The organism is Moorena sp. SIO1G6, assembly GCF_010672795.1.
GTDB lineage: Bacteria > Cyanobacteriota > Cyanobacteriia > Cyanobacteriales > Coleofasciculaceae > Moorena > Moorena producens.
In genome coordinates this window covers 217,708-333,050 of sequence record NZ_JAAHFZ010000001.1, presented here as the reverse complement: position 1 = coordinate 333,050, position 115,343 = coordinate 217,708, and the positions used below count along the sequence as shown (strand labels likewise).

The 115,343-nt window shown below is 43.4% G+C and carries 102 protein-coding genes, 1 tRNA gene, 1 other RNA gene and 4 pseudogenes (1 of these 108 running past the window's edge); 42 read left to right on the top strand and 66 right to left on the bottom strand.

Annotated features, from left to right (window positions below; translation table 11 throughout):
- Positions 1–205: 205 nt before the first annotated feature.
- The 3 genes from F6K63_RS01525 to F6K63_RS01515 form a co-directional block, all read right to left on the bottom strand.
- On the bottom strand, positions 206–1,888 hold the full coding sequence (locus F6K63_RS01525) for a trypsin-like peptidase domain-containing protein (RefSeq protein WP_008177620.1): 1,683 nt from the start codon (positions 1,886–1,888) through the stop codon (positions 206–208).
- Positions 1,889–1,949: 61 nt separating this feature from the next.
- Positions 1,950–2,861 carry a sialate O-acetylesterase gene (locus F6K63_RS01520; RefSeq protein WP_008177623.1) on the bottom strand — a complete coding sequence of 304 codons (912 nt, stop codon included), beginning with the start codon at positions 2,859–2,861 and terminating at the stop codon, positions 1,950–1,952.
- Positions 2,862–2,909: 48 nt separating this feature from the next.
- Positions 2,910–3,821, bottom strand: a complete 912-nt coding sequence (locus F6K63_RS01515) for a sialate O-acetylesterase (RefSeq protein WP_008177625.1) — start codon at positions 3,819–3,821, stop codon at positions 2,910–2,912.
- 196 nt (positions 3,822–4,017) lie between these two features.
- Here F6K63_RS01515 and F6K63_RS01510 point away from each other — a divergent pair, with 196 nt between their 5' ends.
- Positions 4,018–4,293 carry an HNH endonuclease gene (locus F6K63_RS01510; protein WP_008177627.1) on the top strand — a complete coding sequence of 92 codons (276 nt, stop codon included), beginning with the start codon at positions 4,018–4,020 and terminating at the stop codon, positions 4,291–4,293.
- A 478-nt stretch (positions 4,294–4,771) separates the two neighbouring features.
- Here the strand turns inward: F6K63_RS01510 and F6K63_RS01505 are convergent, their stop codons facing one another.
- Positions 4,772–5,188: a helix-turn-helix domain-containing protein gene (locus tag F6K63_RS01505; protein WP_008177630.1), complete on the bottom strand. Its 417-nt coding sequence runs from the start codon at positions 5,186–5,188 to the stop codon at positions 4,772–4,774.
- Between the two features lie 1,032 nt (positions 5,189–6,220).
- Here F6K63_RS01505 and F6K63_RS01500 point away from each other — a divergent pair.
- Entirely contained in the window at positions 6,221–7,564 is a 1,344-nt protein-coding gene (locus F6K63_RS01500; protein WP_008184302.1) for a lamin tail domain-containing protein, read from the top strand.
- A 154-nt stretch (positions 7,565–7,718) separates the two neighbouring features.
- Here the strand turns inward: F6K63_RS01500 and F6K63_RS01495 are convergent, their stop codons facing one another.
- A complete protein-coding gene (locus F6K63_RS01495) occupies positions 7,719–8,987 on the bottom strand; it encodes a serine/threonine-protein kinase (RefSeq protein WP_008184304.1) in 1,269 nt (422 codons plus the stop codon).
- A gap of 417 nt (positions 8,988–9,404) precedes the next feature.
- Between F6K63_RS01495 and F6K63_RS01490 the strand changes: the two genes are divergently transcribed.
- From F6K63_RS01490 to F6K63_RS01480, 3 genes are all read left to right on the top strand, one after another.
- Entirely contained in the window at positions 9,405–11,576 is a 2,172-nt protein-coding gene (locus F6K63_RS01490) for a serine/threonine-protein kinase (RefSeq protein ID WP_287310480.1), read from the top strand.
- A 203-nt stretch (positions 11,577–11,779) separates the two neighbouring features.
- Positions 11,780–11,851 (top strand) — tRNA-Asn (locus tag F6K63_RS01485).
- A 409-nt stretch (positions 11,852–12,260) separates the two neighbouring features.
- Positions 12,261–12,692, top strand: a complete 432-nt coding sequence (locus tag F6K63_RS01480) for an NUDIX domain-containing protein (protein ID WP_044493200.1) — start codon at positions 12,261–12,263, stop codon at positions 12,690–12,692.
- A 12-nt stretch (positions 12,693–12,704) separates the two neighbouring features.
- Here F6K63_RS01480 and F6K63_RS01475 read toward each other — a convergent pair whose 3' ends face one another.
- From F6K63_RS01475 to folK, 5 genes are all read right to left on the bottom strand, one after another.
- On the bottom strand, positions 12,705–12,884 hold the full coding sequence (locus F6K63_RS01475) for a hypothetical protein (RefSeq protein ID WP_287247995.1): 180 nt from the start codon (positions 12,882–12,884) through the stop codon (positions 12,705–12,707).
- 102 nt (positions 12,885–12,986) lie between these two features.
- Positions 12,987–13,661: a dihydropteroate synthase gene (locus F6K63_RS01470; RefSeq protein WP_287310478.1), complete on the bottom strand. Its 675-nt coding sequence runs from the start codon at positions 13,659–13,661 to the stop codon at positions 12,987–12,989.
- On the bottom strand, positions 13,649–14,029 hold the full coding sequence (locus F6K63_RS01465; protein WP_287310476.1) for a dihydropteroate synthase: 381 nt from the start codon (positions 14,027–14,029) through the stop codon (positions 13,649–13,651). The genes F6K63_RS01470 and F6K63_RS01465 overlap by 13 nt, the downstream gene beginning before the upstream one ends.
- An 89-nt stretch (positions 14,030–14,118) precedes the next feature.
- Entirely contained in the window at positions 14,119–14,850 is a 732-nt protein-coding gene (gene tmpR, locus F6K63_RS01460) for a bifunctional dihydropteridine reductase/dihydrofolate reductase TmpR (protein WP_008184320.1), read from the bottom strand.
- A 192-nt stretch (positions 14,851–15,042) separates the two neighbouring features.
- A complete protein-coding gene (folK, locus tag F6K63_RS01455) occupies positions 15,043–15,555 on the bottom strand; it encodes a 2-amino-4-hydroxy-6-hydroxymethyldihydropteridine diphosphokinase (RefSeq protein WP_008184322.1) in 513 nt (170 codons plus the stop codon).
- A gap of 98 nt (positions 15,556–15,653) precedes the next feature.
- Here folK and F6K63_RS01450 point away from each other — a divergent pair, with 98 nt between their 5' ends.
- On the top strand, positions 15,654–16,298 hold the full coding sequence (locus F6K63_RS01450) for an L-threonylcarbamoyladenylate synthase (protein WP_008184324.1): 645 nt from the start codon (positions 15,654–15,656) through the stop codon (positions 16,296–16,298).
- Here F6K63_RS01450 and F6K63_RS01445 read toward each other — a convergent pair.
- The 6 genes and pseudogenes from F6K63_RS01445 to F6K63_RS01420 all read right to left on the bottom strand — a co-directional run.
- Positions 16,282–17,466 carry a TauD/TfdA family dioxygenase gene (locus F6K63_RS01445; protein WP_287310474.1) on the bottom strand — a complete coding sequence of 395 codons (1,185 nt, stop codon included), beginning with the start codon at positions 17,464–17,466 and terminating at the stop codon, positions 16,282–16,284. The genes F6K63_RS01450 and F6K63_RS01445 overlap by 17 nt on opposite strands.
- A gap of 16 nt (positions 17,467–17,482) precedes the next feature.
- The gene (locus F6K63_RS01440) at positions 17,483–18,334 is read right to left on the bottom strand and encodes an NAD(P)-dependent oxidoreductase (RefSeq protein WP_287310472.1); all 852 of its coding nucleotides are present in this window, start codon (positions 18,332–18,334) and stop codon (positions 17,483–17,485) included.
- Between the two features lie 47 nt (positions 18,335–18,381).
- Positions 18,382–19,716 carry an aminotransferase class III-fold pyridoxal phosphate-dependent enzyme gene (locus F6K63_RS01435; RefSeq protein WP_287310470.1) on the bottom strand — a complete coding sequence of 445 codons (1,335 nt, stop codon included), beginning with the start codon at positions 19,714–19,716 and terminating at the stop codon, positions 18,382–18,384.
- A gap of 224 nt (positions 19,717–19,940) precedes the next feature.
- Positions 19,941–20,801, bottom strand: coding sequence for an SAM-dependent methyltransferase (locus F6K63_RS01430; protein ID WP_287310468.1), 861 nt, complete (start codon positions 20,799–20,801; stop codon positions 19,941–19,943).
- A gap of 70 nt (positions 20,802–20,871) precedes the next feature.
- Complete coding sequence (gene glyA, locus F6K63_RS01425; RefSeq protein WP_287310466.1) at positions 20,872–22,218, bottom strand: serine hydroxymethyltransferase; 1,347 nt, start codon at positions 22,216–22,218, stop codon at positions 20,872–20,874.
- Between the two features lie 1,008 nt (positions 22,219–23,226).
- Positions 23,227–23,625 (bottom strand): annotated as a pseudogene (locus F6K63_RS01420) (AIR synthase-related protein); the annotation flags it as partial.
- A 124-nt stretch (positions 23,626–23,749) separates the two neighbouring features.
- Here F6K63_RS01420 and F6K63_RS01415 point away from each other — a divergent pair.
- Both F6K63_RS01415 and F6K63_RS01410 read left to right on the top strand, forming a co-directional pair.
- Positions 23,750–24,466, top strand: a pseudogene (locus F6K63_RS01415) (PhnE/PtxC family ABC transporter permease); the annotation flags it as partial.
- Positions 24,467–24,844: 378 nt separating this feature from the next.
- Positions 24,845–24,994, top strand: a complete 150-nt coding sequence (locus F6K63_RS01410) for a QAALIT motif small membrane protein (RefSeq protein WP_287256278.1) — start codon at positions 24,845–24,847, stop codon at positions 24,992–24,994.
- 55 nt (positions 24,995–25,049) lie between these two features.
- Here the strand turns inward: F6K63_RS01410 and F6K63_RS01405 are convergent, their stop codons facing one another.
- From F6K63_RS01405 to F6K63_RS01385, 5 genes are all read right to left on the bottom strand, one after another.
- Positions 25,050–25,970, bottom strand: coding sequence for an Npun_R2821/Npun_R2822 family protein (locus tag F6K63_RS01405; protein WP_287310460.1), 921 nt, complete (start codon positions 25,968–25,970; stop codon positions 25,050–25,052).
- Positions 25,971–25,980: 10 nt separating this feature from the next.
- Positions 25,981–26,988 (bottom strand): Npun_R2821/Npun_R2822 family protein, encoded by a 1,008-nt coding sequence (locus F6K63_RS01400; protein ID WP_287310458.1) that lies wholly within the window; start codon positions 26,986–26,988, stop codon positions 25,981–25,983.
- Positions 26,989–26,994: 6 nt separating this feature from the next.
- Positions 26,995–27,984: a glycosyltransferase family 10 domain-containing protein gene (locus F6K63_RS01395; protein WP_502708269.1), complete on the bottom strand. Its 990-nt coding sequence runs from the start codon at positions 27,982–27,984 to the stop codon at positions 26,995–26,997.
- A 313-nt stretch (positions 27,985–28,297) separates the two neighbouring features.
- Positions 28,298–29,203: a sulfotransferase family protein gene (locus tag F6K63_RS01390; RefSeq protein ID WP_287310456.1), complete on the bottom strand. Its 906-nt coding sequence runs from the start codon at positions 29,201–29,203 to the stop codon at positions 28,298–28,300.
- 711 nt (positions 29,204–29,914) lie between these two features.
- Complete coding sequence (locus F6K63_RS01385) at positions 29,915–31,114, bottom strand: glycosyltransferase (RefSeq protein ID WP_008184352.1); 1,200 nt, start codon at positions 31,112–31,114, stop codon at positions 29,915–29,917.
- Between the two features lie 860 nt (positions 31,115–31,974).
- Between F6K63_RS01385 and F6K63_RS01380 the strand changes: the two genes are divergently transcribed.
- Positions 31,975–32,157 (top strand): replication restart DNA helicase PriA, encoded by a 183-nt coding sequence (locus F6K63_RS01380; RefSeq protein WP_071986879.1) that lies wholly within the window; start codon positions 31,975–31,977, stop codon positions 32,155–32,157.
- Between the two features lie 197 nt (positions 32,158–32,354).
- Here the strand turns inward: F6K63_RS01380 and rlmN are convergent, their stop codons facing one another.
- From rlmN to F6K63_RS01365, 3 genes are all read right to left on the bottom strand, one after another.
- The gene (rlmN, locus tag F6K63_RS01375; protein ID WP_287310704.1) at positions 32,355–33,410 is read right to left on the bottom strand and encodes a dual-specificity RNA methyltransferase RlmN; all 1,056 of its coding nucleotides are present in this window, start codon (positions 33,408–33,410) and stop codon (positions 32,355–32,357) included.
- Between the two features lie 338 nt (positions 33,411–33,748).
- Positions 33,749–34,333, bottom strand: coding sequence for an Rpn family recombination-promoting nuclease/putative transposase (locus F6K63_RS01370; protein WP_287253739.1), 585 nt, complete (start codon positions 34,331–34,333; stop codon positions 33,749–33,751).
- Positions 34,334–34,449: 116 nt separating this feature from the next.
- Positions 34,450–34,671, bottom strand: coding sequence for a DUF2887 domain-containing protein (locus F6K63_RS01365; RefSeq protein ID WP_502708268.1), 222 nt, complete (start codon positions 34,669–34,671; stop codon positions 34,450–34,452).
- A gap of 663 nt (positions 34,672–35,334) precedes the next feature.
- Between F6K63_RS01365 and F6K63_RS01360 the strand changes: the two genes are divergently transcribed.
- Positions 35,335–35,535 (top strand): hypothetical protein, encoded by a 201-nt coding sequence (locus tag F6K63_RS01360; protein WP_071104640.1) that lies wholly within the window; start codon positions 35,335–35,337, stop codon positions 35,533–35,535.
- Positions 35,536–35,639: 104 nt separating this feature from the next.
- Here the strand turns inward: F6K63_RS01360 and F6K63_RS01355 are convergent, their stop codons facing one another.
- Positions 35,640–35,765 (bottom strand): hypothetical protein, encoded by a 126-nt coding sequence (locus tag F6K63_RS01355; protein ID WP_287263212.1) that lies wholly within the window; start codon positions 35,763–35,765, stop codon positions 35,640–35,642.
- A gap of 365 nt (positions 35,766–36,130) precedes the next feature.
- Between F6K63_RS01355 and nblR the strand changes: the two genes are divergently transcribed.
- The 6 genes from nblR (at position 36,131) to F6K63_RS01325 (ending at position 41,234) form a co-directional block, all read left to right on the top strand.
- Complete coding sequence (gene nblR, locus F6K63_RS01350; protein ID WP_083305212.1) at positions 36,131–36,826, top strand: response regulator transcription factor NblR; 696 nt, start codon at positions 36,131–36,133, stop codon at positions 36,824–36,826.
- A gap of 58 nt (positions 36,827–36,884) precedes the next feature.
- The gene (locus F6K63_RS01345; protein WP_287310454.1) at positions 36,885–37,403 is read left to right on the top strand and encodes a DUF192 domain-containing protein; all 519 of its coding nucleotides are present in this window, start codon (positions 36,885–36,887) and stop codon (positions 37,401–37,403) included.
- Positions 37,404–38,246: 843 nt separating this feature from the next.
- Positions 38,247–38,438 carry a DUF2949 domain-containing protein gene (locus F6K63_RS01340; protein ID WP_044493838.1) on the top strand — a complete coding sequence of 64 codons (192 nt, stop codon included), beginning with the start codon at positions 38,247–38,249 and terminating at the stop codon, positions 38,436–38,438.
- Positions 38,439–38,767: 329 nt separating this feature from the next.
- The gene (locus F6K63_RS01335; RefSeq protein ID WP_165691805.1) at positions 38,768–38,968 is read left to right on the top strand and encodes a hypothetical protein; all 201 of its coding nucleotides are present in this window, start codon (positions 38,768–38,770) and stop codon (positions 38,966–38,968) included.
- A gap of 281 nt (positions 38,969–39,249) precedes the next feature.
- A complete protein-coding gene (locus F6K63_RS01330; protein WP_008186422.1) occupies positions 39,250–40,782 on the top strand; it encodes a zinc ribbon domain-containing protein in 1,533 nt (510 codons plus the stop codon).
- A 98-nt stretch (positions 40,783–40,880) separates the two neighbouring features.
- Positions 40,881–41,234, top strand: a complete 354-nt coding sequence (locus tag F6K63_RS01325) for a hypothetical protein (RefSeq protein WP_287310453.1) — start codon at positions 40,881–40,883, stop codon at positions 41,232–41,234.
- 460 nt (positions 41,235–41,694) lie between these two features.
- Here F6K63_RS01325 and nfi read toward each other — a convergent pair whose 3' ends face one another.
- Both nfi and ispD read right to left on the bottom strand, forming a co-directional pair.
- Positions 41,695–42,354 (bottom strand): deoxyribonuclease V, encoded by a 660-nt coding sequence (nfi, locus tag F6K63_RS01320; protein WP_287310451.1) that lies wholly within the window; start codon positions 42,352–42,354, stop codon positions 41,695–41,697.
- Between the two features lie 77 nt (positions 42,355–42,431).
- Complete coding sequence (ispD, locus tag F6K63_RS01315; RefSeq protein WP_287310450.1) at positions 42,432–43,136, bottom strand: 2-C-methyl-D-erythritol 4-phosphate cytidylyltransferase; 705 nt, start codon at positions 43,134–43,136, stop codon at positions 42,432–42,434.
- Positions 43,137–43,263: 127 nt separating this feature from the next.
- Between ispD and F6K63_RS01310 the strand changes: the two genes are divergently transcribed.
- Positions 43,264–44,226, top strand: coding sequence for a glycosyltransferase family 9 protein (locus F6K63_RS01310; protein ID WP_008186430.1), 963 nt, complete (start codon positions 43,264–43,266; stop codon positions 44,224–44,226).
- A gap of 251 nt (positions 44,227–44,477) precedes the next feature.
- Here F6K63_RS01310 and F6K63_RS01305 read toward each other — a convergent pair whose 3' ends face one another.
- Complete coding sequence (locus F6K63_RS01305; RefSeq protein WP_008186432.1) at positions 44,478–44,981, bottom strand: CRR6 family NdhI maturation factor; 504 nt, start codon at positions 44,979–44,981, stop codon at positions 44,478–44,480.
- Positions 44,982–45,108: 127 nt separating this feature from the next.
- Here F6K63_RS01305 and ssrS point away from each other — a divergent pair.
- A non-coding RNA gene (gene ssrS, locus F6K63_RS01300) (6S RNA) lies at positions 45,109–45,291 on the top strand.
- 299 nt (positions 45,292–45,590) lie between these two features.
- On the opposite strand, the gene F6K63_RS01295 is transcribed toward ssrS, so the two are convergent.
- On the bottom strand, positions 45,591–45,956 hold the full coding sequence (locus F6K63_RS01295; RefSeq protein ID WP_075900051.1) for a single-stranded DNA-binding protein: 366 nt from the start codon (positions 45,954–45,956) through the stop codon (positions 45,591–45,593).
- Positions 45,957–46,334: 378 nt separating this feature from the next.
- On the opposite strand from F6K63_RS01295, the gene F6K63_RS01290 reads away from it, so the two are divergent.
- From F6K63_RS01290 to mreD, 3 genes are all read left to right on the top strand, one after another.
- Positions 46,335–47,342 (top strand): rod shape-determining protein, encoded by a 1,008-nt coding sequence (locus F6K63_RS01290; RefSeq protein WP_008186438.1) that lies wholly within the window; start codon positions 46,335–46,337, stop codon positions 47,340–47,342.
- Between the two features lie 124 nt (positions 47,343–47,466).
- Entirely contained in the window at positions 47,467–48,207 is a 741-nt protein-coding gene (gene mreC / locus F6K63_RS01285) for a rod shape-determining protein MreC (RefSeq protein WP_044493822.1), read from the top strand.
- A 38-nt stretch (positions 48,208–48,245) separates the two neighbouring features.
- A complete protein-coding gene (gene mreD / locus F6K63_RS01280) occupies positions 48,246–48,791 on the top strand; it encodes a rod shape-determining protein MreD (RefSeq protein WP_008186442.1) in 546 nt (181 codons plus the stop codon).
- A 4-nt stretch (positions 48,792–48,795) separates the two neighbouring features.
- Here the strand turns inward: mreD and F6K63_RS01275 are convergent, their stop codons facing one another.
- Both F6K63_RS01275 and F6K63_RS01270 read right to left on the bottom strand, forming a co-directional pair.
- Positions 48,796–48,951, bottom strand: coding sequence for a hypothetical protein (locus tag F6K63_RS01275; protein WP_287310448.1), 156 nt, complete (start codon positions 48,949–48,951; stop codon positions 48,796–48,798).
- A 169-nt stretch (positions 48,952–49,120) separates the two neighbouring features.
- Positions 49,121–49,960, bottom strand: coding sequence for an HAD family hydrolase (locus F6K63_RS01270; protein WP_008186444.1), 840 nt, complete (start codon positions 49,958–49,960; stop codon positions 49,121–49,123).
- Positions 49,961–50,455: 495 nt separating this feature from the next.
- Here F6K63_RS01270 and tnpA point away from each other — a divergent pair.
- The 3 genes and pseudogenes from tnpA to ribD all read left to right on the top strand — a co-directional run.
- A pseudogene (gene tnpA / locus F6K63_RS01260) lies at positions 50,456–50,704 on the top strand (IS200/IS605 family transposase); the annotation flags it as partial.
- A gap of 205 nt (positions 50,705–50,909) precedes the next feature.
- A complete protein-coding gene (locus F6K63_RS01255; protein WP_287310446.1) occupies positions 50,910–52,961 on the top strand; it encodes a protein kinase domain-containing protein in 2,052 nt (683 codons plus the stop codon).
- Between the two features lie 144 nt (positions 52,962–53,105).
- Positions 53,106–54,224, top strand: a complete 1,119-nt coding sequence (gene ribD, locus F6K63_RS01250; RefSeq protein WP_008186450.1) for a bifunctional diaminohydroxyphosphoribosylaminopyrimidine deaminase/5-amino-6-(5-phosphoribosylamino)uracil reductase RibD — start codon at positions 53,106–53,108, stop codon at positions 54,222–54,224.
- 115 nt (positions 54,225–54,339) lie between these two features.
- Here ribD and F6K63_RS01245 read toward each other — a convergent pair whose 3' ends face one another.
- The 3 genes from F6K63_RS01245 to F6K63_RS01235 form a co-directional block, all read right to left on the bottom strand.
- Positions 54,340–55,131: an amino acid ABC transporter ATP-binding protein gene (locus tag F6K63_RS01245; RefSeq protein WP_287267878.1), complete on the bottom strand. Its 792-nt coding sequence runs from the start codon at positions 55,129–55,131 to the stop codon at positions 54,340–54,342.
- 510 nt (positions 55,132–55,641) lie between these two features.
- On the bottom strand, positions 55,642–56,859 hold the full coding sequence (locus tag F6K63_RS01240; protein ID WP_008186454.1) for an amino acid ABC transporter permease: 1,218 nt from the start codon (positions 56,857–56,859) through the stop codon (positions 55,642–55,644).
- 29 nt (positions 56,860–56,888) lie between these two features.
- The gene (locus F6K63_RS01235; protein ID WP_071104663.1) at positions 56,889–58,061 is read right to left on the bottom strand and encodes an amino acid ABC transporter permease; all 1,173 of its coding nucleotides are present in this window, start codon (positions 58,059–58,061) and stop codon (positions 56,889–56,891) included.
- 436 nt (positions 58,062–58,497) lie between these two features.
- Between F6K63_RS01235 and F6K63_RS01230 the strand changes: the two genes are divergently transcribed.
- On the top strand, positions 58,498–58,692 hold the full coding sequence (locus tag F6K63_RS01230; protein ID WP_287310444.1) for a hypothetical protein: 195 nt from the start codon (positions 58,498–58,500) through the stop codon (positions 58,690–58,692).
- A gap of 16 nt (positions 58,693–58,708) precedes the next feature.
- Here the strand turns inward: F6K63_RS01230 and F6K63_RS01225 are convergent, their stop codons facing one another.
- Positions 58,709–59,749: an amino acid ABC transporter substrate-binding protein gene (locus F6K63_RS01225; RefSeq protein WP_287267882.1), complete on the bottom strand. Its 1,041-nt coding sequence runs from the start codon at positions 59,747–59,749 to the stop codon at positions 58,709–58,711.
- 618 nt (positions 59,750–60,367) lie between these two features.
- On the opposite strand from F6K63_RS01225, the gene F6K63_RS01220 reads away from it, so the two are divergent.
- Together F6K63_RS01220 and F6K63_RS01215 are read left to right on the top strand one after the other, a co-directional pair.
- On the top strand, positions 60,368–62,053 hold the full coding sequence (locus F6K63_RS01220; RefSeq protein WP_287310442.1) for an EF-hand domain-containing protein: 1,686 nt from the start codon (positions 60,368–60,370) through the stop codon (positions 62,051–62,053).
- 36 nt (positions 62,054–62,089) lie between these two features.
- Positions 62,090–62,245: a hypothetical protein gene (locus tag F6K63_RS01215; RefSeq protein ID WP_158026483.1), complete on the top strand. Its 156-nt coding sequence runs from the start codon at positions 62,090–62,092 to the stop codon at positions 62,243–62,245.
- Positions 62,246–62,566: 321 nt separating this feature from the next.
- Here the strand turns inward: F6K63_RS01215 and F6K63_RS01210 are convergent, their stop codons facing one another.
- The 4 genes from F6K63_RS01210 to F6K63_RS01195 form a co-directional block, all read right to left on the bottom strand.
- Positions 62,567–63,376: a GMC oxidoreductase gene (locus F6K63_RS01210; protein ID WP_287310440.1), complete on the bottom strand. Its 810-nt coding sequence runs from the start codon at positions 63,374–63,376 to the stop codon at positions 62,567–62,569.
- Positions 63,377–63,752: 376 nt separating this feature from the next.
- Complete coding sequence (locus F6K63_RS01205; RefSeq protein ID WP_287310438.1) at positions 63,753–64,679, bottom strand: hypothetical protein; 927 nt, start codon at positions 64,677–64,679, stop codon at positions 63,753–63,755.
- 30 nt (positions 64,680–64,709) lie between these two features.
- On the bottom strand, positions 64,710–65,225 hold the full coding sequence (locus F6K63_RS01200) for a cupin domain-containing protein (protein WP_071106500.1): 516 nt from the start codon (positions 65,223–65,225) through the stop codon (positions 64,710–64,712).
- A 15-nt stretch (positions 65,226–65,240) separates the two neighbouring features.
- Positions 65,241–65,678 carry an SRPBCC family protein gene (locus F6K63_RS01195; protein ID WP_287310436.1) on the bottom strand — a complete coding sequence of 146 codons (438 nt, stop codon included), beginning with the start codon at positions 65,676–65,678 and terminating at the stop codon, positions 65,241–65,243.
- A 213-nt stretch (positions 65,679–65,891) separates the two neighbouring features.
- On the opposite strand from F6K63_RS01195, the gene F6K63_RS01190 reads away from it, so the two are divergent.
- On the top strand, positions 65,892–66,128 hold the full coding sequence (locus F6K63_RS01190; protein WP_071106502.1) for a hypothetical protein: 237 nt from the start codon (positions 65,892–65,894) through the stop codon (positions 66,126–66,128).
- Between the two features lie 130 nt (positions 66,129–66,258).
- On the opposite strand, the gene F6K63_RS01185 is transcribed toward F6K63_RS01190, so the two are convergent.
- The gene (locus F6K63_RS01185; protein ID WP_502708029.1) at positions 66,259–68,439 is read right to left on the bottom strand and encodes a glycosyltransferase; all 2,181 of its coding nucleotides are present in this window, start codon (positions 68,437–68,439) and stop codon (positions 66,259–66,261) included.
- 708 nt (positions 68,440–69,147) lie between these two features.
- Between F6K63_RS01185 and F6K63_RS01180 the strand changes: the two genes are divergently transcribed.
- Complete coding sequence (locus tag F6K63_RS01180; protein ID WP_267875718.1) at positions 69,148–69,276, top strand: hypothetical protein; 129 nt, start codon at positions 69,148–69,150, stop codon at positions 69,274–69,276.
- Positions 69,277–69,423: 147 nt separating this feature from the next.
- The gene (locus F6K63_RS01175; protein WP_008186477.1) at positions 69,424–69,822 is read left to right on the top strand and encodes a DM13 domain-containing protein; all 399 of its coding nucleotides are present in this window, start codon (positions 69,424–69,426) and stop codon (positions 69,820–69,822) included.
- 39 nt (positions 69,823–69,861) lie between these two features.
- Here the strand turns inward: F6K63_RS01175 and F6K63_RS01170 are convergent, their stop codons facing one another.
- From F6K63_RS01170 to F6K63_RS01125, 10 genes are all read right to left on the bottom strand, one after another.
- Positions 69,862–71,076, bottom strand: a complete 1,215-nt coding sequence (locus F6K63_RS01170; protein ID WP_044493842.1) for a bifunctional sterol desaturase/short chain dehydrogenase — start codon at positions 71,074–71,076, stop codon at positions 69,862–69,864.
- Positions 71,077–71,341: 265 nt separating this feature from the next.
- Positions 71,342–72,091, bottom strand: coding sequence for an ABC transporter ATP-binding protein (locus F6K63_RS01165; protein ID WP_008186482.1), 750 nt, complete (start codon positions 72,089–72,091; stop codon positions 71,342–71,344).
- A 343-nt stretch (positions 72,092–72,434) separates the two neighbouring features.
- The gene (locus tag F6K63_RS01160) at positions 72,435–72,653 is read right to left on the bottom strand and encodes a hypothetical protein (RefSeq protein WP_008186483.1); all 219 of its coding nucleotides are present in this window, start codon (positions 72,651–72,653) and stop codon (positions 72,435–72,437) included.
- 201 nt (positions 72,654–72,854) lie between these two features.
- Positions 72,855–73,364 (bottom strand): chemotaxis protein CheW, encoded by a 510-nt coding sequence (locus tag F6K63_RS01155; RefSeq protein WP_008186485.1) that lies wholly within the window; start codon positions 73,362–73,364, stop codon positions 72,855–72,857.
- A gap of 286 nt (positions 73,365–73,650) precedes the next feature.
- Entirely contained in the window at positions 73,651–77,427 is a 3,777-nt protein-coding gene (locus tag F6K63_RS01150) for a hybrid sensor histidine kinase/response regulator (protein ID WP_287310433.1), read from the bottom strand.
- Positions 77,428–77,523: 96 nt separating this feature from the next.
- On the bottom strand, positions 77,524–80,562 hold the full coding sequence (locus F6K63_RS01145) for a methyl-accepting chemotaxis protein (protein ID WP_287310432.1): 3,039 nt from the start codon (positions 80,560–80,562) through the stop codon (positions 77,524–77,526).
- Between the two features lie 265 nt (positions 80,563–80,827).
- Positions 80,828–83,884, bottom strand: coding sequence for a methyl-accepting chemotaxis protein (locus F6K63_RS01140; protein WP_287310431.1), 3,057 nt, complete (start codon positions 83,882–83,884; stop codon positions 80,828–80,830).
- A 130-nt stretch (positions 83,885–84,014) separates the two neighbouring features.
- Positions 84,015–84,560 (bottom strand): chemotaxis protein CheW, encoded by a 546-nt coding sequence (locus tag F6K63_RS01135; RefSeq protein WP_071106507.1) that lies wholly within the window; start codon positions 84,558–84,560, stop codon positions 84,015–84,017.
- Positions 84,561–84,589: 29 nt separating this feature from the next.
- The gene (locus tag F6K63_RS01130) at positions 84,590–84,955 is read right to left on the bottom strand and encodes a response regulator transcription factor (RefSeq protein ID WP_008186495.1); all 366 of its coding nucleotides are present in this window, start codon (positions 84,953–84,955) and stop codon (positions 84,590–84,592) included.
- Between the two features lie 98 nt (positions 84,956–85,053).
- On the bottom strand, positions 85,054–86,262 hold the full coding sequence (locus F6K63_RS01125; RefSeq protein ID WP_287310429.1) for a response regulator: 1,209 nt from the start codon (positions 86,260–86,262) through the stop codon (positions 85,054–85,056).
- Here F6K63_RS01125 and F6K63_RS01120 point away from each other — a divergent pair.
- Both F6K63_RS01120 and F6K63_RS01115 read left to right on the top strand, forming a co-directional pair.
- On the top strand, positions 86,262–86,429 hold the full coding sequence (locus F6K63_RS01120; RefSeq protein ID WP_008186499.1) for a hypothetical protein: 168 nt from the start codon (positions 86,262–86,264) through the stop codon (positions 86,427–86,429). The two genes, F6K63_RS01125 and F6K63_RS01120, sit on opposite strands and share 1 nt — an antisense overlap.
- Before the next feature lie 504 nt (positions 86,430–86,933).
- Positions 86,934–88,187: an FtsX-like permease family protein gene (locus tag F6K63_RS01115; RefSeq protein WP_008186500.1), complete on the top strand. Its 1,254-nt coding sequence runs from the start codon at positions 86,934–86,936 to the stop codon at positions 88,185–88,187.
- Positions 88,188–88,465: 278 nt separating this feature from the next.
- Here the strand turns inward: F6K63_RS01115 and F6K63_RS01110 are convergent, their stop codons facing one another.
- The 7 genes from F6K63_RS01110 to F6K63_RS01080 all read right to left on the bottom strand — a co-directional run bounded on the left by F6K63_RS01110 (position 88,466) and on the right by F6K63_RS01080 (position 95,023).
- A complete protein-coding gene (locus F6K63_RS01110) occupies positions 88,466–88,597 on the bottom strand; it encodes a hypothetical protein (RefSeq protein WP_287251651.1) in 132 nt (43 codons plus the stop codon).
- 333 nt (positions 88,598–88,930) lie between these two features.
- Positions 88,931–90,280: a helix-turn-helix transcriptional regulator gene (locus F6K63_RS01105; RefSeq protein ID WP_287310427.1), complete on the bottom strand. Its 1,350-nt coding sequence runs from the start codon at positions 90,278–90,280 to the stop codon at positions 88,931–88,933.
- Between the two features lie 639 nt (positions 90,281–90,919).
- Complete coding sequence (locus F6K63_RS01100; protein WP_008186502.1) at positions 90,920–91,066, bottom strand: hypothetical protein; 147 nt, start codon at positions 91,064–91,066, stop codon at positions 90,920–90,922.
- 528 nt (positions 91,067–91,594) lie between these two features.
- Positions 91,595–92,173 (bottom strand): hypothetical protein, encoded by a 579-nt coding sequence (locus F6K63_RS01095; protein WP_044493852.1) that lies wholly within the window; start codon positions 92,171–92,173, stop codon positions 91,595–91,597.
- A 335-nt stretch (positions 92,174–92,508) separates the two neighbouring features.
- A complete protein-coding gene (gene ftsZ / locus F6K63_RS01090; RefSeq protein WP_008186504.1) occupies positions 92,509–93,780 on the bottom strand; it encodes a cell division protein FtsZ in 1,272 nt (423 codons plus the stop codon).
- A gap of 219 nt (positions 93,781–93,999) precedes the next feature.
- Complete coding sequence (locus tag F6K63_RS01085; RefSeq protein ID WP_008186505.1) at positions 94,000–94,842, bottom strand: cell division protein FtsQ/DivIB; 843 nt, start codon at positions 94,840–94,842, stop codon at positions 94,000–94,002.
- Between the two features lie 28 nt (positions 94,843–94,870).
- The gene (locus F6K63_RS01080) at positions 94,871–95,023 is read right to left on the bottom strand and encodes a hypothetical protein (RefSeq protein ID WP_154659848.1); all 153 of its coding nucleotides are present in this window, start codon (positions 95,021–95,023) and stop codon (positions 94,871–94,873) included.
- Positions 95,024–95,275: 252 nt separating this feature from the next.
- On the opposite strand from F6K63_RS01080, the gene F6K63_RS01075 reads away from it, so the two are divergent.
- From F6K63_RS01075 to F6K63_RS01055, 5 genes are all read left to right on the top strand, one after another.
- The gene (locus F6K63_RS01075) at positions 95,276–96,595 is read left to right on the top strand and encodes a P-loop NTPase fold protein (RefSeq protein ID WP_008186506.1); all 1,320 of its coding nucleotides are present in this window, start codon (positions 95,276–95,278) and stop codon (positions 96,593–96,595) included.
- A 564-nt stretch (positions 96,596–97,159) separates the two neighbouring features.
- Positions 97,160–97,489, top strand: coding sequence for a hypothetical protein (locus F6K63_RS01070; protein WP_287310425.1), 330 nt, complete (start codon positions 97,160–97,162; stop codon positions 97,487–97,489).
- A gap of 303 nt (positions 97,490–97,792) precedes the next feature.
- Positions 97,793–102,955 (top strand): WD40 domain-containing protein, encoded by a 5,163-nt coding sequence (locus F6K63_RS01065; RefSeq protein ID WP_287310423.1) that lies wholly within the window; start codon positions 97,793–97,795, stop codon positions 102,953–102,955.
- Positions 102,956–103,422: 467 nt separating this feature from the next.
- Positions 103,423–104,718: a carboxyl-terminal processing protease CtpC gene (ctpC, locus tag F6K63_RS01060; RefSeq protein WP_008186509.1), complete on the top strand. Its 1,296-nt coding sequence runs from the start codon at positions 103,423–103,425 to the stop codon at positions 104,716–104,718.
- Positions 104,719–105,405: 687 nt separating this feature from the next.
- Positions 105,406–106,113 (top strand): hypothetical protein, encoded by a 708-nt coding sequence (locus tag F6K63_RS01055; protein WP_008186510.1) that lies wholly within the window; start codon positions 105,406–105,408, stop codon positions 106,111–106,113.
- Positions 106,114–106,272: 159 nt separating this feature from the next.
- On the opposite strand, the pseudogene F6K63_RS01050 reads toward F6K63_RS01055, so the two are convergent.
- Positions 106,273–106,500, bottom strand: a pseudogene (locus F6K63_RS01050) (class I fructose-bisphosphate aldolase); the annotation flags it as partial.
- Positions 106,501–106,801: 301 nt separating this feature from the next.
- Here F6K63_RS01050 and isiD point away from each other — a divergent pair.
- The 3 genes from isiD (at position 106,802) to F6K63_RS01035 (ending at position 109,033) form a co-directional block, all read left to right on the top strand.
- A complete protein-coding gene (gene isiD / locus F6K63_RS01045; protein ID WP_070393300.1) occupies positions 106,802–107,014 on the top strand; it encodes a protein IsiD in 213 nt (70 codons plus the stop codon).
- Positions 107,011–108,255, top strand: a complete 1,245-nt coding sequence (gene coaBC, locus F6K63_RS01040; RefSeq protein WP_287310411.1) for a bifunctional phosphopantothenoylcysteine decarboxylase/phosphopantothenate--cysteine ligase CoaBC — start codon at positions 107,011–107,013, stop codon at positions 108,253–108,255. The genes isiD and coaBC overlap by 4 nt, the downstream gene beginning before the upstream one ends.
- Before the next feature lie 379 nt (positions 108,256–108,634).
- The gene (locus F6K63_RS01035) at positions 108,635–109,033 is read left to right on the top strand and encodes a hypothetical protein (RefSeq protein WP_008186515.1); all 399 of its coding nucleotides are present in this window, start codon (positions 108,635–108,637) and stop codon (positions 109,031–109,033) included.
- A 421-nt stretch (positions 109,034–109,454) separates the two neighbouring features.
- Here F6K63_RS01035 and arsC read toward each other — a convergent pair whose 3' ends face one another.
- The 7 genes from arsC to purS all read right to left on the bottom strand — a co-directional run bounded on the left by arsC (position 109,455) and on the right by purS (position 113,165).
- Complete coding sequence (arsC, locus tag F6K63_RS01030) at positions 109,455–109,850, bottom strand: arsenate reductase, glutathione/glutaredoxin type (protein ID WP_008186517.1); 396 nt, start codon at positions 109,848–109,850, stop codon at positions 109,455–109,457.
- Positions 109,851–109,910: 60 nt separating this feature from the next.
- Positions 109,911–110,627 (bottom strand): MIP/aquaporin family protein, encoded by a 717-nt coding sequence (locus F6K63_RS01025; RefSeq protein WP_287294239.1) that lies wholly within the window; start codon positions 110,625–110,627, stop codon positions 109,911–109,913.
- 16 nt (positions 110,628–110,643) lie between these two features.
- A complete protein-coding gene (locus F6K63_RS01020; RefSeq protein WP_287294241.1) occupies positions 110,644–111,099 on the bottom strand; it encodes an ArsI/CadI family heavy metal resistance metalloenzyme in 456 nt (151 codons plus the stop codon).
- A 150-nt stretch (positions 111,100–111,249) separates the two neighbouring features.
- The gene (locus F6K63_RS01015) at positions 111,250–111,576 is read right to left on the bottom strand and encodes an ArsR/SmtB family transcription factor (protein ID WP_008186524.1); all 327 of its coding nucleotides are present in this window, start codon (positions 111,574–111,576) and stop codon (positions 111,250–111,252) included.
- Between the two features lie 14 nt (positions 111,577–111,590).
- The gene (locus F6K63_RS01010) at positions 111,591–111,893 is read right to left on the bottom strand and encodes an MSMEG_0570 family nitrogen starvation response protein (protein ID WP_008186527.1); all 303 of its coding nucleotides are present in this window, start codon (positions 111,891–111,893) and stop codon (positions 111,591–111,593) included.
- A 298-nt stretch (positions 111,894–112,191) separates the two neighbouring features.
- Positions 112,192–112,887, bottom strand: a complete 696-nt coding sequence (gene purQ / locus F6K63_RS01005) for a phosphoribosylformylglycinamidine synthase subunit PurQ (RefSeq protein ID WP_008186529.1) — start codon at positions 112,885–112,887, stop codon at positions 112,192–112,194.
- On the bottom strand, positions 112,884–113,165 hold the full coding sequence (gene purS / locus F6K63_RS01000) for a phosphoribosylformylglycinamidine synthase subunit PurS (protein ID WP_008186532.1): 282 nt from the start codon (positions 113,163–113,165) through the stop codon (positions 112,884–112,886). Before purS ends, purQ begins: the two co-directional genes overlap by 4 nt.
- A 310-nt stretch (positions 113,166–113,475) precedes the next feature.
- Here purS and F6K63_RS00995 point away from each other — a divergent pair, with 310 nt between their 5' ends.
- Together F6K63_RS00995 and F6K63_RS00990 are read left to right on the top strand one after the other, a co-directional pair.
- Positions 113,476–113,886: a Fur family transcriptional regulator gene (locus F6K63_RS00995; RefSeq protein ID WP_008186534.1), complete on the top strand. Its 411-nt coding sequence runs from the start codon at positions 113,476–113,478 to the stop codon at positions 113,884–113,886.
- A 262-nt stretch (positions 113,887–114,148) separates the two neighbouring features.
- On the top strand, positions 114,149–114,361 hold the full coding sequence (locus F6K63_RS00990) for a hypothetical protein (RefSeq protein ID WP_008186537.1): 213 nt from the start codon (positions 114,149–114,151) through the stop codon (positions 114,359–114,361).
- Positions 114,362–115,070: 709 nt separating this feature from the next.
- Here F6K63_RS00990 and F6K63_RS00985 read toward each other — a convergent pair.
- Positions 115,071–115,343: the final stretch of an SPFH domain-containing protein gene (locus tag F6K63_RS00985; RefSeq protein ID WP_008189472.1), read on the bottom strand. The gene runs 720 nt beyond the window's last position; the window shows 273 of its 993 coding nt (coding positions 721–993); its start codon lies off the right edge, out of view — the gene reads right to left on this strand; it ends in the stop codon at positions 115,071–115,073.

Sequence of the window (115,343 nt, the reverse complement as noted above, 5' to 3'; positions counted from 1 at the left end):
AATTTTAACCAGATATCTAGCAATCCGTGTAGGAATTGTGATAATTTTTGTTCCCTACTCCCTACTCCCTACTCCCTGCTCCCTGTTCCCAGATCCGCTGTTCCCTTTGCTATCAATTACTGCTTTAGGAGTGCGTTCGCGTTCGCCTTTGGCGTGGCCTACGGCCAAGCGTCGGCTTTGCCGAATCGCTTATCTTGAACTCAGGTTAATTAGATATTTGCTTGCTCCAAATTCTAATCTGCTGATCCCAACCACCACTAACTAGGGTTTGACCATCCTGGCTCAAAGCAACAGCAACAACATAGCCCGAATGACCATTTAAGGTGCTTTTCAACTGAGCGCTCCTCATATCCCACAACTTAATGGTCTTATCCCAACTACCGCTAATCAGGGTGCTTCCATCTCTAGTCATCGTTACTGACCACACCCCATCTGTGTGACCCGTCAAGGTCCTAGTCAATTTACCAGTGTTAAGATTCCACAAGCGAATCGTGCCGTCTCCTCCACCACTGGCTAAAGTCTTCCCATCCAGACTAATCGCTACAGACGACACCGATCGAGAATGTCCCTTGAAGATACGCACTAACTTACCTGTAGCTAGATTCCACAGCCGAATAGTTGTATCTTGAGAACCACTGACTAAGGTTTTGCCATCAGGAGAGATTTCAACAGAATTCACCGAACCTAAATGTCCGGTAAGGGTATGCAACAGTTTACCCTTAGGCAGCTGCCAAATCTTAATAGTGTTGTCCCAGCTACCACTAACTAAGGTTTTGCTATCGCCACTGAAGGCTAAAGTCGCCACTGTATCTTGATGTCCAGTCAGGGTACTTAAAGGTTTACCCGTGTTAAGATTCCAGGTCTTGATCATACGGTCATCACCGCCACTGACTAAAGTTTGACCATCCGGACTAATCGCCACAGCATTCACTGCACCACCGTGACCTCGCCAGGTACGAATTAATTGACCAGTGGACAGATTCCACAGGGAGATAGTGCCATCACTATGACCACTAGCGGCCATCAATTTTTGTACTGATTTTTGTATTGATCTCCCTTGAGCAACGGTGCCAATCGCCACAGAACTCACTGAGCCAGTCCCTACTTTGAGAGTATTCGTCAACTTGTAGAAAACTGTTCCGGTCTTGGCAGACGCAGCTGTAGGAGAAACACCGACTTGAGGAGTCTTTACAGGAGTTGGCAGTTTCAGCTGAGAGCGCCAGGTTAAATAGGTGTCAATGCTAATCCCAGATGCCACAATTGTGTCAGAATCGCCCACTAATCTGACCATACCATTAATGCCAATTACCCGCCCCTGATCGTCTAATACTGGTCCACCACTCATCCCAATTCTCACCAAATTGGTATAACTCAGAGCATATCCCCTAGGAAGTTTAGAACTAGCATCCGTGAGCAGTCCTTCGCTATTAATAAACCGCCGTTGTTGAGAAGCACCTCCAGAACGGGGCCATCCAGCCACATAAACCCTTTGACCTGCACTGATTTGCTGGGAATTCCCTAACCTAGCCACTGGGTAGTTAGAGGTGCTAGTGAAAGGTAAGATCGCTAAATCTACCCCTGGCATCCGTCTGATGTAGCGGGAGTCTACAGGATAACGATTGCCATCAGGGGTTTGAATCCTGTAGATGCCAGCTTTTTGTAGCACATGAGCACTGGTCAGGATATAATATATATTTGCTTGGCGTTCAACAATTATCCCACTCCCTCCCTGTTTTGGGCCATCAATCCGGACAGTAATCTGTTGCGCAATATTTTTAGCAGCTGGTGTTGATATCACCACTGTGGGAATTGCGGCAATGATGGCGATGCTCCCAATTAAAAACCCTGGAACTAAAAACCCTGGAACTGTTTTAGATAAGATGTTCATCAAGCTTGACCGGAATCAATGGCTACGTCTCCTCTAGTTTTCCCTGTCTTGATATACCCTTTTATCTTTGAACAAGTTTCCAAAATGCTTTAGCAAATCGTTTTCCAACAATCAAATAACTTTCCGTTGTTAAGTGGACATAGTCTTGCAAAGCCAAGTCATCTGTAGTAATCATCCTCGTAGCTGGTAACTGGACTGTTTCCTGTTGCGCTTTCACGGTTTCCCAGTTCGGGAGCTTTTCTGGATCAGTAGTGGTGCCAATTTGAGCAAAAACTACTGGTAACTCAGGTTTCCCTAAGTCTTGACGGAAATCTTTTACCAAGGTAACAAATTTATCAGCCCACTGATTGGGGAAAAACGTTATCTCATCGTCTTGAGAAGGCTTTTGAGCATCTTTTTCCCCTTGAAAGAAAAGTATACCGGTGATTTCTCCCATCACAGAAGCAGCACCTACTCGCTTTAAGCAAGAGCCATAAAGGGTATCCTCACTCAGGCTTCTTTGCCACTGTTGAATGGCAGTGCCAGACTTGGCACAAGGAATCAAACCGATGATTAGCTCAGGATTGTATTTCAATAATTCAGTAGCAAACGCCATCCCCGGACCTACCCCAGCTGACTTATCTTCCGAGACTTTATCAACTTGTCCACTTGGTGAATCAATCGGTTCTTTGCCTAGATGCCAGCGGTAATCGTTTCCAAAGACAAAAACGTTGGGGTGAGTAACGGAACTAGCAGGTGTTAGCTTACCTGTTCCGGACATATTCGACTGTCCTGCCAAAATAAACAGGGACATCTTGCCTTGAAAATCTGGTGGAATCACATTGATTTCCCGAGACTCAGATTTCCGCTTAACTAAGAAGCGACTAATAATACCGTAGCGTCTGATCAACTTACCGACTGGATAATACTTCTGGAGAATAATACCAAGAAAAAGACCGATAGCTAGAACGAAAATAACTGTCCAGGTTTCCATTAATTAATTGATGCCATAATCCTCGAATAGTAAATTCAAAACATGATGTCACTGATCAGTAAGTTTCCAAAACGCTTTAGCAAATCTTTTTCCAAGAATCAAATAACTTTCCGTTGTCAAGTGGACATGGTCTTGCAAAGCCAAGTCATCTGTGGTAATCATCCCAGTAGCTGGTAACTGGACTGTTTCCTGTTGCGCTTTCACGGTTTCCCAGTTCGGGAGCTTTTCTGGATCAGTAGTGGTGCCAATTTGAGCAAAAACTACTGGTAACTCAGGTTTCCCTAGGTCTTGACGGAAATCTTTTACTAACCTAACAAATTTATCAGCCCACTGATTAGGGAAGAATCTTCGACTTGGGTAGGCTTGAGGATTAAGGGCATCACTTTCTCCCTGAAAGAATAGTAAACCTTGAATTTCTCCCATTGGTGAAGCAGCATAGGCTCGCTTTAAGCAAGAGCCATACAAAGTATCTTCACTTAGATTTTTTTGCCACTGTTGAATAGTAGTGTCCCATTTAGCACAGGGAATTAAACCAACAATCAGCTCAGGATCGTATTTGAGCAATTCAGTAGCAAATGCTATACCTGGACTGACTCCAGCTGACTTATCTTCCGAGACGTGATCAACTTGTCCACTTGGTGAATCAATCGGTTCTTTGCCTAGATGCCAGCGGTAATCGTTTCCAAAGACAAAAACTCTGGGGTGAGTAATGGAACTAGCAGGTGTCAGCTTACCACTTCCTGACATATTCGACTGTCCTGCCAAAATAAATAAGGAGATATTGCCTTGAAAATTGGCAGGAACTGGTTTGCTTTGATTATCCTTAATGGTAGAAGTGCTGAGGATACCGTAGCGTCTGAACAACTGGTCTACTTGAGCAGACTTTTGTAGTATAATACCTAAAAAAGCACCGATAAGTATACCGATAACTAGATAGGAAATTATTGACCAAGCTTTCATGATATAGCATTTTTATTTGAGATGTTAAACACTTAGGATTTTACAGTTCTCGTAGTAATGAGGTCTACAGGATTTTTTCCTTATTCCGAAGTTCCCTAGTCTGACTTTACTACTCCCTACTCCCTACTCCCTACTCCCTACTCCCTACTCCCTAAGACTTTGGAGCTCACCAAACTAATAATTGCTATCATTATCAATGACTTGTGAACTTTGTGGAAGAGATGTAGAGCGATTGACAGTTCATCACTTGATTCCTAGACAAAACACTAAGCGAAAAAAGATGAAACCTGGTCCAACGATTACTATTTGCCCTGCTTGTCATCGACAAATACATGCTTTATTCCCAAATACTCGTTTAGCTCTGGAATTGAATACCTGTGAAGCTTTGAAAAATGACCCTCAGATGCAGAAGTTTTTAGCCTGGGTCAGAAAGCAAAAGCCTGATAAGCGGGTGAGGGTTCATCGTTCTTAAGCGTTCGCGTAGCTTGACCAAAGGTCAATCGCATAAGCGCGTTTGTATCTGGGTTGTAAACACACGTATTCCATAAAAAGGCAAAAGGCAAGAGGAATCCCCCCTAACCCCCCTTAGTAAGATACTGCTGGCGAATTTAACATTTAGAAATATCAGCCTGAAGACAGCAGTCTTTATAGCCCCCCAACCCCCAATTCTGGGGGAGCATGAACTTAAAGTTACCCATCTGCTACCCTTGTGTAAACAAATATTAATTTCGCCAACGGTATCTAGTAAGGGGGGCAGGCAAGAGGGGAAAGATATACGGAGTTTTATTGGATAAAAAAATACCTCTTAGGTTTACATCTCAAATAAAAATGCTATACCTGCCATTTTTATGAAAATGATCAAAAAAATCGCTTTTTACTCTTGGTCGATGTGATTCAAACCTCGCTGGTTCATGCTTTCAAGCTGCTTGTCACCCCGTGAAAGTCTTGGCTCAGATAACTTGAAAATCCGAGATAGTCTCAATCCACACCCTTGCGCCACAATGTAACGGATTATCAGGGCGATACATCACCCGACAAGGGCCATTGACTTCTACCGTATGACCGTAAATGTTTTTAGAGCCTCGTTTTACCGTAATCACTGGATTGCGTTCCCCGGTGTTGTGATTTTGGCGAATGACTTTCTGATTAACGTGGATCACAGCCTTCGTGTAATTTGTACGCTTTGACCAATTCCGCTTTGGTCCACGAGTGCCAGGGGTGACCACTGGCATGCCATCAAACAGAGGAATCACCCAAGTTCTACCCACCTTATACGCTCCTTTGACTCTGCCCTTGCCCAGAAGGAAACGAACCCGAGTGGCAGAAACACCCAGTAATTCAGCGGCTTGTGCGGTAGAAATCATCATGAGGCAATAACCATTGCTTTAACGATACTATTATTATAACCACATTTTGGAGAAGATTCAAGGGATTAGAAAAACTATTGCATTGTCGCAAGGAGCTGGAGTGGGTGGAGTAGGTTAAGTGAGCTAAATATGTGGTGTGGGCGCTTTGAAACTATTGCATTGTCGCCATCTTAAGGAGTATCGGGGGAAGGATGGGTGGAGTGCTAGCAATAGGAGTAGTAGACTAAATAGGAGTAATGGGTTTAGTGGGTGCTGTAAAACTATTGCATTGTGGTAACAAAAAGTAGCCGGAGTGGGTGTAGTGGGTTAAGCGAGTTTAATCGGTGGTGTAGGTGTTGTAAAACTATTGCATTGTCGCCATCTCAATCAGGATCGGGCGCGGGGAGATGGGGGAAATGGGGAGACGAAATTGATCTCTAGCTGTAATTTACAGAATTGGTATAACTACAAATCAGATTTGAAACTACCCCCTGCTTCAGTCATTAATCGTAGTGGGCAGTAGGGTGGGCAGTGCCTACCAAAGCGCTTTGCAAGCTTGATTATCTGTCTGGTGCACTGCCCACCCGACATGAACCAAGCAGTAGGGTGGGCAGTGCCTACCAAAGCGCTTTGCAAGCTTGATTATCTGTCTGGTGCACTGCCCACCCGACATGAACCAAGCAGTAGGGTGGGCAGTGCCTACCAAAGCGCTTTGCAAGCTTGATTATCTGTCTGGTGCACTGCCCACCCGACATGAACCAAGGGTGGGCAGTGCCTACCAAAGCGCTTTGCAAGCTTGATTATCTGTCTGGTGCACTGCCCACCCGACATGAACCAAGCTTATTGATAATGGTGCAAGATTTGAGTATAATTACAAATCAGATTTGAAACTACCCCGCAGGAGCAAGAAAAAAGTACCCTCAAGGGTACTGTCTCCTGAAAATAGTGAGCCTAGGATAGATTTATTGACCGTTGACCGTTGACCGTCAATCATTCAACTTGGCATAGATATCCTCAACAACCTTTAGATCATTTGACTTAAAAAATAGAGACATGAGCGAAACCAATATTTATCAACAAATTTGGGAAAGTGACGAAAACCAATTCTCGGTTAGCACTCGCACTAGCTCCGGAGAATGGGAAGACGAAACTGCTGACATTCTATTAGATGAGCAGGTCAAAGCTAGCGGTCAACGTGAAATCGACTTAGCTACCCGACCCTTATTCTATAAAGTTAATGAAGACAAATTGTTCGATGAAACCCGCACCTATAGCAGTTTCATTAAACTCTTAGATAACTACGCCATCCGCTCTCTTGACCCAGAATTTACTCCTGAGGAAGAAGAACATGAGCAATTAGATTTTATTTCTCTGATTCTCTCTACCAAACCGATCCAACTTGCCCGAAACTATATTAACGAAGAGTTAGGTGAAAATCTTTCGGAGCAGCAATTTAGAATCAAGCTACAGCGAATCTGGTTTGAACACTACACCAATTACTACAAGGGCAAATCAACTCACTTCGCTTCTGGCTTTGAGCATGTATTTGTTGGGGAAGGAAAATACAATATCCGCTCTGGAGATAAACGAGAAACTCTTGGCACCATTTCTGGTTACCATTCATGGGTAAAATTCTACCTAGATGAAAAAAATCAGCGAGTAAATTTTCTCGGCTACAAGTATGACTTACGAGGGAATGAAGGACCGAATAATCCCAACGTTGTCACGTTACAAATGAACCAAAACGTGACTGATATGGGAGGCAATGTTATTGCTAAATTGTTCAAGAAGAAAGGGGGATTTTTTGTTGGACCAAGCCCTGAATGTGAAATCGCGATCGCAACCGTTGCCTATTATGAAAGTATCTATGGCAAAATTCGTGACAAGCGTCGAATTACTATCAATGATGCCACTTACGATTTAGTCCTCTACCGCAGTACCAATCCCAATGGTAGCCGTGGCGAGTTTATTCGTTCCTTCTTTCCCATCTTCCTGAGCAAGGATGGCACAAAAGAACCGGATATGGATCGTCCAGTAGTTGTGCCAGTAGATGATATCATCAAGAATGATGGTGCTGTGATAATCGTAGCCGCATTACCTAATCCAGAAGGCTCCGATGAAGGCGGAAGCGAATGGGTTGAGTTGAAGAATGTGACCAGTGAAGCCATTGACCTCACTGGCTGGGAGATGGCAGATAAACTAGGTCGTCCCCAACTCCTGAGTGGGATTCTTCAGCCCTTAGAAGTTAAGCGCTTCCCAATCACCCGTTTAACTCAATCCTCAATGCAGTTGAGCAATAAATCAGGATTGATCACAGTACGCGATCGCTCCTCCAACCAGATAGCAACAGTTAAATACTCTCGTGCTCGTTCTGGTCACATCTTTCAATTTAATTAGTCATCTCGAGTCAGGTTAATCACTTACTATTTAGGTTCATCGATAATTGTTAATTGTTAATTGTTAATTGTTAATTTTCAATTTCAATTTCAATTATCGATTTTCAATTGACGAAAAACCCAGAATGATAAGTATTCAACCAGACAGGATCGGACTACTTATGTACAGAGCCATCAGGCATAGTTGCGCCCTTGAGGTTAATGCCCTGGCGCTTAGCCCTCCTGATGTCAAAGTTAGCGTCCTTGAGGTTAGCCCCGCCCAGGTTAGCACCATGCAAGCGAGCACCGTTTAGGTTAGCCCCCTCTAGGTTAGCTCCCCACAGGTTAGCCCCCCTAAGGTTAGCTCTCCACAGGTTAGCCCCCTCTAGGTCGGCACCACTAAGATTCGCCCCCTCCAGCTTAGCTTGCTTGAGGTTCTTATCCTGTAGGTTGATATTTGGGAGATTGCAGCCTGGGCATTCTCCACTGCTTAGCAACTGTCTGGCTGGACTGGTGAGCCAGGCATAGGTTATAGCCGATGAAGAAGCAGCCACAAGGCTGAGGGTGGCAAGTTTTACTACTGCCTTTGTTGGTTGTATAGCCCGCAACAGTGTTTTTAGAGGAGTGACATCATTCACTACATCAATCGGCTTCAGGGCTTTTAGGGCAGTTGCTGCATCGGGATAGCGATGTTTGAGGTTAGGTGCCACCATTTTGTCGAGCCAATGAATAAACTGAGGATTTAACTTGGGCAACAGTGGTTTGAAATTAATCCGATAATTATCATCAACTAAGGTGTTGATTTCGCTAGATTTTGTCCCTGTCAGCAAGCAAATCAGGGTTGTCCCTAAGCTATACAGATCAGATGCTTTGGTCAATTGCCGATTAAACATCTGCTCTGGTGGCATAAACCCTACACTACCTTTAACAACGCTACTAAGCGTCACATCCCCACCTGCTATCCGGGCAAAACCGAAATCTACTAGATACACCTTCAAGTTGCCCTGTCTATCAACCAAAATATTTTCTGGTTTAATATCTCGATGAATCACAGGAGGTTGCCGCCGTTGCAAGTAAACCAAGACTTCCAAAACAGCGATCGCAATTTGCTTAACTTCTTCTGGTGTCCAGTGGTAATCTTCCGCGAGGGAAGGTGCTGGTTTATATTCTTGGACTAAGCAAAATCCAGTGGGAGTGTCAAAAGAATCGATATAGCGAGGAATGCTAGGATGATTGAGCTGCTGCAGGAGTTTAATTTCTCGTTCATAAGTGTCATATTCTGCCCAGCTAGTGCCTAATTGGGAAAACTGCAACTGCTTAATCACAACATTTTGCTGAGTCTCCAGTTGTGTCGCCAGGTAGGTGACTCTACCCCCAGCGTGATTTTGTCCTAACTCTTGTTTAATTTCATAGCCCTGGGGGCTAAAGTCTAGATCCTTGCTCATAGTGCTAATTTCAACTTTCCATGTTTGAGAAGCGGATATGATGACCACCGAAGAACACACATCTAATATCTATCCTGGCATATAGTTTTTATACCCAGTTGCTTTCTGTTGTAGCAAATGAGGACAAAATCGGGAGGGGGGAGAGGGGTGAAGAGTGGAAGCTTTGGGGTTGTCAACAATTGTCAGATCATCCCGCAACGGGAGTAAGGCCGATCATTACAATGGCTGATCACTGATAGCTGATTTAATATATATGATTTAATATAGCTGATTTAATATAGCTGATTGCTTACATCCGATTTCCTACCGGGTGACACTACAGCAAATCCAATTACTTCTGTAAACCACTAATTCCGGAAACACTGTTGGTTTCTTGAAAAAAACTAAATAGAAGTGATTCTGGTAGGAAAAAATTCTTTGAAAATTAATCCAAATCATTCCCTATGGGGAAAGCTCCTAAATGGGCGTTATAAAATCATTGAATCTCTAAGTGCTGGGGCATTTGGCAAAACCTATATCGCAGAGGATACCAGACAACAGGGCCATCCCCGCTATGTGATTAAGTATCTTCAGCCCAAAAGCGATGATCCTCAAAAATGGCAATTTCTTAAGCGTCTCTGGCTCAATGAAGCTCAAACCTTGATCAAACTGGGTAGCCATAACCAAATTCCTCGTCTAGTTGATTATTTTGAAGATCACCACGGATTTTACTTAGTTCAAAAGTTAATTATCGGAGAAACTCTTAGTACTGAACTGCCGATCAGCCAAAACAGTAATAAACGCTTTAGGGAAAACCAGTGCATTGAACTATTACAAGATGTTTTAGGCATCCTAGAATTTATTCACCGCCAAGGGATAATTCATAGGGACCTCAAACCCAATAACCTAATCAGACGAGGGTCAGACCGTAGGCTAGTTTTGATTGACTTTGGTGCTGCTGAGCTGATTAATTCAAAGTCAATCAAACTCCATCTGACCAAGATCCCATCGTCTGATCCATCCAGCACAATTCGTCCCTTCGCCTACATACCCCCAGAGCAACTTGCTGGTCAATCCTTTCCTAACAGTGACATTTATTCCCTAGGAATGATTGCGATTCACGCCCTCACAGGCATGACCCCAATGCAATTGGCTGACCCTGAGACTGGTGAGATTGATTGGCGAAAACATGTATCGGTTAGCGATAAAATGGCGTTTGTACTCAACCATATGGTGTCTTACAACAGCGAAGCACGCTATCAGTCAGCAACTGATGCCTTAATCGTACTTAAGACACTGATGTGTACTCAAAGTCCTGAGTTAAAAGTATCTATTGCTAAGTCTGACTCAGAACTGATAACGGAGCACTCACCACTCAGTATCAAGTTTAGTGACAATGACACTCTTGAATTAAACGTGCTAGATACTCAGTCTGACTCAATGGTTACCATTGAACACTCAGCACTGACTAGGGAGTCTAGCTCACAACAATTAAAACAGGCAACGCCATTGTCTGACTCAGGAGTCAAAAATGAGCAGAAAACACTCCTGGAAAAACACTCAAAAAGTAGTAATAACGAATCAAAATTTATTATTCAAGAATCAAAAAGTAGTAATAACGAATCAATAAATAACACTAAAGAATCAAAAAATCTTAATAATAACTTAGCACTTAGCACTGATGAGCCGCCATTAGATTGGAAAGTGTATGTCCGTGAATTCGCCCTGTATAGCTGGCCAAAATTGCCACCTTTACTGAAAGGAATCGGAGTGGGAGCAGCAAGCTCCAATGCTATAGCCATTTTAATCGGACTTTATGCTTTACTGAATGCTTCTGCGTCTCGTTCTGAATTTGATATTCTACAAAAGGCAATCAAACACTATCAAGCCGGTGATTTGGAGGAAGCGATCGCACTAGCAGAATCGATTCCTAGCGATAGCCTGATCTATGAACAATCCCTAAATACGGTTCAACAGTGGCAGCAACAATGGCAAAGTGCTGAAGCTCTGTTTAAGGCTACAGAGCAAGCCTTTGATCAAGGAAGATGGTCAGATGTGCTTGAGGGATACGATAAAATGCCCTCAATTGGCTTTTGGCAAAAGAAGATGGAGCCATTAGTCAAGAAGGCAAAACCTCGCCTTGAGGCAGAAGCCCAAGGGTTATTAAAGCAAGCCTACAAACAAGCATTAGCCCAAGAGTTTACCAATGCGATCGCACTACTCGAACAAATCCATCCAGAAACCCGCACCGGTGCTAAAGTCCAACCAAAGCTGAAGGAATATCAGCAAAAGCAACAGATTCGAGCAGAGTACTTGTTACAAGAAGCCTATGAACAAGGAGGACAGGGTAACTTTATTAAAGCGCTAGTGTATTTGTCTCAAATCCCTAAAGAAACCCCCACCTACCAGAAAGCGAGAATCAAGATAGCTGAGTATTCCCGTAAGCAGCATTTAAAGGAAGAAGTGGAACGACAAGCTGCATTAGCTAGAGCAGTGTTAGAAAAACAAAGGCAATCAGGGGTTAACCAAAAACCGTTGCTCAACGTCAACGTTGAATCAAGCCGTTCCCCACTCAAGCATGGGTTACAGTGGCAAGAAGTCAACCATTAGGATATTATTGCTGACTACTGACTGTTGACTACCGACTGGCTTATATTTACTGGACTGATTATTGTTAACTATTTATTGTTGACTGTAACCTGTACTCAAAACTCCCGACACAACAGTGATTTCAAAAAAATTTGCGAAAGTACTTGCCAGACTTTGTACTTTATGATTATAATCAGTAGATGTGAAGAGCAATTGTTTGGCAATCCTCAGTAGCTCAGCGGTAGAGCGGTCGGCTGTTAACCGATTGGTCGCAAGTTCGAATCTTGCCTGGGGAGTTTAAATTTTCAATATAACACCTCCTGATAGCCTGGAAGTTATTCAAGGTCTAGAGAGTTAGCGTATCAGACTTCCCCTGAAATGCCTTGCCAGTGGATACAAGATTTTTCACTAAGGGGTGGTTCATTGTTGCTCAACCGGACGATAAGCGCGTTTGGGCATGGTAGATTATTGGGACAATCAAGTTTTATACAGGAAATAGCTTCGACCTGATCCCTGAAATTGACATAATCGTGATTTACTGGCCACTAGCCCAGAAATCACGATTAGTGATTGGTGATATCAGATGGTGATCCTTAAAGATTGAAAACTGCGCTCACCTATGCCAAGTAGGTCTGTGAACAAAAAATTCGACAAAACAAGCTAAGCAATGGGATTCCAAAGAAAATCATAAATGGAGGGCTATCTGTGCAGGGGCAGTTTCCTTTGACTACGGTAGGGGCACTTGCCTTAACTACAAGTGGACGAATTTTGATTGTGAAAACCACTAAATGGCGGGGTCAATGGGGTGTACCAGGAGGTAAAGTAGAATGGGGTGAAACCCTCGAAGAGGCACTGCTCAGAGAGTTTCGGGAAGAAGTTGGTCTAGATTTAACTCAGGTACGCTTTGGGTTGCTACAGGAAGCAGTGTTGGACTCACAGTTTGTGCGAGAAGCCCATTTCATCATGGTTAATTACTATGCCTTTTCTGCCAGGGAAACCATCACTCCCAACGAAGAAATTGAGCAATGGGTATGGGTGACTCCCCAAAAAGCTCTGGAGTATCCTCTCAATAGCTACACTCGCCTGTTAATTGAGGAGTATCTGGAAAATAAAATTTATAATCACTATGATATATAACTTTTCTCATAGCTATGAGGTACAGAGATTTTTTTTCTTATTACCTATGCCCTGCTCCGTTCGCGTTTGGCCTACGGCCAAACGCGAACGCGCAGCGTCGGCAAAGCCTAAAGCGTGGCTCACGGCCTTAGCTACCCGATCCGCTGTTCCGGTGATCCGCTGTTTCCTAAAACCCGGAAATTTGTAGCTCACTCGTGAAGAGAATTTCTATATATTATATATTATATAATATAGTAATATTTTAACAATTAAAAATCAAATAAATTAAAAAAAATGTTACATAAAAACCAATATTTAAAATAAACTAAGAGTATCTAAAACCGCTTTAATCTTAGGAACTTCATGAGTTCTAAACAAATCGGTTTTTCCTAATGCTGCTAGCACTGCAAAAAAAGGTTCAGCACTTCTGAATTCTTCTCCAAAACATTCAAAAGCATGGGGGAGGGCATGACACACGGGAAACCCTAATTTCCGAAGACGAAAAGTATTTAAAAAGGTTTTCATTTTAAAACGGATGCGTAGGGCGCTATCTTCGAGATTTTTGTAGTAAAAACCTAACCCGGCATCAACAAAAATTTTCCTAACACCAAGTTGAGTAGCTATTTCAATTTTCTTGGCAAAATAATCATACATTAAGTCGGTTGGGTCGTTGCCAAAATTAAAGTCATCAACTTCTCTGACGTTTTTTCCTTGAACGTAACAAATGATAACCCCAGCATCGAACTCGGATACCTGTTTATAAATTTCCTGATTGTCTTGGGAACCAGTTAAATTGATGATATTTGCTCCAACTTTTAAACATTCCCTAGCCACTTGAGGATAATAGGTTTCAATAGAAGTTAATACACCTTCTTGATGGAGGGCTTCCAGCACAGGCAAAATTTTACTTTGTTGCCTCACATCTTCTACTCTCTCAGAGGTTGTCTGAGAAGTCTCATTTGCTACATCAAAGCCCCCTAAATCCCCCAATTTTGGGGGACTTTTACCAGCAAATAAATTCTTTTTCCCCCCAGAATTGGGGGGATAGGGGGGCAAAATTCAGTATCAAACAACTTTTCAGATATCCTCTCAGCATGGGGCAAAGTAGATTCAGCACCAATATCTACAAAATCCGCTCCTTGGGCTGTTAACATTATGCCACGACGAATCGCTTGTTCTGAACTTAAACAGACACTTTCCCTGTACCAAGAATCACTAGAAAGATTAACTACTCCTAAGATAGCTTTTTGATAATTAAAATTCAAATGTTTGTTGCCAATGGTAAATTCTTCAACTTTTACGTTTAAGGAATCCTTATACTGTTCATTAATTTCGTATAGATGTTCTATAGTAAGCATGTTTATCCTATTAAAAATGTTTTTATCTTCTCTTGATGCAGTCGCTCATGGGGGAAACCCCCAAGACCGCGCTGCATCGCTTGGTAATACTATAAACTCCAGCCGCCAGAAACTTCTACTACTTGTCCTGTGATGTAATCAGCCTCAGGACTGATAAAAAACCAAGCAGCATGGGCTATTTCTGACAATGTAGCAGGGCGTTTTGCTGGTAATTTAGGCATAGCATCCTGCCAATCATCATCGTATTCAAAGGAATTCTCTGCTATTCCTGGAGATACCACGTTGGCAGTAATCTTATCTGTAATTAGCTCTTTAGCAAGGGACTTAGTATAAATAATGATGCCAGTTTTAGCGATCATATAAGCTGTATTAGTACCACGGGCAGTGACATTATGGGCACTGGCAGCACCAATATTAACAATGCGACCCCAACCTGCGGACTTCAGGTAGGGAATTGCGGCTCCAGTGACATAAAAAGTAGTATTGAGGTTGGAATCAATTACAGAATGCCACTCTTCTACTGAGATTTGGCTAGTAGGTTTACTCAAATAGTTGCCCACATTATTAACAACTACCGATAAACCCCCTAGTTGTGCTGCTGCATTTTCTACCAACGACTTGGCTTGATCAGGTTTGGTGATATCTGCTTGTAGGGCGATCCCTTTTACTCCGTGAGTCGCTGCTTCCTGAGAAGCTTGCTTGGCTGCTTGTTCACTGCGGTTATAGTGAAATGCAACATCAAATCCCTTACTAGCTAAATCAATAGCGATCGCTTTTCCAATTCCCACTGCTGATCCGGTCACTAAAGCTTTTTTCAGCATTGTCTTTGTTCACCATTGTTTTTCAGTTTATACTGCTTGATTTACTCCATCAGCATTGTTTTTGTATTGGTTTTAAACCAAATCTATATACAAATCTATAGACTATCATTCATCGGCATTAGGTTAGGTTGCCTTGCCTTATTTTTTTCGGTTGTTATTATAGTCTATCAACCGGATTTGATATCCTAAAAATTAATACCGAGTAACTCCGTAAATATCTAACCTTTCGAGAAGTTGGGATACTTTCATTCCCCAGACTGGTTCTACCCAATCAGGAGCAATTTCGGCCAACGGCACTAACACAAAGGCTCTCTCTCTCATGCGTGGGTGAGGTATTGTTATATCAGGAGTATCTAGAATCAGGTTACCAAACAAGATTAAATCCAAATCTAAGGTTCTTGCTCCCCAATGTTCCACACGAACTCTACCAAACTTTTGCTCTGTTTCTAGCATAGTCTCTAGCAACTTTTGGGGACTTAGTTGTGTGTCCACTAGGGCGCAACCATTGATATAATCTGGTTGCACAGGTCCAATAGGTTTAGTTTTGTACCAACTGGAGCGGGTTTTGACAGTAATGCCTGGAGTTTGATCGAGTTCGATCAGAGCAGCTTCTAATGTGGCTTGAGAATCACCGAGGTTACTACCTAGTGCGATCGCGCTAAGGGTACTTTTCGTAGTTGATAATATTTCGGGATTAGATACCATACAGCTCCTCAAAGAAGAATTTGTGGCAAGCTAATCTTGTACAATATTTTATAATACCATAGAAACATTCAATAGCTCGACAAAAATTTGAAGATCCTATGACAGAGATTTTACCTGCTGATGATCAAGCGGCACGAAATAAAGCAGTTGATTTGCTCAAAAAGGGCGATGTAGTGGTTTTCTCAACCGATACTATTTATGGCATTGGAGCCAGCATTGCTAAGGAATCAGGTATTAAAAAGATCTTCGAGGTGAAATCGCGATCGCCAGATAAACCCCTGATCATTTATGTCGCCAGTTTTGAACAACTGCAACAAGTGACTCAAGAAATTCCTGAAAGTACCATCGAGTCACTCCGTAAAATTTGGCCGGGGGCAATGTCTGGCATCTTCCCCAAGACTGACATTGTGCCACCATTTGTGACATCAGGTAAAGACACAGTAGCAGTCCGAATCCCTAACCATCCCCTTTGTTTGGAATTGGTGCGTCAGGTTGGGGCTCCCCTAGCGGTAACCAGTGCTAACGTTTCAGGGATGGAGACTCAGAAAACAGCCCCTGAAGTAGCTGCACAATTGGGAGAGCGAGTTCCACTGGTTCTGGATGGAGGGCCAAACCCCGAACAACAACCTTCTACCCTGGTTGATTTTACAGGGTCACCGGCTCAGCTATTGCGCGAGGGTGCCTGGTCTTTCTCGAAACTCCGCCAAGCCATTCCTGATTTGCAACCTATCCCTGAAAGCTGAGATTTTTCTCAAGAAGCCGTCGCCAGCTTTGGAAATAATCCCGGTCTACTGAACAGTAGCGCAAATGGCGGCGCTGGTTTTGTATTCCGATTGCATTGCGTCCGTGTAGGATACGGTGGTTGTCAAACATCACCAGATCTCCTGGTTGTAGACCTTGTTTGAGGCAGTATTTCGGATGGGTATAGAGCTGCATTAGCTTTCTGTATGCGGCATAAAATGGCTCGATAATCTCCTCTGGTAAGTCCAAGGGAGCAGGAAATAAATTGCTAATCCGAACTTCCTTCAAATTACCACCACTATCGAGGCAAAAAACTGGACTGCTGAACCGCATATCAATGCGATCGCTATAATATTTTCGGAAGGTAACTTCGTAACGGCACAATAGCTCGAACGCCTCTGAATCCTCCTGACGTAGCACCTCTGCTATTTGGAAACCATCCACAAAGGTAGACTGACCGCTACCATCGTTGTTCGCCATTAAACAGTGGAAAAAAATAATTCCCGGTGGTGCATATTGATAGGCATCATCTGTGTGGGGTATGAGGTTAATTTGGGAGTTAGCAACACTTTTCTGGCTTTCCTCTGGGTCTACAACAATCTCGAACACACGTCCGTAATTGGTTTCCAATAAAGGCCCAAATGACTGGGCGAAGGATTCGAGTTCGATCCTTTGAGGAGGCACGTTTCGCACAAAGCAAATTCCGTAATCCCTCAGGTGTTTTAGTAGTTGTAAGCGACCTGAATCTGCAGTTTGGACTTCTTCATAGGCAATCTGGGGCAGGTTAGTAACAATATTGCTATCCCAAAGAATAGGTCGATGCTGACGATGCTCTCTCTCGGTAGCAGAATAGCAGTGCTGTCGCAACCACTGAGCATTATAGATGCTTTTGTGACCGTCCGGTTTCCATACTATTTCCAGTGCGTTGCTACTATCCCAACGAACTGACAGGGGTTTTATATCTAAGGGAACATCAACGAGCCGAAAACGCTTTTCGCCATGTTTGGGATCCCCACAACCAGAGCAATAACAGTTATCCCGAAGCCAAATATAGTGAAAAGTACTTTGATGACCGTCGCCCCAATCAACGAACATTTTTCTGTGGTCTTGTTGGACTTTGGAGATTTGATATTGTTGGGAAAGGTCAATCGCCAAGTTACTATAACTCATCGCTTTCTTCTTGCTACTACAAGTCCATCATCCGAGTAAAACTTTTATCCCCACCATAAGTTGTACAAGCCTGTTGTAAGACCTCACATAGACGTTCTGAAAATTCTAGAGAGGTTTTAAAGGTTTGATTGAGTTCATTAACTAAACAGGCATCCTTGTGAGCTAAGTTCAACGTAAATGCTGGACCAGGATTACCTTCTAATATAGAGGGAAGCAATTTTTCGGCGACCCAGCTACTACCCGAACCTGCTTGAATCATGTTCGTGAGTTGTTTGGGATCAATTCCTGCTTCTTGTCCTAAAGACAGGACTTCTCCTAGGGCTTTAGTATTGATGAAGCAAAGATAATTAATCAGCAATTTGGAAAGGATGGCATGGGGAAGTGGCCCCACATAATAAATTTGGGAACCAATCGCTTCCAATATCCCTTTGATTTTGTCAAACGTTGCTTCATTTCCCCCCACATACATTGACATTGTTCCTTTCTGAGCTGCTGGTGCGCCTCCAGAAACAGGGGCTGCAATGGAATCAATTTCTCGTTCGGATGCAAGGGCAGAAATCTTGTTCATAATTTCTACGGAATTGGTTCCAGTATCCAGCCAAATCGCTCCAGGGCGGGCATGGGCAATAACTCCAGCATCCCCTAACATCACCGCTTCCAACTGTGTTGGTCCCGGAAGACTGGTCATGACGACATCTGCATCACCTGCTACCTCTGGGATGGAATTGCGCCAACTTGCTCCCGCTGCGATTAAGGCTTCTGCTTTGTCCGGTTGGATGTCGTACACCGAAACATCAAATCCTTTCTTGAGCAGATTGGCAACCATACCACTGCCCATATTACCCAGACCAATAAATCCAATTTGCATGGGAACTTTCTCCTATTTAAACTATCGATGGTATGATTAACCGCTGATTAGCCCTCGTAGGCTTCATCAGCAATTTTCAAGGCATCATCAATGATGGCAAACCCTTCTTCAAGCTGCTCTTCATTAATACAAAGTGGGGGAGACATAAACACCCAATTCCAACGCATCAGACCGTGCAAACCCAACTCCCGAAGCCGAGCAGCCATTTTACCCATCACTACCATTTCGTGGGGTTTAGCATTCCAAGGAGCTAAAGGTTCCCTTGTTTCTCGGTTCTTGACGCACTCAATCAATCCATACAGTCCCAAACTACGGACATCCCCCACTGATGGATGTTTTGCCTTCATTTCCTGTAATTTTTCTGCCATGCGATCGCCCATAATCCGGCTGTTTTCCACCAGATTTTCTTCTTCATAAACCTTCATGGTCGCCAGGGCTGTAGCGCAACCAATGGGATTACCGCTGAATGTTAGCCCACAGACGAAGGGGTTGGTTTCAAAGTGATCAGCGATATGCTGCCGTACTATCACTGCACCCATGGGAACATACCCACAGGTCAGTCCCTTAGCCATTGCCATAATATCGGGAACCACCCCATAATGCTCGATCGCAAACATTTTCCCAGTGCGACCAAAGCCTGCAATAACTTCGTCGCAAATCAGCAAGATGCCGTGCTGATCAGCATATTCCCGTAGGGCTTGCCAGTAGCCATCGGGGGGAATAATAACACCATTGAAACCAGTAATAGTTTCCATCAGGATTGCTGCCACGTTTTCTGGCCCCTCAAACTCAATGGTTTGAATCACGTGATCGATGTAAACTTGGGGATTTCCTTCTGGTGCGTAGCCAAAAGGGCAACGGTAAGCATAGGGGTCGTGAACCCGAACAATCCCGCTAATAGTCGGTTCGTGAGCCAAGCGTCTGGGGTCCCCTCCTGCGATCGCTGCACCGAGGGTAGCGCCATGATAACTGCGATATCGGGTGACAATTTTATGCCTACCCGTGTACAGTCGTGCTATTTTGATGGCATTTTCAATGGCTTCAGCCCCACTCAGGGTAAAGAAAGTCTTGGTCAGATCCCCTGGTGTGATTTCTGCTAACTTAGCCGCTGTTGCGGCACGAATTTCCGTAGCAGTACCGGGATGGGCGAATACAAGCTTATCGGCTTGGTCTTTTATGGCTGCAATCACCTTGGGGTGGCTGTGGCCAATATTCATGTTGACGTACTGACTGGAAAAATCCAGGTAGCGTTTGCCATCTTTATCCCAGAAGTACACACCTTCAGCACGATCCATAACGATGGGATTTTGGATGTTTTTCTGAGGTACCCAGGAAAAAAAGACGTGGTCGCGATGGGTTTTAACAATTTCTTGTGGGTTCATTACTTGAATCTTTCTATTTTGCAACACTTATCATTACCTATTGAAAAACGCCTAATAATTTATTGGGCGTAACTCCAACAAGTTGGCTCTAGGTTTTGAGTACAGGGTAAGGTAGACAAGGAATAAGTAATAAGTAATTAAGTGTGGATAAAATTAGCAATTACCCATTACCCATTACCTATTACCTATTACTTATTACCTATTACCTGACAACAGTGCTATAACTAGGCATTAGGACGGCGATAATGAAATAAGCCCCAAGTAAACAGACCTTGCTGGGCAGATTCAACCCATTGACATAAGCCATTCTTAGAAGATTCTAAAAATTCTGGGGTACATTTTTGGCTGAGTTCGTCGTAATGGGCAATTACCGAATCCCTCAATTTAGTGTAATGAACCAGCAACTGATAGGATTTGTCGATCACGTTGATAGTATCAAAACCCAGGCTTTCGGCTTTACTGGTATAGGAATGGAAAGAACCCAAACGCTCGTGAAGAATATTAAGCCGTTCAAGTGAATCCTTTAAGGCTCCATCTACACAATCATCTGCTTGCAGAATATCCATGAACATTAACTGTCCACCTGGTTTGAGTACCCGATAGGCTTCTTCTAGGACGCGATCTTGCCCGTCAGAGTGGAACAGGGCATCCTGAGACCAAACTAGGTCAAAACTGCCATCCTCAAAAGGAATGTCTTTAAAATTGCCATACACAATGTCAATCAGATTGTCAAGACCCTGTTCACGATTGCGTCGCTCATTTTCCTGATTTTGCTCCTCGCTAATGTTGAGACAGGTGACATGACAGCCATATTTGCCAGCTAAATGCCGTGCGGCTGGCCCATATCCAGAACCCAGGTCAAGCACCCGGAAATCGGGATTGATGTTCTGGACTTGTTCTCCCATCCACTCAGTGGTTTTGGCCATACCTTCTGCAATGGGACGGTCTGGATCGTCCTCGTACATCCCTAAATTTAAGGTGTCGCTGCCAATGGCAATTTCATACAAATTACGAGCATTTTCACTGTTGTAATGTACTCTGGCGCGTTCTGTGGCTTGTTCAGAGTTTGCTGTTGTTGTGGTCATGATATGGATCTATAGCTGATGTTTTCAGAGTTTGATGTGCAGGAAATTCAGAGAAACCCTGGATTGAGAATTAATTTTGAAGTTGGTATTGGGATTCGAGGGCAAACCTGTCCCCATCTTGCTCATAAATCGAATCGATGTGGGGATGAAGGCGACATAACCGACTGACTTCATCTTTAACCTTTGCAATGGTATTAACTGTCGGTTCGCTGCTCAGCATTTTATCTATTAGTTCGGCAATGCAATGGATTTCCTCAGAACTAAATCCCCGGGTTGTGATTGCGGATGTTCCTACCCGGATACCGCTACAGACGTTAGGCTTCTGGGAATCGTAGGGAAGCAAGTTTTTGTTGACAGTAATCCTGACGCTAGCTAAGCGATCTTCGGCTTCTTTACCGGTGATACCTTTCTCAGTGAGATCGAGAAGCATCAGATGGTTATCCGTACCGCCAGAAACCAGGCGGAATCCCCTTGACTTCAAATCTTCTGCTAATATCCTGGAATTTTCGAGGTTTTGACGTTGATAGGCAGCAAAGCTGTCAGACATGGCTTCTTTGAGCATTACAGCTTTTGCAGCGATCGCATGGACATGTACAGCGCCTTGTACCCCAGGAAAGACTGCACTATCAATCTTGCGAGCAAATTCTGGTGCGGAATGTTGCCCCAGCAAGATCATGCCACTACGGGGTCCACGCATGGTTTTCTGGGTGCTGGTGGTGACGAAATGAGCATGGGGAACGGGAGAAGGATGTAATCCGGCTGCAACTAATCCTGAGATGTGGGCAATATCAGCCAATAAATAGGCTCCGACTTGATCAGCAATCTCCCGAAAGCGTTGGAAATCAATGATGCGGGGATAGGAACTCGCACCCGCAATAATCAGTTTGGGACGAATATCTTGAGCTTGGGCGAGAATCCGATCGTAGTCCAAACGCTCAGTATCTCGATCAACTTGGTAAAAATGACAATCGTAGATCTTACCTGTCATGGTAAATTTCGCACCATGGCTCAGATGTCCTCCATGACCGAGATCCATCCCTAAGATGCGATCGCCCGGTTTCAGGACAGTCAGATAAACTGCATGATTGGCTTGAGACCCTGTGTAGGGTTCAAGATTGGCGTGAGCGGCTCCAAATAATTCCTTAGCACGGTCAATTGCTAAGTTTTCCAACTCGTCAATATTCTCACAGCCGCTAAAGTAGCGACGACCTGGATATCCTTCAGCCACCTTATTGGTCAAAATCGAGCCAGTGGCTTCTAGCACAGCGCGACTAACGAAGTTAGCTGACGCAATTAATTCAATATTGTCTTTTTGCCTTTGGTTTTCCCGCTCAATAATCGCAAAGACCTCTGGATCTACGGAATTTAAACCTAAACCATGGTTGTTCAGTTGCGTTTTGTCTTGGGAAACAGTCAATTTTTTTCTCCTTAAACTATTCTTAATCTCGGATTTCCTCTGTTGACAAAAAAATTATCAATCCAATAACCTAGCAATGAATACTTTTGCTTCAACTGACTATTGAAGCTTGCCGTTAATTTAGCGATCGCTGGTAATGGCTATGTTTTTTTTCGGTCGGATAGTTAAAAATTAGGGAAACCGCTTTATGGGACTTGGTTTGAACGAATTTTGTTAATTCATTGTGTTGTGAATTTAGATTGCCAGTGATTAGCTTAACACAAAAAAATCCGGTAATAGATGTTGTAGTAGTAGCTTGTAATTATCCTGTTGATGATCATAGAACATCAGAAATCACTACGGTCAGCTGCATCTATTCGATTTTCTCATAACATGAGCATGTTCGAACAATAGCATTACATTTCTTAGCAATATTAGCCACCTCGAAGAGCTCCGCTGGATGTTGCTTCTCCCGGATTTGCTGATGAAATGAGCATCATCTAAAAATAGTGTTAAATTTCTTAGATATCCCCCAGGAACCCCTATGGGGTGCGCGGAAGTTTGGCCAAAAGTGTGCAAGAGCCAATTTTTGGGTCAGATGGTAACCATTGTTTTGCCAACACCCCCTTTCTGGTTTGCGAGCACTACTATCATGCTTCAGCAAGATAAATGGTTGATTTATTAGCAAGCAAATACTATATATTACCAGCAATATGACCGGTAAACTTGAAATAAACTGATAAATTTATATTTATTTGAGTTCAATTTGTTAATTTATTAACAAATTGAAATAATCCCCATCGGTTAATACTAAGTTGTGGTCAAATCTACAACTTTTTGTTCCGCTAATCTGCCAATCTGCCAATTTTCCTATCAAACCAATCTACTCTCTTTGAATGCAACTCGGTATTAGAGGACGTTTAAGAAATAGTAAAGCTTTGATGGCGTAGTCTGTCAGTACAGAAATACCATGACTAAGTGAGGATAGCTGGTGGATACCCTATGTTTAGCTCTAATGGGTGAGAACTCCTATATAATAATAATCGCTCTCGACATAGCTTCTGGAGCTGAGATGACCCGACCAATTAAGCAGCTTTGTTTATGACCGAAAGTTTTTAACTTATTAATACATTGATCAGCTTTTTCGGCTGGAATATATGCTAGGAGTCCGCCAGAGGTTTGAGGGTCAAATAACAACTGGTAGTTAGCTAAATGACTAACCTCTAATGAATTCTTGATGTAGATAGACGAACGGAAATTTTTAGGGAGAATAGAACTAGTTATTCCTGCTTGCACAGTTTCTATTGCTCCTGGTAAAATCGGAATCGCTGCTAACTCTAATTCCACGCTGACGTTTGAGGCGTTAACCATTTCCAGGAGATGCCCTAACAGTCCAAATCCAGTAATATCAGTACAAGCTGTTGCGCCACATTCACGAAAGACTTGGGCACTGGTTTGATTGGATAGTAACATCGATTCCACTGCCTGCTCAATCCAGGGACCTTTGGCTTGATAGCGCATATTAGCAGCAAAGAGAGTTCCTGTCCCAATGGCTTTAGTCTCCCTTTGCTTTTTGGGCTTTTGGTATGTCAGTCCCCGACTCAGCAAGGTTTGGTCTCCCCGTACTCAGGAACTTTTGGGAGATATTGCCCAAAGGTCATTACCACCATAAATTAATGGACTGCAATTCCCACAGTTATTGACTCTCTCCATCCAAACCCTTGCCATGTCGATACTAGCGATTGCTGGTGCTGGTATTGCTGGGATGGTGCTGTCTTTTCCAGCAGCCCATAATTTTATCCTTCCCGGTGGATTGCTCAATCCCAATCCCAAGGGATTAACTATTGCGTCGGTACAAGGTTGGACAATACTGGTGCTAACTCGGATAGTCCTACTCTTTTGCCGAGCCATTCCCGCACCGATTTGGGCAATAGTAGCGCTGTTTGTCCTGTTTCCTGGAATTTTACCCGGTGCGATCGCACTCGGATTAAACAACCTCGGTATTCTAGGCAGATTAATGACAGAAACCAATGAAAACCTGGACAAGTCTCCTTTAGAAGCCTTAAAAGCCCAGGGAACTCCAGGAACCCTGCTATTTCTCTATGGAATACTGCCGATTAACTTGCCCCGTTTCCTAGCTTATATCCTCTATCGCTGGGAAGTCTGCATCCGGGAGACTGTCATGGTCGGATTAGTAGGAGCTGGAGGGTTAGGTCTATTGCTGACCGAGCAATTGAGTAGCTTTGACTATAGCAGTGTAGTGGTAACCAGTAACCCCAGATTTCTCACAAACTTGAGAAACCATGACTAGGACAAAGTATTTCGACACAACTATACCGATATCAAAATCCTTGATCTCCCAAATTCTTCCCCATACTTGAATTAACTTGAATTAACTTCACCGCATCACCCCATCACCCTATCACCCCATCACCCCATCTCTGAGTGAACCAACTCTCTAGCTATTTTTATTCGCACAAAAGAAACTATTTGTCGATGATTTACGTCACCTGACCTTATGACAATTGTCACAACCCCTATTACCACAGGATCACCTACGATCGAAGAAAAATTCAGGATACTGAAGATAGGGGTAACTACTTAATGACGTTACTACTAGATGACGTTGCTACTAGAGGAGTGTAAAATGTTAGAAAAACTTATCTTAGCTATAACCTTCACCTTAGTACTTTATTTATCTTCAGATTTCGGTTTAATCAGCACCGACTCAACATCTTCTGCTCCTCCGGCATCAGACCTGACAGAGGAAGTTGTGAGTCACTTACCATCAAACTGACATCTGACACTATTCCATTAATCCTTTTTGTCACCCTTTTAGGACTAAATCCGCTTTATTTTTTCAGTGATTTGTGTAATTTGTTGGTAATTTGTTCCCATAAGCTCTTCTGAGTTTTAGTCTGCAAAGACTCATCCTCTGGCATAGGTTCATTCAAATAGCGGTAATGTTTCCAGATATCCCAGTAAGGACAACCAGGCTGAATACGAATACCAGCCCAGTGTAGATATTGTAGGGGTTGATTCAAATTTGGATCAATAAGTCGTACTCCTTGGGTTTGAAATTGTTTACTACCTGCCCAATTTCCTGGAGCTCCCCCTGGTCTACGCACAATATTAAATCGGTGGTGCATCTGCTTCAATATCATATAGTTGATAATCGGCTGATCGGAGGTTTTCTGGGAAAAGTCAAAGTACTCGGGATGAGCCGCACACTCAGCAAAGGTTTCATATAAGGTTTCTTCACTAATCTTATTTTTCTTGGCTCCCCAAAACCCCCCATTAAAGATATCCTTCAGTTCCGCTTCACTAAAAATCTTATCTTCAATAACTTTAGGGGTGAAAACATTGGCAATTCCCCCGACATGCTGGTAATCACAGCAAATAAAATCATAGTCAGCCAGGTAGTCAAGAGTATCCGCTATCTTCTCAAAAACAACGATATCGGTATCGATATAAATAAATTCATCAAAGCTTCCAAACCAGCAAGCCTGTTTCCGGAACTGATTCGGTCTAGCAAAAAATCCCTCCCCGAAAATTTCGTGTAGCTTAGTAGACAGGCGTTCGATAAACGCCAAATCTGGATAAATCTCTACCCCATAAGACTCTTGGAGAATTTGAGCCACCTTTTGATAATTGTCATCATAGGGAATCAAAACAATTGGGGTATCGATATCATAACAGCGGATACTATTTAGTAAGGCAATAGATTGCTCAATCACCCGGTCATTAGCAGTGATGTAAATTCCACGATTCATAAAATCTGCCTCAACGAGTGAATCCTAACTTCTTGAATACTTGAGCGGTTAAACTAGGAGGCTGGTTGTAAGGTTTAGCTTTAGTGGTAAACTGAGGACGTTTCTCTGGTTGATGATAATATCGGTAATGTAAGAAAATATCTCGGTAGGGAAAGTCAATATTATCCCCAGCACACAGTTTATTGAAAACTTTTGACTTGATTCCAATGTAATGAAGATAAGTCAGCCGATTTCCATGATCATAAAGTAGATTATCCCGAACCTCAAAGTGAGGAGATGTTACCGAATTGCCTGTTCTTTGATCTTTAGGCAAACTCAGAGCAAAATTATGGATCGATAACCCAGACCTCATCCTCATGTAGTTGAGTACAGATTGGTTAGGCGCTCGCTTATACAGAACCTCTGCTTCCCCATTAGCTAACTGAGAAACTAACCATTCTCGCTGCTCTTCAGGAAATAATCCCCGCTTAGCCCCATAAAATCCCGAACAGAAAATTTCTGAATTAATCTGGGATTCATCGAATACTTCCAGTAACTTCGGTGAGGCTACGTTAAAAATATGTGCTGGGTCTTTATACTGAAAGTCATAAACCACAAAATCACTTTCATCTAACTGCTTAAAGACGAAATCTAAGGAATTCATCAGCAGAGTGTCAGCATCGAGATAGATAAATTTTTCAAATGGACTCTCTGGATCAAACGCACAGTAACGATGATTTTCACCAACCCGATAGAATTTCGTCTTCATGCCTTGTTCCTGCCATTCTTGTAAAGCGTCAGGGTGAGTTTTCCAAACACGGTAGGAAAACTCTTCCCAACGGGCAAATAGTTCTGGATTATCCAGCAAGGTGACATTATCTCGGGTGGCAATTTCTTGACGGACGTTGTCTAATTGATCATTGTAGGCAATTACACAAACTGGAGTCTCTTTCCCAGCATTAACCTCTATGCTGTTGAGCAGTGCTACCAGTTGGTTGTAAACCAGATCATTAGCCAATGTATAAATTCCTGTGCTCATCTAGACTTACCCCAGTTTTTCCACTACTTTAGACAAGAAGTTGAGTAAATTCAACTCATGTAAAATGATTTGACGTGCTTCTGCGATCGCATCTAGAGCGTCATGCCATGCATCCGGTGTAGCCGTCACCTCCTGAATGTACGCTAAGCCCTTTTCATCCTCACTTGGCAGTCTCAAGAAGCTTCCTGGAGGCAATAATTTATCAGCAGCAGGACCACCATAGTAGATGGGTAAACACCAGGCTAATAAAGCATCCCACAACTTTTCACTCACATACCAATCATTACCAGCATAGTTTTCAATCGCCAGGTTGTAGTAATAAGGAGCCATCGCATTCCACTTATTCCCTACTTTTCCATATCCGTTTACCCAGTCTGGCAAATCCCGTCCATACACGTCAAATTCTAGATCACTGTCCCTCAACAGCTTCAAAAACGCCAAACGCTGACGATGATTAGCCGTGCGAGCAATACCGGAGGTAATCCAACAACAGGAACGAGCTTTTTCAGGCGGTCCCATTTCATTCAATTCACGAAACGAATTGTTGTGGTATGAAATAGCAGGCATATAGTCAGGAATTGGCGCAAAATCATCAGGACCACATACATAGCCACAGTATTCCTGAGCTTGTTTATATTCATTAATTCGGATCTCTTCCCGTTCTGGAAAGGGAGGTTCTCGCACCAAAGAAATAATCCGTTCTTTCGGCACTCCCCGCAAGAGAGTCTTGAGATCTGCGACCTTAGGCTCAGCGGGCTTGTGAGCTAGCCCAAAAAAATTGCCAAATTTGGGTTTAACTGGTTTGATGTCAGAAAATTCGTTAAAGTTGTATAGCAGTAAAAAATCCGGTTGAGGTGCAGTAGCTATCATTTGAATATTTTTCCAAACCCCCAAAGGACGAGGGGTTTGTTTCCATAGCCAATCAACAGGACTGGGTTTCAGTGCCTTATAGCTACTGATCATACCGATAACTTTTTTGTCCATAGTTTTGGACATAGCTTAATTTCCTAACTCATCAAGTGGAAGTTGATAATAATTTGATCAGCTTAGTTTCAGCTTAACGTAAGCATTTAGCTATCAGCTAAATGCCGTTGGCCACGCTACTTGAGGTGCTATCAGCTATCAGCTATCAGCCTATGCGCTACTTGAGGTGCTACTGTTCGCGCAGCGTGCCCGTAGCGCAATCGGTGCTTTTGAATCAAATAAGCTGACGGCTGACGGCTGACGGCTGACGGCTGACTGCTTACAGCTTAACTTACTTAACTTAATTGTCAAATTATAATTGTCAACTTACTTGTTCACTTAATTTTCAACACTTTAGCCATGGGGAAAGATCCCGACCAATCAAATCTTGAAGCTGGAGGATATCCTCGCGATAGAATTCAATCAATTGCTTCCGCACTGCTGGTGATAACTTAGGTTTACCACGATTTAAAGATCTAATCTTGTTAACTAGTTTATCCCTTAGGCTAGTAGGAAGCAATGGACTTAGAATTGATTTAACTGGGTGCGGTTGGTTCAAAAATGATTCCAACGCTTTGTTTTTGGGAAGGCGAGGAGCTTGCCTAACTTTTTCAGATATATCTGGGGTAAAGGTATCGTCTATCTCCAAAAAACCAAACATATCTTTCAGCATACCTAGAGGATTATTATTCAAATCTTCGTATTGATAAACCTTAATCTGTTTTTTTTCAAACGCCTCATAATAACGCTTAATTTGGACATAGTAAAGTCCCTGGTGTTTATAGTGCCAGAAGGACCACCAGTTATTTTGAATGCGCTTCTCTTCTTGGTCAAGAGCCTCAGCAAAATCCGTTAGTGGTTCGCGCTCTTGCTTGAGTAAATGTAAATAGTTGGAATAGGCTCTTTCTGCTGGATCTCGAACAATTGCGATCAGTTTTGCCTTAGGAATGTAGTACTTTATGCGTTCAACAGATTTCGCAAGGTAGAGATAACTTGTAGATGCTTCACCAATAGCTACTTGATTAGTTACCTTTTTAAATAGTTGACGATAGGCGTCAATATCAGTGACAATAAAATCAGCTTCTTTTTCATCTCCCAACCCACGGAAATCTAAAGTTTCCCCTTCAAAAGCAAAAAACCTAGGTTCCTTGGAAGGACTCATGTAGATTTGCGGATGCTGCTTTAGATATCGATAAATTGAGGTAGTTCCAGCCTTAGCTGCACCTAGGATTAAAAAGTTCGGCATTGTCATGAGTCTATCTAGTTAACTGCTCCTTGATAAAGTGATCTTAGAAGGTGTTTAATCAAGTCCTTAGATTAGACATTAAATGATCAGGAGAGGGGGGCTGACCTTGTCATGTGGTCATGTCTTATTCTTTCCTATTCTTGACCTGATATCCCCATCACCTCATCACCCGATCTCGAGATCTCGAGATCTGAAAGTATTTCTAGTAAGCATAACCGAAATTGAGATCAGTAAGTGGGTTTTTTATACCCACTTATCAGGGGCTGGTGGGTACTCCTCTGTCAGCCGTCAGCTGTCAGCCGTCAGCTGTCAGCTGTCAGCTTAACATAAACCTATGCAGGCCTATGGCCACGCTACGGGAACGATAGAATTTAATTATTGAGAGATTGATGAGAATTGAAAGTCTGGTGAAAAGCCTTTGGCCATGCTAATTGAGGTGCTTTGTGGCACAAGCTTCTAGTTTTTGCTATAGGCCACAAGCGCTGTGACTTAACTCAGCATTATTCGAATGCTTACCTCTTTGATTCAAAAGCACCTCAAGTAGCACCATCCGTAGCGCATTAGCTGATAGCTGATAGCTGATAGCTGATAGCTGATAGCTGATAGCTGATAGCTGATAGCTGATAGCTGATAGCTGATAGCTGATAGCTGATAGCTGATAGCTGATAGCTGATAGCTGATAGCTGATAGCTTACTTTAACCCTAAGGGTAACCGTATTAATCAGATATTATAGGATGTATAGATTCTGCTACATTGCTCATAATTTTGGCAATTCTATTTTCCCAAGAGAACTGACGCCCCCACTCAATTTGAGCGGCATAACCATTCACGTTTCTGGGATAGGTTTCTAATACCTGCTGGAGGCAACGAGTCAATTGAACTGGGTTATCTGGTTCACACCAGCCAGCAATAGCACTCGAAGATTTAAATTCCATCAACGGGGGAATTTCCGTCGCCACAATCGGAGTTCCTGAAGCCATATACTCAAAGAGCTTCAGAGGAGAGGTAAAGGTAGCCGCCTCACCAGAACAGTGAGGATGAGCCAACACATCAGCAGCTTGGAGTAAGCTGGGAAGCTGCTGGTGGGGAATATAACCTAAGAAGGTAACATTGTTAACTTGTTTTTCCCTAGCTAGCTGCTGATAAGACTGTACTTGAGATTGATTGCCACCAGCAAAGACAAATTGAATCTGTGGTAATTCTTTAGCAACATCAACTAATAAGTCTACCCCTTTGAAGCGATAGAGTCCTCCTGAATAGACCACTAACCTTTGACGGTTATCCACCAAAAGTTTTTTGCGCCATTCAGAGGCTTGTTCTGGTTGTCTTACTAAAAAAGACTGATTGAAGCCACTATGGAGTTTGATAATCTTTTCTGGGGGCATACCCCTACGAATCATATCGTCCCGAATATTATCAGCTACGGTGACTGCGACTTGAAAAAGTGGGTTTTGGACAATCGATTGATCATAGTCACTTTTTTTATAATGTTCCCGCTCATAAATGACTGGTATACCATATTTGATGGCTGTTTTCACTAAATTCCAATCCAAGGTGTGTAAGATTTGAGTATGGGTAAAAATATGAATTGGAAAATAGTAACGACAAACGATTGTGCTGGGGCTAGTCAGTTTCCCTTTCATGTGACCAATGGGCCAAGGCATAGCTAGGGGAGCCACCTTGAGCTGATCCTGAATACTGTAAAACTTGGTTAGATTTTCCGGTGGCTGTTGGAGCCGAAACGGATACAGCCAGTCTAAGGGATTCAGGGATTTCTCTGGGGGGTGAAGATAGACTAAAACAGTAGAATAACCAAGGTTAGCAGCAGCATTGGCGGAATTGACATCATGAACTAAGTGGGCAGCATTGGGTTGAGGTAAAGTATTTCTGGTAAAAAAGATATAGTGTTTATTCATTATTAGTTTAGAAGTGTTAATTGATCAGATATTCTGTTTGCCATTAATACTTAAGTAGTCTATTTCCTAAGCTCTCTACCACCATACTGCCCAAATTTTACCAAGCTATCCCCTTATAACACTCTTGCTTTTCATAAAACCATCCCGTCGGGACATCTCTAATTTCCAGCAATAGGGCTATTGCTAATGTCTGCTATTGAAGATGGGGCAACGGATTGGTTAACCCATTTAACAGATGGATCGATAATCGTCAACTACCAATGACCAATTACCCGATCCAATTACCCGTACTCGGATATGATCAGTAATCAACCGAGTACGGTATCATATCTCACATCTTTGGTCATCAAACTCGTTTTATCTACGGTAGATATTCTCAATCATTTGTATAAAAAATCACATAAAATCCTGAGGGATCAATTAGGGATCAATTAGGAGAGAAGCTTATTTTTAATAAAAATCACCTAGTCTTGGAGTGCCAATTTGGCCGAAATATTAAAACATGTAAACACTATTAATAAGTATTGTTAAATTAATTACCAAAAAAATAAGACTTAACTACAATAGTTAAGGAAAGATTAACGATTACTGCCTCCAGATTAATCAGTTGAGTGGTCAAACCTAACTAGTACAAGACGGCACAAATAAAGCTACCATTCAAAACAAACTAAAAGCTGACATCATCAGCTTTGTTAATTTTAAGGTGCGCGCCTCCTAGGGCGAGTAAATCGCCCTTGGGTCGCACCTGAAGAATTCATTTTGAATTTCGCAAAGCGGTACTAGTAGATGGTTGAACCAGGGTCGGTGCTTGTTAGAGGCAGTCATTTTTTAATAACTGACTGAATCAAACAAGGTTTAACATGCAGATAACACAGAAAGTTTACTGTCCTAATTGTGGCAGTAGCGCTCAAAGGATTTATTATCAAAACACTCACCTAACCCAGACTCAATGCCCCGTCTGTGATTATTTAATGATTAGCTGCTCTCGCACTGGCAGGGTGGTTGAGGCTTATGCCCCTGGCATCTATGCTCCTAGTGCTTAAGTAATGAGGGGGTGAGGGGGCGAACTCATAAGGGTAGGTTTTTAACAGAAGGGTTAGTAAAACGTCCCTTCTTGATGCAGCGCGGTCTTGGGGGTTTCCCCCATGACCGCGCTGCATCGCTTATATTTTGTTCGCCTCCATCCTATCTAACCAACGTTTAAAACATGACCTTAAAACATGACCTTAAAACATTACTTCTAACTACTTCTAGATGCTCTAAGTTGTCCACAAGCGGCGTCTTTGTCAAGACCACGGGAATGGCGTACACTGACAGCAATGTGTTGCTGCTTAAGAGCTTCAACAAAGCCTTGAATCCTGCGGTAATTAGGACGCTGGTAATCTACTTCACTAATGGGATTGTAGGGAATCAAATTGACATGACTCTGAAACCCCCTCAGGTTCTTAGCCAACTCAACAGCATGTTCTCGACAGTCATTCAGTCCACCCAAAAGGATGTATTCAAACGTCACTCGGCGACTGGTTAAGTTTACATAGTCTCGACATTCATCTAATAGTGCTTTGAGAGGATAGTGCTTGGCACTAGGAATCAGTTGCTCCCGTAGCTGCTGATTTGAGGCGTGTAGACTGACGGCAAGGGTAACTTGTAGTTGATGCTGAGCGAGTTGGCGGATACGACCGGGAATACCAACTGTTGAAATAGTAAGCGATCGCGCTCCAATCCCCAGGTCCTGATTAAGAGACTTCACTGCACCGACCACAGCTTCGGTATTCAGCAAGGGTTCTCCCATACCCATAAACACGACATTGCTGACTCGTTCCTGAAAATCTTCCCTCACTGTTAAAACCTGATCGACAATTTCATGGCGAGCCAGATTGCGAGTGAATCCGCCTTTACCAGTAGCACAGAAGTCACAAGCCATGGGACAACCGACCTGAGAAGACACACAAACGGTCAGACGCTTTGGTGTGGGAATACCCACAGTTTCAATAATTTGACCATCTGATAACTGGAGCAGGTATTTTACCGTACCATCCTTTGCTTCTAAGCGGTAGTGTAACCTTGAGCGACCAATGGGGACATCGGCTACGGTGTTACGCCACTGTTTAGGAAAGACGGAAATTTCAGAAAGCGATCGCACTCCTTTTTCATAAATCCATCCGTGTAACTGACGCCCTCGATAAGCCGGTTGTCCCTGTTCTTGTATCCAGTTGGTTAACTCTGTTAAAGAAGCTCCTAACAATGGCGGAATTGAGTTTACCAGTGGTGAGACCGACCCACTGACATTAGTCATGGTTTGGGAGTTTGAACCATTGCTATTGACGCCTGGTTGAGGGATAGAAACATCTGGGCACATAAGGGCTTTAGGGGAAATAGGATATCAGGATCTCATCAGAGTCAGTAATTATAACAGGAATTATCGTTAAGTTAGAGCTAATTTGTAAAGTAAATATTAAGAAGCCTGAAAACCTTGCTATGATTGTCTTTTTGGTATTAAATAGTTCAATTGTTCTAGTTTAGCGCAAGCCTTATCCTACAAGGATTACAGCGAGTTTACAAATCAGCTCTAAACTACCAATAGCAAAACTTTTCGCTTCTTACTCGGCGGAACCAGTGCCGATGGTTTTTGTTTCAACTATCAGAAGACTGCTGGAGCACCTTTGTAACTTGTTCAACCTTTAATTCTAAAGCTTGGGCAACTTGTTCTACGGTTAAACCCAACGCTAACAACCGAGGTATAGACTTTAATTTGCCTTGAATTTCACCTTCTTGTATGCCTTCAAGTCTGCCTTCTTGTATACCTTCAAGTCTCCCCTCCTGTATACCTTCAAGTCTACCTGCTTGTATGCCTTCGGCTAAAGCCTCCTGATAAACTTTGGTTTGCCGTAAATCACTTAAGCTAAACATCCCTTCGATCTCCGTGCGACTGAGTTTGGGTAACTTATACACCAGTATGGTCTCTATTAATTGTAGAAGTTCTCGCTTTTGTCTTTCATTCTCTATCTCCTCAGTGGTTCGTTGAATCAAGTCTTGAGCAAGTGCGATTGCAGAATCTTCCTCAGTGACAATTAGCTGTACTGTGGCGATACCCACCGATGGTGCAGAGGTCTCGGCTAATTCATCGAGATAAATCCGAGATACCCTTGGGGAATTGAGTAATTCTTGATATTGTTGAGTTGCTCCTTTATCCACATTGCGGCTCGGGCGTGTTTTCAAAGTTTTCCACAAGATTATGATCCCCCCCAGCCCCCCTTAAAAAAGGGGGGAGCCATACTCAAAGTCCCCCTTTTTTAAGGGGGATTTAGGGGGATCTCCGAGTTTAAAAACACGCCCTAGGGTAAATCACCACAAAATTGGACTTCTACAAAATAAATTGGTTGTTGGGCTGTGGTAGTTGTAGGCAGAAAGACTCCATCAATTCTAAAAGCTAGTTGTTTAACTTCCACAGAGGCGAATTGATAAGCTTGTGCTTCTGTAGGGGAATGGTTAATTAATTCAAATAAGATGCTGGGAAACGATTGAAACAGGCGATATAAGATGGTGTCGGTTTTCACATTAAGGTCATTATTTAACTATACCTATACCTATAGTATCATGAATAGTAATGGTAATGGTAATCATAAAAATATAATCGGGAATGTAGTTAAACCAGACACAAGCAGGGAACCCGCCCGTATATGGATGTATACTTGGAATGGAGTGAATTAATATACCCTAGAGGCTGTTGAAAGTCAAATCAGACAGAATCAGACCTCAAAAACGGCTGCCTAAGAGGTTGTCTGAGAAGTTTCATTTGCAACATCCAAGCCCCCTAAATCCCCCAAAATTGGGGGACTTTTAGAAGCCAATTGACTCTTGTTCCCCCCAAATTTGGGGGGCTAGGGGGGCAAAATTCAGTATAAAAAAACTTTTCAGATATCCTCTAACTCTCATAACCGATTCCCGATTCCCGATTCCCGATTCCCGTTCCCCTCCCAGGAGGGGAACGGGAATCGGGAATCGGGAATTGGTGGCACAGGCTTCGACGTATTAGCTGATAGCTGTGCGCGTAGCGCTTAAGCTGATAGCTTACGGTTTTCTCTGAAAGATACGCTACGCGATCGCTTTTTTTTATTCTCTCTAAAACTTCCCAAAAAAAAGTTTAAAAAACCTTGACAAATAAAATTATAATCATTACAATAATCATATACAACCACAATGATTCCAAGTTTCGACTTATGTCAAAAAACTTCAAGCAAAATCTCAAAAAACAACCTGTTGAGCACACTCTAAAAGGTCCTCGTCAAGCCGTAATCCATAGTATGCAAAGGTTTTATTCCCTTGGCTATGGGGAGATTGCCGACTGGAGCCCTTTGGAACCTACTGAAACTCCTGGAGAAGTGATGACAACCATGATGAAGTATTGGCTGTTGCCATAACACTTTAAATTTATGGGGGGGAAACCCCCCCCTGGCCAAGGCTGCGGTCTGGTCGCAATAGGATCACATCAGGTTCGGTTTGGGAACTCAGTGACATAAGTCATTTAAATAGCCGTGGATAATATTTCTACGGCTATTTTTTTTGTTTTGAGATATATGGAAAAAGGGAATCGGGAATCGGGAATCGGGAATCGGGAATCGGGAATCGGGGAACAGAGGGTGCATCTCATAGTTGTAAATAGGCTTTTTTTCCTCTTGCCTTCCCCTCCTGGGAGGGGTTAGGGGTGGGTTCCTCTTGCCTCTTGCCTGTTTTCTGTTCCCTGTTCCCTAAAACCCAGGACTCTTTACCTCACCCAATTGCAAACCGCTGATAGCTGTTCGCGTAGCGTGCGCGTAGCGCATAAGCTGATAGCTGATAGCTGATAGCTGATAGCTTACCCATTACCTATTACCCATTACCCATTACCCATTACCCATTACCCATTACCTATTACCCATTACTCACTCAACACTCAGCAGTATTTAATTAGAGCATGCTAAAACAGGGTTGGTATTCACCATAGTTATATCCAGCTTGTGCTGACAAGCATTATCTATGCCAAATCTGACCCTGGAAAGGAATCCCTGTGTCTTAGTTGTAGAAAACGATCAAATATTGGCGGAACGGCTGAGTCAGGACTTGAAAGAAGCAGGTTATCATACCGTCATTGCCCTTGATGCCTCCGTTGCTTGCCATCAAGCCAGTGAACTCCAGCCAGCAATGGTGGTTGTGGATAGAGCACTTTCAGGAGAATCAGGGCTGAGATTATGCGATCAGCTCAGACGTGAAGGCTCTCGCGTACCTGTAATCATGCTGATGGCCCATGACCGAGTAGAGGATCGAGTGGCTTGTATAGAAGCAGGAGCTGATGATTATTTCCTGAAACCCTATCGTAGCGAGCCATTTGTGAAAATGGTGCGCCTTTATCTAGAGCCAAAAACAGGAGGCTCTGAGCAGCTCAGGTTTGGAGAACTAACTTTAGACCTAAGCCAGCGTAGAGCAATGCGCAACGGACGGGTGATTGATTTGACCATGAAAGAGTTTGAACTGCTCAAGTATTTGATCAGCCATCCCAGGGAAGTATTAACTCGCGAACAAATTTTGGAAAATGTTTGGGGTTATGACTTTATGGGAGAGTCCAATGTCATCGAAGTCTATATTCGCTATTTACGTATCAAGATAGAAGATGAAGGTGAAAGGCGATTAATCCAGACGGTGCGTGGTGTTGGTTATGTGTTGCGGGAGGCTTAGGGTTGTGGGTATGAAGTTTCAAATCACTCTATGTGCAATAGCACTAAGTATTTTAATCATGGGCTGTTCAGCAGGGTCAGTTCCAGAAGACACTATAAATAGTACCTCTGTGAAATCTGGTCAACCACCAGCAACAGCCCCATCAGTTTCACAATCACCAACCAAATTAGGTCAAATGTTACCAATTTCTGCTGAGGCTGAGATCGCAGGTGAGCGGATTGGGCTGGAAGTGGCACAGACCCGTGAGCAAAAGGCAATGGGGTTGATGTATCGCCTATCTCTAGCACCGGATCGGGGCATGTTATTTGGCTTCGACCCACCACAGCCTGTCAGCTTTTGGATGAAGAATGTTAAAATCAATCTCGATATGGTCTTTCTAAGAAATGGGGAAGTAAAAGCGATCGCAAAATCTGTCCCCCCCTGCAAAACCGATGAATGTCCTACCTATGGTCCAGGAAAGGAAATTATTGACCAAGTGATCGAACTTCGTGGCGGACGTGCGGCTGAACTGGGTCTGAAAGTAGGTGACCAGGTCACTGTCAAGTTTCTGGATGGCAGTACTACCCAACCTAAATAATAGTTGCGTAGGGTGCGTTAGGGACAGGCTCGCTCTGACCGCCTCTTTGCGCCTTATGCTATCATCCCTATACATAAGCATTCAGTTTACTGCAAATAGTTTAATGCTTACCTCTGTCGTGGGGCTTCTGGCGAATTAAGCTAAATTAAGGTAATCTTTCCTAAGACAGATGTAAAAACCTCGCAAATGACTATACCCTTGATTACTAATGGCTGCCCTTGACATAATTAATCAAGGTTGGGAAAACAAGGGTAGGGGTGACGCTACTGAGTCTTAGCGGTGAATCGCTAAGTTAATGGTGTGAGAAAGTGCTCTATGATAGCGTACACCAGAGTTTTTAACTTGACAGACGCTTGTTAATCAAGCGCCTTAGGGAGTGTGTGTTTAAATTTGTCGAATTTTACTTAACTTAAGCATATGAGCTTGGAAGGTCTTGCCAACTCACTGTGTTGGCTAGGTCTAGGGGTGATGCTAGTGGGGTATTTCATCTCCATACTGGCAAGACACATAATATTGCTGTTCTTGGTTGACGAAAATCTCAGGTTGGCAGTGATTTAGGACACAGGTAATCAGCCTCTTAACCCTGAAAATTTATACAGGGATACTAGAGTGCTAGTCCTGTCATCTTAAATCCTAGTCGGGTGATGATAGGGAAAGTCAACTACTTTCCTATGGGATTAATTATCCTTAAAACCTGAAAATTTCCTACTGTTTCTATGTCAGGTATAACCGACACTCGTAATTTCCTAGTGGACAGATGAGATAGTGGCTACTGATGGTTTACACATTCAGATTACTAATTCCCAAATAGAGCCTATTAAAGGAGGTGAAATACAACTAATTATGGCACCAAAAACCTATACAAAATTCTTGCATTTTCTCCAAGAAGAGTTAGCAATTTCTAGAGATTCAATTGCGATCGCACAACGACACCGGGAACAAGATCCAGGACTTTTGCCAATGATTCTTTGGCAGTATGGTTTGGTAACTCTGGAGCAATTAGATAAAATCTATGACTGGTTGGAAACAGCCTAAAGCCTGAGCCATCAGGGAGGAGCATAAAAACTATGTCTAAGGAGCTATGTCTTTGGGTTAAAATATCCCTAAGACAAATTTATAATTCTACTTTGTCCTTAACTATTTATCCCCTTATCAAAAAGAGCGGTTTCATGAGTGGGGTGCATCTCAGTTTTGCAATTAGGCAAAAATTCGGGAGAAAATTCCCACACTCCCCGGGCCCGGGCCCCACACTTCCTTTTTTACAAATATGAGATGCACCCGACTATAAAGGGAGCAGGTCAAATAAGCCTAACAAATGAACTACTTGACAAAACAACAAAAATCCGGTCTTAGTTGCAGAACAGATGAACTATTTACCAGATCAGCAAGCAATTACCCATCAGGGGGCTATAGTAATGGTAAAAATATTAGGCTTAAGTGACATGCTTCCCCTATTACCTATTACCCATTACCTATTACCCATTCCCCATTCCCCATTCCCCATTCCCCATTCCCCATTCCCCATTCCCCATTCCCCTTTTACAAATATGAGATGCACCCCATGAGTGACTCGCTCTTTTTGATACATCTTGGCTATCTTAATGTCACTATCAATGTAACTATTCAGTCTAGCGCTATCAGCTATCAGCCATTCATACTATTCCTGTAGCCCTTCAGCTTACTGCTGATAGTTGAATGGTTACAATGAAAGTCCAAAGGAACGAGTCACGCAACTAAACCCCAATAAATAGGTATAAAACGGTTTTTAACCGTACCAAACCGACATTGACGTTTTGCTAGCGCTAGAAATCTATCTAAATCAAGAAAGAAGACACACCAGTTGACGATGTCAAAAAAAGTAGGCGTAACCAAAAAGCTATCGACTCAAATTGTCCCCGTAGTGGGGATGACTGAGTCGATTGAGACTGAGTTGCTGTCTACAATGAAAAAACTAGGCATCGTTAGAGCTGAGTCTTACAACAAGCTGGGGAGCATCAAGCATTGGGGACTGGACTGGAAAAAGGCTATCCCGGAAGTAAAAAGCTTCAGGACTCCAGATACTCTGGGGTTGCCTGCCAAAATAATGGACTGGACTATCAATGATGTAGCAAAAGCCATTACAGCCCAGCAGGCAGCCTGTATCGATGCGGTAATAAAGAAAATTTATAGAAGGTTTCCGGGGAAAGAAAACCAAAAGACCAGGAAAAAACTTTGCAAACAGCTTAAAACCTTAGCTTTTTTGGAAAACCCACTGCTGCATAGACTAGTTAGGAAAGAATTCCAGCGGGGACATTCCTGGGTTAAGAACCAGATAGTTTATCAACAAGTGGGTTATAAATGCAAACGACTCTCTCGCAATACATACCAACTAGAATTAGCTGGATTAAGGAGAGGAAAGAGAAACAGGATAATCGTCAGATCTAACCGAAAAATAAAAGGACAAATTCGGTTGATACATAACCAAGTTCTGCAAAGGTTTGAGATTCATTTTCTTGTAGACCATGGAAATGTAGAAATTCCCGGTGAACGTCGCCCTGTAGGAGTAGACAAGGGATACACGGAGGCTTTCTATGATTCAGAGGGTCAAGCGCATGGGAAAGGGTTAGGCAAAGTTACCACCAAAAAGTCCGTTCGTATATGTGCCAAAAACCGCAAAAGAGGAAAGCTTTGGGCACTTCATAGAAAACTAGAAAAAATAGACCCAGCTAAGTCGGATCGTATTCTTAAAAATAACTTAAGCAGAAAAACAGAGAACAAGCGTTACAGACAAAATCAGTCAGAATTAACGGCTATCATAGGAGCCGCATCTAAGTCTCTTTTTAATGGGAAGTCACTTAAAATTTTTGCAGAAGATTTAACACAACCGATTAAAGGAAAACGTCAGTCCAAAGCCATGTCTCGCAAGCTTAATAGCTGGATGAAGGGTCAAATGCGGGACTCATTACAAAAATGGGCTGATTGGACTGGGTCGATTGTGACAGAAGTCCAGCCTAGTTACACGTCGCAAGTTGACTCCGTGACTGGAACCCTGTTGGGGAAAAGGAGCGGGGACAACTTTACCAGATTTAATGGGGTCGTGTTACAGGCTGACCACAATGCTGCCAAAAACATCCTTGCTCGGGGTACGGACAAGGAACTAACTCGGTACATGAATAAGACCGAGGTAATGGCAGTATTGTTGCGTCGTACCGCGCGTTTCTTGAAAGGGATGGGACTGAGTCTGCTTGATGCAGTTGAGCTTGGTTGGATTGATTGTAAACATGAGCTTTGCTCAGGCTTTCAAGCAACTCCTGGTCGAGATGCCAGGAACGTCCAGACAGATGGGTGGAAAGTTCAACTCCAATTACTGCATGACCACTCCTCACTCGGACAACAATAAATTGCACCTTGACCGTTTCATACTGGATGATCCCGATTAATGACGGTTTAAGAGTATCTCATAATGGGTAGTAAGATAACTAATGGGGTTGTACTACTTTGAAACGAACAATCGTAATACTCGCTTTTGGCTTAATCTTAGGAATTTTTATCTCACAGTTTATTCCACCAGCCACAGCTTCTATGACTGTTGTAGAATCGCGGATTTCTTCTCTTGAATCTGAGATAATTAACTTGAGATTTAAACTCAATCAGTTAGACACTAAGTTACGTCAGGTCAGCCAGTCAGTTCCTGATAGTAATCGACCCAGTCAACACCAGGTACCATCACCAACTGATAGCTATAGCAGGGTAGACGCTGATCACCCCATGTTTAAGCGTCTCGCTACCTTAGTAATAGAACTCAAGGAACGGGTTAATCGATTAGAAGAAGAGATATTACCAAAAGAATGAAGAATTAAGAATGAAGAATTAAGAATTAAGAATTAAGAATGTAGAATGTAGAATGTAGAATGTAGAATGAAGAATGAAGAATGAAGAATGAAGAATGTAGAAGGCAGAATGAAGAATGAAGAATGAAGAATGAAGAATGAAGAATGAAGAATGAAGAATGAAGAATGTAGAATGTAGAATGAAGAATGTAGAATGTAGAATGTAGAATGAAGAAGGCAGAATGAAGAAGGCAGAAGGCAGAAGGCAGAATGAAGAAGGCAGAAGGCAGAAGGCAGAAGGCAGAAGGCAGAAGGCAGAAGGCAGAAGGCAGAAGGCAGAAGGCAGAAGGCAGAATGTAGGATGGGAAATTCTAAATTCTAAATTCTAAATTCTAAATTCTAAATTCTAAATTCTAAATTCTAAATTCTAAATTCTAAATTCTAACTTCTAAATTCTAAATTCTAAATTCTAAATTCTAACTTCACTTTGATGCTAGTTGATCAGCCCAGCGAGTTGTTTCTGGTAATCGATACCTAGATGTGCAGCGCAATACATAATCAATTGCTGTGGGTAAGCTGATGCGATGACCAATGGAAACATAGACTGGCTTAACTCTAGTCCGAGTACGCACAACGGCTCCAATGATTTCTCCATCATCCCTCAGCGGTTGCCAATTACCTTTGTTTTCGGGCAACTGTTCATGATCACCAATGAATCGCGACTTAGCCACACCAATGGTAGGAATATCTGTCAGTACCCCCAGATGGCAGGCAAGACCAAAGCGACGAGGATGGGCAATGCCCTGACCATCACACAAAATTAAGTCAGGGATAATGCTAATTTTTTCCAAAGCATCCAGTACTACAGGGACTTCTCGAAATGATAGGAAGCCTGGTACATAGGGAAAGGTAGTGGGTCTGCGTGCGATCGCATTTTCCCTCAGCTGCAAGTCGGGAAAGCTTAAAACTGCTACTGCTGCCTGTGATATAGCGCCATCCTCCTCAAAACCTACATCCACACCAGCAACATATTGCACTTCCCCCAACTGATCTTCAGAAATTACTTCAGGTTGTAGTTGTTGTTGAATTGCTTTGGCTTCTTCACTATTGACTGGCCAAGGGTGGCGTTGTTGGATCTCCATAGTAATTTCATTATTGGTATGTGGAAATTTTCCATTCCCTTGGGCAACATAAACTATGATTAATCATGGTTAATTAATTAACTAGATTCGGTTCCACTGAGTTCAAAACGTTGGCGCAAGATAAATTCTGCGATCGCTAAATCAACTGGGGTAGTTACCTTCAAATTCGTCTCCTCCCCTTCCACAATCTTTACTGGCAAGCTGCACCGTTCAAACAAAGCGGCATCATCCGTAACTTCCCAGCCAGCCTCACGTCCTTGGTCATGGCACTGTTTCAACAACTTCACCTCAAATCCCTGGGGTGTCTGTGCTGCCCACAATCCCTTCCGATCCGGTGTATCTTGAACAAGATTGGCTTCATCCACCACTTTAATCGTATCCTTGACTGGCACAGCGGAAATTAGACCGGGACAACCCATTAAGACTTGGGCACACCGTGCCAGTAACTCAGGGCTAGCTAAGCATCTAGCACCATCGTGAATCAACACCCTTTTGGCTTCTGCTGGTAAAGCCTGCAAGCCATTATAGACAGATTCTTGCCGCGTTTCACCCCCCTCAATCAACTCCACAGGTTTAGATAGGGCAAGTTCAGCTAGAATTGCTTTAAACTCTGGCCAGTCATAGGGTTGTCCCATGATCCCAATCCAGCTAATACTACTGGCTTTCTCTGCTGCTAGCAGTGTCCAAGCCAGTATTGGTTTACCTAGAAGTATTAAAAGAAGCTTATTGCGATCGCTCCCCATCCGTCGTCCCATTCCGGCTGCTGGAATTAATAAATGCACGATATTCTACCTCTTAGCTGCTGCTTCATGGCTGAGCTTAGGATAATATGCCCTGGATATAATTCAGAATTAGTCGTTCAAGCGTCAAGTTAAAATTAAACTGATCCGTAAGCTCAAGTAATTTGAGATGAGAATACTAGCCCTTGTTCCTGGTGGAATTGGCGACCAAATCCTGTTCTTTCCCACCCTCTCACAACTAAAACAGTATTATCCCAAAGCTGAGATTGACGTTATTGTGGAACCGCGAGCCAAGGGGGCTTATCGGGTTTGTCAGTCAGTCGATGAAGTTCTAACCTTTGATTTTAAAGACCGCAATGGTCTCGCAGATTTTGGTAACTTGTTGGGAGTGATCCGCGATCGCGAGTACGATGCTGCGATGACCCTGGGACGTCGGTGGTCAGTTGGGCTGTTGCTCTGGATGACTGGTATTGTGCGTCGAATTGGTTACCAAGCTGGTTCAAGGGATTTGTTTTTTACCAACCCTGTGCCCCTAAAAACTGAGCAGTATGCTGCCCATATGTACCACGACTTACTACTAGGTTTCGGTATTAACGTTCCTTGTCAAGAACTCGCGGTTAGAGTTCCCAAATCAGATATTGAATGGGCAGAAGCTCAACAGCAACAGCTAGAGATTCCAGAAATTGGCTACATTCTTATTCATGGCGGTTCTAGTCAACTCGCTCTGTCCCAAGGAATTGATAAAATCTACCCAGTTGAGCAATGGCAGAAGATTGTTGAGGACATTCGCCAAAAACAACCAGATCTGCCCATTGTCTTGCTAAAAGGGCCAGAGGATGCAGAATGGTGCCAGGCTATGATCGAGTACCATCGTGACATCATTGTTACTGCTCCAGAAGATATTGGAAAATTGGCAGCCATGATTGCTGGTGCTAATTTGATGCTGTGTACCGATAGTGCACCGATGCATCTAGCTGTAGCTGTTGGTACTCCTACCATTGCCTTGTTTGGTCCGACACAGGCCAAAAAACTACTACCTGCCAAGGAGGGGGTATACGGTATTCAATCAGCTACCGGTCGGATTGCCGATATCAAACCGGAAACTGTATTAGAGCAAATTTGGGGTAGCTAATAGGCTCCCAGTATTTGTTGAGAAAGTAATAAAGGCGCTTTTCTGTTATCCCCAAACTCTGTTGAGGGAGGATGGAAAGCTGAAGCTATAGGGGTTGATTGAGATGATAATCAACCCGATGTGGACTTATACTTTGCACAGGCATAAACTGCCCATTCATCGTATCTCTTCTCCAACTATAGCGTTTCTTGTACTTATCAGCCCCGGCTCCATCTCCCCATCTCCCCATCAATCTTCTTTATGATGGGTATTCAACCGGACTTGATATCACCCCCTGAGATTTCGATCAGATCAAACAAAGTATCATCTAGTTCATAGCCAAGTAACTGAGCCATCGACTTGAGGCGGGATTGGCTTTGTATACCCCACTGCTTTAACCATTGACTAAGTACAAAGATCTTCTGCATCACGAAAATTTCTAAGGCTTCAGAGTTGTACTGGATGCCTTCTGTACGATTAAATTGGTGGGGCACTAGCATAGCAGTATAGCGGACGAATTCCCCAGATTTCCAATCTAGTAGAAAAGGTAACCAGGGATAGGTAGCATCCAAGCGCACAAACCATAACCGCACCTCTGGGATCTCTGAGAATTCTCGTGGATCCTCAGGATCGCAATCAAAATCAATCTTAAAGCCTAGCTGCTGCTCATAGTTTGCGATCGCACCGTCTTGCAGCCACCCTTCAACCACTGTCTGAGCTGGAGACAAGTCTAAGGTTTGGAAATGGTTAGTATTTAAGGAAATGATTGTAGTCACGCAATAGTTCCAATGTCAACAAAATCAGTAAAGTCTTATTACACTATTTTCTCCTGCTAGGCATTTATGTGGTCAAACACCTAGATGTTGCAGATATTTTGAGCAGCTACTACAATAGAGTCAGCAGGTTTTACTGGGAAGTTGGTGACTGCCAATAGTGTTTTTTGATCTATGCTCATATATATAAGGGAACTAATCGGATTTGCGGCAGTAGACTGGGAAAATACCCAGAAACTTCAAGCGATATTCGACAGTGCCCACCTGGTTAGCCAGGTCATAAACTGAGGTAAGACGGCTTCTTGGTGAACCTGTAGGATCAGACAATCATCGTCTGAAGGATGTTTGACTAGTGTTCGGCAACTAGTGCTCGGCAACTGGTAAGTAATCACCTAAACACAGGAATTGGCTGAAAAGCAATAGATCTAGTTCATAGCATTAGGTAAGCAGTAGACCTAAATGTTTTAGAGCTAAGTTTCTTAGCCCTAAGTATTTTAGTTTTTACTCAGGGAACTTAGGGTATAAATCCAGACCTATACTAGTCTAGCTATTAGTTTCCTCGAAAGCTAATAGCTAGACTAGTTATGAGGTTTGAGTATAAATCAAAACTATTCAAAATTCGGTGTTATCATAGCTACTTACAGCGCTCGGATCAGTATCACGCTTAGAGCCAAGTAAATCAAGGCGCTCTACTCGGATCACAGGTTGTGAGCGATCAGCTCCGGTGGTGCGATCGCTCCAAGTGTCAATTTTCAAAGACCCTTTTACACCAATTAAGCTACCTTTACGCACATAATTAGCAGCTACTTCCGCCGTCTTCCCCCAAATCTCTAAGTTGAACCAGTCAGGCTGATCACTATTGCGTGTCCGTCGTCTCACTGCCAAGGCCAGTTTACACAATACACCCCCAGACTCAAAATACTTAACATCTGGGTCTGTACCTGCACGACCGACTAAATGGACAACATTGAGACTCATAGTTATATTGGTACTTTTGTACTGATTATGGCTCTACAATAACAGATTCAGCTGGTGTATAACAATTACTAACTTATTTTAAGACTTATTTTAAGTCACCGAAGCAAGTCAGTCATCAACAATATTCTAGTTAACTGGAGCTTAACTTGAGCCGATGAAACCGTTATGTATTTGCAGCTGGGTGTATTCGCAGAAATTTCTTCCAAATAGTATCCGGAGAATCATAATGACCTAGTGTACTAGCGTACTAGACTAACTGGAAAAAACATAATAGAATCCACCTCAGTTACAGTTCCGGTGCAATTTCGGTTGTACACAGCATTTTGTGAGGCGTAGAAACTAGTGAGTATTTTGAATCACTTTTCCCTGTCACGGGACATGGGTATAGACCTGGGTACAGCTAACACCTTAGTCTATGTATCTGGTAAAGGCATTGTTCTTCAAGAGCCTTCTGTGGTTGCCATTGATCAAGACGAAAAGGTTCCCCTAGCCGTAGGCGAAGAGGCAAAAAAGATGTTGGGCAGAACCCCAGGTAATGTAGTTGCCGTACGTCCTTTACGGGATGGTGTGATTGCTGATTTCGATACCGCTGAACTGATGCTGAAGCACTTCATCCAGCGGGTAAACGAAGGCAAAGCCCTAGTTTCACCTCGGATTGTGATTGGTATCCCTAGCGGTGTCACAGGTGTGGAACGACGAGCCGTCATGGAAGCCGCATTACAGGCTGGTGCTAGAGAAGTTAGGTTAATTGATGAACCAGTAGCAGCAGCCATTGGTGCTGGATTACCTGTAGCAGAACCAACAGGTAACATGATTATTGATATCGGTGGAGGCACCACTGAGGTAGCAGTTCTAAGTTTGCAGGGAACAGTTCTAAGCGAATCAGTGCGTGTTGCGGGAGATGAACTGAGTGAAGCAATTACTCAGTATATGAAAAAAGTCCATAACCTAGTAATTGGGGAACGGACAGCAGAAGACATCAAAATCCGCATTGGCTCAGCCTATCCAACACCTGACGATAATGAAGCTGCCATGGAAGTGCGAGGATTACACTTGCTGTCTGGCTTGCCACGAACTGTTACGATCAAACGACCAGAGATTCGTGAAAGTATGGCAGAACCCCTTTCTGTTATTGTTGATGCTGTTAAGCGCACTCTAGAACGGACTCCCCCCGAGCTGGCAGCTGATATTATTGATAGAGGTATTATGCTGGCGGGTGGTGGTGCTTTATTGAAAGGATTAGATACACTGATTAGTCATGAAAGCGGCATTGTAACCCATGTGGCCGCTGATCCCCTCAGCTGTGTTGTTTTGGGAACTGGTCGAGTCTTAGAGAACTACAAACAGTTAGAGCGGGTGTTTAGTGGACGTTCCCGTAATATGTAATTGTCAGCTATTAAACATCAACCTTAAAGAGTATTTTTATTCAATATCTTAAGAGTGTAGATTGAGTGTGGCTAGTGTAAAAACTCACTGATTAGCCAAAATCTGACTATTTTATGGATAGGCTATGTACATGCTGCGTCGCTGGTGGGGGAGACATGGAGTAGCAATTATGCTGGGGAGTCTTACCCTAATTGCTGCTTGGTTACTTAGAAGAACTCAGGGTGCAACAATTTTTGAAATCTATCAATTGATAACCCGCCCTTTTCAATCGCTACCTGCTAAAGAAGAAAGCCTCTCTAATGCGCGGACACTGGAACTACAACAGCAGGTAGAGGAACTCAAAACCCAAAACCAGAAGCTAAAAGAGCTGTTAGGTTATAAAAAAACCCCGAAGAAACTAAGAATTGTTGCGCCTGTTGTGGGACGTAGCGCTGACAGCTGGTGGCAAGAAATCATTCTGGGAAGAGGGAGTGAAGCTGGGATCAAAAAGGGCTTCGTTGTTATGGCACCTGGCGGTGTAGTGGGTAGAGTCGTTACCGTGACACCCCACACCAGTCGTGCCTTGCTGATCAGTGACCCCACTAGTAAGGTAGGTGCCGTGATCAGCCGTAGCCGTAGCATGGGTTTTTTGCGTGGACAAGGAACTAATCGGGCAATAATGCAGTTTTTTGATAAAGTGCCAAACGTCCGTCCTGGTGATGCTGTGGCTACCTCCACTGTCAGCCAGCTTTTCCCAGCTGGTTTACCCCTAGGACGTGTAGAGTCTGTTATTCTTGACAAAAGTCCAGCCCCAGAGGCGATTATTGAGTTGACAGCCCCGATGAGTTATCTGGAGTGGGTGATTATTGATCCAAATGACCCATGACCCATGACCCATGACTAATCAACAATGACTAATCACCAATGACCAACACGTCTGAGTTTTCTATTTGGGTTCGTCGAACAATCAATTGGGCAGTGACAGTTAGTTCAGTTATCCTCTGCTCAATCTTATTACTGACACGTTTACCGGGAATGGAATTACTGGGAATCGCTCCCAACTGGCTGTTGATTTGGGTTGTTGCCTGGAGCATTAAACGCACAGCGTTTCAAGGAGCATTCGCAGGGTTGGTATTGGGATTAGTACAAGATGGTATGACATTCCCTGAGCCTACCCATGTCTATAGCCTTGCCATCGTTGGGATCTTGACTGCTCTAATTCAAAAGCAGCGGTATATTCAGGAAGATTTTATTTCAGTAGCTTTAATTGTGTTTGGCATGGCGATTGTTGGGGAAACAGTGACCGCTATTCAGCATAGTTTTCAAGGCTCTCGCCAATTAGCACAAATCTGGACAGACCATCAGCGTATTGCCATCTGTTCTGCAATTCTCAGTAGTCTTTGGGCACCAGTCGTCTACTATCCACTCAATCGGTGGTGGCAGTGGTGCAATTCAATGGAGCAATCCTAATGCTTTATGAAGGTTGAAGGTTGAAGGTTGAAGGTTGAAGGTTGAAGGTTGAAGGTTGAAGGTTGAAGGTTGAAGGTTGAAGGTTGAAGGTTGAAGGTTGAAGGTTGAAGGTTGAAGGTTGAAGGTTGAAGGTTATGGCTCTACCGAACCTAGTATGCATAAAACCGCGCTTATTGCTCACTAATTATCATTGAGCGGTTGATTTATAAAAAATTATTCTATCAAAAACTAAAACTCCCGCTCAATCAGGATTATACTAATTATTTCCTAACAGTGTCTTGATGCAAAGCGCGAGTGCGGGAAACGCCCGTAGAGCCACTGCATCGCTTTTACATAGCAAGTTCGGTAGAGCCAACAGCTCTAGAGAGTTCTAATAGATAAGAGGTGGCACAAAGTAGGTCGCTACAGATATGAGTAGGTTCAAACCGCTTGAGATATGATTCAGAACGAATGCCACAGGTAAGAGCTATGGTGGGAATTGAGAGGGCTTGTCCTGCGAGAATATCGGCTTCTGTATCACCAATCATCCAAGCAGATACCGATGGTTCAGCTAACAGAGATTGTTCCGTGTAGGATGAAGTACTATGGTCACAGAGGGCTTGTTGGAGAAGTTCCTGTTTAACCTGAGCATAGTTTTGATAAGCATGGTGGTTTTCTGTTGTGCCATAAATGCTGCTAAAAAGACGAGTTAAACCGTAATTGCTCAATATCTGTTTGACCTGAGATGTGGAACGCAATGTCACCAGAACGAGTCGGATGCCATAAGAATGCAGCAAAGCTAAGGCCCAGTTTAGGTTTGGTTGCAGCTGATCTTTGTTCAATAAGGCAGATTCATTCACAATCTTGATCACACGCCCCAAGAAGAAATCGATTTGCTCTCCTCGTAACCCTGAGCGCATGGCAATTTCCTCGTCAGGGATGCGTTCTTGCTTCATGTGCCAGAACTGCTGTTTACTCATGGTCTGGATTGGTAAGGTTATACCTTGAGCTTGGTAGAACCCTTGAGTATCGGTTAGTGCTAGCTGGTACGTGCTGTAGTAGCGATTGGAAACATCAACAATGGGACCGTCAAAATCACAGAATATGGTCAGTTGTTGCAAGTAGGGGACTGTATTTTGAGGCAGGGAAAATCGGGATAATTGCCTGTCTGGGGCAGCAACACAGTTCATAGATTAGTTCTTGGCTGGGCTGGGCTTTTTGACATACTTCTTTACAATGTACCAGTTTTAGTGTAGATTGCCACCTGCTTGAGGGGACATTGAATTGATACGATATTGTAGTCTGTCGGGAAAGGATGTTGACGGTTGACGGTTGATAGTTTAATTGCAACTATAAATAGTTAAATAAATAAAGGTAACTTTTTTCCTAAGGAACTGGAGCAGCACTTAGGCAAAATTAGGCAACAATTGCATTCCATGACCGCCACTTTGTACTAGCATTTGACTTCTCCCCCACTTGAAAGATGGGGGATTCTTCAGACCTTTATACTGAGGTTGTGGAAGCATACAGTTGTATTCGTCTCGGCTGAGTCAAAACAGCCCTACCCACTCTAGTTAGGTCGATGCCTAACCTTGTGGCTACCTTTGTGATTATGTTTGCGGCTCCGTTAGCGTCACTGTTAACTAGCCAGCCCTGAGATGTCTTGTACAGACCTCGACTGCAAGTTAATCAGCCTTGAAATCCAGCCTGACCACGTTCATCTGTTTGTTAATGCCTACCCTTGCCTATCTGCCAAAGACGTAGTAAATCGAGTTAAGGGAAGGTCATCAAGATATCTCAGACAAGAGTTTCCAATCCTGCTTAGACTCCCTTCCCTTTGGACTCGAAGTTATTTTGTCAGTACTGCCGGTAACGTCAGCTCTGAAACAGTTAGGCGTTATATTGAGAATCACAGAGAGCATCACGGAGCTTAAAAGCTCCTACCGCTGGCTACATCTCCCCCATGAATGTGGGTAGTTTTGCTTGCTAGCTGACTCTATAAAAACCTATATATTGATCTGTTCACTCCTGCTGTTGAGCTACTAGGGGCGTAATGAGCGAAAATATTGCTTTGAGTAGATTAATTCAAGACCCCCATCCTAATATTGGGATAAGACCACTATCTTTTTGTAGCTAGGCATGAGCTACTGTATCAATCCCCTGTGTCTTCAGCCAGATGACCCAGGGAACATGACGAATCTGGTTTGTCGCCATTGTGGCTCAGATTTGTTATTACAAGGTCGCTATCGGGTGATGCGCCTGTTGAGTGACCAAAGTGGCTTTGGTAAGGTTTACGAAGCTTACAACGGGGCAGTACCAAAAATTCTAAAAGTCCTTAAGCCGGAGCACAACTCGAAATCCAAAATTATTGAACTATTTCGCCAAGAGGCAGCTGTATTGAGCCAGCTGACTCATCCCGGTATCCCTCAAATCGATCCAGAGGGCTACTTTCAGTTTTTTCCTAGACATAGTAAGGAGCCCCTGCATTGCATCATCATGGAGAAAATTGATGGACTTAACTTGAAGCAGTGGATGAGGCAACAGGGCAATCACCCGATTTTAGAACCGCAAGCCCTTAAATGGTTAAAGCAGATAGTAGAGATTTTGCATCTTGTTCACCAAGAAAACTATTTCCATCGCGATATCAAGCCAGAAAACATCATGCTCCGTGCCAATGGGCAATTGGTATTGATTGACTTTGGCACTGCTAGAGAGTTGACCTATACCTACCTAGCGGAAATTGGTGGTGGAGGCAGTGTTACCAAGATTAGTTCCCATGGCTATACTCCCCCAGAGCAAGAAAAAGGCTATGCAGTCCCACAGTCCGATTTTTATGCTCTGGGGCGAACCTTTGTTTATTTACTGACTGGCAAATCAGTCACAGATCAGAGTGTTTATGATCCGTTAAATGATCAATTTCATTGGCGTGATCATGCTCCTCAAATATCTGAGCAGCTAGCAGACTTTATTGATAGTTTGATGGCACCAACCGCAGCAGCTCGACCTCAGAAGACTCAGCAAATTTTAAATGATCTAGCTAATATTTACTCTTTGATTAGTATTTCAAAGGCTAATACTAATATAGAAGGGAGTACAACCAACCAAAGCTTTAAAACTAAATCTCAACCCAATATTTCTATAGAAACGGAATTTGTAAAACCCCCAAGAAGAAGATGGTGGTTAGGAGGGATATTGGCTCTGGTGGTTGGATTATTTGGTGCTGGTGGTTGGCTATTGTATAAATCCTATAATGCTTCCCTGAGAAAATATCAAGAAATATCTGCTCAAGAATTATCTGTAGTTGACACTAAAACTTTCACTGGTCATTCAAGTTGGGTTAATTATCTAGTAATTAGTCCGGATGGACAACAATTAGTTAGTGCTAGTGCCGATAAAAATATTAAGATTTGGGATCTTAACACGGGAGAAGCAATCCACACTCTCGAAGGTCATAATAGCTATGTTAATTATCTAGCTATTAGTCCGGATGGACAACAATTATTTAGTGCTAGTGCCGATAAGACCATTAAGATTTGGGATATCAACACGGGACAAGAAATCCGCACTATCCAAGGTCATAAAAGTTATATTAATCATTTAGCGTTTAGTCCGGATGGACAACAATTATTTAGTGCTAGTGCCGACAAGACCATTAAGATTTGGGATATCAACACGGGACAAGAAATCCGCACTATCCAAGGTCATAAAAGTTCAATTAACTTTTTATTAATTAGTCAGAATGAGCAACAACTATTTAGTGCTAGTGCCGATAAAACGATTAAAATTTGGGATATCAACACTGGGGAAGAGCTCGACACTCTCAAAGGTCATGAGAGCTTTGTGAATTCTCTAGCCATAAGTCCGGATGGACAACGATTGTTTAGTGCTAGTGCTGACAATACTATCAAAGTCTGGAATCTAGATACTGGGGAAGAAGTCAACAGTCTAAATGATCATACCAATTATGTGGAAGAATTAGCTATCGGTGCTAAGTGTAAGAAGTTGTTCAGTGGAAGTGCAGATAAAACCATAAAAGTGTGGGATTTTGCTAATGAAAAACTAATCTATACCCTAAATGGTTTTCCAAATCCAATTGAATATTTTGCGATTAGTCCTGATTGCCAGACAATTGCTACTAGTGGTGGTAAAAAGATAATCAAACTCTGGCAGGTGCCACAGTTAAGTAATTAGTTTGTAAGTAATTAGTGTTCGTGAGCTATTGGTTAGCAATTTCGATTTGCTGATGTTTAGAGGTAAAGTTAGTTAAATGCTGATGAATGTAATTAATGATTACAAATAACATTTCAATAGTAACAGACGAATAGTAACAGACCAATGGATAACTCTCCTGTGACATCTTTTCCTGAAACTCCTTTGGCGCAAGCCATGATACAGCGGTGCATCCAACTAGCACGGCAAGCCCTGGGACGTACTACACCCAACCCTTTAGTGGGTTGTGTAATTGTCCGGAATGGGGAAATTGTCGGGGAAGGGTTTCATCCCGCTGCTGGTCAACCCCACGCGGAAGTGTTTGCCCTCTCAGAGGCTGGGGAAAATGCCCAGGGCGCAACAGTTTACGTTAATCTGGAACCCTGCAATCACTATGGTAGAACCCCTCCTTGTACAGAAGCGTTAATTAAGGCTGGAGTCGCTAAAGTAGTGGTCGGGATGGTGGATCCTGATCCACGGGTATCTGGAAAAGGTATTGAACGGTTAAGGGCGGCTGGGATTGAAGTGGTGGTAGGTGTGGAAGAGAGTGCTTGCCGTCAGCTCAATGAAGGCTTTATTCATCGCATTCTTTACCAGCGTCCATTGGGAATTCTCAAGTATGCCATGACCTTAGATGGCAAAATTGCTGCTACTAGTGGTCACAGCAAATGGATTACAGGGGAAAAGTCCCGCAGTTGGGTGCATCAACTACGATCAGCTTGCGATGCAGTGATTGTGGGCGGTAATACGGTGCGTCAGGATAACCCCAATTTGACTAGTCACAATCCAAACGCACCGAATCCCCTACGGGTGATCATGAGTCGCACCCTCGACTTACCGAGAGATGCTCGTGTTTGGCAAACGGATGATGTGCCTACGTTGGTGTTTACAGAGGTCGGAACTGAGGGAGATTTATATCAACATCTGGTCAACCAGGGTGTAGAGGTGGTGGTATTGAATCCCCTGACTCCTTCTCGAGTAATGGCATATTTATATGACAGGCAGCTTTCGAGGGTGTTATGGGAATGTGGTGGTATCTTAGCTGCAAATGCGATCGCAGATGGTGCAGTCCAAAAAATCTTAGCCTTTATTGCTCCAAAAATCATCGGTGGTCACGGTGGTCCCTCACCGGTAGGAGATTTGGGCTTGACACTCATGACTGATGCTCTAACCTTAGAACGAGTCAGTTGGCGTCAGCTAGGATCGGATTATGTTGTCGAAGGTTATATACCTAATAGGGAGTAGGGAGTAGAGTCGGGAGTCGGGAGTCGGGAGTCGGGAGTCGGGGTAAGAAAATTTACTTTACCTTATTCAAGGCTATTTAGTGCTGGGCGCAAGGCTATATTTATAAAAAATATATCTATAAAATTTGAGATAAAAACTGCTTAGTACGTTCATGTTGAGGATTGTTGAAAAATTCCTGGGGTGTACTTTCTTCCACCAACTTCCCATCAGCCATTAGGACCACTCGGTCTGCGACTTCTCTAGCAAAACCTACTTCGTGGGTAACGCAAACCATAGTCATCCCAGAATCAGCAAGCGATCGCATGGTATCGAGTACCTCTCGCACCATCTCCGGGTCTAGAGCTGAGGTAGGCTCATCAAATAACATGATTTTAGGCTGCATTGCCAAAGCACGGGCAATAGCTACCCGTTGCTGTTGTCCCCCTGACAGTTGACCGGGATACTTCTTAGCTTGTTCGAGAATACCGACTTTCTCTAACAGCTGCATGGCAATTTCTTCAGCTTTTGCCTTTTTCCAGCGCCGCACCCAAATCGGAGCAAGGGTAACATTTTGCAGCACAGTGAGGTGAGGAAATAAGTTAAATTGTTGGAACACCATCCCCACTTCCTTGCGAATAGTATCAATGTTTCGCAAGTCATGGGATAGTTCAATGTTATCAATAATAATTTTTCCTTTTTGATAGTCTTCTAGAGCATTAAATGTCCGAATAAAGGTGGATTTACCAGACCCACTAGGCCCCATGATCACCACTACTTCTTTTTTCTTGACTTCTAGACTGACACCACGCAGAACATGAAATTGGTTGCTGGCGTACCACTTATGAACATCTTGAGCGATGATCATGGATTCGGTATCTCCGGCATTCCCTGGGTCTTGAGGAGAAGTGATCGGTTGTTGATTGGTCATGATTCTTTTCCCTTTAGTAACGTTGGATTGGCTTACAGGTTAAAGGTTACAGGTTGAAAGTTAGAGGTTGAAGGTTAGAGGTTGAAGGTTAGAGGTTGAAGGTTAGAGGTTGAAGGTTAGAGGTTGAAAGTTAGAGGTTGAAGGTTACAGGTTGAAAGTTACAGGTTGAAAGTTAGAGGTTGAAGGTTAGAGGTTGAAGGTTAGAGGTTGAAGGTTAGAGGTTGAAGGTTACAGGTTGAAAGTTGCAGGTTGAAAGTTGCAGGTTGAAGGTTACAGGTTGAAAGTTACAGGTTGAAAGTTACAGGTTGAAAGTTACAGGTTTAAGGTTATATAGCGTTTATCGCAGTTATGAGGTATTTTCTTCTTTGACGTTGATTCCCTGTCTTCATGCACCCCAGGGCTATTCCCTATTCCCTATTACCTATTCCCTATTCCCTGTTCCCTGTTCCCTGTTCCCTAAAATCCATAAATTGTGTACCTCATAGCTATGAGAATTGCTATAATCTAGATTCAATGGTCTACATTCAATTGTTTTTCCAGACGTCGGCTGGCTGTGGACATGGCGTAACAAAATAACCAGAATAGGACTCCGTCGAATAAATATACTTCTTGATAGGGGGTTTCAAATTTGGCTTGGGCAAAGATAGAATCACCGATACCAAGCAACTCCACTAGACCTACAACAAATAGGAGAGTTGTGTCTTGAAACAGACTAATAAACTGACCGACAATAGCAGGAATAACAGCTTTGAGTGCCTGAGGTAACACAATCAGCCCTACGGATAGGGGAGTATTTAAACCCAATGCTTTGGCAGCTTCGATTTGACCTGTAGGTATAGATTGCAGTCCTCCTCGTACATTCTCTGCTAAGTAAGCAGCACTAAATAAAGTCAGACCGATTATTGCCCTTAACACCCGGTCTGGTCGCATTCCTTGTGGTAGAAATAGTGGGATAATTACTTGTCCCATGAACAAAATCGCAATCAGAGGTAGTCCTCGGATTAGTTCAATGTAAAGGATAGAGAAGCCGCGCACAACTGGTAAGGTACTTTGTCGTCCTAAGGCTAGTAATACACCTAGGGGAAAACAGATTAAAATACTGACGACTGCGGCTAAGACATTCAGCAGTAAACCACTCCATTGATTAGTGGATACCTGTTTTAGTCCGAGTCCTCCTCCCAGAAGCCACAGGAAGATTAATAAAGCAATAAACCAAGCTAAAGGTAACCAATTCCCCAATTTCGGTTGAGTCTTAGCAACCTGTTGTGCTCCCCAAGCACTAGCTACCAGTAACACTACTATTCCTAAGAGCAATAAGCGATAGGGAATTGCTACTGGAAATAGCACTAAGATAGCACCACTGATCACAAGAGCTATTAACACATTGCGACTAAATAGAGTAGGAACATTTCTTGCTAAAACTCCCCAAGTTATCCCGGAGAGGAATACAATAATCCCCAGAATCAACCATGGACGCCAGTTTTCTGTGGCGGGATAGGTTCCTACAAAAAATAGACGGAAGTTAAGCTTAATAACATCCCACTGGGCTTCAGTCGTTGCCCATGTTATCAAGCCTTTTACGGTTACGAATAGAAAACCGAAAACAGTAACCGTTAGTATGCTATTATACCAAGTACTAAATAAATTTTTCTTTATCCAGGTAACTGGATTAACCTGTAGTTCAGGGGGTGGTGCTAGTTCAGGAGGTTGAGAATTAACAGTAGTCATTATCTAGTTATAAGTCAACAGTTAACCAATTATCTTTCCTGCAATTGAACTGTCCGATTCAATAGGTTCATTACGAAAGAAATGATCAGGTTAATGGTTAGATAGGTCAGGGGTATGATCACCACGATTATTTCGATTTCATGACCCGCTTGGTTGAAGGTGGTTTGAGCAATAGAGTAGATATCTGGATAGCCAATAGCAGATGCTAAACTAGAGTTTTTGGCTAGGTTCATATACTGGCTGTTTAGGGAAGGGATAATTACCCGCAAGGCTTGGGGAAAAATAACTAACCGCATAGCTAAGCCTGACTTCAGTCCCAAAGATCTTGCTGCTTCCCACTGTCCCTTCTGTACTGACTCTATTCCAGCTCGGACAATTTCCGCGATAAACGCACCTGTGTAAAAGACTAGACCAGCTAGTAAGGCACAGAACTCAATAGTTAGCCGGAGTCCGCCTTCAATATTACCTGTGTCGATAACTTCTTGCGGTCTTTGCCAACCAAAACCGATGATGATAATTAAGACAGCAGCAATTGCGATCGCAATTAAAGCAATTAACTGGGGCTGACCGGATTGTGCTTGTTCTACCATCACTTTAGTGCGCCACTGCCAGATGAAAACTGCTGCGATCGCACCGACTAGCAAAACCACCAACCACAGAAACAGCTGGGTGGTGAAGGGGGGCCAAGGAATATAAATTCCCCGCTTGCTCAAAAATATCGACCCAGGTAACTGAATTTTTTCCGACAGTTTTGGCAGTTGGAAGAAAACCCCAAAGTACCAAAATAGCAATTGCAGCAGCAGTGGTGTATTGCGCACCACTTCCACATACACCAGACTCAGCTTACTCACTAGCCAATTGTCAGAAAAACTAGCTATCCCGGCGGTAATACCAACAATAGTTGTCAGGATAATCCCAAACACCATCACCCGCAATGAATTGGCCAGTCCGATCAATAAAGCATAGCTATAGGGGTCAGTGGCTTTGTAGGGAATGGGAGTATCGCCAATACCAAATTTGGCTTGATCTTGGAGAAAATCAAACCCCAATTTAATCGCTTGTTGCTGAATATTTCGGCTTAAGTTGGTGCCTAGCCATGCCACGACCGCAATCACCACCAGCACAAATAGGACTTGTATGGCAATGCGCCAAAATCGGTCATCCCGCCACAAAGGAGGCTTTTGACCTATATTGCTTGTCATTGGTTAGTTGTTTAGGTTGAAGGTTACAGGTTGCTTGGTTGAAGGTTGAAGGTTGGTTGGTTGAAGGTTGAAGGTTGGTTGGTTGAATGTTGGAGGTTGGTTTAATGTTGGAGGTTGGTTTAATGTTGGAGGTTGGTTGAATGTTGGAGGTTGGTTGAAGGTTGCAGGTTGGTTGAAGGTTGGAGGTTGTAGGTTGGTTAAAGGTTTTAGGTTTTAGGTTACAGATTTTAGGTTTTAGAGGCAGTTTTCAAAGTGTTGGATGCTACTCGAAACCGCTCCCTAGCCCCCCTTTGGGGTTAATTTGGCTCAAAGTCTCCCAGATTTCGGGGATAATCGTGGCTCATGCCAAACATTTGGTACTTCTCAAAGATCCTCTTAGGTTTTAGGTTTACTGTTAACAGCCAACTTTCAACATTCAACCTGCAACCTTGGCCTATTGGCCACGCTACGCGAACAACCAATCAACCTTGGCCTATTGGCCACGCTACGCGAACAACCAATCAACCTTGGCCTATTGGCCACGCTACGCGAACAACCAATCAACCTTGGCCTATTGGCCACGCTACGCGAACAACCAACTAACCTTCAACCAACCAACCTTCAACCAACCAACCTTCAACCTTCAACCTGAAACAGTTAACAATCCCTTAACGGAAGGGTGGAGAATACAAAATACCCCCACGAGTCCAGAGGTCATTCAGACCCCGATTGAGTTTGAACTGAGAATTTTTACCCAAGTTACGGTCATAGACTTCGCCGTAGTTACCCACGTGCTTAATCACTCGCGCTGCAAAATCGTTTTCTAAACCGAGACCTTTGCCTAATTCACCTTCAACACCTACGAAGCGTTTGACAGTCGGGTTAGGACTGTTACTCATTTGTGCCACATTCGCCTTAGTAATCCCTAACTCTTCGGCTTCAATCAAGGCGAAGGTAACCCACTTAACTACATCAAACCAAGCGGAGTCATTATTAATAGTCACTGGTCCCAAGGGTTCCTTGGACATGGTAACATCTAGAAGTACATGATCATCAGGCTTAGGCAGAGTGCTACGTTTGGCCAATAGTTGGGATTTATCAGAAGTCATGCCGTCACAACGTTCTTCGTTATAGGCAGTATAGGCAGGGTCTGCTTTCTGAAATACCACTGGCTCAAATTCGACACCTGCTTCCCGCATCTTGTCGGTTAAATTCAACTCAGTAGTGGTTCCAGTTTCCACACAGACGGATTTTCCTTTAAAATCTTTGAGTGTCTTAATCCCACTGTTTTTGCGCACCATCATGCCCTGACCATCATAAAAGGTAGTAGGGGCAAATTCTAAGTTATTGGTAGAGCTATCTCGGCTAAGAGTCCAAGTGGTATTGCGCGAGAGCATATCCACTTCACCATTCCGGACGGCGGGAAATCGCTCCGTGGAGTCAAGGTTACGGTACTCTACTGCTTTTGGGTCATCAAACAAAGCAGCAGCAACTGCTTTACAGACATCCACATCTAGCCCGGAGTAGTTACCGCTCCCATCCACAAAGCTAAATCCGGGAATGCCACCGTCAACACCACAAATCAGCTTGCCACGGCTCTTGACTATATCTAAGCGGCTTTGTTTAGCGCTTGTCCCACCTCCTTCACAGGCTGTTAAGGGTGCAACTAATACTAGAGTGGCTAGTACCAGAGAACTCCATTTAGGCATAAGTTTTTTCTTGGTCTTGTTTTTTAGATATACAACGGCCTCACGCGATCAGCTGACATGAGCTTCCGCTGCTTAAGCTTGCTTGCATTTTAGATCAAGTTGGTTAGATTACTTATGCAGCTAGATTAGTTATCTAGCAAAGGTAACAGGGAGTAGGGAGTAGGGAGTAGGGAGTAGGGAGTAGGGAACTTCCGATCAAATCAAAAATTATCACAATTCCTACACGGATTGCTATCCTATGGATCGGCTGCTAATGGGTAAGTAAAGTAGACTTCGCCGCAGTTGTCGGGAACTTCAGACCAGGGAACTTTAGTTATTGTAGTTACAAACTCTTAATTGTAATTCTTTTTAAGTTTTTTTGAAAAAAAACTAAGGTGGTAATAAGCAGGACAGGCACGTTAAAGAAATAAGTATTTATAGACTACAGGTAGTCCTAAATCACGACCAAACCTCAAGTCTTTAGATGTTCCGGTGCCTGCTCCCGATGCATCTGTGTATTCAGCAACGCCGTCACTGGCATCAGTGTCATTCTTAAGATTTTAATTATAATTTTTGCTGATCTCTTTGTTTATCATTTTTCTAGATAAAATTACTGAAACCTAAAAATTACTTACCCTCATGACAACTCCTCGATTGTATCTGCCGAAACCCCGAGAGGCGGTGGGCAACTATCTCAGAATAATTTCAATCAATGATGTTTACGACATCAAGAATTATCCCTACGTGGAAACAGTGATTCAATCCCTGAAGGAAACATCGGAAGATGCGGTGGTGATTGCCTGCCTCAGCGGAGACTTTCTCTCTCCTTGTTTGATTACCTCACTTGATGGCGGTAAAGCCATGCTGGACGTGCTCAAGGTAGTCAACATTGATTATATTTGCTTTGGCAACCATGAATTCGATGTCAGCCTGGATGTCCTCGGTGAGCGTTTTAAAACCTACGAAGGAAAATGCTTAAATAGCAACATCTTGGACTTGCCAATTGTGGATGCCAGTGGTCAGCCACTTCCGAAATATGAAATTGTTGAGGTAGGTTCTCATAGAGTTGCCTTTGCTGGATTTTGCACTAGTAAGATCAATACTTTCCGACCCGGGGCGAACCTAACCATTCAACCCATCTTCGATGCTTTAAAGGAAACCTGGTCTAAGTGTTCCAATGACGCAACCATGCTGATTCCGTTGACCCATCAGACCATTGCCGAAGATCGGGAACTAGCCACGGGGATCCAGCAAGATGACCAACTTAGTGGTAAGGTTCCTGTAATTGTTGGGGGGCACGAGCATGAGATTTATATTGAGAAAATTGAGCGGAGCCTGATTGTTAAGGCTGGTGCTGATGCTACTAATGTGGTGGTTGTTGATGTGTGGTGGGATGCTTCCGAGCAGTGGCATAGTGCTGTTCATCTGTTGCCAGCCAGCCATTTTGATGCCGATACCAAGGTCCAAAAGTTTGTAGAAAGTACCCAGAATTTTCTAGGTTCGCTGATGGATGTGGAAATTTTTGAGGTAAAAGAACCCATGTCCTCTAAACGGATGCGATTCCAACCCGAAAAAGTGGCCTCAACCCTATGTTCTTATATCAAGAAAAGCTTTAAAAATGTCGATCTAGTTATGATCCAGGGAGGATCCTTTCGGGGTAAGCGAGACTATGAGAAGGGAGAATCGTTCACATATAGGGATTTGTTGGAAGAGATGCCATTGGATACCGAAATGGCCTTGATTAAGGTGCCAGGGTACATCTTACAAGATGCGATCGCCGAAACTCGCGGCACGCCCGATCGGGAAGCATCCAATTTTCTCCATGCCGATCTTGATGTAGTAATTGAAGACTACCCGAGTCTAAAAATTGTCAGCATTAACCACGCTCCATTTGACCCTCAAAAGATTTACAACCTCAGTATTGTCCAATTCTTGTTGAGGGGGCTCGATCAAATCAAACCGTTGGTAGATTATGTCAACGCAAATGGAGGTGCTCCGCCTTTGGAGCAATGTCTACCCGGCCAAAACCTGATCGTGGAAAGCTGTATGAAAGATGCCTGGAGAGTTTTGGTTGATTATGAGCAATGGGACGCTGATGGCGATGGGGAAATCACCAGAGAAGAGCTGAAACAGGGTGTCAAAAATGCCTTTGCCTTTCTCGATCAAAATCAGGATGGCTATATTTCCCCCGCAGAACTACGGGCAGCATTGGCAGAACGGACAGGCCGCACCCAGAAAGGATTAATCACCCTGATGTTTGAGGTGTTGGATGTCGATAAAGATGGTATGGTGTCGATGGATGAGCTGGCATCGTTAGCAATGTAATGAAAAAAAGGTGTTGCAAAAAAGCTAGAATAGACCATGTCTAAAGCTGATGAAAGTTTTCAAAACAAACCTCAATCTTTGCGGCTCCATGAGCTGTTATCTAGTTTATTGAATTCACAGAAAACCTCTGATCGGCATCCCTTGCCCATCATGGGAACGATGCAAGACCTGGCTAGTTTACGGGGTGGGTAGTGCCTTTCAGGGCATTACCCCTGTTCCCATCCCCTATGTCTGAGCTTGATCCGCGCTTATGCCCCACGTCCGCACCAAAGGTCGGCGTGGGATGAATGGCGGAGGCGGAACTTTGATATTTTGTTTTGATCTATAATGGACTTTTGAGCTATAATGAGCATAGTAGGGAAGACAAATTAAGAGCTAACCGCCACCTACGTTCCTAAAAAATAGAACTTATTGTATTGTTCCGGCGCGGAGGGGCATCCCGTGTCGTTAATAAAGCTTATCGAGTATCCTAAGCAATGGCTGGAGTTGGTAAGAAGCCCACACTGTAATCTTTCATTCAGTGTGGGAGTATGTCACGTTATCGGCTAGATGTTGGGCAAGGGCAACCATGGTCAAGGTTGGGTTCCAAGAACCGCCAGTGGGCCAAAGTGAAGCTCCGGTGATATAGACGTTCTCTACACCCTTGAGCCGATAATCTAATCCGACAACAGCCTCTTCATCATCCCCAATCCACATGGTTGAGGCTTCGTGTACCAATCCGGGAACACGAGTTTTGTGGCGTTCGCGCTTCCATTGTCCCGTATCCGGATCACCGTGCCAATATTCTACTCGGTCTTTTCCTTTTGGGGACAAACCCTGCTCAATAACCTCAAAAGTGGCTTTGTCCATAGTATCCCACAGGGATAAGTCTTTGTCCGTTTCTAACACTTGCAGGGTAACATTGGTTGTGGGATCATCCCCATCATTTTTTTGTAACCCGTTACCAGGGTTATCGAATAGTTCACCCAGAACCGCACAGACAAACACGATGTAATCCGTGGATGTCTCAAGTTGTTGGGGTGAGGCGGTGGCTACCACATCCGGCATATTACGAGCCGCTGTATCAATGTGAGTCTTATTAGTTGGGTCAGGGTCGGATATAGCTGAGAGTTGAATGTGATATTGTCCCTGAGTTTCCTGATCGACGCCAGCCAAGTAGATAGCTGCCAACTCCAGATTTTTTTTCCTTAAATCATCTTTAATGCTTTCTTCCCAGTCAAAGATTTCCAGAAAGTCCTCTCGGGGAATACGGGCAACAATGGCACTGATAAAGTGGGCGGTAAACCGCTTACCCGCATTTTTTGCTTGTGGAAAAGAATTCAAAACCAGGGTTGTTGATGGTATACTCCCCATGGCTAAAATAACTTTACCAAAAATTTTGGGTTTAAAGCCCCGTCCTTATAGGACGGCTTTCTTTTTAAGTTAAAACTTGACAGTTTTATCACTGCTTGTTATTATAAAATTATAAACAAAAAAAAATAGATAAATACTATCTAATGATAAGTAGACAACGTAAAAAATATGTATCAGATACATATTGCGTAATTTGGTCTAACGACTTAAACGTCTATGAAAAAAAATTAGATAAAAAAAGTATCTATCTATATAAAAAAAGGTACGGTGGGGCACACCGAAACCTAAATCTTTGATTTAAACGCTTATGGAGAATTGCCCTCTACTTTTTCTGGTTCCGACCTGATCAAGCAAGACAGCTCGTTGAAGTAAGAATCCCCGTCCTTAAAGGACGGGGAGTGTCAATATCGCCAACATTGACCACCCCACGGGTTGTTTCCAATGCTGTTGCTTGGTTTTCCTGTTGCCAGATCCGTGTCACTATACATTCGGTGACAATACTCAGTCGGGAATCAATCTGACGTTTTTTGGCTTCTTCCTGGCATTTTATTACCTGATCCAGAAGTGGCCCTGGTGTGGAAAACTTTTCCACGTCAGTGGATGTAATCGTTGGAGTGCCGACCGCAATCTGAGCATGTTCGACGCGGGTGGCTGACTTAATATCCTGAAGATTCTGCTTCAATCTCTCAGTTAGTTGATTTTGCCAGTGGTCAAAGATATTTCCGGTTTCTTCGTGATTGGCTCCAACCACATTCAGCAACATTTTCGCCGTCTTGAAATAGTCTTGCGCTGCCTTAATCGTTGCTTGAGGCCAACCGTTCATTTCCTCTGTTGTCGGTTCAGGACACCAGGCACTCCATAGGGTGGAAGCACCTCCGAAAAAGGGGATTATCCCATGCTGCCATTTAATATATTTATTAAGATTAAGGGTCTTAGATGATAAAGTCCAGGGAAAGGTTTTTAACGCCTGCTTGAGTAACAGTTTTTGGTAGGAGTTCGGTAAGTTTTGAACGTGTTCTGGCAGGAAAAATGACCCGCGTTCGATGAGCAGAATTCTAGCATTATCATCTTTTTTTAGAACTCTCTCAATAAAGCCAAGAGCACAAAAGCCACTGCCAATAACGATATAGTCAAATTGTTTTTCTTCTCGCGTCTTTTTCCATTCACTGGGGGAGAGAAAAAAGACATGGTTCATGATGTCTTGACTATTAAGTTCCTGTTGACCCGGCGTGGAATACCCATAATTAAAATTGGGTGATGATAATACAGTCATCAACGTTACTCTATTTAATAGAAATTACAGCTATATAGTCAGCGTTAATCGCTTAATTAACTCTTGATGTTGTGGATAAATTTCCATCAATTTTTCCAACTGATTAGGAGTAGGTTTTGTGGAATCGGTTGGATGCCAACCGGGCGCTAGAGTAGTACCAACTAGCGCAAAAGAATTGGCTTCAAGCATTGTCGCCCCAAACCAAGTATCATGTGGGGCAACTGCCTGAAAAACTTCACCCGCGTCCAAGTTACTACCCAGCTTAATTTTCCGGTAATTTCCATCATTGGGGAATATATGAAGAGCCAATGGGTTACCTGCGTAAAAATGCCATATTTCATCTTGCTTGAGTTGATGAAGTGCTGTAACATCATTATTCTGCAGGAGGTAATAATTGACTTCCCACAATCTACGCTCATTGCCACCTTCAGAACCAGCTATCTGAGAGACTGTTTTTTCTGATTTAAGATGTGAGCGAAAGTAGCCGCCAATCTCTTCTAATTTATCGAGTTTGAGTTTCTCGATCCAATACTGTGCATCTGGCATTTTAACGGTTCTTCATTATTTATTAAATATCTGGTTCAATGCGTTGAAACCTGTCTGAAAAACACCATCACCTATCAACTTAATCAGATGCTTTTCGTCTTGGGGGTCACAGTCGAATATTGCTGTCCATTCAGCATAAGTTAGATCTCCATCTGTGATTGGCTTAAGCTGAAATGTTGCCACATAGTTCGTTAATGGCATGGGGGATTCGAGAATTGAGTAGGAAAATAAATAATCTAAGTCGCTTAGAACCAATAGCTTCTCTCGAATATTCCCCCCTTCTTTGAGATTAAAATTACGAATACAGCCAACTTTATCGCTGGGTTCACCATTTTCTATGTAACTGTTAGCAATAGCTGGATGCCAGTTAGGCATAGCATTAAAATCTCTGATCTTCATCCAGACTTTATCAATATTAGTATTGATAACAGCACTTGTAAAAACTATAGTCATTCTGTCGATATTCTCTATACTAATCTACTCGATTATTCAACAATTAGGACAAAATTAACAACATTAAATGATACAGTCATCAACTTTTGTCAGGTTTCCATGTCTTTTTTCTTCCTGACCTAGACAGGTCCCACAAGGGCGCAAGTGAGTAAATAACCATCAGACAAGACAAAAGACCCGACCTCTGAGATAATACCATACTCAGTCGCCGCGATGGCTCGAAGAGCCCGCCAAAGGCGATCGCAGATTGCCAATGAAACAGCCCTGCCAACAGGCAGGGCAAACGCATCTAAATTCTATAAGCCTTACTCAGAAGCGATGCAGTGCGGTCTTGGGGGGAAACCCCAAGACCGCACTGCATCAAGAGGTGCGCTTTCCGTTGGCGAATTTAATTCGCCAACGGAAAGCGCACCTAACAAAGAGTTCAAAATTAATAAGCAAAAATACTGATCGTATTATTCTCATATCCAGTAAGGATTTCAAAATAAGATGCGAATACCGCTGCTACTATGATTCTAGCTACTATGGTCACCCCGCCAGAATTCTGATAAATAGGCACTGGTAAAGTGTTGAAAGTTTCTCAACTCCTACCTTGGCGATCAAATAGTACTCGCGGTTTCAACAAAATCTTAAACAACAGTAAAAGCGATCGCATTTCTGATGGACTTTCCCGTCGCTGCCATCGACCCGGACGGCAAAAGAGCATCTCTACCAAAGTGCGATGCTCTTGGAGAGTTAATGGGTCAAACATAATCCGTAGAGTAGCTTCCTCACCACTGTTGTCAATTTCAGTAACTACTCCTGACAACTTTAGCTTTTCCTCGATCATCTCTAGTGTCACTGGCAACGGTTCAGTGGCAGTGTTTCCGGTATCGAATCGTAAATCAGCCACCTCGGTCAAAGCCACTTGAGCACCAACTTCTGAAATCTTGGTGGTCATACCCCAGACAGTGCGATTTCCGATCTCAAGCCGCACCACTCGGCGCAACTTGAACCACTGGTAAAGGTCCCGATTAGGGACATCCACTACAATCAATAAAGCAATACCCAACATGATCAGGTTATAGATACTCCAAATCCAACCTAGACTCAGACCTTGAATCATCTGAGCGTCAGTAGCTGATATCCCACTCCCCCAATACATCATAGAAGTACTCAAATTCTGCCATAGGCTAACTGCTGTAGCGATAAATAGGATAATCAAAGGTAATCCCAACTTGGAGTTAAACACAAAGCGATCGCGTTTTACGCCTTTGGGTGTTACCTTAAATCCTTTGCCAAAGGGATTGAGCATGACTTGTATGACTGTCATGCTCAAAGGAATACACCAAGGCAATGAGTAAATATCCGAGAACAACCCTGACCGGGAACGGAGGTTTAACCAGGAAAAAACCGTGAGCTGTATCAGATAATAAGGTAGCAAGAAATACAACAATTCAGCAGCGGTTGCTTGTAAGGGAATCACCCCTAGAAAGGAATAAGCTAGAGGCATTAACAGGAATCCGAAGCGAGATAAACCGGTAAACCAATGTAGTAATCCGTCTAAATGCGCCAGTCTTTGGATCGGTTTTAACCCCGGAATAGTTAGAGGGTTGGCATCAATAAAAAATGCCTGTAATGTTCCTTGAGCCCACCGCAATCGTTGAGCTACATGGGCAGCAATATTTTCTGCGGCTAAACCAGCACTAAGTTTTTCATCTAAATAAATAACCTGGTAACCCATTGCTGCTATCCGAATACCAGTAAAGTAATCTTCAGTCAAAGAATCGGTTACAAAACCACCAGCCGCTTCTATAATATCACGTTTCACAACAAAGGACGTTCCGGCACAAACGACACCGCCAGCACCATCTCTTATGGGCTGAAGTTGCCGATAAAATACCTCTTCTTCTGGCAGTAGCACATCTTCTAAACCTAAATTGTAGGCAATCGGATCAGGGTTATAAAAGCTTTGAGGAGTTTGGACTAATCCCACATTACTTTTTTTAAAAAAGCCTACGGTGCGAGTCATAAAATTTTTATTCGGAACAAAATCCGCATCGAAGAATACAATTAAATCCCCTGAGGTTTTTGAAATAGCATGGTTTAAGTTTCCGGCTTTGGCATAGGAATTATCTGGACGAGTGATATAGTGACACCCCAATTCAGCAGCTAGCTCTTTGACATTTTGACGTTTGGTATCATCTAGTAAATAAACCTTTTTGTTGTCATAATCTATCCCTTGACAACCCATAATTGTTCGCTTTAGGATAAAACAGGGTTCATTATAGGTTGGGATTAAGATATCCACAGAAGGATTAAACCTTCCTGAAATAACATCTAATGATAACTGGGAAGCCTGAGCGCTACGGTTTTTGACCCTTAACATTAAAAATAGCTGGATAATACTGCTGGTTAGCAACAACATTTCCAGGAAAAATAATCCTAGGCTAAAGAAACCATTAAGGGGATCCACTAAATTCAGGGTAGAGAAGATTCGCCAGAGCAGATATCGTGCCAATAGTGCTAGCAAAATCCCCACCACTAGATTTCTAGACCAAGTGCGAGGACGGGGAGAGATTTTCGTGACCCCCAGGACAACAACCATTAAAATAATCGTTGGTAGCAATAAGTAGTGCTGCTGAGTCACCATTGGTGCTTCCAGCCACATCGGTGGGTTTCTTTGCCAGACATGCAGCTGAGCAAATAGCTGGGTAATCTGCCCCTGACCAGTCAACCAAGCTAAAGCGATCGCACTAAAACTAGTAACTAGAATCAGCATCACGACCGTTGCGGCTCGTAACCTAAAAACTTGTTTGTTAGAAGAACACCTAGAGTTTGGGTAGCTCACTTTGGGAACTGTCATGTCTAAAAACAGGTATAGCGCTGTGGGCAGGGAATAGGGAATAGGACATTAAAAAGTGTGGTATTATAAAGGTTATAGCAATTATTTGCCCCTTGAATTTTACAACACTATTACAGCCATTACTGTCTCATAACTTGTTATTTTAAACTCAACCAAACTAATAAAATAGTATGTGACTAATCTAGATGATATTGATAATAGATTAATAGAACCTGAGCCAAATATTAAAATTTACTTAACTTACCAATTTTGGGATATATTAATGGATAAAATTTTTAATGAGCTAGAGTTTAGAATTACTCAGTAAATTTCTTAACCAAAACTCAGACTACTGCCACCGAAGACTAGACATAATAGCAAATAGAGTAATGTTTCCACGAGATAGATAATCTGATGAAACTTCACTATTTAGCGATCTTTGGTGCCTAAGCATTCAGCCGTCAGCCGTCAGCCGTCAGCTAAAGGCTCACGCTACTTGAGGTGCTTTTTGGCAAAGGCTTTGGCCTTGGCCTTTCGGCCACGCGTGCGCGTTTGGCCACGCTGTGCGAACGACCCTGGGACTTCACTCAGCATTATTCCAATGCTTACTTGTTGTCTTGATCCCAAGCGCGAGTGGGGGAAACCATGGCAGACCGCGAGTGGGGGGAACCCCCTTTGGCGGCACTGCCTCCCCAAGACCGTAATGGTGCGCTTACAGTCGTCGAATTAAATTCGCCACGGGTCGCACCTCTGCATCGCTTATTCAAAAGCTGAGAGCTGATAGCTGATAGCTGATAGCTGAATACTTACTTTGGTGCTACTGCCTTTTTAAGCGTAGGTTGTGTAGCAGGAGTACCTGGGAATCAGAGTACTGTTCAGGAAAAACCATCCACCTCTACATCTACGACAACCAAGATTGATGTGTCCAGTGCTCCAGCTGCTAAACCAACTGCAACACTGGCACAGGCAACAAGTAGATCAGGAAATTTTGTAACAGCAGCCCATTCTACTCAAGGCATGGTAAGTTTAGTCACAGACAATGGACAACGTTACCTAAAGTTTGACGAAACCTTTAAAACCGATAACGGACCTGATTTAATGGTGCTGTTGCACCGCCAAACTGTCCCCAAATCCTACAGTAAGGAAAATTATCAAAGTCTTGGTCGTCTTCAGCAGGTCAGTGGCACTCAACGGTACCGTATCCCTGCTGATCTTAATCCAGAGGACTTTAGCTCTGTAGTCATATGGTGCCGTAAATTCAACGTCACCTTGGCCTTTCGGCCACGCTACGCGAATGGCTACGCCACCCTTAGTAATTAGTAGCACTAATTAATAATAATTAACCCAAGTTGCTAAGGACTAATGACTAAACAGCCTATAGTATAGGCTGACAAAAAATTCCTTGACTGGAAACGCTAAATAGGTTATAGGATTAATCGTCACAATGATGTTACGGACATCACGAGTGGCTAGATTAAGGATTTGCTTGGCTACCCAATCCGCTGACATGACCCCAACTGGATTGAGATTACTTTTAAATGGTCCGAGGATTACTTTACGTACTACACAAGGAGCATCTAGACGACGCAGGGTAACTAGGTCTCCTAGGGTACGTTTGCTCAGTTCATACAAAGGACTAAAAGCTGGATTAACTTCCGCTTCCGAAGTATTAACCCAAACTTCCTTGCGAGCAATATCTTGGTTCGTCCGAACCGTGGATAAAAACATCTCTAGCAACCGCCAACTTGATAATGTGTTGACCTCGTAGGATTTTGCGATCGCATCGGCTGTCCGTTCTTGATGAACATTGATGCCGTGATTGAGAATTAGAATATCCACATTTTCCAAATGTGGGGCTAGTTCTGACTCTTTACTCACTTGCCAAGTGAAGGTTTTTACTGGCAAGCTTTCACCATTGACACTTAAAGTAACAGTTTGTTCTTGGGAGGTCAGAGCAATCACTTTTGCTCCCCGTTGCTGGAGATGGTACAATAGTGACTGTCCCAGAGTTCCCGATGCTCCCGTCACTGCAATAGTTTTTCCTTGGAGCGATAGTGCTGTCCCCATCAGTTTGTCTACTAAAGTCAATGTGCCGCCATAGTAAGCCTTTTGGTTATCAAAGTGATGTCGCCAATGGTAGCTGCGATTCACCATCCAAGGGGAAGGAGGACAGAGGAATGGACCCGGAAGGTGGGTTCCATCAGTCAACTTATCGGCTCCCTTGATGCCATAGCCACGAGCGATCGCACCAAATAGAAATACCATAGTGTACACAGAACCAGCCAAAGCTGCCCAATGCAGATTTGGTGTCCAGGTATAAGCCAACCACCATACCACCAAGCCTAACATTAGCATAACCAACGCTTCTGGCACATCATTACGCCAGTGCGCCTGTCGATAAATGGTATCACTGACAGCAGTTAAATCCTGACGGAAGACCCGATGATGCCACACATGCAAGCGATACAGAGGTGTCCAGTGATGGGACAGGAGGTGATAGAAGTCTCGCACCAGTTCTACCCACAGAATAGAACCCAGTCCCAAAACCCCTATAGCTAGCCAGAAATTTACCATAAACATGATTATGATGCCTAGAGTGAACAGTAATTTGTCGTGTTGGCAAATTGCCCATTCACATCATAATTAGGTAGGTACAAATAAAACTAAGATGTTGAGGGTGAATCATTAACACTCACCCCTCACCCCTCAACTTTCACCCCTCAACTTTCAACCTTCAACCTTCAACCTTCAACCTTCAACCCTCAACCTTCAATTCTCAACCCTCAACCTTCAACCTTCAATTCTCAACCCTCAACCTTCAACCTTAAACCTTCAACCTTCAACCTTCAACCTTCAACATACCATCTTCCATATAAGACACTTGGTCAGCTACATCGATAATACGAGGATCGTGGGTTACCATCAGCACTGTGCAGCCTTTATCCTTAGCCAGACGACGCAGCAACTCAATGACTGTATGACCACTGTGAGAGTCCAAGGCTGCCGTTGGCTCATCTGCCATAATTAGCGGTGGCTCTTTAGCTAAAGCCCGCGCGATCGCTACCCGTTGCTTCTGTCCCCCTGACAAGTCACTTGGTCTAAGATGTCCTTTCCCCTCTAAACCAACCTGCTCTAATAACGTTTTTGCCTGCTGTCGAGCATTTACCCCCCGAATTCCCTTAATGTTTAGCACAACTTCCACATTCTCTGCTGCTGTCAGAGCTGGAAATAGGTTGAAGTGTTGGAAAATAAAGCCAATGTGTTCTCGTCGAAACTCTGCCAGCTTAGTTCTAGACATACCGGTAATTTCTTGACCCAGTAAATAGACTTTTCCCAAGGTCGGGGTCAGTAATCCGGCCAAGATTGACAAAAGGGTAGTCTTGCCAGAGCCAGACGGTCCCATTAAAAGTTGGATATCACCACGTTTGACTTCCCAGTCAATTCCTTTGAGGACTTGAACACGGTTTTGTCCTGACTGGAAGTCCATCTGCACCCCTTTAGCAAGAATGGAGCGTATACCATACTTAGGTAAATCTATAACTTTAGATACTTTAGAGCCGCCCTTAATCAGTTTTTTGGGAAACACCATATATTAAACTTTAGCAGCACCAGTTGACTAGACTCTTAGGTCGTACTGCTGGAAATTGACGACTCCCCATCGCTAAAGCTAGGGGATTCTGGCAGGTTGATCTGCGCACCCGCGAGCTACACTGAATAGAAACGTTTTGTTTCACATCAGAGGGACTCGCCATAAGTCCTACTGCTAGAGATAAGACTTACTATGCTACATCTTATCTCTAGATGCGTTTTGTCGGATACTTGTTCCGACTGCTTCTACTTCACCCTTATAGTGCTAAGCAACAGTGCTATGCATCGTAGATAGAAGCGTAGGTGGAAGCTACACCCGTGAACTACCAGACCCTGAGCTTAAGCTAAAGCACTGGATTCCGACTTAACAAGGAATTGCCTAAATTTAGTTGCCCAAACCCAGGTCTGATATTCCTGGCATCAGCAGCAGTCCTAGTTTCTAAGACCGATGATTCTGCTTGGTTGTTTTTTTGGCAACAAGGTTTTTTGACTTGGTTATCGACAAAGCGCGTTTTTGATGCTAGCAACTTCTTGGCACAATTCCCAGAAAAAGGCTCTCCCATAGGAAGCTCATCAAGCACGGATAGAGCGCGGGACTTCCCGCTTAACCTTTAATTCTGGCAGATAGCCATTACATAATTTGAAGTATAACAGAAATCTCATCCACTGGGACTATTCCCATTCCATAAAGCTAGGGGCGAAGATAGCTCATAGCTGATTGCTCAATGCTTCACCCCTTTTCCCTTTCCCTGTTCACCTTTTCCCTATTCAGAAACCCAAGGAAGCAATTGATTAACATCTAGCAAAAAGACTGTCAAAGATGTATTTTCTTGGGGAATCACCGCAACATGACTAGCAATTCCTAGGGTATCAGCTTGACGAAAAGACTCTGGTAGGGTACGAATATCAGTCACGGAAACCTCTATCAAATTCGGTGTTTTGAGTACAGGGATACCAAATCCTTCACCCCTCGTATTTTGAGCAATCAGCAGGAAACGTCCTGGGTTAGAAGTGCTGATTTGGCTAGATTTAAATAACCGGCGATACAAGTCGATAATAGGAATTTCCTGATCATCGATATGGGCAATGCCAATATCATTGAGTCCACTGCTATAAACAGTTGTATAATTAATTACTTTGTTGACACACTCAATCGGAAAGGCGAAATTGATGCTGTCTATTCTAAAGACCACTAATTTCAAGAATGATGTAGCCTTCTGATTTGGCGATCGATGAGTATCATTAGGCTGGGAGTCAATTAAGTTATTTTTCATGATGTCCAATTCATAGTGTTAGAATAAGTATGAAGGATGAAAGATTCCAAGTCTTATGATCAGGATTTGGAAGCAATAGGAATTGAATGGAGTAACTCACCAGACTAAGTTTGTCAACTTAGCATTAAAAGTATAATGATGCCCGATAATTCAAGGATATGGTTGCAAGTAACTGATTAGTCGTGGACACCCCTCAAGAAGCTAATTGCTAATTGCTGGCTGATTAGGAATGGCTGATAGCACATCAAGTAGCTTGCGCGTAGCGCATTAGCTGATATATTAATACTTAAACTTCAGATTTACTTTGTTCAATAATTTTTTTGATTTTTCCAATAAAATATTGTTCAATATAAGGTTTAGTAAAGTAAGCGTTAGCCCCCAAATGCATTGCTAAACGCTGATGTTTTTCACTGCTACGAGAGGTAAGCATTGCTATAGGAATTTTTGATAACTGAGGGTCTTGGCGACGTTGACCAAGAAACTCAAAACCGTTCATATTCGGCATTTCAATATCACAAATTATCATCTGCACTTTGGAACTTTGCCGCAATTGTTCCAAGGCTTCCTGTCCATCCCGAGCCTGTAACACTCGGTAACCTGCTTTTTGCAAGGTCATAGCCAAGGTTCGTCGTAAACCTGTAGAATCATCCACAATTAAAATTGTGGGAATTGGAGCAGTTTTAGCAGGAGTTTGAGTCCGGTTAACCGATGACTTTTTCTTAGTGGTAGCTTCAAGGATATGGGACAAGGTTCTTGGTTGAGTCTCTTCCTGGCTTTGAGCTAAAAATTGCTCTAGCAGGGCGTTACCATCTATCACCGGAATTAAACTACCATCCCCCAAGATGGTACAACCATAGGTATAACTGGGAGCCGCAAGGGCTTTGCCAAAGGGTTTAATCACTAGCTCTTGCTCTGTGATCACGCGATCGATTTCTAACGCAAAAGCCTGCTGCTCTCGACGCATTACTACCAGAGGTAATGCCCAATCTTCAGGAGTGGGGACATAGACTAAAGCTTTGCTAGGAGTGGTTTCCCTGACTGGACAGTTATATTCCAAAAGATCAGACATGGTATAAGTGGGAAGCATTTGTCCGCGCCAGAGCAAAAACCGTTTTGTCCCAGATTTTTGCATCTGATCCCCCTTGGGAACCACAATTTCTTCAATACTGTCTGACGGTAAAGCGATAACAATTGGGCCGACTGTAGCAATTAGTAATTTAGCAATGGTTAGAGTTAACGGCAGGCGTAGGGTAAAGGTTGTACCCTTACCTGGGGATGAGGTAACAGAGATTTTACCTTTGAGAGCTCGAATTTGAGAGCGTACTACATCTAAACCTACTCCCCTACCAGACAGTTCACTGACTTTAGCTGCGGTAGAAAATCCTGGCTCAAAAATCATCTTTAACAGGCGGGATGGGGGAGCTTTAGCAATTTGTTTGGCTGACAACAATCCCTTGACCAATACTTGGTTACGAATGCGTTCAATATTGAGACCTTCACCGTCATCCTTGACTTGAATGATGGTTTGATTGCCTTTATGGTAAGCCCGAATTTCAATTTGTCCTTGCTCTGATTTACCTCGTTTCCGCCGAATTTGAGGGGATTCAATGCCATGATCAAAAGCATTCCGGAGTAAATGTAGTAAGGGGTCATAAAGTTTTTCCAGGACTGCTCTATCCACCAAAACTCCTGTACCACTAAGCTTGAGTTTGGCTGGCTTGTGGTGTTGGGTAGAAAGATCCCGTAAAGCCCGGGGAAAGCGGTTGAGTACTTGACCCAGAGGCAACATCCGCGCCCACATCAGCTCGTCTCGTAGCTGAGAAAGCATTTGCCGCTGTTGTTCCAAGGTCTGATCAGACTGCTGGGCAAATAGGGTTATATCCCCCACGGCTTCTTTAAGCAGCATCATTTCTTCTTGTAGTCCTTGGATCAAAGCATGGACGTTGCTATAGCTATCCATTTCCAAGGAATCAAATAGGGGTTTGTTCAATGGGTCTGACTCACTCTCTAGACTCTTTTGGCCTGACCACGTTACCGATTGCTGGGATAAGTTTCGCTCACCAACAGAATTCGTCCCTTGCTGATTCCACTCATTCTTACTAAGGGAGGCAAAGCTAGGATTTGAGACCATTGATCCAGCACTTGAGGCACTCGCTAGACTCTGATCAGATAAGTCTTGTAATTGACTAACAATGGTTTGACAAAGGTCAAATCTTTGGGTAAGTTCCCGCACTGCTCCTTGTAATTGTTCATTTTGCAGCCCAATACTATTGCGGTTGATCACCAGTTCCCCTACCTGATTGTTCATCCGTTCTAGTCGCTTTAAGTTAACCCGGACTGAACTCTCAGGGGAAATAGAGGTTGGACTTTGGCTGGGATGCTCTGACGGCTTAGAAGTAGCTCGATTAGGTTGAATAGGTTGATGCTGCTGGGATTTACCCGATTGAGTGGATGGGTTAATAGCTAATTCATTGGCTAGGAATGCCGCTGCTGGTAGCGTTGGTGGTGATGGAACATCTGAAGCAGGCATATCCTGGAGCGGTGGCAGGCTTTCAAAGATTTGTTCAATCTTTTCCACTGCGGCTTCCAGGGTTTTTGGGACCTCTAGGGATGAGTTCTTCCGGGGAGCAGAAGCAGTGCTTGATGGATTGGGCGAGTTCGCTACTGGTTTAGATCCTGGGGTAGGGTCAGCCTTAGAGTTACTCAGGTCTTGCTCCGAGCGTTGAACAGTTTCTGCGGTCGGGGAAATGGTTTCCTCTGGGAAAGATGCTTCTTCCTCTTGGACTGGGTTAACTTGATCCTCTGAAGGTGTAGATTGATCAGATGGTAGGTCAAGACTTGCTTGCCCCAAGTCACTAGTTCTGAGATCAGCAACAATCGGTGCGCTCAGAGGAACTTCCTGAGCTGGCAGGTTCACTTGGGGCTGCTGGCCAGTGGTTTCCTGGCCTAGAGCAACGTCTTCAAAGAGTAAGGTCTGTTGATCTTGGTTAAAGTTACTAAAAATATCAGTAACATCAGCTGAGTCGGTAACCTTCCAAGATGGTGGGTCAACAGTTGCTTGATCTAGGTCAGTTTCCTGATCGGCAAGGGTGGGTGAGGTCTCGAAAGTCTCTTCACCTAGTGGATTGAGTTGGGATGGTTCGGTAGCGGTTTGCTCGGATAAGGTAAAGTCATCAAAGGCATTGGTTGCTTCGCCTAGGTTAAAGTCACTAAAGATATCTTCAAATTCAGAGGTGGTATTTAGACTATTTGTGATGTCATTAGTCGGAGCGGCAGGGGCTTCTGTTAAAGCCACTAGAGCAGTCGAGGGATTTCCCCCTTGAGTGCGATCGCCTGCTAGTACAGCAGCTCGTCCTGTTGTAAAATCAGCTAGGGCCAGTTCAATAATTTTCAGGACTTGGTGGGGATTTTGCTCTACTGCCGCTATAGCCGTTTGGGCAATCGCGCCAAATCCGGACAAGTTCAGTAACTCGGCAAAGCCAGCAAATACCTCTGCTTGTGCCTTTAATTCCCCCACGACCTCATAATTTTGGGGATTGGCTAAAACCGCAGCAAGACGTTCTAGTCCCTGAGCCACATCAACCTCAAAAATAGAAGATACAATATCAATACCTAAGTCACCGGAACTAGGAATGTAGTTATCAACCTGTGTAAGGGCATCACCGAGTCGTTCTTCAATCTGGGCATAAGTGGATTGAGCACTGGCTAGCGCTTGCTCTGGGTCAAAATAGCCTTCCTGAATTTGCTGGATGAGGGGGTTCCGGAGGCAGTCATAAGCTTTGAGCAGCAAGCTTTCTAGCTCAGTATCAAGTTGTACCTCGTCGCTGTAGAAAGCCTTGAAGATATCTTCGAGACGATGAGCCAAGGTTTTAATTGCCTCTAGCCCAACACTGGCAGCACCTCCCTTAATGGAGTGAGCGGCTCGCATTAAATCGTGGATTTTAGCCGTGCTTCGTTCTTGCTGGAGATTCAGTAAACCTGTCTCGATCAGTTGCAACAGCTCTGGTGCCTCTTCGATAAAAAACTGATAGGCTTGGTCTTGGATCTCAGAGTGAGTTGCCATGGTTCTTCATTGGTCATTGGTCAAGAGAAAATTGCAAATTGGTCATTGGTCATTGGTCATTGGTCATTAACAACATAACTAATAACTACAATGACACTAACTCACCTTGAACTTGCCTACACTATCTTGCAGTTCCTCAGCCACTGTTAGCAGTTCTTTGAACGAGTTAGATACTTGGCTGACTTCTGTGGATGTTCTATTCGCGATCGCTGCTACGTCAGTCATAGTTTCAGTAACTGAAACGCTTGCTTGGGTTTGATCAACAGCTGTGATGGCAATTGCTTTGACCAATTCATTGATCTTGACCGTTACGGCAGTAATTTGATTCAAACTCTGCCTGGTGTCATCCACCAGTTGAGTCCCAACTACCACTTGCTCAGTTCCCTCTTCCATAGCGGCTGCCACCTCATTGGTTTCCGCCTGAATGTCTGCTACCAGCTTTTCAATTTCCGCCGTTGCCTCCGCCGATTGATGAGCCAACGCTCGTACTTCATCAGCAACTACTGCAAAGCCTCGACCAGCTTCCCCAGCACGAGCCGCCTCAATAGCGGCATTGAGGGCTAACATATTGGTTTGCTCAGCAAAGCCACTAATCAGGTTGACTACCTTAGAAATCTTTTGGGACGATTCCCCAAGACGTTTGACCTTCTTAGCCGTGCTGCCTACAGTTTCCCGAATCGCCATAAAACCTTCCACAGTGAGGTTCATAGCAGCATCCCCAGCTTCCACCGTCTGAGCTGCTTGTTTGACTGCGGCTTCGGCTTCAGAGGCACTGGCAGCCACAGAGCGAGTTGAGACTGTCATGTCATGAATTTTTTGTAAAGCATTAGCAATTTCCTCCGCCTGTCGTAAAGCTTCTGTGGATAGCTCTCGGATGGCTGCTTCATCTTGAGTAGTGGTGCTAGTGACTTGCTTGGTTGCCTGTTGGACTTGCAGTACAAGTTTCCGCAAGCTTTCGATGGTAGCATTGTAGGAATCGGCAATAGTTCCCAATTCATCGGCAGTGACCTGGGCTCGAATGGTGAGGTCTCCTTTACTTACTGGCTCTACTTCCATCAACAGTTCTAGAGCACGCTTTTGCAGCTCCTCTTTGAGCTGGCGCTGTTCCTGAGCAAGGTTTTCGGCTTCTTGGCGGGCTGCCTCCATTTTTTCTAAGGACATGGCTCGCTCCATAACATTGCCCAGCTGAAGAGATAACTGCGTCAGGAAACTGATTTCAGACTCTTGCCACTGGTGTGGGGCGGTACAATGATGAGCAATAAGTAAACCGTAAAGTGTTTCTCCGTGGACAATTGGTGTCACTAAATTTGCTTTGATTTGCAATCGTTCCATCAACTTCTCGTGGTCAGGATGGAAACCTGCTTCAAAGACATTGTTGGTGGCAATGATACGCCCATGTTTGTAGCCATCAAGCAACTGCTGTGGAATACAAGCATCTTCAATTTTCTTCTCAATCCTATCCTCAACCATATTTTCAATTGCTTTGGGCCAACCGGGTTGAACTGTCTCGAATCCAATGTAGCCACTACCATCAGGATTCAGGCGGTAGATAACTACCCGGTCCGCATTTAACTGATTGAGGGCTGTTTCCACCGCTTCTTGGAAAAGAGCTTTGAGGTCGAGAGATTTGTCCATGGGGGTAGCAGCAAGGTTAATAATGACCTGTGTCCGATTTGCCTCTCGATGTACCAGGTTTTCCTGACTGGTAACACTCTCAGCCATTTTATTAAAGGTCCTAGCTAGCTTACCGATCTCATCGTTAGTGATCAGATTGCTTCGGACTTGGCGTGACCCTTGAGCAAATTGCTCGGCTAAGTTTTGTAGCTGCTGGATAGGTTTAGTAATGGCTCGTCCTAGAAGAATAGCTAGTAATAGATTAGCGGTTAAAGCTAAGATGACTACTACCAACTGTAGGAGTAGCTTGTTGCTGAGCAGGAAGTTGAGTTGAGCTTCTGAGGTTCCCCTTACCAAAAGGGCAACTGGCTTACCACTAAAATTATTTAGCGTCTTGGCAGCGACTGTATAGGTTTGTCTCCCTATATTGATGCGTTTGGTAATCGGATTACCCTGAGCTGTTACCGCTTGATTCAGGAAAGGGGTATCGGGCAAGAAGACGTTCGGTTGAGCTTCTGCTAAATTGGTACTTTCACCCTGATCTAAGGCAGTTACCAAGACGAATTGACCATCGGCTTGACGTAGATATACCGCACTATAACCTCCCCCAAAAGACTTTAGGGTATCCTCGACGATAGGCAGCTTGCCATTGACAATATCCCCAGAAACCAATACTCCCAAAACTGCTCCTGTGTCGGTGGCTCTAATCGGTGTCACGGTGTAGCGAATCAAGAGATTGTTTTGCTGGACAATCCCAGCAGGTAGAAAGGGAGACTCTTTAGCAAGCTCAGACCAGCTGACTAGTTCACTGGTTTTAATTTGCTGAGGATTTTCCAGAACCTGACTGACTAAGTCGTTGGGATCGAAAAACTCCCCAGTTCGATCAGCATTAGCATTGACAATAATTCGCCGATCCTTTCCAACCAACGTGGCATATTCAATCCTACGAGTCTGGATTTCTTGCTGGAGAATATCTTTCACTTGTTTGAACAACCCGGGGGTTAAGGGTTTGCCTTGAGCATGGGTTTGAACCGCTTGAATAATTGCGCTATTGTGAGTTTGTCCCCGAAAGCCAAACCCCATCTGATTAATTTTGATATTATAGATAATATCCATAACCGCCAATTCTGATGTGGCTTGGTTGATTAACTGAGCACGACCTCCTGTAACAATCAAAAAAGCCCCCACACCTGCTAAGCCAACTACGGAGATCACTTCTGACGTCAACAGGGCGAAAAGCTGCTTCCTTTGTATAGGAAGGTTATAAAACCATTGAAAAAATAAAGATGGAAGTTTGTGGGCTGGTGCAACCTTTGACTGGATTAATTGGGGTAGTAGCAGTGATTTACCCAGTTTAGTTTTCCGAGTAAATGTTGACAGAAGCAAAGCTTGGTAGCTGCCATTATCACCATTTTCTGAAAAATTATCAGATAATTTATCTGATAACTTAATATAATTAGTATCAATCTGGTGACCATTGTTATCCTTAAGGGAGTTATTATGAGGAGGGATTTTAGTCATGGAATACGCCCAATTAATTAATTAAAAATAGGTAGTTTATCCTTGTCAAGACGTCCAGGATTTGGACATCGCTGCCACCATTGCCTAACTCGGGGTGACTGAAAAATTTCAGGAGTTACAGCCATATAATTTCCAGTCAATATTGTTGAGATCACAGTTGCTTTGAAAATGGCAATTAAGAATTAAAAATTAAAAATTAAAAATTAAAAATTAAAAATTAAAAATTAAAAATTAAAAATTAAAAATTAAAAATTGACTAAGAACACTAACTCACCTTGAACTTGCCTACACTATCTTGCAGTTGCTCGGCAACTGTAAGCAGTTGTTTAAAAGAGTGGGATACCTGCAACGCTTCTATGGAGGTATGATTAGCGATCGCTGCCACATTAGTCATAGTCTGAGTCACTGAAACGCTTGTTTGAGTTTGCTCAACAGTTACGGTAGCGATCGCTTCGACCAACTCATTAATCTTGACCATTACTTCAGTGATTTGATTCAAACTCTGCCTGGTGTCATCCACCAGTTTTGTGCCTCCTACCACTTGTTCAGTACCAGCTTCCATGGCAGCTACCACCTCATTGGTTTCCATCTGGATTTGTGCCACAATTTTTTCGATTTCTGCCGTTGCTTCTGCTGATTGATGGGCTAAGGCTCGCACTTCATCAGCAACCACCGCAAAGCCTCGACCTTCTTCCCCAGCACGAGCTGCCTCAATAGAAGCATTTAAGGCTAGCAAGTTGGTTTGAGCTGCAAAGTTACTAATCAGGTTAACTACTTTAGAAATCTTTTGGGACGATTCCCCAAGACGTTTGACCTTCTTGGCAGTGCTGCCTACAGTTTCCCGAATCGCCATAAAGCCTTCCACAGTTAGGTTCATAGCAGTATCCCCAGCTTCGACTGTCTGAGCCGCTTGTTTGACTGCAGCTTCAGCTTCAGAGGCTCTGGCAGCCACAGCTTGAGTTGAAGTCGTCATGTCTTGAATTCGTTGTAAGGCTGCAGTAATTTCCTCCGACTGTCGCAAGGCTTCTGTGGATAGTTCTCGAATCGCTGCTTCATCTTGAGTAGTGGTGGTGGTAACTTGCTTGGTTGCCTGTTGCACTTGCACCACAAGTTTGCGCAAGCTTTCAATGGTAGCGTTGTAGGAATCAGCAACAGTTCCCAATTCATCGGCGGTTACACGGGCACGGATCGAGAGGTCTCCTTTACTAACTGGGTCTACTTCCATCAGCAATTCCAGTGCTCGTTTTTGAAGCTGCTCTTTAGCCGTCCGTTGCTCGGCTTCAGCAATTCTTTGCCGTTCCAAGAGGTTGATCCGGTCAAGGGTTACTCCCACTTGGTTAGCTACTTGGGTTAAGAAATCGATTTCTGAGGCTTGCCAGGTCCGAGGTTCACTGCATTGGTGAGCAATTAATAAGCCTAAGAGTTCCCCTTCAACGAGAATCGGGGTAACTAAATTGGCTTTGACCGCAAAGGGTTCTAACTGTTTCAGGTGACACCGGTTCAGACCAGCTTCATAAATATTGGGTGTTGCCTTAACTCGACCTTGGATGTACTTATCCACGTAATTCTTTGCAAAGCAAGGGTCAGCAATTTCCGCACCGAGAGCCTGGGGCCAACCCGCAGCCAGGGATTCAGCAATGACAGTACCTTTCCCATTGGGGTCAAAGCGATAGACAACCACTCGATCCGCATCCAGCCCTTGTCGGCTCCCTCGCACTACCATATCCAGGATCTCTTGGAGGTCAAGGGCTTGAGTTAGCTGAATCGTAATGTCTTTCAGTTGCTTAGCACGCTTAGCCTCAAGGCTTTGGTCTTGTACCAGAAGTTTAATCCGGGCTACTAGTTTATTAAAGGTGTGAGCCAGGGTTTGGGTTTCTGCGGTACCACTCGGTTGAGCAATCGCATCTAAATTACCCGCAGCCACCTCCTTGGCTGTATCAGACAATTGACTTAGAGGAGCAGATAGGCGGCGGGATAAAAGCAGAACAACTACCAGAATCACTGCTCCCAAGGCTAGGGCTATAAAGACAAACGCTAAGATTAACTCATTACCAGCGTTTTGCTGTTCTGATTTGTCCACGGAAGCAACGGATACCCAATCCGTTTGTGGGTTAGTCACAATGGTATAGAACTTATCTTTATAGAGGAAGTAAACAATTTTTACCTGCTTTCCCGTTTTATTCGTATAGGTCGAAAGTCTTGCTTCCTTTAGTGAATACTTAGCTTTGAAGCGATTGAAGTCTTGCTTAGTATTAATAGTTAGCTGGGTCGGTGCCTGGACTAAAAACTTAGCAATCTCCCAAACTGCTTCACCCCCAATGATCTCCTCCTGATCCAGACTACCTTGAGGGGTGAGCGTACTAATTACCATGCCTTGGCTAGTGTCTATCAGCTGCACTTGTTGGGAACCCATCAATCCGATATGTTCTAGATAAGGGAACAGTTGCTCTAATTGATTCATCGGTAGCACAGCTTTAATTACCCCAAGAAATTCTCCTGATTGAGGATCCTTAATCGCCTGAGCTAGATCAAAACCAAAGACATTAGCTGAATCATCAAAGTCCAGTTCACTGACCCAACGGCCTTGACGCTTAGCTTGTTGCCACCAGTCTTCATCCCTTTGCACAAAGTCAGAGGTAAGATTACTATAAGCAATGTTGTACCCATACCGGTCAGTGACAAATAATTCCCCTAGACCTACATCCTTGACGATTTTCTTTAAGTAACTATTGAGTTGTGGATTGGGTTGGAGGAGCTTTGTGTTTTGAAAACGTAATTCAATCTCGTGAATAGCCAGTTTCTCAAGTTCTTGCTGTTCTGCGGTTTTGCTACCAGCATGAGCTGCCTTGATGACTAAGGGATTACTAGCTAATAAGGTGGGTACGGTAAAGGTATCCTTAATCAGTTGGCTAGCTGCTTCACCAGCAATTAGAGCTTGCTCCTGCTGCTGTAATTTATTTCGCTCTTTGTCATGGTCGTGAACAATTCTGTAACTTACTAGACTAGCCAGAGTCAGAGGAATCAATACCGTTGGCATAATCGTTGTCAACAACTGGCGGCTGAGAGTATTTTTATTCCTCTGATTTTTTTTTTCAGTTTTGACCAGTTCCAGAAGCTGATCTGCTACGTTGATATCTTGGTCTGGCAAATGGTTCACCTCGGTCTCAGCTTCTGTTAACTCTTGAACAACCCGCAATTTAACGTTAGGAATAGTTGACTCAGGCAAGAGTGTCTTAACCAGCGCCTTTTTTGATTTTACCATCTCACTATTATTGTTTTTTTTGCCATTTTGATAATTAAAATTATTCGGTTCTTTTTTCATGATTAAATACTTAGTTTTTATCCCCTTTGTTGAGGATCTTATAAATTAATACACTAATAAATATTTAAAATTATTTTTGATGATTGATTAGGAAATCATCCCTTCAGGTTAGCGTCGCTGAATAGTAGGATTAAAACTTGGTATCAAAAATTAGTTTGCCATCAAAAACTACTAGCATTTCACCACCATGTTTCAGCCAATATCCCTGTAAAAACTTTGCCAATTCAGGATTCATGCTTGATGATGGCAGAGGTTGAATCAAATCGGGATTGCACCATTCAATGTCCTCTACCCGGTTGACGACCAACCCTAGCATTTGGTTGTATTTAACGGACTTAGGATCATGAGACTGGATATGCAACACTAAGGAGGTGTAGTGTGATGTATTTACCGGTTGCTGATGCCAAGGAGTTAGTCCGACAATGTGTCCGAGATCGACCATCCAAAGAACTTCACCCCGCCAGTTGTAAACACCCATCACCCAAGGTGGCATATGGGCAATTGGAATAATTTGACCAACAGCAATGGTCAGCACTTCAGTCAGCTGATTAATTGGCATTAAAGCAGTAGTATCAGGTACCAGATGAAACCGCAGAAACTGCTGTCTAATTTCATTCGCAGCAGTTTCAGTGGCTGATGACGGGGAAGCTAAAGCTGGGACAAACTTGGATACCATGATGATCTCTCTTTCTTTATAGCTCAGATTTAGCCCTTGACCAGTTGGTTAATGATTTTTAGGAGTTCTGCGTTATCAACAGGTTTATACAGGTAAGCATCTGCTCCCTGCTTCAACGCCCAAAATTTATCCATTTCAGTATCTTTGGTGGAGCAGATTATCACAGGTATTTGGCTTGTCTTAGCTTCATTTTTAAGGGTTCGACAAATTTCAAAACCACTGCGATCCGGAAGGACAACATCAAGGACAATCAAATCCAGCTGATTACTGCTAATTTTTTCTAGGGCTTCTGATCCATTATGGGCAGTTAATACATTAAACCCATTTTCCTTGAGATAACCTCTGAAAATTTCTAGATCAGTTAATGAATCTTCAACAATTAATGCGGTAACCATTTTTATCCGATTTAAATAACTCTAAAATTATAATCAAGTAAGCAAGTGTTTAAACATATTTTTTTGTAAACACTTAAATTTCGGCTATCTAGTCAATTCTAATTAACTTGTTTAAGATGTTTAATGATAACTCTCAATACCTCTTCAGGATTGATGGGTTTACTCAGAAAATCTGAGGAGCCAACCATCTTAGCTCTCACACGGTCGATGATGCCGTCGTTACCGGTCAAAATCACGATCGGAGTATTGCGGAAAAAGGAGAGCCTACGCAATTGACCGCAAATTTCATAGCCATTAGCATTTGGCATGACCAGATCTAAAAATATCAACTCTGGCTTACTAGCTAACAAAGTAGCAATCGCCCTAAGTGCATCATTAATAGCCACAAAGCGATAGCCTTCTGAGGTAAGAATTTTTTCCATGCTTTGGCAGATCAGGGGACTATCATCCACACATGCAATCAAAGGTTTCTGCTCAGGTACAATTTTGACCGATGTTTCGTTCGGAGGTAGTGAAACTGGAGCAGGTAAATCCGGAATATCTATCAGTTCCACTAATCCTGATTGCAGGTGAGGCAGAATGGAGAGAGTAACTGCCCTAGCATCCCGTTTCATTAGTATGGCCAAGTCTCGTAGGGTATATTGTCCATTCAACAGCTTGGTCATAGTTTGGTAAGCCTGAGGGGATGTTTTAACTCTCAATTGCTCCGGCTGCCTGATAATTGGTGCCCGATTAGGGCAGCGGTCTGCCACACGAGCACTTTGCCAAGCTTCCCAAAGTTGATCAGCGTCATGGATGACTTGCTCTGCGTCAATCAAGACCAGTGGTTTAAATAATGATGATAATGATGATGAGGAATCTGGTTTGATTTGATAGGTGATCTGCATGCCTTGGGTAACATCAAAAAGTATTTCTACCATGACAGACTGAATCATTTTGACGGCTTGATCACGGGTAACCTTATGCAGATCTACCCATAGGCATAGCAAATGATAGTCCCAACATACATTGACATCTTCCCAATTGGTATTAGCTAGATCCTCTTGCAGTGATGAAAGCTGAGCAGATGTCTGAGGACAGTGAATGAGTAGGTTTCTACGCCACCGTCTGACTGGATGAGTCCCTCCGGTAGCATACATCAGGCGACCCATATAAATGTGAAATATCCATTCTTGTTTACTAGGATCACTTAGAATGAGTTGACCGCTAAACCGAGGCTGCTTTAAAATTTCAAACAACCCAGCTTGTTTGACGGAAGTAAACTCTTTGATTGGAATTAGAGGATAATTTTGTTCTATCGCCATCATTGCCTTTGGTTTACCTGATTGCCGTTGTCAGCAAAACTGATTGTCCTAGTGCTGCCATTACCGGAATAATTTGCGGATTGGGAAGAGGCTTTCTTAACCATAGGCAAGAAAAAACACCGGGAACAGTTAAAGACTTTCACCGAGATGCACAAGTAACCTATGATTGATCAGGTAACTGCTAGCTCAATGCTACAGAATTTTATGAGGTTGATGTATCCGTGAGTTTACACAAATTACACGATATAGACTATGGGGTATTTACCCATTGACCGAAGTTTTTGATTATTTATGACCTTCTATGCCAGAAAACTACTGAAATGTATGACTCTTGCCACTGAGCCATGTTGCCATCTTGGCAGGGATTTACAAAAATTTACTGGTTAGTTAATGTTAGTTAATTAAAAGTCTATGAGTTACACTGGCTTTATGACTTTGACTGTAAGCATTCAGAAGAACGCGCTACACCCATGAAACCCTTGCCCTATTAATTTCTGGAAGCTTTTTAAATCAAGAGAGTATGCCCATGGAATAGTTTTCGTGGCTGGCGCTTGCGATCAGGTCTTCTTCGAACCCAAGGTTGGGAGAAATAACAATGACCAAAAACCCACACCTTACAATTTCTATGCTCTCGCACGTGATATTACTTAAAAGTTCTCTCGGCATGATCTTCTATGGTCTCTATTGCTCGCAAAAACCTCTGGGCAGACATCCCTCGCTTTCTGGTGGCTCAAGCAGGAATTATGTTTGCCGTTAGCCTAGTCACCATCCAAACTGGTATACTCAACGGGTTCACTCGCTCTACAGTTCTTCTGATTGAGGGGTCGGAGGCAGATATATGGGTAAGTTCTGAGCGAATGGTTCAGTTTGAGCTAACCGAGCCACTTTTAAAGAATCAGCTGGATCAAGCCCAACGAGTCAAAGGTGTGGAGCGAGCAGAAGCACTACTCATGGGGTCAGGTCGATGGCGTCCTCTTAAGGGAGATACCAGTCCTGTTACGTTGATTGGATTTGACCTAGGGGGAACACTGTTCCAACCCGGAAAAATCACTCGGGGTAGACTGAAGACCCTTAAGGAGCCTTATACCATTATGGTGGATCAAAGCAGATTACCGACGCTCAATGTGAAAGATATCGGTGATACCGCTACGGTTAATTTCTTGCCTGCTCGATTGGTCGGCTTAACCACAGATAGTCAATCCCTTGTAGCTAGCCCATTCTTATTTACTTCCTTAGAAAATGCCAATACCTATATCAACACCAGCTATACCTCTAAGCTTAACTGCACTGTAGAATCTTCAGATAATTTGCAGTGTACCACTATTTACGAAAAGTCAAAGTCTTTGAATAAGTCTGATGAGTCGGAGATTCCTGAACCTACACCTTTGAGCCTAACAGACCCCATTACCTATATCATGGTAAAGGCTAAACTAGGTCAGGATCTTGAGGAACTCAAGCAGAATTTAGACGCTGCTTTACCCGGGACTCGTGCTTATACGAAGGTTGAGATGGCACGCAAGACCCGAAATTACTGGCAGGTGCGAACAGGTCTTGGTTTTGTATTGGGTCTAGGTGCTGTTGTGGGAGTGATTGTTGGCATGGTAGTTGTCACTCAGATTCTCTACGCCTCGGTTTCTGACCATATCAAAGAGTTTGGTACCCTAAAGGCGATGGGCGCACCGGACCGGTTTATTTATAGTGTTATTGTGGAACAAGCATTGTGGATGGCTGTTCTTGGTTATGTGCCTGGTATGCTCCTTTGCTGGGGGTTGAGTGTATGGGTTAAATCAAAAGGAATTATTCTTTTAATCACACCATTATCTGCCACAGGTGTTTTTGGCATAACTGTGGTAATGTGTGTAACTTCGGGTTTGTTCGCTATCCAAAAGGTGACTCGTATTGATCCAGCTATTGTATTTAAAGCATAGAAACCTTTTTGAGTCAATCCCTTCGCGACCATTCAAAATTATCAATTCAAAATTCAAAAATACCCCCCGAATTCATTCGTGGGGGTAGAACATCGGGAGCAGGTCAAAGAAGCCGAACAAATGAACTACTTGACAAAAAAACAAAAATTATGTTAATAAGCCGGTATTAGTTGCAGAACAGATCAACTATGTACCATATGAGCAAGCAATTACCCATGAGGGGGCTATAGTAATGGTAAAAATATTCGGCATTTCTGACATGCTCCCCCTATTACCTATTACCCATTACCTATTACCCATTCCCCATTCCCCATTCCCCATTCCCCATTCCCCATTCCCCATTCCCCAGATAAGCGTACTAATGTTGCTGCATAAGTGACATGCTCCCTCGAACATCGCTTCGCTGCCATTCAAAATTATCAATTCAAAATTCAAAAATACCCCATAAATTAATTAAGGTGCTGGTATTAGGTGTCAACAATTCAAAATTAGAAAGCTATTCATTTTGAATTTTGAATTTGGCATCTTTAATTCAAAAATGGTCAGATCATTTCTAGTTTAATACTTATCAGTACTTATCATTATTTGTTGTTAATTGTAAATTGTTAATTGACCCTTGACCATTAACAATTTAAAACTAACTACTTACCTGAATACGAATTGATTAACTGGACTCGATATCACCCAGTTCTAAAATTGAACTATTAATAGTTTAAAAAATTTAGTAAACTGGGATATTATGACTATTCTCGCTCAGCAATTAATTGGTTAGTCACTTCCATGACTGCAGGAGGCAAGGTGAACCCACCTTCAGATTTCTCCACTAGGGATCGCTGTCTCAAGGAGGCCAGAGCCCTGAGTAATTCCTGAGGCGATATCTCCAGTAATTCATCCTGTAATTGAGTTAGGATTACAGGTTCTTTGTGACTAGCCATGGTATATATAATTTTATGTTCCAAATCTGATAACCGATCTAAGATTTCTTCGATAAAGTCACTAACGTCATGGGTAAATAGGGTAGTTGCCAAAAAATCGGTCACACTGCCATCAAAAACTTCTTTGATGGTTATGGCAACAAGTTTTAACATCAAGGGATTCCCACGATACCCCTTAATTAAATAGTCCCAGTTTTTCTGCCCAGACAATCCTTTTTCCTGCAAAATATATTGCGCGGCTTCCCCTAAACCTTCAAGTTTTAAGGAACGCACAGGTGAAGTCTCTCCTTCAAGTAACGAAATTTCGCTGAGTTTCTCCTGACTGGTAATCAACAAACAGCTTTGATGGGGTTCTTCTCCCCAGCGTCTGATGAATTCACCATAGCCTTCATACCCTTCTCGGTAGATGCCGGCAAGTGTACCAATCTGTAGAATAGATTCGGCACCGTTGAGGACTATCAAACAACGGTGTTGGCGGCAGTACTCAATTAGTTGGGAGATCAGCTCCTTGGTAGTTTGAGAACTAGGGACTGGGTTTAACCCTCCTGCTGTTTCATATCCTACAGTTTCTAGGGGCCCAGATAAAGATTGGAGCAGTGCTGCTAGGATATCCTCTAACCGTGGTGCCTGACGTAAGGAACGCCATACCACATACTTGAACTGATCCTGAATTTGTTTAGCCAGCTTCACTGACAAGGTAGTTTTACCAATCCCTGCCATACCCTGTAGTGCCACCAAGCGGCAACGATCTTTAACAATCCATGTTTCTAACTGGCGTAGTTCTTCAGTGCGACCATAGAAAACAGAAACATCTGGTGCCTCACCCCAATCCATGTGCTTGGGGTTTGAGGATTGGACAGTAGAGATAGGGGTATAGCTTCTGCAGTTAGAGGAGATATCCTGGGTTTCTAGATGAGTCTGATAGCGATTGACCAGCAGCTGTTGCAGTTTGGTTAGCTTTACAGGCCCTGTACCCGATATAGGAAACTTTTTGTAGACCTCGCTGAGTCTTTTGCGCACTGCATGTTCACTAATGTTGAGGATGTTTGCGATCGCGTTTGTCGATTGACCCTCCATCGCCAAAGCCACAACCTCCAGCTCGGCTTTAGATACACCGTGTTCATTTGCGATCGCTTTTAGAAAGTCATAGGGAATCACAGTTGCACGCTCATACTCATAGAAACCTGATAGTCCATTTTAAATCCTCTTTCTGAGAACTGCTTGCCATTTTGGTCATTGATATGAGTCTTACCTCCCAGTTGTGTCCCGATCAATTCAAACCCAACTCTGGCAGAAAGACTTTGTCAAACCCCTATGGTTGATGCATTTGCTGCCGGTTCGTGTTTCTTAAATCCATCACAGATGTAAGTCTGTTGGTCAGACCCTCCTCAAAAACTATGGCTAGGGATATCAACGAGGAGGGGTAACTTCAGTCATCATAGGAAGAACCTGAGTTCGACCTAACCCTGAAAGCCTTAATCTATCCTAGTCTCTGAAAGCCTGTATCCCTGCGCGTGATTTTTTCTGGAGTGTACCCTGATATCGAACTCACGTGAACAGGGGACTCACAACCGACCTAGAATCGCTTGCTGTGTACTACCAGTTCTAGTTCCCGTTAAATACTCACTCTGCTAAAATTCATTGTTATGAGTTAAACATAACAATGAATTTTAACCTGAGTTCAACGTAACGCTGAAAGCCTTAATCTACCCTAGTTGCCCAAAGCTTATATCCCTGACTCTTTCGTGGAGCGATCGCTGATATCGAACTCAGGTTGAGCAGGTTTTTTGTTGCCCTTCACCACTGACTAATGACTGTGGACTTGATCTGAGTAAACAGATCTGTGATCAGCCAATGTTCTGGGCACAATTGACCCTGGCAAACCTTATAGACCTGGCCATTAACTGCTAAAAACCGATTTCCCTTGGCAGTAATGATCGTCATTTTCCAGTTAATGGTGCAATGGGGAAGCGAAAATAGCGTTAAATACAGCCGAGGTTTAGTAAAAGATTAGATTAGGCGGTTGACATCCTCACCGTCCTAGAAGAACGGTGATTCCTAAACCTCACGATTTGGTTTGGTGCTTCAATGCAACAGCCTCCACCCTAAGCGGGGTTTTATGGTCTTACGTTCGCGACCCAGACTATCCGGTGCAAGTCCTGCGGTTTTCATGTATCGAGAATTTCTGCGAAAAGTCTTGATGTACTTTTTGATTCGAGAGTTGGCCTTCCATTGCCCTGTCGTCTTTTCCCGGTCTACCGATTTTGCTGCGCCGCCAGGTTACTGGACTTTGCTCGTATAGGCTGTCTGTTCGCGAAGCGTGACCTTTGGTCAATCCATCGTCTCGGGTGGGTCATTGACCATCTTTATGGTAACATCAAGCCGTCCTATAAGGACGGGGTTTCAGACCCAATTTTTTTGATGAATCTCAAAGAACCCGCCATAAATCGATTAATCAAGCAGCACAATGGTTCAACGATTACTATCTAGTATCGGTTTCACCACTAAAAAGCCAGCACCAAATGCGCTCAAGACAATTCCCAAGATGGCTATAACCAACACCCAGCCATTGACATAGGACACTGCCTCTGGCTGCGAACTTCGCAGGGAGCGATTGTCTTGTTGTTCAATCACTAAAGTTTCTCGATAGGAAGAGGGAGGGGTTTGAGGTTTTATCTGAGGTGGGGAAAATTCACCCCCTGGGATAGTTGTAGCGGTGCGCTGGGATGGAATTGGTGGAGCTTGACGGGATTCCGGCTGCTTTACTGGCTGAGGTCGATGGACTTCAGCTGGACTCACTGGTTCTAAGGAATTGATCACCTGCTGTAGATGCAGAGCTGAATTAATAACTTTTTTAACTTCCTGTCGCAGCTGCTGGTGTTGTTTAACTAAATGCTGATTTTGAGAATGGAGAGAGTCCAACATCGCCTGTGTTGCTTGCAACTCAGCTGCTAGTTCCCGGTATACAGAAATTGGTACTGACGGACAGTATGTATTCGATTTGTTTGCCGATGTTGAACTAGGGTAACGATCGCTACTGGATTTGGGCATAGGGGGGTTGGTTCGGTGATTAGAAGTCATAAGTATAGCTAAACTTCATCCAAGGCAAGAATAGTTGAAATTTTAATCTGTGGGCAGCCCTTGTTGGCTCAAAGCTAGGGATATAGTCAACAAAAACTCCTGCTCCATAGTCTGGCTGATTCAGCCTATTGATAGTGATAACCGAAAAAAGTTTCCCATGGGTTCAGGCTCAGGAGCAATGTCTAGGGAAGTTTTCACGCCTAGTAGTAAAATCAGCAATTACCAAGGTGACCGACAACAGTCTTGCCTTGGCTATAGGTTGCTTTGCTTTACTTCCATGCCATCTGGTTTGTGCCAGTTTTTTTCTACTCCTTTGGTCCTCTAGGAAAACGACGCCGTTGCAGGAATTCTGGAATATCTAATCCTGGTCTACTCTTAGGCTCAACCTTGGGTGTAGGGGGCATCGGTGTAGGAGCAATCGGTCGGCGATTCAGGGGAGTTTCCACGGATTTAGGTGCAGACTGGGCTTCTCCGGTAAATCCCGTAGCAATCACAGTAATTCTAATTTCACCCTGGAGCTTATCATCAATTACTGCTCCAAAGATGATATTGGCATTGGGATCAACCACTTCATAAACAGTTTCTGCTGCTGAATTCACTTCATGGAGGGTCAGATCACTGCCACCAGTAATATTTAAAACTACCCCTCTAGCCCCTTCAATAGAAGACTCCAGCAGAGGAGAAGAAATGGCAGCTACTGCTGCCTCTCTGGCTCGGGATTTTCCAGAACCCATCCCGATGCCCATCAGAGCCGAACCAGCATCTGCCATCACCGCTCGCACATCGGCAAAATCCACATTCACCAAGCCAGGAATAGTAATAATATCAGATATCCCTTGTACCCCCTGACGTAGGATATCATCAGCTACTTTAAATGCTTCTTGAACAGGAGTCTGTTCTGAAATCACTGACAAGAGTTTATTATTGGGAATAACAATTAGGGTATCGACTCGACTCCCCAGAGCGGCAATTCCTTCCTCGGCTTGGGAAGTACGGCGGCGTCCTTCAAAGGTAAATGGACGAGTGACCACTCCCACGGTTAAAGCACCCATCTCTTTAGCAACTTCTGCTACAATCGGGGCAGCTCCTGTACCAGTACCACCCCCCATCCCAGCAGTAATGAAAACCAGGTCAGTGTCTTCGAGAGCCTGGGCAATTTCCTCCCGGGATTCTTCAGCGGCTTTTTGACCAATGGCTGGGTTCCCTCCTGCTCCCAACCCTCGGGTCAACTTCTGCCCCATTTGTAAGCGTTGGGGGGCTGATGATTGGGCTAGTGCTTGAGCATCTGTGTTAATTGACCAGAACTCTACTCCACTGACATCACTGGCAATCATGCGGTTAACTGCGTTACCACCACCCCCGCCAACACCAATAACCTTGATTTTTGCAACGCTACCTGGCACGATATTGTCACTCCTAGTTTCTTCCCTGGGTATGCGATTAGAATCATAAGTTTGACCGAATTGTAATACAGAGTTACTAAAAGGATGTGTATTGTCGGATCCTAATGAAAGATCTGCTTCTGCGATGATTTTAGAACTTTGAGCAGCAAGCCCTAGTTGACTATTAAGCGTCATTGCAAGAGGTGAGGGTAAGTGTTTATCTTTATCTTTATAAGTTATATGTAGCAGTCTGAGTTAACTATAGAGTAAGTTGATTGAAAAACCAAAGACCCTGGCAACGGCTGGGTCTATACCCGATAACTGACCTGAAACAAAACATAGGTTGCTGGAAATATCGCCTCGGTTTAGCCGTCAGAGTAGGCCTCTACACTTGTCTGACCTTCTTAGTTATCCTTATTTAACTCGCGATTGCACACTGTCATGGTCTGTAATCATTTGAATCGATGGTAAGTCTGGGTTTTGCAGGTCAATGTAAGCTATTTTGCTCTTTTGTGTGCGCTTCGGCAATTCTCGCATCTGATCTAGAACTCTCAGTTGGGTGGGGAAGCTTTCACTGTAAGGACCTAAATGTACATTTCCTAACTCGGTTTTCAGAATTAAGTTGGCTGGATTTCGCCAATCGATCTCGAAAACTTTGACAGCCGAATGACTCACAGCTTGATAAACATCGAACCAGTAAGGGCGATAAACGGAATTTTGACCAATCACTTTCAAGTTCGGCAACTGCAGATTGGCCGAGAGTGGTTCGTAACTGCTCTTGGGGCTCCAGATCCCTTGCTCATCGACTAAACCCAACGTTGGGGTAGAGTTTTTAGTTTTTCTGGTTTGGGGCTTACTCTGCTCAGCAATAGCCACTGGTTGACGCTCTCTAATTTGTATTGTCAATCCTGGTGGTATGAGTTGACGGCTAACTAGAGCCGAAGCAATAGGAGCTTCAGATTCCAAAAACTCGGCAAGGACGTGGGGTTGTACTTGCAGTAAAGACTGGGGATAGGATAAAGGCAGCAGGGAGCGTATCGCTTCAGCAGAAAGCCAATAATTCCCTTGAATCTTGATTTGTTCTGGCTGACGAATCATCCAATCTGGTAAAGTTATTGCCCAGAGTAAACTTCCAGCGATACCGCCCACCAAAAGTGTACGCCAAATCTTTTGATAAAATTTAATGCGGCGTGTCCGTCGCAGTTGTTTGCGTCGATTAGACAATTGTGATTCAGAGACTGATGCGATGTTGCTCATCTACTACCGATCAATCGACAGAGTACATTTATGACTTGAAGTAAGCCTGACAATTGGCGTGTGGGCGTTTGCGCTGCGGCGCGATCGCTTCACGCCAATCTACCCAAAAATCTGGGGAACGACAAGGTTTGAACTTTGCAATTCCTGACTGAGCACCAAATACTTTTTTTAATTTAACCACTACTAGGTTCCCACGTTTTATACTTAACAGGTTCCATCAGCCTGATCGGAAAAGGCATTGGTGCCTAATCAGTCCTCTATAGTTAACTCATCCCACGTACCTTAGTCGTGGGATGGGTCAGTGATTAGGGATTAGTCTTTTACAAAAGACTAATTACTGGGGACGCTTTCTATCTCACCCTGTTGAAGGAGTGGGCTTTCTAACCGCCTTCTGTAAACCACAACCATCACCACAACGGTGGGAGGTTAATTTATGGAACTGCATCTACCAAGATTTTTCAAAGCGTGTAACCCAGCTAAAACCTTAGATATGGGTAATCCAGAAGACCATCCATACTATATCGATTTTTCCGCTGTCAGGGGAGGAAAGATTATCGAAGCTTTAGGACGAACCATTACCCGTCTGTCACCAGATGAACCGACCTGTCAATTGTTTACTGGTCATATTGGCTGTGGTAAGTCTACTGAGTTGTTAAGACTTAAAGCCGAGTTGGAAAAGCAGCAATTTCATGTTGTTTATTTTGAGTCCTCTCAAGACCTAGACATGGTGGATGTTGATGTCAGTGACATTTTACTGAGCATCGCTAGGTCAGTGTGCGAAAGCCTAGAAGCTATAAGCATACAGCTCAGACCCACTTACTTTAGTAAATTATTTAATGAAATCAAAGACTTTTTGCAAACTCCGATCGAGTTTTCAACAGAAGCCGAATTTTCCGTAGGCATTGCCAAGATTACAGCCAGAAGTAAAGACAGTCCTCAGCAACGCCAACTGCTACGACAGCACCTAGAACCCCGCACCCAAAGCATTTTGAATGCCATCAACGAAGAAATTTTACAATCAGCGATTCAGCAGCTGAAGTTGCTTGGCAAAAAGGGTTTGGTGGTGATTATTGATAATCTTGACCGAGTTGATAATCGCTCGATGGCTTCAGGTCGTTCCCAGCCAGAGTATCTGTTTATCGACCGTGGTACTCAGTTAAGGCGTTTGAACTGTCATGTAGTTTACACTCTACCCTTGTCCTTAATGTTCTCCAACGAGTACGAAACTCTCAAAAATCGAGTCGGTGGTGGTGTGGCTCCCAAAATTTTGCCCATGGTGCCCATACAGTTAAGGGATGGTCGTGACTATCCAGAAGGTATGGCACTGCTGCGACAGCTATTGCTAGCCCGAGCTTTTCCAATGGTTGATCCTCAACAGCGACTAAACCTGATTCCACTAGTATTTGATAGCCCAGAAACCCTTGACCGGATGTGTCGCATTAGTGGCGGTCATGTCCGTAACTTGTTAGGGTTGCTCTATAACTGTTTGCAACAGGAAGACCCGCCCTTTTCCACGAGTTGTTTAGAGGGTGTGATTAAGGGATACCGAGATGATTTGACTCTGGCTGTTGAAGATGAAGAGTGGAAGTTGCTATCTCAAGTCGTGCAACAGCAGTCCGTCAAGGGGGAACAAGAATATCAAACCTTGTTGCGCAGTATGTTTGTCTATGAATACCAAGATGAACAAGGGCGCTGGTTTGGGATTAACCCAGCGTTAGCAGAAACAGAAAAGTTTCGGTCTCTAGTTCTTTGACAAGGCTAAAATCCCTTGAGTTCCAAGGGATTTTGCCAGAGAAGGGGGTGTAGGGTCGTCAGGTTCAGGGTGCAAAGTTTGGGGTGTTCTGGAAAATTGAGATGGACTATTGATATCGAAATTAGAACTAAACCGAATTTATTAGTTTGCTCAGAACACTTTTGCTTATCATTTTTTTGTTACCTTACCTGTCAATCACCCTTTTCTTTTTGAGGGGGAACTTCAGTCTCAACGCTTGGTATGACATTAGTTTAGCCTTCAGGTTCACCCCCGTCAGGTAAGGTACATCCCCTCATGTATAACCTAGCACTTACCACCTACTACTTGGTTCAAAGGGACAAATTTTCTCCCTAATTGAGTTGAAAACTAATCTAGTCAGGACAACCGCAGCCTTTACAGGTAGAGTTACTGGGGAAATCCTGATAGTTCAACAGTTTTACCTGTTTTCGTCTAGGAACTTATAGTGTTTATCACAGTTATGAGGTACAGTCTTCTTTGAAGCTGATTCCCTGTTAGGTGCGCTTGACCTTGGCGAATTAAATTCGCCACGGGTCGCACCTGAAGATGCAGCGCATCCCTATTACCTATTACCTATTACCTATTACCTATTACCTATTACCTATTACCTATTACCTATTACCTATTACCTATTACCTATTACCTATTACCTATTACCTATTACCTATTAACTATTACCTATTACCTATTACCTATTACCTATTACCTATTACCTATTACCTATTACCTATTACCTATTACCTATTACCTATTACCTATTACCTATTACCTATTACCTATTACCTATTACCTATTACCTATTACCTAAAATCCCGAAATTGTGTACCTCATAGCTATGAGAATTGCTATATAGTTCCACCCCACTATAAAAAATGAAAAATTCCGGGAAATCACTGATATCCCGGCTAGGGACTTGAGGATAAATAAGTGAATTTATCATTGCTATTAATAATTTTAATTAAATATATTTATCAACTAAGTAGTAGTAATTACTGAACTATTTATCAAGGTAATTATGATAGACGTTTTTCTTGAGTAAGACCTGATTATGCTTATTGTTTTTTATAAGTGAAAACCCATACTTACCGATAAGTTCTGATAGTAATCTTACTATCTAGAGGGTAAATCACCCTAGTAATAGGGAATTTCTGTACCAGTAGGGGTCAAAAGGTTAGTGACATGAAGCAGCAAAATCCCCCAGAAACACTAGCCCCATACAGTGCTCGCTCTCTATTAAGCCTATCCCGGGCAATAATGTTCTCCCAAGGAGAATTTGCACTGATTTTGGTGCGATGCAACTACGAGTTATTTAGGAAGCAAATATGGCAGTATGTTCGAGAAATTACAGAGCTCACCATAGGTGAGCTAATTCTTAACAAGTCTAGTCAAACTCTATTTAGTAATATTTTTACCACCCAACAGTATGGGACAACATCTGCCCTAATGGTATCGGGTCTAGAGTCAGTTGATGGCATCAACCAGGTACTACTTTCAGCTAACCAGGTGCGAGATGAATTGCCCAAATGCTTAACCTGTCCCTTAGTGGTATGGGTAACTGACAAGGGACTTCAAAAGTTGATCAGGCTTGCTCCATATTTTAAAAATTGGGCTACTACCTCGATTCGGTTTGAACTTACCATTGACCAATTACTCGCTTTATGTTACAAGACCACAGATGAAATTTTTGCCAATATTTTGGCTAGAGACTTGGGAGAGTTTTTGCCCAACAAGGTGCTTTCTTTAGCTTCCGATTGCCCCCGACGCCAAGAATTTGAGTGGGCATTACAGGATTTGCAATCTCATGACATCAGCGTAGATTCTGTCCTACTAGCTAGCAAGCACTTTATTCTAGGGCGAGATGCCTTTGAAAATGACCAGATTAATCTGGCCTTGGAGCATTATCAGCAGAGTCTAAATTTTTGGAAACAGGATATAGGAGAATGGGCAGGCTGGTTGTGCAGTGAGGCTCCCCATTCACATGAACAATATTATAAACCGGTTAAACAGGTAAACGGATGTACAACTATCCAAGGCAGAGCTTCGAAGAAGAGAAAAGAGGGCACAAGGGACACAGGTAACTGTTTCGACCAACGTCTCGGACAAACTAAGCACTCAATCCCCCCCTTCTCTCATCCCCCCCTCACCCCTTCAGGTTTAGAACGGCTTGGTTTAGTGTTCTATCACATCGGCTTGTGCTATTGCCGTCAAGCCCAGTTGCAAGGCTCCATCGGTTGCCATCAGTGGGAGCAAGCCCAGAAAAGCTTCTGTACTGCCATTGAGGTGTTTACTACAACAGGACGCTTGGACTTGGTGGCTCAGTTGACCATAAAACTGGGAGAAGTCCTACAACACCTGGAAAATTGGACAGAATTAGAAGCTTTAGCGCTAGCGTTTCTGGCACAGCCTCAAACTCAAGATCAACCAGTTCAGCTCTCTCGAGCCTATGGCTTTTTGGCAACAGTTGCCTATGAGCAATCCCATTGGAACCGTGCTATAGACTTAGCCCTCACAGCTGTGGGTACTCTGGAGACATCTCAGCCGACTCTCAACCCTCAAAAGCTTTGCCACCGAGGTTCCTATCTGCTGCTAGCGGCTAGATCTGTGCGTCAGCTGGGCAAGCCAAAATCTGCGATTAATTATCTTGAACAAGCCATAAACCTCAAAACTATCGAGCCCAATCCTCTACAGCAGCAGCCTCAGCTGTTCATGGAACTGTTGGAGGAATTGCGTACGCTCTACTTCGAGCAAAAAGCATACCAACGAGGCTTTGAACTTAAGCAACAAAAACGCTTGATAGAACAACAGTTTAGGTTTTCTACCTTTGCTGGTATGGCTCCGTTACAGAGTGTCGGGCCAAGTCGAGAAATTGATGCAACGATTACCAAGAAAGGTTTTTGTCCATCAGCCCTAGAAATTGCAGCCGCTGGACGTCAAACCGATGTCAATAGCCTGCTCGAACGCATTAGCCGCAATGACCACAAACTAACCGTGATTCACGGGACTTCTGGGGTTGGCAAGAGTTCCCTGATTAATGCTGGTTTACTTCCTGCACTTAGCTCCAGAATTATTGGTGCTAGACAAACTTTGACGGTGGTGCAAACGGTTTACAGGAATTGGCTCGGTGAGCTGGAAAAACGTCTAGACCTTGAATTAGCAAGTACAGTCCTCTTCAAGTTTAAAGATGCCAACCTTTCACCTTCAACCGTTCAACCAACCCCAAGGGAACGCCTAGGGCGAACAACCAACCCCAAGGGAACGCTTACGGCGAAAGCCATTCTCGATAAGTTGTATCGGTGTTCCCAGCATAACTTATTAACCGTCCTGATTTTTGACCAGTTTGAAGAATTTTTTTTCCTTGCCACCGACTTAGGGCAACGGCATCAGTTTTATGATTTTTTAGCCCAGGCCCTCAATCTCCCCTTTGTAAAAATAATCTTGTCTATGCGAGAAGATTATCTACATTACTTGTTGGAATTTGAGCGCTATAAGGATCTCAGTGTCATTAACAACAATATCCTGGATCAGAAGCTGCGTTATCACTTAGGGGATCTGTCCCCAGAGAATGCCAAAAACGTTATTCACTCCTTAACAGCAGTATCTCAGTTGAAGTTAGAACCTGCTCTAATCGAGGCACTGCTAAAGGATTTAGTCACCAATACGGGAGTGGTGCGCTTAATTGAGTTACAAGTCGTGGGTGCTCAGCTACAAGCGGAAAAAATTACTACCCTTCCAGGATACCGAGCTTTGGGAGATGACCCCAAGACAGTTCTAGTAGAGCGATCGCTTTCCCAAATTATCTATGATTGTGGGCCAGAGAATGAAGATGCCGTCTGGGAGGTTTTATTCTCCTTAACCGATCAACGAGGTACCCGTCCCTTAAAAACCCAAGCTGAGTTAGCAGTCTCCAATGGTAACAACGCCACACTAACTCAAATCCCCTTGATTTTGGAAATTTTGGTAGGTTCTGGTTTAGTCTTCCGAGTGCCAGAAACACCACAAAACCGATATCAGCTAATTCATGATTATCTAGTTCTACCGATTCGTCAAAAATATAAGCAACGTACCCAATCTAATATTAAAGTACGGCTAAAACAAAGTGAGAGTCAACTGTTGCGGGTTCGTAAACAACGATTGCGTGCCATTGCCATTAGCACAGTGATGGCAGTTTTAGCAGTGACCAATGGTGGGTTGAGATGGCGAGCCGAAGCTCAACGAATCAATGCTATGCTTAGTGCGCTGAGTGCCTCTTCAGAAGCTCTTTTCGTGTCCAATAAAACCTTTGATGCTTTGCTCGAAGGGTTAAGAGCCGCAAAAAAACTACAGCAGGAAGAGCAGCAATATCTACCATCTCGAACAGTAGAGGCAGATACCCGTCTACAAGTAATCACAGCTCTGTCCCAGGCAGTTTATTCAGTTTCCGAACACAATCGACTGGAAGGACATAGTGATATTGTTTCGAGCATCAGTTTTTCCCCAGATGGTCAGTTTATTGCCTCCACCAGCCGCGATAAAACGGTAAAACTGTGGCATCCTGATGGCAAGTTAATCCAAACAATTGAAGGTCATCAAGATAGTGTAACCAGCGTATCGTTTAGTGCAGATAGTCAGTTAATTGCCTCTAGTAGCTGGGATGGCACAGTCAGACTATGGCGTCAAACTGGGGAGCTAGTCAGAACAATTACCACTGATGCTGGTCATATATACAGTGTCAGTTTTAGTCAAGATGGCCAGATGATTGCTGCAGCTGGCAAAGATAAGAAAATTCGATTATGGACCGTTGATGGCCAATTAATTAAAACCTTTTCCGGTCACCGGGGTGTAGTGCGGTCGGTAAGCTTTAGTAGAGATGGCAAGATCATTGCTTCTGCTAGTGCGGATAACACCATTAAGCTGTGGAGTCAATCGGGAACATTGCTAAATACTCTTAGAGGACATAGCGCTCAGGTTAACTGTGTAGTATTTAGTCCAGATAGTCAGTTAATTGCCTCCGCTAGCGACGATCAAACGGTCAGGTTGTGGAGTACCAATGGCAAACTAATCAAAACCTTTCCCAAGCATCAGCGATGGGTCCTAGGTGTTGCTTTCAGTGCTGATGGTCAGCTGATTGCCTCTGCCAGTGATGATAATACCGTGCGGCTATGGAACCGTGAAGGCACTTTAATAAACACCTTTAAGGGACACAGCGATGGGGTTAGTGCTGTCAGTTTCAGTCCTACTGAGCCCTTTAGTTCTCAAGACAACCTAGCCCACAGCAATTCTCATATCCCTCTACAACCATCCAACCCTCAAACTGACCAACTGATTCTGGCTTCAGCCAGCCACGATAAAACTATCAAGCTCTGGAGTAGTATTAATCAGTCTCACGTGATTTTAAGAGGGCATCAAGATGATGTACAGGATGTAACCTTTTCTCCAGACTCTCAACAGATTGCCACAGCTAGTAATGACAGAACTGTTAAGCTTTGGGATCGCAACGGTAAGCTGCTCCAAACCTTGACAGGGCATCATGATCTGGTCTATAGCATTAGTTTGAGTGCTGATGGTGAGCTAATTGCCTCCGGTAGTCGAGATGGCACCGTGAAACTCTGGCATCGTAGCGGTACTTTGATTAAGACAATAAAAGCACATCAGGACTGGGTATTGAATGTTAGTTTTAGTCCTGACTCGAAGCGGCTCGCGTCTGCCAGTCGGGACAGGACAGTCAAAATTTGGGATCGCACTGGTAAATTGATTCATACCCTCAGTGGTCATAGTGAGCGGGTTAATGCAGTTAAGTTTAGCCAGGATAGTAAGCGATTGGCATCGGCCAGTGATGATAAAACTGTAAAGCTGTGGAGTGCTGATGGGAAACTCCTGAAAACACTACCAGGTCATCGCAATTGGGTTTTGGATGTCAGCTTCTCACCTGACAACAAGTTCTTGGCAACCGCTAGTTATGATAACACACTGAAACTCTGGCGCAAAGATGGCACTTTACAATCAACCCTCAAAGGCCATACTGATAGTGTGGCAAAAGTCCGTTTTAGCCCCAAGGGCAAAATTTTGGCAACCAGCAGCTGGGACAACCAGGTTCAGCTATGGCGCTTCGACGACACCCTGATCAAAACGTTGAAAGCTGGTGAGCATCGCGTCACAAATCTTAGCTGGAGCCATGATGGAACAGCCTTGGCAGTGGCTAGTGAAGATGGGACAGTGGCCATTTGGAATTTGAATTTAGACGATCTGCTAGATAAAAGCTGCCACTGGCTAAGAAATTATCTCCAAAACAACCCAGAGGTCAGAGAAAGCGATCGCCAACTTTGTCAGCTGATGACAAACAGCTATATAAAATCGAATAATTAGTAGGTTCGAAGCGGTAATGTTAGACTGGGAAATGGTGAATAGGTAATCATTGAACAACTAACGATGAAAACCAATGACCACAATAATTTTCCGGAGGGGAAGTTGGGTGGGAGGAAAATTAATAATATGGGACTGATACCCCCAGCTTCCTTATCCTTAGTCAGGATAGGTTATTTCTTGAAATCCTAGCTAGATGGGATTATGGTGGTGTGGTGTGGTGGTATGATGGCCTGATTAGCTAATGAGGTTAGTATGGATAAATAATATCCTCACGACCCTAATCAACAACACAGATGACCCCTAAAAGGCTATAGCCATAGGGGTATCTTAAAAGGGTTAGACTACCCAAAATTGAACAAGGGGGTGTCAGTCTCAGATTGATTTGCATAGGAGCTGTCTGGCATCCCCGTTCGTTAGATTTAACTTAGCTCCTTTGCATTAGTTTCCCGACCTTAAGCGAAAGGATTATGGTAATTACAAAACGTGGCCTGGTTCTTGGTGCGACAGCAGTAGTCCTAACAACTGTAGCAGTTACAGGAGCTGGTCTTCATCTATCTCAAAGTCAGGCTTTCTTTCGCGAGAGTCCTAAGGAGCTAGTTGATGAAGTTTGGCAAATTATTAACCGCAGGTATGTAGATGCTACCTTCAACCAGGTTGATTGGGAAGAAGTTCGCCAAGATTATCTGAATCGGTCTTACAGCAGCAAGGAACAAGCCTACAAGGCAATCCGGGAAATGCTAGAGCCCTTGGACGATCCTTACACCCGGTTTATGGATCCCGAAGAGTTCAAGAATATGCAGATTGATACATCTGGGGAATTAACTGGTGTAGGTATTCAGATTGCCCTGGATGAGGAAACAAAAAAGTTGATGGTGATTTCCCCCATTGAAGATACCCCAGCTTTTAAAGCGGGAATCCTGGCGAAGGATATCATTATCAAAATTGATGGCAAGAGTACCGAAGGTATGGATGTCAACGATGCAGTACAACTGATCCGAGGCAAGCCAGGGACTTCCGTGACTTTGACCATTCAGCGAGGCCAAAAGGTAGTAGACTATCCGATCACACGAGCTAGGATTGAAATCCACCCTGTAAAGTATAGCTATCGGGAAACTTCAGATGGTTATGGCATCGGCTACATTCGCCTTTCTCAATTTAGTGCTAACGCGGCCAAGGAGATGGGGGAAGCAATCCGAAAGTTAGAAGATCAGAACGTTAGTGGCTATGTTTTAGATCTCCGCTCTAACCCTGGGGGGCTACTTTATGCCAGCATTGAAATTGCTCGGATGTGGTTTGATTCTGGTACGATTGTGTCAACAGTTAATCGAATCGGCAAAGCCGAATACCAGAAAGCAATTAATCGCTCTCTGACTAATAAACCATTAGTGGTACTGGTGGATGGTGGTTCAGCCAGTGCTAGCGAAATTCTTTCGGGTGCTTTACAAGACAATCAACGTGCCATATTGGTAGGAACTAAGACTTTTGGTAAGGGCCTAGTCCAATCCGTCCGAGGGCTTGGAGATGGCTCAGGTCTGGCAGTAACTATTGCTAAGTACCTTACCCCTAGTGGTCGCGATATTAATAAGTCTGGAATTGAACCAGATATTGTGTTTGAGCTTTCGGATGAACAGCGTAAAGACTTGCAGAAAAATCGTGACAAAGTTGGCACCTTGGAAGATGCTCAGTATGCCAAAGCGTTTCAGATTTTGATGCAGGAAATTGCTGCCAAACAAGGCTCAAGGGCAGAAGGTAAAGCTCGTTAAGCCTTAAACCTTTCACTGATTGAGAGTGGGTCGAGTGTGGCAAGAGATGGGAGATTTTATGTTACCAATTCTCCCAACTACTTCTAATTGGTAATTGGTAATTGCTAATTAGTAATTGGTAATTAGTAATTGGTAATTTGCAAACACACTACGGTTATAAATTAAGATATTTTACTGATCCGAGATTCCTTGTTCCCCTTTCCCTTTCAAGGAAAGTATGATGTCGTAAGTTTATGTCTTAGTGTTATATTTGGTAAGTTATCGGGCTTTCCAAGTAGTGTATTATGATAAAAATTTTTGCTATTCCAGACTTAGTATACATTGAGTCAGCATTGTTTTGATGGAGCGGTCTTGTTGATAATTGAGACCGTTTTTTTTGTACCACAAGTCAGAATAATTACCAAATCATGAGGATCCTAGCCCGGTTCGTCGTCAGATCAATTTCCTTACTGAGCAAAAAGTAGAGACGTAGTATGCTAAATCTCTACTGGTCTGAAACTTTACTGAATCTTTATCAAAAGCAAACTGATTTGGTATTAATATATGTAATTAACGTGAGTTAGTAAAAATGCCTAATTCCGTAAATAAATAGGGGGTTAAGTAGATTCATGTCATTTAACCTCATAGTATTTTTTGATATCAAAAATCTACCACTTAATTAACCAGCATATGACTACCTCAAAGTCGATGAAAGAAAAATCAGTCCCTTTCATTCGAGCAGCAGTTGTTGTTTTAGGAACCTCAGTTGCTTTACAAGCCACTGCTTTAGAACCGGTGAGTGCAGCGACTTTTTCTGTAGGAAATAGCACTGGTGGTTTATTTGTAGCCGACTTTTTCCCACCAGGAGAAATCATAGATTTGCCATTTCCGGGTCAAAGTTTTACGCCCAATGTACCAGGTGATGCGGGGAGTGGCACAGCTCCCACATCCGGTTCGGTTTTGTTAAACTCATTTACCCTAGGCACTCAAAATTCGGGTATTGCCTATGTCTTTGACTCGCGATTCACAGGTATTCCTGCTGATTTATCCAGTCAAACGGTAGGAGTAAATGGTTTATTGGGGAGTAGTACCTCAGTCAGTAACGGTACATATAAATTTGCTGAAAATGGGCTCAAACTGGCTGACGTATCAGCAGAATACTTTGTTTATATAGATACCCGAGTAAACTTTGAGTTGGCCCAAGGAAACCCCTATACTGGTGGGACTGGGTTTGCTGCTGAAGACCCGATTAATCGTGATCCAACCTACATACTGGGGAGCGAAGCAGGGTTGGATGACCCGGATTTAGTGTTTTTTGCTAATTTGACCACTGTACCAGAACCTGTTTCAGGGCTGGGATTATTGGCCTTAGGTGCTTTAGGTACTGGTTTAACCCTTAAGAAAAAGCTAGTTTAGTTTGCCTCACAATCTAATTAGCTACAATAATTAGTCATACAAACCCCACTTGCTTCTGTTGTGGGGTTTGTTGTAAGCATTCAGCCCTCAGCTAATTGGCTACAGATGGTGCTACTTGAGGTGCTATCACCCATCTGAGCCTACTGATCAAAGAGGCTAGACTATCAATGAACCAACGATCAGCAGTAGTCCAGTTGAATAAAACTGCTGGAGACTGCGGAGCACTTGGCAATAGCGATCGCTATTTCCAAAAATCCGTGCCACCCAATCAGGGCCAGGGAGATGCAATAACTCTTTCCTCAGCTTTGCCTTGTAACTAAGCAGGCTTTCGGCTTCATCACCCAACCAGGATTCAATCGATTGGGATGTGGTAAGGGTAGCAGTCATAACCATAAGAGTTCATAGAAAAGTCACTCTACTTTTATTTTGACAATTTCTGATTGGGAAAGGGGCTTTAATAATAACTAATAATAACTGACTACTTACAGCTAGTTTTTGGATAATTTGTATTTCTATGGTAAGCCTCCATACAAATGACCCCTAAAAACTGATAAAAAATTTACGAATACTTCACCCTAAAGCTGGTATTATCTATACTCAGTTGTGTAACTAAATAGGGATAATATAAGTAAAGTTGTCGAAGAAGTACAACTGTTAACAAAAAAGCTAACCAAGAGAGGCGTGAGTGATGGCAACTACGACCATTTCCCAACGTGACCTTTCAGCTCTCAGTGCAGAGGACGTTGCCAAATTGGCTGCACGTCTAGAGCTGGATGATTACTCTGGCGCATTTGAAGGACTCAAAGATTGGCATCTACTGCGGGCACTGGCGTTTCAGCGTCCAGAGTTAGCACAACCTTATCTCTATTTACTGGACATGGAAGCTTACGACGAGGCGTGAATAAGGGTAGAAAAGTTTTAATTGGTGTATGTGGGGGCATCGCTGCCTATAAAGTTTGTGAGGTTGTTTCTACCCTATTTAAGGCGATCGCTGAAGTAAGGGTGATTTTAACCCAGGGAGCTGAAAAATTTATCACTCCTTTGACTCTAAGTACCCTCTCTCGCCATGCAGCTTATACAGACAACGTATTCTGGCAAGCAAAGCACGAACGCCCGGTGCATATTGAATTAGGGGAATGGGCAGAAGTATTGGTGATTGCTCCTCTGACCGCTAATACCTTAGGTAAGTTGGCTTATGGCTTAGCAGATAACTTACTAACCAATACGGTTCTAGCGTCTAGTTGCCCTATTTTGTTGGCACCAGCGATGAATACAGATATGTGGAAGCAGCAGTCAGTGCAACGAAATTGGCAACAGCTGTTAAGTGACCCCAGGTATCATAGTGTTGGTCCAACAGCAGGACGGTTAGCATGCGATCGCATTGGTGCAGGACGGATGGCAGAACCAGAGGAGATAATCGCCTCTATCCAATCCCTGCTGTACACTGGTGGCAAACGAGACTTAACCGGTAAACAAGTCTTAATCAGTACTGGTGGCACTCGGGAATATATAGATCCAGTACGCTTTATCGGGAATCCCGCCACAGGCAAGATGGGACTAGCCCTAGCCCAAGCTGCCAGAAATCGGGGAGCAGTTGTCACCCTAGTTCATGGACCGGCTACTTGGGAAGCACCGATGGGTATCCGGACAGTTCCAGTAGTTAGTGCTACTGAGATGCATCGGGCAATGCTAGCAGATTTTCCCAATGCTGATTTGATTGTGATGGCAGCAGCGGTAGCAGATGTAACCCCCGGAATCTACCAGGATATGAAGATACCGAAGCATGGACTTCCTGCTGCTCTACCCCTAAAACCGGTGCCAGATATCCTAGCTGAATTGGGACGACTGAAACAGCCCCATCAGTACTTAGTTGGATTTGCAGCACAGACTGGAGATATTATCAAACCTGCGTTACAAAAATTAAACAAAAAGCGATTGGATGCAATTGTAGCTAACCCAGTTGACAAACCAAACGCTGGTTTTGGCAGTGATACCAACCAGGCAATTTTGATTGATAAAACAGGACGGCATCAACAGATTAATCGCTGCACTAAATTAGAGTTAGCTCACCGTTTATTTTATTTTATCCAAAACAGTCCCGAGGACAATAGTAATGTAAAGTATCAAATAATTACTAGATAACTAGTATTACTATAAGTAGTCGGACACAAGTTTTGGGCTCTTTGTAAAGTTTTGTAAGCACAGCCAAAACGCTTCAGGGTAAGCGCAAGAAAAAATTGCCCATAATGTGCATTGGCTGGATATCGGTTGAGCGTGGCTCGAAACCCCTATAATCTGGTAGAACTTTATTCTCAATAGAGTTGGCTTGTTGATAATAATGCCCTTTTTTTCTCAATAAGCTACAGCTTATTGATTCTTGCGCTTACCCTGCCAAAACGCTTGTGGCACAATAATAAATAATAATTAGCCTTGTTGTTACATTTATTAATACAGAACTGTTAGTGATCTACTTTAAACTAGTAGATATAATAATTCCAATCAAAAATAGACTTTTTGTATTATGTCTACACGTTTATCTACTACTCTTATAATTCCACTTATTGCCTCGGGACTATTAACGGCATTCCTTCCTAGAGCAGCTAGGGCAGAAAGACCTACCTGGGGTACTGGTTCTGGTTGGTCAGCTGTTAGCACAACTAGCCGGACAGCTTGTGAATTAAAAGCACTCGAAAAATTCAAAAAGTACGAAGCTGCAGGAAAGTTACAAAACGGAACTGTAAGACGTTTGCGAATGTCTGGTGTAGAAGGTCGAATGCAGGGTAAAGATGCAATGTTCGTTTTACTTTGTGCCCCTGATGGAGATGCTGTCTATGTATTCGACGTTTGTCCTGTGAGTGTTTGTAGAGAAAGTTCAGTAATTAATTTGCGTAATGAATTGGGTCAAACGATGGTTTGGTAATAACGCCCAAGAACATTTGTGTTGGCTTACGCTATCGCGATGCTGTTGGCGAAATATAACTTCACACGCTGAAACCCTTGTGATTTAGCGATCACTCATCAAACCATTATGTAGTTTTGTTAAGCGAATAACAGCATAATAATGCTTTCAGAAAGCGCGGTTTTATACACACTATGTTCGGTAGAGTCCCTTTTTTTTGAGTTATGACCCGATTTTGAAAACATCGGGCATAACTCAAAAAATTGGACGGAATTGACCGGTGATATCGTCTTATAGATAAGGATACTAAAGACAGAACATAAAATTTTTTCCAAAGTCCAATCAACTGTAAATCAATAGCAATCCTAAATCAATTGAGAGAATGTTTGTTCCCTGTTCCCTACTCCCTGCTCCGAAGTCCCTGTTCCCTTTGCTAAACTAATTAGCTCAATGTTTCCACTAACTTAGCTACTCGTTCTTTAATTTCATCTCGGACACGGCGAAACGTCTCTAGTAGTTGCCCATCAGGATCATCAAGCTGCCAATCTTCAAACACATCTCGTAATACCCAGGCTTCTGGTAAATTAACACCACAGCCGCACAAGGAAATTACAGCATCATAGTCTTCAGCCTTGAAATCCTTTAAAGGATTAGACGTCTGGTCTCTAATATCTATATTAATTTCATCCATTACTTGAATTGCTGTAGGATGAACTCGGCTTGCTTCTAGTCCAGAACTAGTAACAGAAATCTTTCCTTCTCCTAAGGTTCTAGCAAACCCCTCCGCCATTTGAGAGCGGCAGGAATTTCTTTTACAAACAAACATGATTTGTTTCATAGTAATTTGTTAGTTTTTAGTTGTTAGTTTTTAGTTGTTAATTTTTAGCTAGCTATGGTTTTATTGAATATCCCTAAATCCATGGGAAAGTTGCCGATAGGCAATCACGGCTAATTGCGCTCCTACAATTGGGGCAACCCAATAAATCCATTGATGTTGCCAAATCCCAGCTACTAGGGCTGGCCCCAATGAACGGGCTGGATTCATGCTGGCACCGGTAATTGGTCCGAAGCAAGCGGCTTCTAATGCTACGGTTAAGCCAATAGCCAAACCAGCAAAGCCAATGGGAGCACGGCGGTCGAGACCAGAGCCTAAGATCACAAACATTAAGATAAACGTGAGTACTACTTCCAGGACTAAGGATTGAAACCAGTTCCCTTGTAGAGGCAGAGTTGCGCCAAGATCAGCAACATACCCCAGTGTCAACAACAGTAATGTTGAAGCAGCGATCGCACCAATACATTGAGCCAGGATATAAGGTAACACTTTGCGAGCGGGAAAAAAGCCACTAGCCCAGAAAGCAAGAGTCACAGCTGGGTTAATATGGGCATCGCTAATATGTCCTGTGGCATAGATTAAAGCAGCGACCACTGCTCCAAAAACAAAACTGACGCCCAGATGAGTTAAGGCTCCACTAGTGATGTGATTAACCATGACAGCACCAGTGCCAAAAAAGACTAAGATAAATGTAGCCATGCCTTCAGTTACTGCCTCTCGCCAGCAATGGGATATTAAGGGCCCGAGAGTTTGTTTGGGTATCAGTTTGCGGATTCTCATTTAATGGTGATCTAATTTATCCACAGCAGGAGGATGTCACAGTATTGGATTCCTGCTGAGAATTGTCGGTAATCTTGAGATTCATCTCGGGTGAAGTATCTTCGACGTTCACCACAAATACTTCCCAGCGGTTACCATCTGGGTCACTTATCCAAACTTTATCCTGGATGGCATAGCAACAGTGAGTGTTCTTTTCCTCTAACACCTCTAGTCCTGCAGCTTGAAAACGCTTGATCTGAGCTTGTACGTCTTCTGTCGTTTCAACCTGTATACCTAGATGAGATAATGTCCCACCAGAGTGCATGTTGGGGTTGAGTTCTAGGGTGAGATTGAGGGGCGGATTTGCCAAATCAAATTTGGCGTAGTCAGCTTTGTATTTAACTGGAGATACACCAAACATTGCCTGGTAAAAGGTGACAGATTTGTGAAGGTCAGTGACATTCAGGGAGACATGAGTTTTGAGAGTAGCCATGAAGAACCCTCCTGTTTTACTAATTAGTTAATCCTAATATATCAAAAAAAATTGATTTATTGCTTAAACAATAGTTAAGCCATCGGCTGAATTGGCTAATGGTATTGGGCTAATGGTATTAGGTACATCAAAAGCAGTCTAGACCCTAAGCTAGTCTGAGCAACAACTACGGGTAGGTACCATCACAGCTGTGCGACGAAATTCTGCCAAATATTGCTCTAAAACCACAAACTGGGGCAAATTCAGGCTGTAGTACATCCACCTTCCCTGTTGGCGGGGGCGAATCAAACCAGCTTGTTTAAGGGTTTTGAGGTGAAATGATAGTTTTGATTGCTGGACATTTAAGCGATCGCATAAATCACAAACACACAACTCTTGCGATCTCAGTAGCTCAATCACTGCCAGGCGCAGGGGATCGGAAAGAGCATGGAAGCCAGCGAGGATAGTAGTGGAGTCTGGAGCAGAAGTGGCTTGCATCAATTTTTATTGAATTATTCTGTGGGTTGGACATCGATAAATTTAAGTAATCGCACTTTTGGTTCAGATAGATTACTATACTTCTTAGCTGTGTCTTCTATTTGCTTCAGTTGTCCTAGTGCTTTGCTACAAGAGAAACCAAATTGAGCTTTGACGCGATCACTACCATCGTTAAGCGCAGTTCGAGATAGTGCCACAAATTCCGACAGAGAATAGTCTTGCTCAGCATTAAAATATTTCTTGACTACTAGAGAAGGAGAATAGCAAAGTTCCTGATAACCATCAGGCCATTCAATCTGGAAGTGAGTTTCAGGCATCTTCTTATCTGATCGGATTTTATATTTTAGACTTGGAATTTTTTATTTAATTAATTATAACGATAAACTTGAACAAAGACTTGCCGTCCAGTCAAGGGCTAACCTCTGCTTCCTTTTGCTTTTAAAAATACCCTTTCCCGCATTTACAGCGACCAATTTCAAAAATACTAAACTGAAGTTTCTGGCAATATTTCTCAGTCAACCAGATCCGGTATAATTGGAATCTGTGGCACACATATAACGTTTAGGCGACCCATGTAGCGGTCGCGGTTATCGGTAATTTGTGGTATTGAAAACACTAGCAATTGTTAAAAGTCTTTAACAAACTCTGAAACAATCTCATCCCATCGATATTGCCTAACATCGGATCAGCTGCTCGTTCTGGATGGGGCATCATACCCAAAATTTTGCCAGTGGTATCACAAATTCCGGCAATGTTATTTAGGGAACCATTGGGATTACCTATTGTCTCTATCTCTCCTGAAACAGTAGCGTAACGAAACAATACTTGACCATTGTCTTCGAGAGCTTTGAGAGTTTCAGCATCAGCGTAGTAGCGCCCTTCACCATGGGCAATAGGTAGACTTATAATTTCTCCTGGGTGATAAGCTGTAGTCCAATATAAATCATTGCGCTCTACTTTAACTGGAACGCGATCGCAAATAAAATGTAAGTCCCGATTTCTGACTAATGCCCCTGGTAACATCCCCATTTCGGTCAGCATCTGGAAGCCATTACAAATGCCCAAGACAAATTTACCCTGTTTAGCATGGTCTACCACCATTGGCATCACTGGAGAAAACTGAGCAATTGCGCCACAGCGCAGGTAATCCCCATAGCTAAAGCCCCCAGGGAGTACCACCACATCTAAGTCAGAAATATCGGTTTCTTGATGCCAAACCATCCTGGTTGGACATTGGAGTAAGCTAGTTGTAACATAGGCCATATCGCGATCGCAGTTTGACCCAGGAAAGACCACCACCCCAAATTTCATGCTTCCACTCCTAGTTGTGCTGACATCTCAACCAATTCAAAGCGATAATTTTCAATAACTGGGTTGGCTAAGAGCTGGTCGCAGATCTGATTCAATTGCTCTCGCGCCGTATCTTCATTAGCAGCACTCAGCCTCAGTTCGATATATTTACCAATACGCACCTGTTCTACACTCTCGTAGCCTAGCTGCTTCAGTCCTGACTCAACAGCTACACCGGCTGGATCCAATACGGAATTTCTAAGTGTAACATAAATAGAAGCCTGATATTTTTTAATCACAACTCTCCCCTTTCACTGTATAATGATAATGGATATAATATCAAGGATGAACGATCAAGGATTAAAAAAGTCTATCAATTAGGTTACTGATAGGTTACTGAGCAACTAGTATTTTTTTGAGCTAGTATTTTTTGAGCTAGTATTTTTTTTAGCTGCCACAGCGTGTAACTAGGGCTAGCCTAATCCTGGGATTTGGGCACAGCCGCGATCATTATTGCTCATGATCCGTTGATCATTAATCCTTCTTTACAGTTTGAACCAACAAGCACCATTAACATCAAAAAATTTCTAGGATATTAAAAAAAGATTAATGAAAGGCCAACGCACCCGCTCCCAAGAGCGAATTCTGAAACTGCTCACAACCTTGAATCGGGCTATGTCGGCCCAAGATCTTTATGTCGAGCTGCGCAAACGTAAGCAATCTATGGGTTTGGCTACAGTTTACCGCGCTTTGGATGCTTTAAAACTGGAAGGAATGGTGCAAGTCCGGACTCTTGGTAGTGGAGAATCCCTCTACAGTGGTGTACAAGAGGATCAACATCACCTCACTTGTCTCAATTGTGGCATGTCTATTCCCATTGAGGAATGTCCCATACCTCAATTACAGAAGAAGTTGCAAAATTCTTATCAATTCACTATTTTTTACCATACCTTGGAATTTTTTGGATTATGTGAACAGTGTTCTGTAACCAATGCTACAGAATATCAAGATTCAGAATGAGATAATACCGTAATCACCTAAAACAGCCCTGCTAACAGAAGCTTGGTGATGCTGGCGACGCCCTTACCTAACCAAAGACACCATATCAGTACAATGTACAATGTTCCATTGTACACAGATTAACTGTCGTCTACATCATTAACATAAAAAGCTTAAAAAGCTTAAAAAGGGGTGATAAGTACTGTAGAGGGATAGTCTCAATTGGCTTTTGCCAGACTTTCAGCCTCGAAGGTGCTAATTGATTTTAACAGGTGCTTGTGTTATGGCTAATATCAGGGAAGTTGTACAAAAAGCACTCAAAACTCGCTATTTGAGTGTGACAGAAGAAGATAAGCTACGGCAGCTTCTAACCAGAAAATATCCACTGGAAGACTTAAATGCCTTCATGAAGCTACAGCTAGCTGTGATGAATGGTTATGTTAAGCAAGAATCTCGTGAGATGTTCTGTTCCAAGGAACTTTCTCAAGGGATTTAGCTAAGACCGCGATTCATCCCACACCTCAATGCGCATTGAGGTGTGGGATGAATCGCGGACAGGAACTGTGTTGCATAGGTTGAAGAATGCTATAATGAAAATAGTAGGGAAGACAAATTAAGAGCTAACCGCCACCTACGTACCTCAAAATTGAACTTTTTTGTGTTGTTCCGGTGGGTCGGGGCATCCCGGAGACGAAACCTTAGAATAGGGTTTGAAGTTACCGTAAGATCAGGTCGCCTTTTTGGGTTGTAGGTTATGCAGAAAAGGTTTAAAACTATTGTTATAAAGGCGACCTGATCTAAGGTTTCGTCTCTTGCCTTAATCATAAAGTTTTAACTCTTTACCCATAGCCGACTAACCATAAAGGCTGCCCTATTCTTGCGGTAACTTCTGACCGTATCGTTAATAAAGCTTGCCGAACGCGCCCCGCGTGGCCTACGGCCTTGTATCCTAACCAATGGGCGGAGTTGGCAAGAAGCCCACACTGACCTATCGGTTCAGTGTGGGAGTATGTCACGTATTCTGTGGTTATACCACCGCCAACGGGTTAAAACTTCGTTGGCTAAAACCGCTGTCAATAGACTCCTATATCCCTTGGCTGTCTTAACAGCTATCGATTTGCTTCATTGGCAGATTTTTTAGGTTTAGGCAAAAGCCCCACCTAAACGGTGCTCCCCGTTTAGGTATGGGTAATTGACACTGAAATTTACCTTTGATTCATGTCAATACCTAGGGAATTGGGGTTAACTTTGTCTCCATCACCGACAATCGAACGCATCCCTTCAATGGTTGCCGGAATGCTGCGAGGATCCATAAACATCACTTTACTACTCTCGCTAGTACCAACTTGCATACCCATATCGATATAATTCTGAGCCAGTAAAAACTGGAGGGCATCACGAGCATTCGGGTCATTATCAAGAGTCTTAGCCACAATTTTGAGAGCCTCAGCAGTGGCTTGTGCCTTGAGAACCTGCTG

Bases quoted from the DNA above. Each gene is read 5' to 3' on its own strand.
- F6K63_RS01065 (WP_287310423.1), top strand. From the start codon at position 97,793: ATGAAGCAGCAAAATCCCCCAGAAACACTAGCCCCATACAGTGCTCGC.
- arsC (WP_008186517.1), bottom strand. From the start codon at position 109,850: ATGAAACAAATCATGTTTGTTTGTAAAAGAAATTCCTGCCGCTCTCAA.
- F6K63_RS01140 (WP_287310431.1), bottom strand. From the start codon at position 83,884: ATGAAAAAAGAACCGAATAATTTTAATTATCAAAATGGCAAAAAAAAC.
- tmpR (WP_008184320.1), bottom strand. From the start codon at position 14,850: ATGCTGAAAAAAGCTTTAGTGACCGGATCAGCAGTGGGAATTGGAAAA.
- F6K63_RS01270 (WP_008186444.1), bottom strand. From the start codon at position 49,960: ATGAACTGTGTTGCTGCCCCAGACAGGCAATTATCCCGATTTTCCCTG.
- F6K63_RS00990 (WP_008186537.1), top strand. From the start codon at position 114,149: ATGGCTAATATCAGGGAAGTTGTACAAAAAGCACTCAAAACTCGCTAT.
- F6K63_RS01395 (WP_502708269.1), bottom strand. From the start codon at position 27,984: ATGTCCAAAACTATGGACAAAAAAGTTATCGGTATGATCAGTAGCTAT.
- F6K63_RS01340 (WP_044493838.1), top strand. From the start codon at position 38,247: ATGGCACCAAAAACCTATACAAAATTCTTGCATTTTCTCCAAGAAGAG.
- F6K63_RS01380 (WP_071986879.1), top strand. From the start codon at position 31,975: ATGCAGATAACACAGAAAGTTTACTGTCCTAATTGTGGCAGTAGCGCT.
- F6K63_RS01505 (WP_008177630.1), bottom strand. From the start codon at position 5,188: ATGATGATTTCTACCGCACAAGCCGCTGAATTACTGGGTGTTTCTGCC.
- F6K63_RS01075 (WP_008186506.1), top strand. From the start codon at position 95,276: ATGGAACTGCATCTACCAAGATTTTTCAAAGCGTGTAACCCAGCTAAA.
- F6K63_RS01195 (WP_287310436.1), bottom strand. From the start codon at position 65,678: ATGACTATAGTTTTTACAAGTGCTGTTATCAATACTAATATTGATAAA.
- mreD (WP_008186442.1), top strand. From the start codon at position 48,246: ATGACCAACACGTCTGAGTTTTCTATTTGGGTTCGTCGAACAATCAAT.
- F6K63_RS01510 (WP_008177627.1), top strand. From the start codon at position 4,018: ATGACTTGTGAACTTTGTGGAAGAGATGTAGAGCGATTGACAGTTCAT.
- F6K63_RS01085 (WP_008186505.1), bottom strand. From the start codon at position 94,842: ATGAGCAACATCGCATCAGTCTCTGAATCACAATTGTCTAATCGACGC.
- F6K63_RS01225 (WP_287267882.1), bottom strand. From the start codon at position 59,749: ATGCCTAAATGGAGTTCTCTGGTACTAGCCACTCTAGTATTAGTTGCA.
- F6K63_RS01255 (WP_287310446.1), top strand. From the start codon at position 50,910: ATGAGCTACTGTATCAATCCCCTGTGTCTTCAGCCAGATGACCCAGGG.
- F6K63_RS01360 (WP_071104640.1), top strand. From the start codon at position 35,335: ATGTCAAAAAACTTCAAGCAAAATCTCAAAAAACAACCTGTTGAGCAC.
- F6K63_RS01400 (WP_287310458.1), bottom strand. From the start codon at position 26,988: ATGAGCACAGGAATTTATACATTGGCTAATGATCTGGTTTACAACCAA.
- F6K63_RS01205 (WP_287310438.1), bottom strand. From the start codon at position 64,679: ATGACTGTATTATCATCACCCAATTTTAATTATGGGTATTCCACGCCG.
- rlmN (WP_287310704.1), bottom strand. From the start codon at position 33,410: ATGACTAATGTCAGTGGGTCGGTCTCACCACTGGTAAACTCAATTCCG.
- folK (WP_008184322.1), bottom strand. From the start codon at position 15,555: ATGGTATCTAATCCCGAAATATTATCAACTACGAAAAGTACCCTTAGC.
- F6K63_RS01180 (WP_267875718.1), top strand. From the start codon at position 69,148: ATGGCAGACCGCGAGTGGGGGGAACCCCCTTTGGCGGCACTGCCTCCC.
- F6K63_RS01010 (WP_008186527.1), bottom strand. From the start codon at position 111,893: ATGCCTGAAACTCACTTCCAGATTGAATGGCCTGATGGTTATCAGGAA.
- nfi (WP_287310451.1), bottom strand. From the start codon at position 42,354: ATGGAGATCCAACAACGCCACCCTTGGCCAGTCAATAGTGAAGAAGCC.
- F6K63_RS01165 (WP_008186482.1), bottom strand. From the start codon at position 72,091: ATGGTGTTTCCCAAAAAACTGATTAAGGGCGGCTCTAAAGTATCTAAA.
- F6K63_RS01430 (WP_287310468.1), bottom strand. From the start codon at position 20,801: ATGACCACAACAACAGCAAACTCTGAACAAGCCACAGAACGCGCCAGA.
- F6K63_RS01335 (WP_165691805.1), top strand. From the start codon at position 38,768: ATGAACTATTTACCAGATCAGCAAGCAATTACCCATCAGGGGGCTATA.
- F6K63_RS01200 (WP_071106500.1), bottom strand. From the start codon at position 65,225: ATGCCAGATGCACAGTATTGGATCGAGAAACTCAAACTCGATAAATTA.
- ctpC (WP_008186509.1), top strand. From the start codon at position 103,423: ATGGTAATTACAAAACGTGGCCTGGTTCTTGGTGCGACAGCAGTAGTC.
- F6K63_RS01125 (WP_287310429.1), bottom strand. From the start codon at position 86,262: ATGATGGCGATAGAACAAAATTATCCTCTAATTCCAATCAAAGAGTTT.
- F6K63_RS01275 (WP_287310448.1), bottom strand. From the start codon at position 48,951: ATGCATACTAGGTTCGGTAGAGCCATAACCTTCAACCTTCAACCTTCA.
- F6K63_RS01110 (WP_287251651.1), bottom strand. From the start codon at position 88,597: ATGGCAGCGAAGCGATGTTCGAGGGAGCATGTCACTTATGCAGCAACA.
- F6K63_RS01190 (WP_071106502.1), top strand. From the start codon at position 65,892: ATGGCTCGAAGAGCCCGCCAAAGGCGATCGCAGATTGCCAATGAAACA.
- F6K63_RS01185 (WP_502708029.1), bottom strand. From the start codon at position 68,439: ATGCTGATTCTAGTTACTAGTTTTAGTGCGATCGCTTTAGCTTGGTTG.
- F6K63_RS01160 (WP_008186483.1), bottom strand. From the start codon at position 72,653: ATGGGAGAGCCTTTTTCTGGGAATTGTGCCAAGAAGTTGCTAGCATCA.
- ftsZ (WP_008186504.1), bottom strand. From the start codon at position 93,780: ATGACGCTTAATAGTCAACTAGGGCTTGCTGCTCAAAGTTCTAAAATC.
- F6K63_RS01440 (WP_287310472.1), bottom strand. From the start codon at position 18,334: ATGCAAATTGGATTTATTGGTCTGGGTAATATGGGCAGTGGTATGGTT.
- F6K63_RS01115 (WP_008186500.1), top strand. From the start codon at position 86,934: ATGGTCTCTATTGCTCGCAAAAACCTCTGGGCAGACATCCCTCGCTTT.
- F6K63_RS01310 (WP_008186430.1), top strand. From the start codon at position 43,264: ATGAGAATACTAGCCCTTGTTCCTGGTGGAATTGGCGACCAAATCCTG.
- F6K63_RS01520 (WP_008177623.1), bottom strand. From the start codon at position 2,861: ATGGAAACCTGGACAGTTATTTTCGTTCTAGCTATCGGTCTTTTTCTT.
- F6K63_RS01405 (WP_287310460.1), bottom strand. From the start codon at position 25,970: ATGAATCGTGGAATTTACATCACTGCTAATGACCGGGTGATTGAGCAA.
- F6K63_RS01515 (WP_008177625.1), bottom strand. From the start codon at position 3,821: ATGAAAGCTTGGTCAATAATTTCCTATCTAGTTATCGGTATACTTATC.
- F6K63_RS01235 (WP_071104663.1), bottom strand. From the start codon at position 58,061: ATGACAAGCAATATAGGTCAAAAGCCTCCTTTGTGGCGGGATGACCGA.
- F6K63_RS01135 (WP_071106507.1), bottom strand. From the start codon at position 84,560: ATGGTATCCAAGTTTGTCCCAGCTTTAGCTTCCCCGTCATCAGCCACT.
- F6K63_RS01355 (WP_287263212.1), bottom strand. From the start codon at position 35,765: ATGAGATGCACCCTCTGTTCCCCGATTCCCGATTCCCGATTCCCGATT.
- F6K63_RS01025 (WP_287294239.1), bottom strand. From the start codon at position 110,627: ATGAGAATCCGCAAACTGATACCCAAACAAACTCTCGGGCCCTTAATA.
- nblR (WP_083305212.1), top strand. From the start codon at position 36,131: ATGCCAAATCTGACCCTGGAAAGGAATCCCTGTGTCTTAGTTGTAGAA.
- F6K63_RS01100 (WP_008186502.1), bottom strand. From the start codon at position 91,066: ATGACGATCATTACTGCCAAGGGAAATCGGTTTTTAGCAGTTAATGGC.
- F6K63_RS01290 (WP_008186438.1), top strand. From the start codon at position 46,335: ATGGGTATAGACCTGGGTACAGCTAACACCTTAGTCTATGTATCTGGT.
- F6K63_RS01145 (WP_287310432.1), bottom strand. From the start codon at position 80,562: ATGACTAAAATCCCTCCTCATAATAACTCCCTTAAGGATAACAATGGT.
- F6K63_RS01525 (WP_008177620.1), bottom strand. From the start codon at position 1,888: ATGAACATCTTATCTAAAACAGTTCCAGGGTTTTTAGTTCCAGGGTTT.
- ribD (WP_008186450.1), top strand. From the start codon at position 53,106: ATGGATAACTCTCCTGTGACATCTTTTCCTGAAACTCCTTTGGCGCAA.
- mreC (WP_044493822.1), top strand. From the start codon at position 47,467: ATGTACATGCTGCGTCGCTGGTGGGGGAGACATGGAGTAGCAATTATG.
- F6K63_RS01435 (WP_287310470.1), bottom strand. From the start codon at position 19,716: ATGAACCCACAAGAAATTGTTAAAACCCATCGCGACCACGTCTTTTTT.
- F6K63_RS01035 (WP_008186515.1), top strand. From the start codon at position 108,635: ATGTCTACACGTTTATCTACTACTCTTATAATTCCACTTATTGCCTCG.
- F6K63_RS01295 (WP_075900051.1), bottom strand. From the start codon at position 45,956: ATGAGTCTCAATGTTGTCCATTTAGTCGGTCGTGCAGGTACAGACCCA.
- F6K63_RS00995 (WP_008186534.1), top strand. From the start codon at position 113,476: ATGAAAGGCCAACGCACCCGCTCCCAAGAGCGAATTCTGAAACTGCTC.
- F6K63_RS01130 (WP_008186495.1), bottom strand. From the start codon at position 84,955: ATGGTTACCGCATTAATTGTTGAAGATTCATTAACTGATCTAGAAATT.
- F6K63_RS01465 (WP_287310476.1), bottom strand. From the start codon at position 14,029: ATGCTTACTATAGAACATCTATACGAAATTAATGAACAGTATAAGGAT.
- F6K63_RS01410 (WP_287256278.1), top strand. From the start codon at position 24,845: ATGTTAGAAAAACTTATCTTAGCTATAACCTTCACCTTAGTACTTTAT.
- F6K63_RS01330 (WP_008186422.1), top strand. From the start codon at position 39,250: ATGTCAAAAAAAGTAGGCGTAACCAAAAAGCTATCGACTCAAATTGTC.
- F6K63_RS01345 (WP_287310454.1), top strand. From the start codon at position 36,885: ATGGGCTGTTCAGCAGGGTCAGTTCCAGAAGACACTATAAATAGTACC.
- F6K63_RS01055 (WP_008186510.1), top strand. From the start codon at position 105,406: ATGAAAGAAAAATCAGTCCCTTTCATTCGAGCAGCAGTTGTTGTTTTA.
- F6K63_RS01240 (WP_008186454.1), bottom strand. From the start codon at position 56,859: ATGACTACTGTTAATTCTCAACCTCCTGAACTAGCACCACCCCCTGAA.
- F6K63_RS01070 (WP_287310425.1), top strand. From the start codon at position 97,160: ATGCAGCGCATCCCTATTACCTATTACCTATTACCTATTACCTATTAC.
- F6K63_RS01220 (WP_287310442.1), top strand. From the start codon at position 60,368: ATGACAACTCCTCGATTGTATCTGCCGAAACCCCGAGAGGCGGTGGGC.
- F6K63_RS01015 (WP_008186524.1), bottom strand. From the start codon at position 111,576: ATGCAAGCCACTTCTGCTCCAGACTCCACTACTATCCTCGCTGGCTTC.
- F6K63_RS01450 (WP_008184324.1), top strand. From the start codon at position 15,654: ATGACAGAGATTTTACCTGCTGATGATCAAGCGGCACGAAATAAAGCA.
- F6K63_RS01095 (WP_044493852.1), bottom strand. From the start codon at position 92,173: ATGCCCAAATCCAGTAGCGATCGTTACCCTAGTTCAACATCGGCAAAC.
- F6K63_RS01150 (WP_287310433.1), bottom strand. From the start codon at position 77,427: ATGGCAACTCACTCTGAGATCCAAGACCAAGCCTATCAGTTTTTTATC.
- F6K63_RS01385 (WP_008184352.1), bottom strand. From the start codon at position 31,114: ATGAATAAACACTATATCTTTTTTACCAGAAATACTTTACCTCAACCC.
- F6K63_RS01020 (WP_287294241.1), bottom strand. From the start codon at position 111,099: ATGGCTACTCTCAAAACTCATGTCTCCCTGAATGTCACTGACCTTCAC.
- F6K63_RS01170 (WP_044493842.1), bottom strand. From the start codon at position 71,076: ATGGTAAATTTCTGGCTAGCTATAGGGGTTTTGGGACTGGGTTCTATT.
- F6K63_RS01445 (WP_287310474.1), bottom strand. From the start codon at position 17,466: ATGAGTTATAGTAACTTGGCGATTGACCTTTCCCAACAATATCAAATC.
- F6K63_RS01155 (WP_008186485.1), bottom strand. From the start codon at position 73,364: ATGAAAAATAACTTAATTGACTCCCAGCCTAATGATACTCATCGATCG.
- F6K63_RS01390 (WP_287310456.1), bottom strand. From the start codon at position 29,203: ATGACAATGCCGAACTTTTTAATCCTAGGTGCAGCTAAGGCTGGAACT.
- F6K63_RS01245 (WP_287267878.1), bottom strand. From the start codon at position 55,131: ATGACCAATCAACAACCGATCACTTCTCCTCAAGACCCAGGGAATGCC.
- F6K63_RS01215 (WP_158026483.1), top strand. From the start codon at position 62,090: ATGTCTAAAGCTGATGAAAGTTTTCAAAACAAACCTCAATCTTTGCGG.
- F6K63_RS01495 (WP_008184304.1), bottom strand. From the start codon at position 8,987: ATGAGCAAGGATCTAGACTTTAGCCCCCAGGGCTATGAAATTAAACAA.
- F6K63_RS01500 (WP_008184302.1), top strand. From the start codon at position 6,221: ATGAGCGAAACCAATATTTATCAACAAATTTGGGAAAGTGACGAAAAC.
- purQ (WP_008186529.1), bottom strand. From the start codon at position 112,887: ATGAAATTTGGGGTGGTGGTCTTTCCTGGGTCAAACTGCGATCGCGAT.
- isiD (WP_070393300.1), top strand. From the start codon at position 106,802: ATGGCAACTACGACCATTTCCCAACGTGACCTTTCAGCTCTCAGTGCA.